Origin of the sequence: Laspinema olomoucense D3b (genome assembly GCF_025370785.1) — a bacterium.
Lineage (GTDB): Bacteria > Cyanobacteriota > Cyanobacteriia > Cyanobacteriales > Laspinemataceae > Laspinema > Laspinema olomoucense.
Window position 1 is genome coordinate 1 of the sequence record NZ_JAMXFA010000004.1, and the last position, 86,695, is coordinate 86,695.

Here is an 86,695-nt window from a genome sequence, read left to right on the forward strand (position 1 = left end):
AATGCCCTTTTTCCTTTATGGTAGTTTTAGGAAACATAGCTCGTTGGGAGGCTCCCTTTCTATTCTAGAATAGAACTCTCACACTTAAGTATGTTATTTAAGTCTAAAAAGGCCCCATCCTTTGAGGTTAATTATCCCGCTAACCAATACAGGCATTAGGTTTACGAGATTGTTAAGAAATATGTGAGTAACGCATAGCTTGTTAAGGGAGAGGGGAGGGGGGTGAGGTACAAATCATTTAGGATTGCTATATCGGGAAAAACACGACGATTAGCCTCGTAACGGCATTTCCCCAGGGGTAGCAGAACCGAAATTAATTGCCCTAACTCTCTATCCAAGTGATAGGTAACTCCTGTGCGAGTCTAATTTTTCTAAAGTAGGCTTGAGAAGCGGGATTATCTACAAAGTTAGGCCGGCTGAATGCTAATCCCTCAATTTTTTAAGTAAGCCCACTGTTTCCAATCTCGACGCCGGGACAATCCTTTAATTTCAATATCCATCCGATTTGCTTCGGCAATTTCAAACATTCGACGCAACCCATTTCTAAAATTTTTCTGCTTACTATTAAAAGAAATGGAATATCGCAAGGGTTCACGGGCTTGAATATACACTAAGCGATTATTTTTACGATTAGACACTAAGATAGCTCGTTTGACATCAACCCACGGGATAATCAGTCTCGGACTCAGAGGACTTCGCCGTACAATTCGGGTATTACTAATTTCTATAGCAGCACATAATTCATCGGCAATAATGAGTAAAGGACTCGTCATGGCAATCCAAATCAGCGCCGTCCCAATCGGAATAAACAGCAGGGACACACAGGCACAGATCAAATAAAAGACTCCTAATCCCCAACCAATCCACGGATGACGAGGAGAGAGCCGCAGGAATTGTTCTCGGGTGCTCATGATTTGGCTTCCTTTAAAGGCTTTTTGTGTTAATCTTAATCAATTGAAATTGTATTCAAATCTTTCTAAAGAGATAGGTTAAGACCCGCTTTAGGTGAGGTTCATCCAAGAGCGTGTCCCAAAGGCTTCACAAGCGCGGGAGGCAATTTTTGCCGCAGAAGCTAAAGCCCGGGGAAAGGTTTCTTGTAAAATATAATGACAAAATGCCCCATGAAAAATATCACCGGCCCCCAATGTATCAACGGCTTTGACTTGAGGAACTTCTACCCAACCTGGGATACCCGGGCTGAGGTATTGAATGGGTTTTTCCCCGTTAGTAATGGCAATATGGGGAATTTTTAGCTGGGCAAGGTAGGTAAAAACTTCGGAGGCATTGTGGCAGTTTGGGGGATAAAAATTACTGGAACATAAGGCATAATCTACGAAGGGGAGAAGGGTTTCCAATCCGGATTTCCAGCTTCCTCCATCAAGGACGACGGGGATGGTTTTGGCGTGACTGATTTGGGCGATCCGTTGACTGACGGACATTTGATGTCCATCCATCAAGACTATGTTAAAATTTTCCCAGGAATCAAGGGGTAGACGATCGCCAAGAATTTGAGATTTGGTGGCATTGAGGGAAATAACAGCCCGATCGCCCGTTGCTTGGGTAACGATAATCGAAGACAGGGGTGGGGGTTCGGTGCGGTGAGGGTCTAAATCGGCGATCGCCACCCCATACCGCCCTAATTCCTCCTGAACAATGGCAGTTAGCGGATGTTGTCCGACTGCCCCTAGCAGGGTCGAGTGATTGCCAAGGGAACTAAAGGCGATCGCCGCATTGGTTGCCGGTCCCCCAGCATTGATCATCGAGTCAGTCGCCACAATTTTCTGATTGTTCTGAGGCACTCCTGCGGTTAAATAGATCACGTCCACGGTAACTAAACCCACAAACAATCCTTGTTTTTTCTGGGTTTCATCCTCGCGTTTTAGGTCAGCCGATTCTTCCATTCACCACCTCCCTTGGGTTCATACTTTATCATGAATTGGGATGCGGATGAGCAGGAAATCCCCAGAAGAGTCTACACTCATTCTTAGGTTACATGGTCCATATTAAGATAGGGAAAATTTTAGCCCTTTGTTCATGGAAATTGATTCAAAACTAGGCACACTTTATATCGTGGGAACGCCCATCGGAAACTTAGAAGATATGACATTCCGGGCGGTCCGAATTTTGCAGGAAGTTGATGCGATCGCCGCTGAGGATACCCGTCACACGGGAAAATTGTTGCATCATTTTCAAATTAAAACACCGCAAATTAGCTATCACGAACATAACCGGCAACAGCGAATCCCCGAATTAGTTAATCGGTTAGCAGAGGGTGCGGCGATCGCCCTCGTCACCGATGCCGGAATGCCCGGAATCTCCGATCCCGGATATGAACTCGTCAAAGCTTGTCTGGAAAAAGGAATTAGGGTGGTGCCCATTCCCGGACCCAGTGCCTGCATTACCGCCATTAGTGCAGCGGGTTTACCTGCCTCTCGATTTACCTTTGAGGGGTTTTTGCCGGTAAAGGGAAAAGAACGACAGCAGCAATTGCAGGCGTTACAGGGAGAGACAAGGGCGATGGTGCTTTATGAAGCCCCCCATCGGTTGCGGAAAACATTACGGGATTTAGAGAAAATCTTAGGGGGCGATCGCACCTTAGTCTTAGGGCGAGAGTTAACGAAACTGCATGAAGAGTTTTGGCGCGGAACAATTGCCGGAGCAATAGCACATTATGACGACAATTGTCAACCCAAAGGAGAATTTACCTTAGTCATTGACGGGGGCGATCGCTCAACCCCCGTTTTTTCAGAAGAAAGCCTCAAGGCGGCCTTACAAAATGCGATCGCCCAGGGACTCACCCGGTCCGAGGCGACCAGGCAGTTGGCTCAGGAAACCGAACTTCCGCGTCGCCAGATTTATCAACTCGCGATCGCCCTAGATGAGCAAAATGCCGAGGACCTGTAAACCCTACCCTCTGAGTACCGCATTTAGGAGGGACTCCCCAAGCGGGTGTTCCCGAAGGACTCCCAGGTAGCCCTCTGCTTCCATGCAGAACCTAGCTTTAAAGCAGCAAGCTATTTGTCCCTCAACCGGGCTTCGGGGTTAAAGGGACCCACTCTAGTCCCACCCGCCATTCACCCTTACAGAGAATAAACTTGACCATCAATCAGTAAGCGGGTGATCCCCTTAGATTGCAAATAAACGCTAGTTTTTTGCAGCATCCGGCCATCAGGAACCTTAATCACCCGTTGATTTCGCGCCGAAAAGCGCCGAGCCACTCGGTGATTGTCAAAAACCGGCAGAGTTCGTTCATAAGACTCTTGCGCGGGAATTTGTCCGAGTTCGGCAAACTCTTTGAGAGGGCGAGTAATTAACTCCCCCCCTTTGTCTACCACCACATAACAGATTTTTGGAAGTTCAGCTTCCGCCAGGGGTAAGACTTCGACCACAGTAGAAGTGCGAGCATGACCTCGCCGCAACAGCGGTTCATCATCACCCCAGTCATCCTCCTCATCATCCTCCTCTAATTCTTCGTCATCCTCCTCATCGTCGTCCTCATCCTCCTCATCCAGGATGTCTTCTCCCAACATTTCCTGGAGGGCGCTAGTTTCCATGCTGGGATAGCGATCGTTAAAGCCTTCCTCGGGGAGTTCAAGCTCATTATTATCTTCTTCCTCAGAAGCGCAGGAAGCAGAACGGAGGCGAATGCGTCGGTTAGCTGGAGCAGCTAACGGCTGCTCCTCTTCCATATCCAGCGACTCTGAATCACTCGGAAGAAAGCGACCAGAGCGCTTTTGTTGAATGAGGGATTCATATTCCTCTTCGGATAACGTGCTTTTGAGGATGCGGCTAATTGTCGAGCTACTGACACCATAACGACTCGCCAGGGTTAAAGTCGTTTCTCCAGGCTGTCGATACAGGTCGATAATGTCGCTTTTGTCAGATTCAGATAGTTTTCGAGAACTCATGCCGCATCATCGGGGGTAAACATTTGGACGAGAGTCGGAGACATTGAACGCGCTTCAAGGGAGATGAGCGCCATCTTAGCGCGGCCAGTGTCTGAATGGGGGAGGACTAGAATATCATGCCATTGTTGGATAGGGGGCGAGTTATAGAGCAGTCTCGTTCCAGACAAGGGATTGTCGCCCAATCAGATTGGGGATCACAGAAGTTACGTTAATCCGAGGATCCACCTCTTCTGCGCCCCCGAGAACGAGAACGAGTAGAGATATCGTATTCCAAGACTGCACCAATGCCGAACAAAACGGCACTGAAAATCCAGAAGACTTCCAAAAGACTGCCACTTTCGTAGTTAGCGACGCGGACATCTGCGTACTTAAACCACATATCGGCAATATAGAGGGAAAAAGTAGCCGCCGCAATCATACGCCAAGACTGAGAGAAACGTCCTCCCCAGAAGGCTAACAACAGTGCAGTTGCCAGGATCAGGAGCAAGACGTCCATGATCACATAGAACAAATTCACATAGACAGCCACAGGAGTCAGAGCTTCGTCAATGGCCAAAATGAAGCCCGGAGCGGTTTGCGGGGTGCTGGAGGCTGGCGCAGGAGCAGGAGCCGAAGTCCCGGATCCGTTAGCTGGTGGTGCAACCTGCTCGATCGCCTGGGGTGAAGCAGCCTCGGGTACCTCAATCGGTTCAGCCACAGCCAGCCAGTAGGCTAACGCGATCCCCGCCAAGGCGATCGCCCCCAAGACGGCCCACTGCCAAACTTCTAAATTCAGCTTGCGCCCTGAGACCGCCAAAACCATTCCAATGGTTAGGGCAATATAGGTAATCGCGTAAAAGAAATCCCCCAAAGACACATCTGGGGCAAGATTCCAATACAGCTCCCATAAGCCAAACAACACGCCGCCTAGAAAATAGCACAGCATTCCAACCCCAATCGCCAGCCAGACATTCCGTCCACTGACAATCTGAGGAGAGCGCCAATTTCTAAAACACAGAATTGCAGCAGCCAAGAAAGCAGCTAATTCAAATATTAACGTACCGATTGAGTACCATAAGGGTCTCCCCAGTCCAGGAGACTCCGGTACGCTAAATAACAAAAAAAACAACAACGCTAAAACAGCCCAGGCAATTCCGGCAACCACCAGGGTCTGAGCTGCAAACATGGGTTGAGAACTGGTTAACTTTTCTGAAGTCGTTCGCATAGAAATTCCCAAATTGCTAACGGGGCATCGGTCTTGGGGTCTAGGACTTTCTTAAACGTAGAAACGGCCAAGGGCTTGCCTAGAGAGCCGTTTGTTAACGACAAGAGCACAGAACCCACTTGAAAGAACACTCTCTCAAGATAGGGACCACATCTCACCGAGGGGAGATTGTCCAAGCCAATCTCTAAACTGCTTGCGTTCCGCAGCGGGCATATCTTCCAAGATATCTAAGGCTCGTTCTACAAAGCTGGTATTCCCAAAATAGGCTTTGCCCAAGCGATAGAGTTCTTGCAACAAGGTATTCAAATGATGCTCTTGCCAAGACGGGACTTGAGCGCCCCCTAAGGGGTCCATCTTAAGCAACTGGTTGACCGCATTCGGGGATTCCGCTTGAGGGAAGCGCCATTTTTTAAAGGTCTCAGCAATGTCCTTTTCAAATGAACCCGCTTGCCGATTGCCCAGCAAGTCTTCTATGTCAAAGAAAACCGCTTGGAGCATTAAAAGACAGGCTTGGGTGTACAGGGGCGCTGCTGCTACCCCTCCATGAGCATCCTCTGTAAGCTGGTCCAGACGGATTTTGCCCCAAACACTGTATCGATCAGTCTCTTCAAGCAGTACGCAAGCTTTCCCACGGTTATCCGTTAGGTCCCTCCAGAAGGCCCTTGCCTCATCCGCCTGTTGAGCGCTAAACACGTTAATTAAGCGAAAGGTCTGACCTTGATAGTTCAAAATCGGTATTTGCTGACCCGTTTTTGGGTGCTGAATACCCGTTATTTCAACATCCTGCCGTTTCAGAATAAACATGACGCTGCCAATTGAGTCCTCGTGGCCTGTGGGTGCTGTCGGTTCAATGGAAATGGCGAAAAGCGAGAGTTTCGTTTGTCGGCCTGCTTGGTTTCAAGATTAAGTTGAACCACACTTTGGCTTTAGTTTAGTCTGACTCACGCAGTTAACCGCAACTCGGCAAGTCTTGCTCATTTCCCTGGCGACGTAATTCAACGCCCTGACTAACCCTTATCTTACTCTATGGCTTATCCGGAAAAACCCCAAGCTTGTTATTCGTGCTTTGGGAATGCACTACGAAACTCGGTGATAGCCTACCTAGATAGCCTACCTAGGATGTCGGCTTCTCCTGGGGAGCACGAGACCCAATCACTCCCGACCCCAAGAGATTTCTAGCCGAGGTCGTTGAGGTTCAGTTAACAGGGTTATCCCTAGAGGCGGGCTTTTCAAGGGAAAAAACCTAATCTCCTCTAAATGCGGCTATGCAAATGTCCTCTTGTTTGATAAAATACAAAAATCAACCCTTGCAGCAACTTGGTTTTTGACAGTCTGCAAGAAATGAACCTCAATCGGAGTTTTCCGGTAACCGTTGTTTGGGTGCGTAACTCAGGTGGATAGAGTAGCGAACTTCTAATTCGTTGGTCGCAGGTTCGAGTCCTGCCGCACCCGTTTCTCGGTTCAAGTTTTCCCAGTTTGAGCAAATTTTTGGCAATAGTGGCTTTTCTCCCCTCTTGCCTTAATTTTTATCAAAAAAACAGGGTCTAAATACTCTTTCAAGCCTTAAACCCCATTCTTTAATATTCTCACCTTTAAAAGCCCGTGACGAGGATTGAACTCGTGACCTCACCCTTACCAAGGGTGTGCTCTACCACTGAGCTACACGGGCAGACAACATTCACCTTTCCAACGGTTACTAGGTCATGATTTTTTGACCATTCACGTAGAACTTTGAATGAATTGTGGTGGGCCGAGCTGGATTTGAACCAGCGTAGGCGTAGCCAGCGGATTTACAGTCCGCCCCCATTAACCGCTCGGGCATCGACCCTTTTTTGTCCACAATTACTAATACTAGCAGAATTCTCAGAGAAGTCAAGGCTTTAAGCAAACTTTTTTTAAAGCCTGGGTTTAAACCTGACCCGGCGAGTTCATCGACCATTCCCCCGGTTGCTGCGAATACCTAGGGGAACGGCATTGACAACCCCTTTGCGGTGGGTCCGGTTGTCCAAATCACTCTCGTCGTAAATTTCCCCCACCAGTTCTTCCAGAATATCTTCTAGGGTCAATAACCCAACCGTTCCTCCGTACTCATCCACGACGATCGCAATATGCAGCCGCTGTTGCAACATCTCCTTAAGCAAATCCGCTACTCGTTTGGTCTCCGGGACATAAACGGGAGGATCCATCGCCAGGGTCACACCCCCATTGTCGTTTCCCTCCTGTTGACAGACCCGAATTTGCTGGATTGCCTGCTTGAGGTGAACGATCCCCACAATTCGGTCCTTGGATTCCTCCTGGACGGGAATCCGAGAATAGCCCGTTTCTAAACACAAATCCACCAAATCCTGTAACGTCGCCTCATGGGAAATCGTTCGCATTTCAATCCGAGGTTTAACCACTTCCCTGGCGCTTAAACTATCCAACATCAGGGCTTTGTTGAGCAACTGATGCTTGTACAAGTCCAATTGACCCCGACCCCCGAGAATTTCGATCATGAGTTGGAGATCGGTTAAGGATTCCCCTTGTTGAACGTTATTCCCTTGAACCAAACGAATCATCACCTGGGTAATTTTTTCTAGCAACTGCACGATCCCAAATAAGGACAGCACCCGCGATAACCAGTAGATGGGTCTTACAACTACCTTGAAAATGGGAATCACGTTGTTAATCGCTAAAGATTTGGGGGTAATTTCCCCAAAAACTAGGACTAACAGGGTGACAACGGCTGTTGCTACTCCTAATCCCGCGTTTCCCAACCACAAGGCAAACAGATTACTGGTCAAAATGGCGGAAAAATTATTGACGAGGTTATTGCCGACGAGGAGGGTGGTAATAAAGCGAGTGCGCTTGTGCAGAACGAGGGTAAAGATGCGGTGCGGGTCCCCTTGTTCTTTGATGAGCGATCGCAATTTCAAATTATCGAGGGCGGTAATAGCTGTTTCTGAACCGGAAAATAGGGCTGAAAGGACCAGCATGAGCATCAGGCCCCCGACATCAAGCCAAATATTTCCTAAGAGGGGTTGCAGTTGAGAAACAGCTAAAACTGAATGGGGGAGGGGTGAAGAAATCACGATGGGGCAGAAGTAAGGGGGTAAAAGGAAATGAATGGAGAGCGTTGTACTCATTAGGTTATCAAGTCCGCTCCTGATGCCCATAATAACGTTCCCATCGGCTCTCGTTGTCAAAGCAGTCCGGTTGACCTGAGCAACAAAATTGCGGCCCTTTTGCCGCAGGAAGTTTCGGTTGCTCTCAATCCGTGATTGCCTGCCTAAGTCTTAGACTGATCTCAATTTTCCGGGTTTTTTCAAGTAAAAAAACCCCTAATTTAAGTCCGGTTCCCTCCCCTGTGTCTTGGGGAGGGTGAAAGAGGGGTCTTTTACCTGTCAATCCGGGTAAGACTATCCAATAATGATTTCCAAACCTTAGCCCAAAAGGCTTAGGGTAGACCGGACAAATCCGGGGCGATCGCCTCGATGTCCCGGTCTAGTTGAAACTATAGGCCGATTGCAACCCCCACCAAATTAAAAAGGCAATGCCGCCTAAAATCAGCACAGAGGAAACCCCAACCAGCAATGGGCTGTCGGCTCCTTTAAATTTCATAATTCCACGATTTAAGTCTGACATAGCGCTACGCTCCTGGCTCAGGCACAACAAAGATTAAACGTTCGATCAATCCCTATCCTCTGCCCTCGTTCAAAATCCGGGACAGAGGGTCGCTTACTCCAGGGAGAACAGACTTGGCATTTCTCCCCGTTTTGGAGTCGGGGGTTGGTTTTTCTCCCCCATCATTGTAACTGCGGATCTGCGGATTCTTTTCAGGAGGGCGAGGGTCTGCTCTCTATCTTCTTAAAGAATCGGGGAAATGGATGGACTCGCCCAGAACGAGGATTAGGTTCTAAACCTGGGGTCTAACCACCTCAGCCCCCCTGCCCCTATTCCGCGTCCCCCAGCCCCCACAGAGAGTTGGAATGGAAAATTGAGGAGGAAAATACTTTGACTCGCGATTAATAGCGTTTAGATGCTATAGTACATTGACACAAAATACGATCTGCTAACTGTGCAACCGACCGTCTCCACACCGGGAGCCTTAAATCCAACAGGCCCCAAGCCAGAACCGAAAGGATAAGGACCTCCTCTATCAGGACCCTTACCCCTAGCCCCAGGAGTTCGATTGGGAAAACTTGTAGAAAAAGCGGCTATACTGTATTTTGATAAAACTGACGATCAGGAGCGAAACTCGCTCTACAACGGAGCACCATTACAATAACTCGAAGCAATAACTGCATGGGCAACAAGCCAACCATTGCTATCTCTCATCTAGGGTGCGAGAAAAATCGCATTGACACCGAACATATTCTGGGCCTGTTGGTACAAGCAGGTTACTCGGTCGATACCGATGAAGAAGTAGCAGATTACGTCATCGTCAACACTTGTAGTTTTATAGAATCGGCTCGGGAAGAGTCAGTCCGGACGCTGGTAGAACTGGCGGAGGCGAAGAAAAAAATCGTCATTACCGGATGCATGGCGCAACATTTCCAGGAACAACTGTTTGATGAACTGCCCGAAGCAGTTGCAGTTGTGGGAACGGGGGATTATAATAAAATAGTAGAAGTGATTGAACGGGTCGAAGTCGGCGAGCGAGTCACAGAGATTTCCGCAGAACCGACTTATATCGCCGATGAGACGACACCGCGTTACCGGACGACTACCGAAGGTGTAGCGTACCTGCGGGTCGCGGAGGGATGTGATTACCGCTGTGCATTTTGCATCATTCCGCATCTTCGGGGAAACCAGCGATCGCGCACCATCGAGTCCATCGTAGCGGAAGCCAAGCAACTGGCCTTGGAGGGCGTCCAAGAAATTATTTTAATTTCTCAAATTACCACCAACTATGGGTTAGACCTATACGGTGAACCCAAACTGGCGGAACTGCTGCGTGCATTGGGGGAGGTAGATGTCCCCTGGATTCGGATGCACTACGCCTATCCTACGGGACTGACCCCTAAAGTGCTGCGGGCGATTCGGGAAACTCCCAACGTGCTGCCATACTTAGATTTACCCTTGCAACACTCCCATCCCGAAGTGCTGCGGGCGATGAATCGGCCCTGGCAAGCGGGGGTCAATGATCGGATTATCGAGGGAATTAAAGCAGCAGTGCCGGATGCGGTATTGCGGACGACCTTTATCGTGGGATTTCCCGGCGAAACGGACGAACACTTTGAGCATTTGTATCAGTTTGTTCAACGTCATGAGTTCGATCATGTAGGGGTATTCACCTTTTCCCCGGAAGAAGGAACCCCCGCCTATACGCTGCCCAATCAACTCCCGCAAGAGGTGATGGAGGAACGGCGCTGTGCCTTGATGGAATTGCAGCAGCCGATTTCACTGAAGAAGAATCAAGGGGAAATCGGTAAGGTTGTAGACGTATTAATCGAACAAGAACACCCTGAAACTGGGGAGTTAATAGGCCGATCGGCGCGATTTGCGCCAGAAGTCGATGGGTTGGTCTATGTTCGGGGAAATGCACGTCTCGGGTCGAGGGTGCCAGTGGCGATCGCCAGTGCTGACGTTTACGACCTCTACGGTCATGTTGCCACTGTAGCTGACCTAGTGCAACGGGAATCAATTGCCCTCGGTTAAGTAATCCAGATTTTCTGGGGAAGTTTGGAACGGTTTTTGGTATGGTCTTTAACAGATATGTTGAGATCCTCTGCAATTTAAAAGCTCGTTCAATACCTGCCCCGGATCGGTGGCCCGGGCCTTAAGACAGAAAGCCCGATTCTACCGTGCCTTTTCTTTACAAATTTTGTGAATCAAAGGCAAATCAGAAGTACCCCTCAACATCAGCTAATCTCAATTAGCATCAATACCAATTCTATTTTTATGCTCTACATCGAAAGCGTATCTGTCCTAGCTCCAACTACCTAAGAGCAACCCCATGTAGCATCAAAAACGAGAAATGGTATTAGCTGCACTTTAGCAGCCCCAAACTCAAACGTTTTAGGAGAATAAATGACTGTTTCATTTCAAAGTTTAGGTCTTTCAGAAGAGCGCGTACAACAGCTAGAAAAACTTGGGTTTACTGAACCTAGCCCCATTCAAGAACAAGCCATTCCCAAACTGATGGCGGGACTTGATGTAGCCGGACAAGCTCAAACTGGAACGGGCAAAACTGCGGCCTTTTCTCTGCCCATTTTGGAGCAGATGGATGTTAACGATAAGAATGTTCAAGCGCTGATTCTGGCCCCAACGCGGGAACTGGCGATCCAAGTCAGTAATGCGATTCGGGAATTAACCGACGATCGCCGGGTACGGATTTTTGCGGTGTACGGTGGTTCCTCGATTGAACGCCAAATTCAGCGCCTGGAACGGGGAGTTCAGATTGTCGTCGGCACCCCCGGACGGGTTCTGGATTTGCTGAACCGTGGGCATCTCAACTTGGACACCCTCACCCATCTCGTCCTCGATGAAGCGGACGAAATGCTGAGCATGGGGTTTATTGACGATGTGGAAAAAATCCTCGATCGCGCCCCCAAAAACCGTCAAACTGCCTTCTTCTCAGCCACGATGGAACCCTCCATTCGGAAGCTGATGAATAAGTTCATGCGCGATCCGGTCACGGTGAAGATTGACCAACAGAAATCAACACCGAAGCAGATCGACCAAGTAATCTACATGGTCCCTCGCGGCTGGTCAAAATCTCGGGCCTTATTGCCGATTTTAGAATTGGAAGACCCCGAAACGGCGATCGTCTTCGTCCGCACCCGTCGGGCTGCGGCTGAACTCACCAGCCAATTACAAGCGGCAGGTCACAGCGTGGATGAATACCACGGGGACCTCAACCAGTCCCAGCGGGAACGCTTAATTGATCGCTTCCGCAAGCAACAGGTGCGCTGGATTGTCGCTACGGATATTGCTGCACGGGGTTTAGATGTGGATCACCTGACCCACGTCATTAACTACGATTTACCGGACCAAGTGGAAAGCTACGTCCACCGCATCGGACGCACGGGCCGCGCCGGTCGTGAAGGAACTGCTATCTCGCTGATTCAGCCGTTTGACCGGCGCAAGCTTCAACAAATTGAGCGGCACCTGCGTCAAACTTTGAAGATTCGCTCGATTCCCACCCGCTCTCAAATTGAGGCGCGGCATCTGGAAAAACTGCAATCTCAAGTTCGGGAAATCCTCAGTGGCGAGCGTTTGGCTTCGTTCCTGCCGATCGTCGCTCAATTGAGCGAAGAATATGACCCCCACACGATCGCCGCTGCAGCGCTGCAAATGGCTTACGATCGCACTCGTCCTAACTGGGCAAGCAATATCACCGAAGATGCGCCCGAGGAAATTGAGAGCTATTCCGAGAAGCGCTACGACGACCGCGATCGCGATCGCTCATCCCGCTCCATGTCGAAGCCGATTAAGCGCTCAAAACCTCGTAACTCTTCGTCGCGAGAGCCAATTGGCGAACGTCAATAGAGGGTAGTGCCGGTAAGGGGGAATGAATCGGGGCAATTTGTCTGGGTGCTGTTCCCTCTAACTCCGTATTGATTACTAACCTCACGAGGGGATCATCTCGCGATCGCTGGATTACCCCCTCTCCACAGGAAAATAAAACCTGATTGGCTGGTGAGCATTTTGAGAATGCAACCGGCCATAATTTTTTTAGGGCAGTGCCAATACCAGGGGGTTGATGGCGGCTTTTAACCATTACAGCCCCAAGGCTAATGCTGAAGATTTAAGCGGATTGCAACTCCGAGATGAGAACTCCCTGATGAGGCTTGCATCACGATTACAGGGTGAGCCATTTATCATTAAACTCTATCAAATCCTCGTTAAATTTCAGTCGTCAGATAGATGTTATTTCGGCTTACCTATTCCTCATGGGCAGTAATAACAACAGTAAAGGAAATTGGGAGACTCCTGGCATTACGGCGCGGAAAGTTGGGATGCCCAATTTTTAATATTTTATAAAATTCACCCCTCGTTTAAAGTTTTTTAAAGTTTTTTAAAGGTTTTTTAACGCTTCTTCAAAAATCTACCCTTTTTATCTCAATTAACCTATAAATAGTCAGACTAGAGTGACATGACATTTCCTAAAAATTCAGCTAATAGCTTGTTGTGAGTTTGGGGAAAAGCCTAGTTTTTGCCTGAACTAGCAAGGGCGATCGGTGATATAAATTGGCAGATTTTTGGCGGTTTTTTTAGCTTTAAAGGGCTGTTTAACCCACTCTGTCCAGAGTTTTAGGAACTCCCTAACTGTTAATTGTAGTGACCTGAGCCTCCTCTCTCTAAAGCGGTAGGCAAGCTGGCTCGCTTGAGTTAACATAGAGTTAATTTGCGGTAAAATTTGTTCCTAACTTGCTAAATCCTGGCTCAGAAGCATCGGTGAAAACCATTCCAGGGGGTTGGGAAAGGGTTTGAAAAATATATAAAATCAAGCAGGTAATCTATGAATAAAAAAACGGCTACGGTTAGAGATTTAACCGAAAAATTTTGGCCAGATATCCAGACAAATGAACCCTTGATTGATACTTTTAGGCAAGTTAGAGCCAGGGACCGCTTACGCGATCGCCTCACCGAATTATTCTCGATCATGATGACAGTCTATCTGCCGACTTTCGTACTTGTGTTGTTGGTCCGACAGCAAAATCGAGTCCCCATTCATCATCTCATGGGCGACCCTACTAAAGTTGCAGATTTGCCTTTTTATATAGGAATGGTTACCCAATTGGGCATTTTATTATGGTGTGCCACCGCTGCTATTTGTCTGTTTACTTCTCTTTATCTCAAACCCCTGAATCCCTCCCTAAAACATCAACATTTTCTCTTTTTTGGGGGGGTGATCACCGTCGTATTGATGCTGGATGATTCTTTTCAGTTTCATGAGGAAGTTTTTCCCAATTATTTTGGCATTTCAGAAAAAATAGTTTATTTAGCTTATGTGATTATGCTGGCCCTGTACCTGATAAAATTTTATAAAATCATCTTGAACAGCAGGTATTTAGTTTTTGTGGGGTTGGCCTTTGCCTGCTTCGCCCTGTCAATTTTGTTGGATATGCGGGCCATCATAGATTTAGTAGACATGGGACTGATCTACGATCGCGACCGGGCCTTATTAGAAAATGGATTTCAGTTGTTTGGAATTGTGAGTTGGTTTACTTATTTTTCCTTGACCTGTAAAGAACAGATTCAACAAGGGATGCACCGCTTCCAATCCTAATTTAAAGGTCAGGACTAAAGGGTTTTGCGGTAGTTCTATCTCGCCACTCAAGTGGTTTCCCGGTTGGAAGTCGTTGAACAGGGAAGAGGAGACGGCATTCGAGGCGATCGCCATTTTAGGATCGCGGATGACAATTTTCGGGGGTATCCCAGGGATCGCCGGAGGGGTTTTGAGTGGCTGTAGTGGTGAGGATGAGTTGACCATTAGGGCTAATCGCCCAGGTATTAGCCTCTACTAAAGGAGGAGATGGGGGAATCGTCGCGCCGGTGGAATGGGTTGGGGTTAAATGGGGAGAGGGTTGCACCTTTCCCAAATCTTCCAGGATGCGATCGCCAGTGAAGGGGTCCGTGGGATTCGGGGGTAATCCTCCGCGTCCGGTAACAATAAACTCACTCTGGGACACTCTTGTACCACAGCCCTCAAAGACCAAATTCGCCAGGTTGAGTATTTCTGAGGGGAGAGCAATTAACCCGTGGGTGGGTTGGAGATCCGGGGTCTTGACGGAGACTACTCCATCAATGCCTTGACTGGAACTGGCCGTAATTTGACTCTGAGGACTCTCAAACAGACCTTGGGTGAAGATTTGGATGTTCCCGCCCATGCCTTGTATCGCATTGGCGCGGATGCGACTATTTTCTAGTAAGGCGATCGCATCGGTGGTGAGGGCAACGTTACCGCCATCCCCAGTCCCTAACGCTTCGGCGGAAATAGCTGACTGTTGTCGCAGAGTTAGGAGATCGTTGACCTCTAATTGAACATTACCACCTCGACCGGATGCAGCAATTCCCAACAAAAACCCATTATTCAGACTCAAGCGCTCGCTGACAATGTTGAGATTGCCTGCCTCTCCCGTCCCTTGAGCGCTGACGGAGATGCCACTGTTTTCTAGAATCAGCGATCGGGTATCGATTTGCAAGAATCCGGCATCGCCGATTCCCTGGGTGGCCGTTTCCAAGGCACTTTTTTCTTGCAGTTCCACGGATTCGGATGCGGCAATTCCCAAAAAACCTGCATTTCCCTCACCTGAGGCCAAGGTGGAGACAAACGATTGATTTTGGAGACTCAATTGATCCGTTTGGATCAGCACATACCCGGCACTGCCCGGTCCTTCACTGGTGGAAATCATAGAGGATTGGTTTTGGAGTTGGACGAGTTCCGAGGCGTTGATCCGAATATTTCCCCCGGATCCGGCGGCGAGGGTGGAAGCGATGATTTGCCCTCCGTCTTGTAAGCGTAAGTCACCTGTATCAATAAAGATATCACCGGCTGGACCCGGACCGGCAGTTCCCGTTAGCAAATAAGCTCCCTGGAGAGAAATCAGCTCCCTGGCGCGGACCGTCAGGGTTCCCCCAGTTCCCTGAGTGAGGGTACTGGTGGCGATGTGAGCGCCGTTGCCAAGGCTGAGTCTCCCAGTCTCCAGAGTGAGATTACCGGCGTTACCGGAACCGGAACTTGCAGTAAATAATCCATCCTTAATCTGATCCGGTTCAAATGTACCTTCTCTAACGGCTTGGGCTAAATTAAAGGTTCCGGTTCCGGTTAATTCTACAAAGTCCGTCGCTTGAATAGTGAGGTTGCCTCCGTCGCCGGTTCCCAAGGTGGAGGTAGAGATCATCGCCCCATCCCGCACAATCAGCGATCGCGTGTTCAGGGTCAAATTGCCCGCCCTCCCCCCCGCCTGAGTTTGGGTTTCAATACGGCTGAGATATTGCCCATTGGCACTGGTGCCGCTGACCTCTATTTCTGAGGCAGTTACGGTGACGATTCCCCCGGGAACTGCGGCAAAGGTGGTGGCGGCAATCTGCGCGCCGTCACGAAGGTTTAGTTGTCCGGTTTGAATCTTGATATTTCCGGCAGGTTGGGTGGCATTGACATACGCACTAGCAAAGATGCCACTGTTAAACCGACCTTGGGAACTGGTTCCCCCGGCCTCGATGGAGTCAGATACCGTGATGGTAATGGTTCCGCCTAGACCTGCACCAAAGGTGGAGGCGGCGATCGCACCTCCATTTTCGAGTTTCAGGGTTTGTGCATTCAGGGTCACATCTCCGGCATCCCCATTGCCCAAATTATCGGCAAACAGTTCGGATTCGACCAGGTGGATTGTGCCACTGTTGATGGTCATATTGCCTCCCTTGCCATCGGCAAAGGTGGCGGTAGAAATAAAGGCGGCGTCGGTGAGTTGTAGGGAGGGGGTGTTTAAAGTGAGGTTGCCCCCGTTGCCTGTACCGAAAGCGATAGAAAAAATGCCGGTTCCGACGTCTTCGGGGCGGGTGATTTCTTGGTTAAATAGGCGATCGAGGGTTTGGTTAAAGCTATTGTCCCCGGTCATGCTCACTGCATCGCTTGCCTGGATAGTGAGATTGCCTCCAGGACCACTGCCAAAGGTGGAGGCGGAAATCAAGGCGCGATCGCTCAATTGCAGTCGCTCCGTAGTGATTTCGATGCCTCTGCCGGTTCCGTTCCCTAATGTATCGGCTAAAATTCGAGATTGGTCGGTGAGCGTGAGTTCGCGACTCCCGATGCGGATTTGTCCTCCAGCTTCTCCACTCACATCTAGCAATGCACCGGCTGAAAGTGTAATATTTTGGGCAGTGAGGTCAATTGTGCCACTGGGTGCGCTCAGTTGTGCACCGGCGATCGCCAGGTTGTCTCCGACTAAGGCTAATTTTTGGCCAGTGGGGACTTCTAAGCGAGCACCATTGAGGGCAATGTTCCCCGGGTCGGTGCCCAGTTGTAACCCAATCGGGGAACTTACAGTTAATAAAGGGGGGTTTTCCCCAGGATTGGCCTGAAATTCCGTGCGATCGCTAAATTGGATGCGATCCCCGGCACTGGCAACAAATGAACCCCCGATATTTAACTGAGCATTCGCCCCGAATATTATCCCATTAGGGTTTAATAAAAATAGATTAGCGCTGCCATTTGCTTGGAGAATTCCATCAATATTTGAGGCGTTAATTCCGGTGATGCGGGCGAAGATATTTTGAAGCGTACTGACCTGATTAAAATAGGCGGCCCCCCCGGTCGGTACGCTAAATTCTGTAAAACTATGAAATAGATTAGACCCGGCAGGAGTACCGCCGGTAATGACTAGGCGACTGCCCTCTGGAGTAACGATAGAATTGACCGGAAGCGTGGTATCGGGAACAATTTGAGCGCTGCTGGGTTCGCAGAGCAGGCCAATGGAAAACGGTAAAAGCAACCAGGGGATTTGCCAGGGGGGGTTGGGTTTAACCTGCCGAATTAGAGGCAACATAATGGCACGAAAGTGACAGGCCGGATATTATGCTCTAGGCTATCACAATTTGAGGAAAAAGCGAGGGAACGGGGGAGCTTTGGGGTGGGTGGCTAGAACCCGGGTCAAGTGTTCAATCCAGGGAACTGTGACGAGGGTTTTGGCCCTGATGTGCTGTGATAACGACCCTCAATCATTTTGACCTCGACAGAGGGAGTCCGATCTCAGGTTTATCCTATCTTAACCCGGCCTCCTGGAGAGTTCGGGTGAGGAGATGGCTTTCTTCCATTCCCGAACTTCCCATTTTTAGAGGCGATCGCTAAGTCCAAATCCTGGACCCAGAAACGGGGCCATCTTATGATAATATTACTAGAATAATCTAACTTGATGAGCAGGAAACCCTTGATGAGTTCTGAGACTCCCCTGTCAGAAGAAAACCAAAGCGAGGCTAGTTTAGAAACCCTTGACCCTAGACCCGAAATTTATCCTGGGGAAGTTTTTGCGAATGTTGCTGATTTTGATACGGGCATTCGCCAACTGTTGCCGATTTACGATGACTTGTTGGCGGCGTTACTGCGGTGCATTCCGGTTACCAGCCAACGGATTTTAGAATTAGGTTGTGGAACAGGAGAACTTAGCCTTAAACTATTGGCTCACTGTCCCGATGCGGAGTTAGTGGCAGTAGATTATTCCCCGCGAATGTTGAGTGTTTGTCAGGATAAAATTGAAGCGGCAGGCTATGGGGAACGGGTACGATGGATCGAGGCTGATTTTGGAAATTTGGCAACGTTAAATGTGCCAATTGCACCGCATCAGGGGTTTGATGTCTGTGCCTCTTCGTTAGCGATTCATCATCTGAGTGATCCGGTCAAATTAAAACTGTTTAAATGGGTTGGTCAGAATCTGTCCCCAGGGGGATGTTTTTGGAATGCAGACCCCGTATTGTCAGAAACTCCAGCATTAGAGGCCGTTTATCATGCAGTCAGAGAGGAGGGGGTTCAGGAACAGGGAATCACTTTAGAGAAAGTGCGGGCTAAATGTGGTAAAACCATTCCCCAGGGATACTCGGGTCCTGATCGCTTGGCAACGGTGTTAGAACAGGTAGAGCTTTTAAAATCTGCCAATTTTTCCACAGTAGCCATCCCTTGGAAACACTATGGAGTGGCAGTTTTTGGGGGAATTTGTGGAGCGATTTAGGACGACACAGGCGCGGGGATGAGGGAGATAAAGAGCCAGTTTCCCGAACAGGAACACAAAACCCGCCCTGATCGCCTAGTTTATCCCCGGCAAATTCTGAGTCACCGTCAGTTCTAGAAGGGAGTAAAAGCCGCTATAATTGCCAAAATAGGTGGCGATTGGGACTTACCCTGGTCACTCCTGTTGTGAAAGATTTCTCTCGTTTTTCCGAGTGGGTACCCTATTTAGAGAGTAATCTGGCTGAAGCAATGGGGTCTTAATTCAAAAGACTCGTGTCCCCCTAGCGAGGAAATCAATGTTGGAACAATCACGCTCACCGATCCGGCGCTATAGTTTTGCTGTGGCAATGGTAGTCGTGTCTTTGATACTGAAGTTTTTAATTTCTTCAGAACTGATGACAAACAACCCGTTTTTGTTGTTCAGCGCGACGGTGGCGGTGAGTGCTTGGTATGGAGGACTTCAGGCGGGATTGCTGGCTACATTCTTAGCGGCAGCTTGCGGTGAATATTTCTTCTTGTTACCTTTTTATTCCTTCGGAACACATAGCTCTGGGCAAACTTTAGCCTTGGGGGTATTTTTGCTAGAAGGAGTAGGAATTAGTTGGCTGATTTCTGCACTTTATACCTCCCGACAAAAGGCCGAATTATATGCTTTGGGGTTAGAAAATACTCAGGAACAATTCCGACAGATTGCTGAAAATATTGATTGCCTGATTTGGATGACTGACCCGGAGAAAACCAAAGTTTTTTATGTCAGTCCTCAATATGAAAAGATGTGGGGGCGATCGCGAGAGAGTTTGTATCAACAACCCTACTCGTTTTTGGAGGGAGTACATCCTGATGACCGCGATCGCGTCAGAACGGCTTTAGCTAAACAGGCCAGCGGGGAATATAATGAAGAATATCGCACGGTTCATCCTGATGGAACGGTCCGCTGGGTGCGATCGCGAGCCTTTCCAATTCGTGAGCATCGCACGGGAGCGGTGCATCGAGTGGCAGGAATTGTCGAAGATATCACCGAACGCAAGCAGATAGAACAGGATTTTTTACACACCAATGAGCGGTATCAACTCGCTTCAACTGCCGTCAATTGTGTGATTTATGACTGGGATTTAGAGAGTAAGCGGGTGGTTCGCAGTGAAAGCCTTACCCAATTATTAGGCTATCCCTTAGGCAACGACCAACAAGATGCTCAATGGTGGCTTTCTCTGATCCATCCCGATGACTTAGAACCGGCCTTTATTGCGATAAATAAGGCATTAGAACATGACAATCGCTTTGATATAGAATACCGCCTGCGACACCAAGATGGGAGATATTTGGATGTGTCCGATCGCGGAGCAATTCTGCGGGATGAAGCCGGGAAACCAGTGCGGGTGATTGGCACAACCCTCGATATCAGCGATCGCAAAAAAGCGGAAACGGAATTACAAAAACGAGAAGAACTTTTCCGGACCTCGGTGGAAAACTTGCTGGATGGTTTTGGAATCTATACGTCAGTGCGGGATGAATCTGGAAAAATTATAGACTTCCGCATTGAATATGTCAATGCCGCAACTTGTGCCAGCAATGGATTGACTCGGGAAGAACATGAAGGGAAAAGACTCGGCGATTTATTTCCCGGACACCGAACCACCGGACTTTTGGAGGAATATTGCCGAGTTGTGGAAACCAGACAACCCTTGGTGAAAGATTCCTTTGTGGACGAAACACTCACTACCGCAACGGGAGTCCCCAAAGCATTTGATATCCGAAGCGTTCCATTTGGAGATGGATTTCTGGCAACCTGGCGCGATATCACTGAACGCAAACAAGTGGAAAATGAACTCTACCGACGGGAACGAGAATTTAAAGCCTTGGCGGAAAATTCACCGGATATTATTGCCCGATTTGACCCGAAAATGCGTCCTTTGTATGTAAACCGAGCCATATACCGAGTCACCGGGCGCTCTCCGGAACAGTTTCTCAGCACAAGTAACCCAGAACTCACTTTTGCCGGAAGCCAGTCGTCAGATTGTCAAGGGGCCATTGCCCAAGTCTTTGCCACGGGGCAGGAAGGGGAAATCGAGTGGGACTTAACTGATGTCAACGGGTTGACTCGATATTATCAGTCTCGCTTAGTTCCAGAATTTGATCGCTATGGCGCTGTAGAATCGGTTTTGTCTCTCAGTCGCGACATCACGGAATATAAACTCGCTAAGGCTACTTCTGAGCGCAACCAGGAACGGCTACGATTGGCTTTGGAATCGGCGAAATTAGGCTTGTGGGATTACGATTTAGGCTGCCAAGAAATTTCTATGTCCCGGAGATGTTTAGAAATATTTGGACTGGATCTACTCTCGACGGTGATTAAATATGCTCAGTTCTTTGAATGTGTCCATCCCGAGGACGAGGACCGGGTGAATCGGGCCATACAACGTGCGATTACTGAGCAGGCGGATTATGACATCGAGTATCGAATTATCCGAAGGGACGAATCGGTGAGGTGGATTGCGGCAAAAGGCCGAGCTTTTTATGATGACAGAGGGACGGCGGTTGGGATGGGGGGAGTTCTCCTGGATATTACCGAACGGAAAAAGGCCGAGGAAGAACGCGATCGCCTCCTCAAACAACTGGAATTTGAGCAACAACTGCTCAAAGCGGTCCTGCAACAAATGCCCGCCGGTGCGATCGTGGCGGAGGCTCCTTCGGGGAAAATTCTTCTGAGTAACAAGCAAGCGCAAGCGATTTGGGATGAAGCGATCGCCGAAGAACACAACCTAGAAGACTATCACTTGTTCCTAGGATTGCATCCCGACGGACGACCCTATCAACCCCAAGAATTCCCGATGTTTCGGGCAATTACTTTCGGTGAGACGATTATTGATGAAGAAATCGAAATTCCCCTCACTCATGGACCGTCTCAGATTTTGTGCGTGAGTGCTAAACCCGTGAAGAATTTAGCGGGAGGGATTGTCGCTGGGGTGGTGATGTTCTACGATATTAGCGATCGCAAGTTAGCCGAACGCCAGCGCGAGGAGTTGCTCTTGCGCGAACAGGAAGCCCGCAAGCAGGCAGAAGCTGCTAGTCGCATGAAAGACGAATTTTTGGCAATTGTCTCTCACGAGTTGCGATCGCCCTTGAATGCGATTTTAGGCTGGTCTCGGTTGCTGCGTCGCCGCAAACTCAACCCGGAAAAAATGGCTCAGGCCCTGGAATCCATCGAACGCAACGCCGAAATGCAAACCCAGTTAATTGAAGACCTCCTGGACATTTCGCGCATCATTCGTGGCAAAATTCGCCTCTACCTGCGTCCGTTGCAATTAATCCCCGCCATTGAAGCGGCCATCAATACCGTGCGTCCTACGGCAGAAATTAAAAAAATCAAGTTGGTAACGGCCCTTGAGTCTGAGGTGGGATTGGTTTCCGCAGATGGCGATCGCCTCCAACAAGTCATCTGGAATCTGCTCTCCAATGCTGTAAAATTCACCCCAGAAGGCGGACTTGTGGAGATTTGCCTAGAACGGGTGGAAAACTGGATACAAATCCGGATTATGGATACCGGAATTGGCATCGAACCGGAATTTCTGCCTTATATGTTTGAACGGTTCCGGCAAGCGGATAGCAAAACCACGCGATCGCATGGGGGGTTAGGATTAGGACTGGCGATCGTCCGCAACCTCGTCGAACTGCATGGCGGCCAGATTTTTGCCGACAGTCCCGGACCAGGAAAAGGTTCTACCTTTGTGGTGCAACTCCCCTGCTTACAAGATACCAGCAATGGGATAGAGGAGCAATGTTCCGGGTCGTCATCAGTGGAGTGCGATCAATCCTTTTCAGAACTGGCGGGGTTAAAAATATTAGTCGTGGATGATGAATTTGATACTCGGGAGTTTTTAATCACCGCCTTGGAACAATACGGTGCCGAAGTATTTGCCGCTGCCTCCTCTGCCGAGGCGATCGCCTTAATCCAAGAAAGGCAACCGGAAATCCTCCTCAGTGATATCGGAATGCCCGGAGAAGATGGCTATACTTTAATTCGCCAAATTCGCACTTTACCCCCAGAACAAGGGGGAAAAATTCCCGCTGCCGCTCTCACTGCCTATACTCGCACCGAGGACCGTATTCTCGCCCTCGCTGCCGGATTTCAGATGCATATCCCCAAACCCATTGACCCTAGGCATTTGGTTGAAGTGGTGGGACAACTGCGGAAAAAATAATCCTGCCCTTAACATCCGGGAGAATTAATCCCCTTAATTCCCCGGGTTTCCAGCCTCAACAACCCCCGGATTTTTCCCAGTCAATAAATAAGTTGTCATTTCTCCCTTCCCCTTAATCAATACTTTCCCCCGTTCCTGAAACAAATACTCGCCTTTCAAAAACTCATAGGTTTCCTGGGTCACTTGAATCGCCCCAGGAATGCCGTGAGATTCCATTCGGGAAGCCAGATTAACCGTATCTCCCCACAAATCATAAATAAATTTTTTAATGCCAATTACTCCGGCAATTACTGGACCCGTAGCAATGCCGATGCGGATGCGAAAATTCTGCCCAGTTTTTTGGTTAAATGTGGCGATCGCCCGCTGCATATCCAAAGCCATATCAGCAATAGCTTGAGCATGATCCTCCCGAGGTTCCGGCAATCCTGAAACCACCATATAGGCATCGCCAATGGTTTTAATCTTCTCCAACTGATGCAACTCGGCCAAAGCATCAAACTCCGAGAAAATCTGATTGAGCAATTCCACTAATTCCCAAGGGGAAATATGGGAAGAAAGTTCCGTAAACCCGACAATATCTGCAAACAAAACCGAAACATTCGTGTAACTATCCGCCAAATTTTTGGGATTTTGTTTCAACCGAGTGGCGATCGAGTGGGGTAGAACATTCAGTAATAAACTTTCTGAAAGTTTTTGTTCCTCCTCCAGTTGAGCATAAGCCTCCTCTAAATCCCACCGGGCTTTAAACTCTGCTTTTTGTAATCGTTCATATAAATAGACTGATAAATTGCCAATAAAACAGACCCAGAAGAAATACAAAGCCATTACGGAAGGCTTCATCCAAGTTATTGAGTTGCTGAAGGTTACTCCCAGGAGCGAATTTACCCCCAAATAGTACACAAATACACCCAATTGAGCCGCTAGATGAAGATACCAACGCACCGGAGTAAACGTCGCCTGCCCGAAAAACATAATCGTCCAAACTAAGAGTTCTGGTTGAGCAACTCCAGACAAAGTACGCTCAATTTGCGGAAGAACCGTCACCACCCAATAAAAGGCGAGAAAGACTAAACTTGGATATCGGCGACCTAATTTGCTATGCTGAAGTAACAAACATAACAGTAAACTGAGTTCAATCATCACCTGCGATCGCAACCAGTCCGGCCTAAATTCCTCTGGACGAAACAATAAATTGCTCACTTGTAGCAGACTGGAACTCAAAAAAGCCATCAATCCAATCCACAATCCCACATCCAGACGCTTCCGCATAAAACGGTCCCGCCATGCCTCATATTCCGCATCACGGGAGGTATGGGGAGAGAGGGGGGACTTGAGTATCTTGGTCAGCCGGGACGCTACCGGGTTGTTTTCAAGAAAGTCATGCTGCATGAGAGTTTGCCATCCGGTTGAGGGAATTGAATGCCAATCTATTCTCCTGAGTGTGCCACATTTTGCTCCCAGTAATTAATCTTCTGAGTGTAGCATTATTGGCAAGTCACCCTTTCTGTTGTAAAACCCGCACCCTAAAGGGTATGGCTATACGGACAAAGCCCGCCTGCGCGGGCTGGTTTATAAAAACTACTTTTTTTGATAAGAACCCCGCACCCTAAAGGGTGGGGCTATACGGACAAAGCCCGCCTGCGCGGGCTGGTTTATAAACACTAATTTTTCGGTCTGGATTTTGGATGATATAGTAACTTTTAAAACCGCCTTCATTATTAGAAACCGGGTTTCTAACTCCTAGATACCTGGATACGCGATCGCATCCGGACTCGATTAGAAAAACCGGACAAGAAACCCAGTTTTTGATACCCAATCCCGTTGCAAAAACTCGATTTTCTCCATTAGCCCGCGCAGGCGGGCTTCGTCCGTATAGCCCCAGGCTTCAGCCTGCGGGCTTGCCTATTTAGGAAAGAGACTGGGATTACCAATACAAACAAATGCCGCCCAATATTTGACCCCAGCAAAGGGTCGAAAATCATCCGGTTTTGTGCTTAAAATTTTTAACCAGATAGCACTTTCTTCACTATGCTGCGCAACCTCGTTAATTGCCTCCTCCGTTAACCATTCCGCCCGAATTTTCGCAATAGTAATCTGCTGTAAATAGCGTTGTGCCTCCTCCAATGCCTCAGTGCGACCCCAATCCGTCTGAAACAAATTGTGATAAAATCGTTCCATTAAAATTGCCGTGGGTACATCGGGAACACTCCACAGACTCATCACCACGGTTTCTGCACCCGCCACAATAAAAGAGCGCCGTAATCCCAGTACCCCCTCACCAATGGTCTGATCTCCCAAGGCTGTATTACAAGCCGATAGCACCACCAACCGAGTCCCGGTTAAATCCACCTGGAATGCACCCTGTGCCGTCAACACCCCCTCCTCCGCCGGTTCCGGCAAAATGCCCCCTTGCCGCGCCGTATTCGCCCCAGCCAAGGCTAAACCGGATCGCGTCATCGGGTCCTGGAACTCCACCCGGTATCGACTGCGAACCGATAACGGCATCCCTGGGGTTGTCTCACTTCCCAGAATTTGTGGCAACATTCCCCAGTCTGGGGGAGTTTGGTCAATGGGGAGAAAATAACCGTGCGTGGCAATATGGACAATTTTGGGCGATCGACACCGAGACAGCAAGGATTTTACCGCCTGGGCTTCTGTATAGAGAGGAACGCCCAATAATTCAGCTATCAACTTTCCTTCAATTTGCGTCCCTGGCAGCTTGGTAAAGACTTCACCGGGACCCTCTCCCAACTCCCGCAATAACGATCGCACTTCCTCAGAAACGGGGGAGGCGGGTTGAGTCGGTTGAATCGGGATGGGTTGACTCCTAAAGGAGTCACTACGAACGTTTGTAGTAACCCCTTCAGGGGTTATCGGTTGAGTCACCTGGCGATCGTACTCTCGCGCTTGTTTCTCAAACTGGTGTAAGCGATCGCCATAGGAAGCATTGTGGACCACCACCGCCAACCAAAGTATCCCGAAAACCAGCAGCAAAATTGCCATCGGAAAGACAGCTAATAAGATGAAATAGGAGAGAAACGCGATCGCCCCTGCCACTGCTAACATCATCTCCTGGGCGATCGGTTGCGGCTGCTTGGGCGGTTTTAATCCCTTGATTTGGGGCGGTGGGGGAGTCATCTCCTGGGCGATCGCTTGCGGCAGATTGGGCAGTTTTAATCCCTCCACCCGCAAATTATAATCGGGATTGGCAATCACTAACGAGTCCGTATAGTTCACGGGAATCGGGAACTGGAACCGCAACAAATCTCGCCCCACACTCAGATAGCGCAACCCATACTCATCCATCAAATAGGCTGTTCCCTCCTGGGACAAAATCCCAAAAGGCAGGGTGGTCAATTCCCCATCGGGAGCAATATATACTGTCTGATAGTCTTGCAGATAGCGTTTCAGGGGGACAATCAGCGTTTGATACAATTCCTGCCCTTCCGAGGTGGTGTAGAGCATTGGGGAAACCGGGTCAGGTGCTTTTCCCACGGGGGTTTTGTCCTTCGGTAAGTTAAACGCCATGTCGCGATCGGGGTGAGACTGTTCCTTGTCAGAAACCGAGAGGCGGAATGTCTGACAGAGGCGATCAATCTCGTCTGCCTCCCCTAAATCAATCATTTCCACCCCTGCCGCCTCTCCTGCGGGTAACACAAACGCCAGATATCGCGCTGGAAACCATTGTTTATCCCCATGCGCTTTCACTGCCTTGAAATTAAAGACATAAAATCGCACAAACTCCACCAGAGTTGACCCCTTGGGGAGAGCTTGGGCGATCGCCTCCCGACTGGCATGATTCAAGTGCATTTGCAGGTTCATCTCCGGCATTTGACGACTCAGCGATCGTTCCACCTCCTCACGTTCCTGGGTGACCCTTGCCAATTCTGCCCGATAACCGGACAACCGTTCCCCGGATTGATTCTGCATCTGGGTCGTCAAAAAGCTCACTTGCTGAATCAATTGGCGCAATTTCTCAAATTCCGGCATCAGGTGCGGGTAACGTCCGGAGAAGATGAGCGATCGCAGCAATAAACCCGCCTCCGTCGCCAACCCCTTGCGCCGCAACACCAAATCCAACGCCGCTTGTTTCGCTGTTGCCTCCTCCGGCAAATATTGGGTAATTAGAGAGAGAAATATCTCTAACTGCCAATAGTTTTGCTGCATATATTCCAGGCGTTGCCTGTCACTGCTGATAGATAAGATTTCACCAATCGTCCGGTTTTGAATTTGGGTTGCCTGCTGCATGAGTTGGAATGCTTCTTGAGGGCGATCGGTTGCCGCCATGAGTGCAGCTAAATGGTACAAACTGGCGGCATAGTCTGGATGATTCTCACCCAACTGCACCTTCCGAATCTCCATTGCTTGCCGGTTAAAGGTTTTAGCATCGGTAAACCGCCCCATTGCCCGATACAGTTCCGCTGAACTGTACAAACTGTGGGCATAGTCGGGATGATTCTCACCCAATTGCAGCTTTTCAATCTCGATTGCTTGCCGGAAAAGGGGTTCAGATTCCGTAAACCGCCCCATTGCCAGGTACAGTCCCGCCAAATTGTTCAAACTGCCAGCATAGTCGGGATGATTCTCACCCAACTGCACTCTCCTAATCTCCATTGCTTGCCGCAAAAGGGGCTCAGATTCCGTAAACTGCCCCATTGCATGGTACAGTAGCGCCAAATTGTTCAAACTTTGGGCATAGTTGAGATGATTCTCACCCAACTGAACCTGACGAATCTCCATTGCTTCCCGGTGAAGGGGTTCGGCATCCGTCAACCGCCCCATTTTCCGGTACAGTTCCGCCAAATTATTCAAACTGGTGGCATAGTCGGGATGATTCTCACCCAACTGCTCCTTCTCAATCTCTATTGCTTGCCGGTAAAGGGACTCAGATTCCGTAAACCGTCCCATTGCATGGTACAGTGCCGCCAAATTGTTTAAACTGGTGGCATAGTCGGGATGATTCTCACCCAACTGCACTCTCCTAATCTCCATTGCTTCCCGGTAAAAAGGTTCAGCTTCCGTAAACCGCCCCATTTCATAGTACAGTCCCGCCAAATTGTTCAAACTTTGGGCATAGAGGGGATGATTCTGACCCAACTGCACCTGACGAATCTCCATTGCTTGTTGCACAAGAGGTTCAGCATCCGTCAACCGCCCCATTTTCCGGTACAGTGACGCTAAATTGTTCAAACTGTGGGCATAGCTTGGATGATTCTCACCCAACTGAACCTGACGAATCTCCATTGCTTCCCAGTAAAAAGGTTCAGCTTCCGTAAACCGCCCCATTTTCTGGCACAGTGACGCTAAATTGTTCAAACTGTCGGCATAGTCGGGATGATTCTCACCCAACTGAACCTGACGAATCTCCATTGCTTGCCGGTAAAGCGGTTCAGCTTCCGTCAACTGCCCCATTTCCTGGCACAGTAACGCTAAATTGTTCAAACTTTGGGCATAAAGGGGATGATTCTCACCCAACTGAACCTGACGAATCTCCATTGCTTGCCGGTAAAGTGGTTCAGCTTCCGTAAATCGCCCCCTTTCATAGTACAGTAGCGCCAAATTGTTCAAACTTTGAGCATAGTCGGGATGATTCTCGCCCAACTGAACCTGACGAATCTCCATTGCTTGCCGGTGAAGCGGTTCAGCTTCCGTCAACCGCCCCATTTTCCGGTACATTTCCGCCAAATTGTTCAAACTGGTGGCATAGTCGGGATGATTCTCACCCAACTGCACCTTCTGAATCTCCATTGCTTGCCGGTGAAGGGTTTCAGATTCCGTAAATCGCCCCATTGAATCGTATAGTGTTGCCAACCCGCTCAAACTGGTAGCATAGTCGGGATGATTCTCCCCCAACTGTGCCTTCCAAATCTCCATTGCTTGCCAGTAAAGGGGTTCAGCTTCCGTCAACCGCCCCATTTCCCGGTACAGTAACGCCAAGTTGTCCAAACTGGCAGCATAGCTGGGATGATTCTGACCCAACTGCACCTTCTGAATCTCCATTGCTTGCCAGTAAAGGGGTTCAGCTTCCGTAAACCGCCCCATTTCATAGTACAGTCCCGCCAAATTGTTTAAACTGGTGGCATAGCTGGGATGATTCTGACCCAACTGCACCTTGCGAATCTCCATTGCTTCCCGGTAAAAAGGTTCAGCTTCCGTAAACCGCCCCATTTTCTGGCACAGTGACGCTAAATTGTTCAAACTGTCGGCATAGTCGGGATGATTCTCACCCAACTGCACTCTCCTAATCTCCATTGCTTGCCGGAAAAGGGGTTCAACTTCCCTCAACCGTCCCATTTCATAGTACAGTCCCGCCAAATTGTTTAAACTGGCGGCATAGCTGGGATGATTCTGACCCAGCTGTACCTTCCGAATCTCCATTGCTTGCCGGAAAAGGGGTTCAGCTTCCGTCAACCGCCCCATTTCATAGTACAGTCCCGCCAAATTGTTCAAACTGGTGGCATAGCTGGGATGATTCTGACCCAACTGCACCTTCCGAATCTCCATTGCTTGTCGCACAAGAGGTTCAGCATCCGTCAACCGCCGCATTTTTAGGTATAGTTGCCCCAGCATATTTAAGAGCGTGGCATAGTTATGATTATCCGTGCTGAAAGCCAATTTACCCAGTTCACACGCTTGTTGAGCCAATTGAATCCCTTGCTCATAGTGACCGTTTTCATAGGCTGTTAATGCCTTTTCATACAGAGAATTAACTTCCTCAACTAGATTATCAAACATTAGTCAACCTCCAATACTTGTGTAAAATAATATTACGTCAGCTCAAAATTTGGCCTATTCCCTTGTCTAATATTCCCGAACCCAACCCCAAACCAACCAACTCTCTGCCTCCGGACCGATGGGAGCATCTCGATAAGTATGAGCGCAAATATCTCCAAAAAATCATCATAGCCTATGATAAAATTATGGAAGTAACAGATGATGTTTATCAAATTGCCAGTCGCTACCGCTTGAGTGTTGAAGAAGTTGAACGGGCGAAAGACTATGCCTTTGGCAGGGGAGTTTCGCTGAATCAGTTTCTTCCGGACGAAGATATGGCAGCGGCATGGACTAGAATGGCATCAGGACAAGAGATAGACATTGATGAAGTTTTACTCAGACATGAGGTTTTTGAATCTAATCTAGTCGTCAATCAAGGGATGAATACAGAAAATGCCCACAATCTGGCACAAGCAAGATATCCTTGGTCTGAACTTTTAAAACAAAGGAGATATCATGAATAAATCATCTCTCGAAAAATTTCACCAATCTTTAGAGGTTTGCAAATCTTTAAAAACCATTCAAGGTCAGCGTTCCACTCTTCCTTGTGAAGCCCTCCATCTGCTGTGCGAAGTTGCCCAGGATCCATTCGAGTTACTGGATTTGTGCCAACAGCATGATAGCGAGATAGAACTTGCACTCACGGCGATTTCTGACTATGCTGCCAGTGTGGATAACTGGAAAGCGGGTGATTGCCCCTTTGGGGTGAAAGACCATTGTAATGTTTTGCACTTTCTCCTGAATGTTCACACCAAACAATTTGAGTTTTTTAGAGGCAGGGAAACCTTTACTCCGGAAATCATCTGTGAATTTATTAAAGATTGGAAAGGCATTGATTTGACTCCTTTAATTGCATCTCGGGAAAAAACATTCGTTGCCTAATCTGCGGTTAGGAACGGTGGCATCAACCGGCGGAGATTTAAACACCCGCCGGTTTTTTGGGTGACTCCATCGCTACAAATTGGAACCGATGCCAATTCTATCCATTCCCCTAAATTACTCCACCACCTCAAACTTCTTAGAAAATACCCGGGCATTCCACTGCCGTCCCACCTGCTGAAATATCTCCCGCAATCGTTCCTCGGTGACGACAATATCTCCCGGTTTATAATTCGGATTCACCCAGGATAACTGAACCGGATGGTCTGTCAGAATTGCCAGAAAATACTCGTTCCCAATATCCGTATATTGCAAAGAACTCGCTAACGCCTTGATACCGGGAATATGCAGCTTTTTATCTGGCAAAATCTGCGTCTCTGACGAAAATGCTAGGGAGGGACAAAGGCAATATCGCTTACCGGATACCCCCTGATTAATCAAGAGCAAATGACCCGTTTCCGGGAAATCCACCTGTAAGGCATATTCTTCCCCTTTGTAAATTGTCACCGGGTTTTTCACCCCATTCAAGCACACATCCCGGTCCTGGGATTTTAAATCAATCATCTGCAATTCTTCCATCGCATAAGTCGCCGTTTCCTCCGCCAATTTCCACCCCTGCCGAGGAAAGTCTATTTCCCACAACCAATCATAAATGATTTGCCAAGGGGATTTGGCATCCGGATCCTGCTTTTGTCTGCCTGGTTTTCGGGTCAACAAATCAACGGGCACTCCATCCGCTTTCATCGTGTCGCCAAATCGTTCTTTTATCTTTTTGACGACTTCTCCTAAAGTTCCAGGCATATTTGTAGCGGCAAAAGTACCATTCAATAAAACGTCCATCTCTTCTGCGACTTTCGCACTGGTTTTATCGCGGTGGAGTGGATGAAAGCGCAACCCACAGCAGAGGCGCTGGGTATCGTTGCCTTGCTGCCAGATGACTTGGTTGGTGAAGTTGTTGAGGAATCGTTCTTGTAATGAATTGTCTGCTGTCAGTGCAATCATGTCTTTTCTCCCCAGGTTTTAAGGGCCACTCCTCTAGGGAAGGGCCGGGTTTATTCCTATCCATACCTTAGCATTATCTGGGTCTAATAGGGTGTAAAAAATTTCCCACTATGAAAAGTTTTATTTGTTTTTATTTTACATTATTTGCTTTGATTTTCATAGATTTTAATGAATTTAATTGGTTTTTGGAAACAACTATTCCTCCAAAAAACAAACCCATATATCTTTTGATTTACAGCCGATTTACATCAATTTAAGCAATCCATTTAATGGGGATATAGCCGTTCGGAGTTGAACCCATGAGCAACAAAATCCCCCAAGACCCAAAATTCTGGCAACTGATGGAATGCGTTATCCCGAATTTAATAGGACTGTATATTGATAGTTATTTTGGTTGTGCATTGAGCGTTATCTGCTTATTGTGGCACTGGACTGGAGACAAAACCGATCGCACTTCTACCCCGCGTCAAAAAGCGATCGCCTTGTTGCCGGTGGCGATCGCCTTTTGTGTACTGAAAGGACTGGGTTCGGTCCCGGGTGCACCGGGTTCCGTGAATCCGGGAGGGGGGACCGTGAACCGGATGCCGTTAATCGCCGTGGTCCCTCCCAAGACAAAACCGGATTTTCTTGATACTGTAGAGTTTTAAACCGTCACTGGGAGGGAAAAATTTGAAAAAGAAGCGCGATCGCCGTCCTTTTATCCTGCCACTGTTGGCGCTACCGTTTCTCGCTGCATCCCTGTTGTCAGGATGCGGGACGAACCCCACCCGCCAAACCCAACAACCGGAGGTCCTCCGCTTACTCTACTGGCAAGCGCCAACGATTCTCAATCCTCATTTATCTATCGGGTTCAAGGATTGGGAAGCGAGTCGAATCACTTTAGAACCTCTGGCAACGTTCAATAATCAGGGGGAGTTAATCCCCGTTTTGGCGGCAGAAGTTCCCACCGTGGAAAATGGGGGAGTAGCGGCAGATGGTTTATCGGTAACCTGGAAACTCAAACCGGATATACAATGGTCCGATGGTACTCCCTTCACTGCCGCTGATGTGGTGTTTACTTATGAATTTATCTCCAACCCTGAAACTGCTTCGGGAAATTCTTCCAATTATGATGCGATCGCCTCAGTGGAAGCAGTTGACTCCCTAACCGTTAAAGTTAATTTTAATGCGGTTAATCCCGGTTGGTTTTTACCCTTTGTCGGGTCCGAAGGGATGATTTTACCCCAACATATTTTTGCGGATTATACCGGCGCAAATTCTCGCCAAGCACCGGGTAATTTATTACCTGTGGGAACGGGTCCTTATCGCGTCGTCGAATTTCGACCCGGGGATACGGTGGTTTATGAATCCAATCCCTATTTCCGAGAAGCAGAAACCCTCTATTTTCAGCGAATTGAACTCAAAGGCGGTGGGGATTCTACTTCCGCAGCAAGGGCGGTTTTACAAACGGGAGATGCGGATTATGCTTATGGTTTGCAAGTCGAACCGCAAGTTTTAGAACAATTAGAAGCGGGGGGACAAGGACAAGTCATGGCCATTTTTGGTCCATTAAGCGAACGGATTCAACTGAATCAAACCGACCCCAATCGTGCAACAGCGGCAGGCGATCGCTCTAGTTTAGAATTTCCCCATCCCTTCTTCAGAGATCGCCAAGTTAGACAGGCATTCAACCTGGCGATCGACCGCAATACCATTTCTCAGCAACTCTATGGTGTCACTGGCACTCCCACCCCTAATTTTCTCGTCTCTCCACCCACCTATCTCTCCCCCAATACCCGATTTGAATTTAACCTAGAACAAGCAGCAGCATTACTAGAAAAAGCAGGTTGGCGGGATACCAATGGCAATGGCATCCGGGATAAAAATGGGGTAGAAATGCGCGTTCTGTTTCAAACCTCAGTCAACCCCGTTCGACAGAAAACCCAGGAAATTATCAAACAAAACTTCAAAACCATCGGCGTAGAAATGGAAATTAAAAGTATTGATGCCAGTATCTTTTTCTCCGGCGACCCATCAAATACAGATTCCCTGAATCGCTTTTATGCTGATTTACAAATGGTGACCACTGGCAACACTTCCCCCGACCCCACCCGCTACCTCCAAACCTTCACTTGCAAAGAAATTGCTCGTCCTGAAAATAGTTGGTCCGGTAGCAATACTTCACGCTATTGCAATCCAGAATATGACAAACTTTGGCAACGTTCTACCACCGAACTAAGCCAGAAAACTCGGGGGGAATTATTTATACAAATGAATGATTTATTAGTGAAGGACGTGGCAGTGATTCCCCTAATCCATCGCGCTGATGCGATCGCCGTGAGCAATAGTTTAGAAGGGGTGGAATTAACCTCTTGGGATAGAGTCGTTTGGAACATCCACCAATGGCGGCGGAAAGAGTAACCAGCGGGGGGTTGAACGGAACCCCTGGCGGTTGCTTCAAATTCATTATTCTTGCGCCTATGAAAACCTACTTGTTGAAACGTCTACTGATTTCTATTCCCACTTTAATTGCCATTAGTTTGGTCATTTTTACCATTTTAGCCTTAGCACCTGGAGACCCTTTAGGAGAATTTGCCACTAATCCTGCTATCACCGCTGAAGTGCGAGAAAATCTGCGGCGTTCCTTTGGTTTGGATCAACCCATTCATATCCGATATGTGAAATGGGCGATTGCCTTTTTTACCGGAGATATGGGATACTCTTTTACCAGTCGCAGTCCCGTTATCGACTTAATACTGCAACGGTTACCCACAACATTATGGGTCGTTGGTTCTGCCTATCTCTTAGGCATATTAGTCGCCTTTCCGCTGGGAATTATCTCCGCACTAAACCGCTACTCTCTAGTCGATAAACTTACTACAACTTTTGCTTTTTTATGGTTTTCTCTCCCCACCTTTTTCACCGGAGTGCTATTTATCATTATTTTCAGCGTTCAACTCAACTGGTTTCCTTTTATCTATAATAGCACTTTAAGGGTAACCGACTGGAACAGTTTTATTGCTCAATTTAAACAGTCCATTATGCCAATTTCCGTGTTAGGACTGTATCAAGCGGCGATTTTAATGCGGTTTATCCGGTCCTCGATTTTAGAACAACTGTATCAGCAATATGTCCGCACCGCCTACGCCAAAGGTTTATCCAAATTTAGAGTCATCCAACGACACGTTTTAAGGAATGCGTTGATTCCCGTCGTCACCCTGGTTGCCCTCGATATCCCTGGGGTATTTACTGGCGCATTAGTTACGGAACAGGTGTTTCGAGTGCCTGGAATTGGTTCTCTGTTAATTGAGTCCATTTACCGCAGTGATACCCCCGTAGTGATGGCCATTACGTTTATTTATGCGGTGTTAATTGTAATTTTTAATTTAATCGCCGATTTGCTTTATGCTTTATTAGATCCGAGGGTGAACTATCATCCCTGATTCGGTTATAAATCCATCATTTAATCTAACCCTTCCCTTTTGATTATGTCCAATGTTAACCCCATTTCAACCGAATTTACCCCAACTTTCATAACCAAGTTAGGCCAAAAAGCATGGCAGAGATTTTATCAGGATAAAATGGCGGTTTTGGGTGCGATCGCCCTCACTCTTATCCTCCTGTGCGTTATCTTCGGTCCCTTCTTTTATACCACCACCATTGATGAAATTGATTTCAGTCGTTCCTCAATAGGTCCAAGTTGGAATCATCCTTTTGGCACAAATTCCCTGGGTCAAGATATCCTCGCCCGAATGTTATCCGGGGGACGAATCTCCCTCGCGGTTGGTATTGCTGCCATGTTGGTAGCGATTATTGTCGGCGTATTCATCGGTGCAGTTGCGGGATATTATGGCGGCATCATTGATGCCTTACTCATGCGTCTGACGGACTTATTTTTAGCCCTTCCGCAGTTACCGTTACTGCTGTTAGTAGTTTATTTGTTTCGTGACCCAATTCGAGCCATTGCTGGACCAGAATGGGGTATTTTCATCCTCGTTGTTATAGTGATTGGTTCCCTCACCTGGATGTCTGTGGCGAGACTGGTTCGGGCCGGATTTTTAACCGTTAAACAATTAGATTTTGTCAGCGCCGCACGTGCCTTGGGTGCATCTCCCCGGCGGATTATTTGGATTCATATTTTACCGAATATTATTGGTCCAGTAATTGTTGCCGCTACCTTGGCGATCGGGAATGCAATTATTACCGAATCCACCCTCAGCTTTTTTGGATTAGGATTTCCCCCCGACGTTCCCACCTGGGGACGAATGCTTTATGATGCCCGAGATTACTTACAAACCTCACCCCATCAAGCAATTTTTCCTGGAGTAGCAATTTTTATCACCGTCAGCAGCATTAATTATATCGGCGACGGATTACGCGATGCCCTCGACCCTCAAAGTAATTAGTTCTATTTAATCCCCATTTTCCTCGAACACTGGGGGCCATAAATCAGAAATTTGTAATTCCCATCCCGGAAGCAATTCAGGAAGGGTTAGGGTTTCACTGTCGATAAAAACGATGGGGGTTTGATTGGGGCGATAGAGGGTAACGGTTAATTCATCCGGGTCGATTAAAATCCCCACTTTTACCCCTTGTTCCAAAAACATTTGAATTTTTTCGCGCAGTTTAGTAATACGATCGCTTTGGGATTTGATCTCTACAACTAAATCCGGAACCACTTCACTAAAATACCGGACTGTGCGAGGCATTCGCGATCGCGAGACATAAGACACATCCGGGGCCGTTAAATCTGCATTCGGTAGAATGAAACCACCGCTAGAATCAAAAACTAACCCCAGACGACGAGGGGTGACCCAGTTCCCCAATAATCGACTCAACTGTGCACCAATGTAGCTGGAAACAATATCTGATGGACCCATAACAATCAGGTTTCCCTCGCGTAATTCTATCTGGTAATCATTAGAGTCATTTTTGAGTTGGGATTGCAGATTTTTTAAGTGGTCAATGGTCAAAGACATAAGTTTTTATAGGTAGAGTTTATTTAAAAGGATTATACCTCAATTCTCGGAACTTTTGCACAGAGTTGAGAAACCAGAGTTTTACACAAGGAAAGTCGTAGTGCGAGTCAAAATCTGGAGGATATCAATCCGGGTACAGGGTGGAATTCGCCACCCTGTGAGTTAAAGTGAGAGGGTTTACGATGTAGTCCGGGCGGGTTGATTGATCGCCGTGGGTTCGTAGAGATATTCAAACCAATTCCCATCCGGGTCCTTGCCGTAAAATGAGGCAGTCCCATCGCGGTGATCATGGATTTCCCGGACATCGGCCCCTTCTGCTTTGAGGCGATCGTAGGCGGACTGAATTTCGGCGCGATCGCTGAAGACGAAGCCAAAATGGGGTCCCGCGTGTTTGTAGCTAGGACTCAGGAGGGCCAATCCATCTTCCCCAGCTTTTAAATAAGCCCAATCGGGGTCCTTCCAGACCACGGTCATGCCTAAATTGTGGTAAAATTGCACCGCGCGATCGAGGTCCGTGACCCGAATGGCAATATGTCCGATCCGTTTCAGCTTCATCATCCTTTAAGTTTTATAAACTTTCTTTCTATTCTTATTCTAAAGTTCTGACGGGCCTAAAATGGCTACCGGAAGCTTCCTCCCCTTCCTCCCCATCTCCCGCATCCTCCCCATCCTCCGCATCCTCCCCATCCTCCCCATCCTCCCCATCCTCCCCATCAACCAGGGACCAAGGACAAATGACCTAAGACAAATGACAACTCTCGGTCAGTTTGCCTGTAAATTTGATAGTCTAGCATAAATAGTTTTGGGAACGGATAGAAGCAGTGGACATTCAAATTGGGCGCGGCAAAACAGCTCGCAGGGCATACGGAATAGATGAGATTGCCTTAGTCCCGGGTACAAGAACGCTAGATCCCTCTTTAGCGGATACGCGCTGGACCCTTGGCGGGATTGAGAGAGAAATTCCGATCATCGCCAGTGCGATGGATGGAGTCGTCGATGTCCGCATGGCAGTTTTGCTTTCTCAATTGGGCGCGATGGGTGTGCTGAATTTGGAAGGCATCCAAACTCGGTATGAAGATCCCGAACCGATTCTCGATCGCATCGCATCTGTCGGCAAAGAAGAGTTTGTGGGATTGATGCAGGAACTCTATGCCAAACCGATTCAGCCGGAGTTAATCGAGAAGCGTATTCATCAAATTAAGAGCCAAGGCGGTATCGCCGCAGTCAGTGCGACTCCGGCAGGGGCTGCCCAGTATGGCGCAACAGTTGCCAAAGCTGGGGCTGATTTGTTTTTCGTACAGGGGACTGTGGTTTCCACGGATCACTTATCTCCCGAATCAATTACCCCTCTGGACTTGGCTAAGTTTTGTCAAGAAATGCCGATTCCCGTGATTTTGGGAAATTGCGTCACCTATGAGGTGAGTCTGAAGTTGATGAAAGCTGGTGCAGCAGGGATTATGGTAGGCATTGGACCCGGTGCCGCTTGTACCTCTCGCGGGGTTTTGGGCATTGGGGTTCCCCAGGCAACGGCAGTGGCTGACTGTGCGGCGGCACGGGATAATTTTTACCGGGAAACCGGGGTCTATGTTCCCATCATCGCTGATGGGGGTCTGATCACCGGGGGAGATATTTGTAAATGTATTGCTTGTGGTGCCGATGGGGTGATGATTGGCTCGCCCTTCGCACGGGCTAAAGAAGCTCCAGGACGGGGCTATCACTGGGGGATGGCGACTCCTTCTCCCCTGCTTCCTCGGGGGACTCGGATTCGCGTCGGCAGTACGGGGAGTTTAGAACAAATTCTCCGGGGGCCAGCGGGTCTGGATGATGGGACTCATAACCTACTTGGCGCGCTCAAAACCAGTATGGGGACGTTAGGTGCTAAGGACATGAAGGAAATGCAACAGGTGGAAGTGGCGATCGCTCCTTCTTTGCTCACCGAAGGAAAAGTCTATCAAAAAGCACAACAACTCGGAATGGGTAAGTAAATTTACTTGCCTTCCGTGGTAGTGTAAAAATTGTGCAAAGTTTTACACCACCACTGCGTTCTGTAGTTTACAATAGAATATAGCGGAGACGCATGTTTCCGTTCACTCCTCACACCACACTCCGCCCGGACTTCTGTTCGGGCGGTTTTTTATTAGGGACGACTTGTTTAAATGCGAAAATAGACTAAACTAAAATCTGCATCCGAACCAATCGTCCTAAACTAACTCGACTCAATACATGAGATTTAGCCCCGTGCTACCCTCTTGCCAGAAAGTCTGAACACAGGCGATCGGTTCTAGGATGGTAAAATTACTCGTTGAGAAACCCTATAGAAAAGGAATCAAGGGCAATGTCAGCAGCCGCACAAGTTACAGACTCTACTTTTAAGCAAGAAGTGCTTGATAGCGAGGTTCCAGTTCTCGTAGATTTTTGGGCACCCTGGTGCGGACCTTGCCGGATGGTAGCCCCTGTTGTCGATGAAATCGCCCAACAGTACGACGGTCAGGTTAAAGTCGTTAAAGTCAATACCGACGAAAATCCGAACGTGGCAAGCCAATACGGAATCAGAAGTATTCCTACTTTAATGATTTTCAAAGGCGGCCAACGGGTGGATATGGTGGTCGGCGCAGTGCCGAAGACGACCTTGGCTAATACCCTAGAAAAATATATAGCAAAGTAATCGACTCACCATCGAGACTCCCTTAGTAACCGGATTGTCTGGAGATTTCATAACCAACTGTTGGCAATTGAGAATTAAGAATTTAGAATCCTAAAGATTAAACTTTTAATTGTTAGAGCCTAATTCTTAATTTTCTTTGGACTCCACTCAAACTGGACTCCTCCAGATCAACTTTGCGATCGCTGGACTCTGTGGGATCCAAACTCTATCCCGCCCTAGGTTGAACTCGGGCGGGTTTATTGTTTCTGCCCTCTTGCGCCCGGTGAAGACTGACAGAACCGCGCCGAGTCCGGGGGTACAGAATGGCTTAGAAACCAGGTTGCTCAACAAAAATTCTGAGAAATCAGCAAAAACCCAGGGCCAGAAACCCGGTTTTTGTTCGGGGGACCTAATCCTGTAGCCGGAAAAATCTCTACCCCCATCGGTTTTTCTACCACTGGGGATCGGTTTTAGCTAGAATCAAGGTGCAGCCTTTCTCATATTTATGGCTTCCCCTTACTCTTCTGACTCTCTCGATCGCCTCCAGGCCCAGATTAATGAACTCGTAGACGAGTTGCCAAACCTCAAGTTTAGAAAATGGATTGAGCGATCGCTCTCCACACTCGTTCGCCTGACGGGCGAAGACATTGAACGCCTGGACTGGAAAATTCTCAGTGCAGCTTTACTCGATATGGAAGCCGCCTTCCAAGCCTTTCATCCCCATCGCCATACCCGGAAAATTACGATTTTTGGGTCAGCGCGGATCCAACCGGAGACCCCCGAATACCAAATTGCTGAAGCCTTTGGCCGTGCAGTCGTCGAACAGGGATTTATGGTCATGACCGGTGCCGGGGGTGGCATTATGGAGGCCGGCAATAAAGGGGCCACCACAGCCCACTCCTTTGGCTTAAACATTCAACTGCCCTTTGAGCAAGAAGCGAACCCCTATATTGACCCTCAGAATTTAGTCGAATTCAAATACTTCTTTACTCGCAAGTTATTTTTCCTCAAGGAAAGTGATGCGATCGCCCTCTTCCCTGGGGGATTCGGGACTCAAGATGAAGCCTTTGAATGCGTCACATTAGGGCAAACCGGGCGCTTTGGTCCCTGTCCCGTGGTCCTGATTGACCGTCCCGGTGGCGACTACTGGAAAGACTGGGATGCCTATATCCGCAAGCACCTCCTGCATCGGGGTTTAATCAGTCCCCATGATTGCAGTATTTACACGATTACGGATAATGTCGAGGTCGCCTGTGAAACCATTCGCAGCTTCTATCGCGTTTATCACTCCAGTCGCTATGTAGGCGATCGCTTCGTGATTCGCCTCAAAACCGGACTCTCCGATGAGGCAGTCGCCCAACTCAATGAAGAGTTTAGCGATATCCTCGTCCGAGGCATCATCGAAAAAAGCCACGGATTACCGGAAGAAACCGGAGATGAAACCTTTTTACTCCCTCGCCTGATTTTCTTCTTTAACCGCCGGGATGCCGGACGGATGTACCAACTGATTCGCCGAATTAACACCCTCGGCGACTCCGATTCTGTAGAATCAGCTCATCCCGAGCGCAAATAAGGCCCAAAGATGAGAAAATAATCCCCAGAGTCGTTTATAAAACTTTACAAGAACATGACCGAAATTCAGTTTTCCCGAGGCATCAAGGAAGAGGTAATCCCAGACGTGCGCCTGACTCGCTCTAAAGATGGCAAACAGGGAACCGCGACCTTTTACTTCAAAAATCCCGCCATTCTGGACAAGGACAGCACCGATGAAATTACCGGGATGTACTTGTTGGATGAAGAAGGGGAAATCGCTTGCCGGGATGTCAAGGGTAAATTCGTTAACGGACAAGCTGACGGGATCGAAGCGACCCATGTGATGAAATCTCAGGCCGATTGGGATCGGTTTATGCGCTTTATGGAACGCTATGCCAAAGAAAATGGTTTAGGGTTTAGCAAGGCGTAACCCTTGGAGAATGGTCTCAAATCAGGGGCGATCGCCTTCAAAATTCTATGACAAACATCCCTCATCCCGACTCTCAAACGGTTACCGTCAATTGCGCCATCGTCACGATTAGCGACACGCGCACCCCAGAAACAGACCGCAGCGGGCAATTGATTCAAGAGTTACTGCTCCAAAACGCTCATGCTGTGGCGGATTATACGATTCTTCCCGATGAACCGGCCCTGATTCAGGCCCATCTAATCGCCCTGGGTCAGCGTCCGGAGTTGGAGGCGGTAATTTTTAATGGGGGAACTGGGATCGCGCCGAGGGATACGACTTATGATGCGATCGCACTTTTGTTAGAGAAGACTTTACCCGGTTTTGGGGAAATCTTTCGCGCCTTAAGCTATCAAGAAATCGGGTCGCGGGCGATCGCCTCACGGGCGATCGCTGGCCTTTATCAATCTAAGTTAATTTTCTCCATCCCCGGTTCCACTGGGGCCGTCAAACTTGCCCTCATCCAGCTCATTTTACCCGAATTAATTCACCTCACTCAACAGGTAAAATCCCCGGGACATTGAGGCGGTCATTTTCTATCTCTCTCCAAAAGCCTAGCCCGCCCAAAACCCCCTTGTTTAGGTCCCCCACCGACGCCCAAAATTCCCGGTTTGTCCAGGGATCAACCTTTAATTGAGCTTATTTATTAACCTTAAAATTAAAATTTGTCAATGCCCTAAAGGCATTTTTTTAAGTTTCATCTCCCCAGAGCAAACACCCCAGGCGGTAGAGTGGAACCGGAATGAATGTAGGCCATGATAACCCTAATCCGATGGACTGACGATTTTGGCCGTTTTTAATCAACCCGGGACCTGCTACAAAAGCGAGTAAGGGCTAACCGGGCGATCGCCACCCATCGGGTCATCCATCCCGGGAGTTTTGTGGGCCTGATTGTCTGCTAATCTCCATAATTTCACTTCCCCAAGCCCATATCTGACCTGAGTTTATCCCTGCGTTGGATATTCTACATCCGAGTCATCACAAGCCTTTCAGGGGAAAATCCTCGCCTTTTATGTAATTACCGCCATATTTTATACAGAAATTCAGAGCTGGTTCTCAGTAGTTTTACGGAAAACCGTATAATTACTGAGAATAAAATTATCCAAATCTGGGCAAGCTCAAACTTAATAATATTTAACAGGAGGAAAAAAATGGTAGCCATCAACGGTACAGATGCCAACAACGCACTAGAACCCTTACCCGCTCAGTCCGAAATTTTACTGGGACCCAATGGCAATGATACGATTCTGGGCAGTCCAGTCGATGATGTGATTGAGGGCAATCCTGGCTCAAACTACATTAAAGGGCAGGAGGGTAACGATTCCCTGTATGCAGGACCCGATGAGGATACCCTGCTGGGCGGCCCCGGTAATGATGTCTTGGTGGGCAAAACCGGAAATAACCTCCTGTATGGTCACGAAGGAAGCGACTTCATCTATGGGATTGCTGGGAACAATATCCTGTTTGGAAATCAGGGGAACGACTGGTTAGTCGGGGGCGAGAACAACGACATTATTTATGGCGGACAGGATGAGGATACGGTTTTTGGGGGCAACGGTGATGACCTGCTCTATGGCGACAAAGGGAACGATACCCTCTTGGGCAACGAAGGGAACGATACCCTCTATGGCGAGGGAGGAAATAACCTGTTATATGGGAATAGGGGCAATGATTTATTAGTGGGCAATGGGGCCCAGGATACCCTCTATGGTGGACAAGATGATGATACGCTCTCCGGTGGCGACGGAAATGACCTGCTCTCTGGAGACAAAGGGAACGACATTTTATTTGGGAAGGGAGGAAACGACAGCCTGTATGGTGGAGAGGGGGATGATCAGCTCTTTGGAGATGAAGGGAACAACTGGTTAAACGGTAACGGAGGAAACGATAGTCTCTATGGTGGAGATGGTAATGATACTTTGTATGTCGAAGAAGGAAATAATTTTCTCGCCGGGGGTGGGGGAAATGATCTCCTAGTTGCTGGTTTCGGGAGCGATAGGTTAATCGGAGGAGAAGGGAGCGATCGCATCGTCCTAGAGCGGGGGACCGGAAGTTTCACCCGCAGTGAAGCAAATCTGATTGTTGATTTTACCTTCGGCGAAGATGAAATCGAACTCATCAATGAACTCCGGTTTGAGAATTTAAACTTTATAGAAGAAGGTGACGGAAATTCCGTCAAGACTATTATCCAAGATAAGCGGACTGGGGAATATTTAGCGATCTTGCAGGGAGTGAGAAAAGTAGACATAGAAGCGACTCCCAGCGCTTTTATTGAGCCACCTCCGCCTCCTGATAGTGAGCCGGTGCTGTTTTTTCCGCCGAGTAATCCCATTCCCCCTGCGCCTCGTGAAGTCTTTGTGGTGAATGAGACCACTCCCCTAGGGGCGATACCTATAATTTCTCCCGATGAAAATTCCGGTAATAGTGAGTATTCCCTGTTAGATGTCATCGATAGTGAGGGAAAGTCAGTATCAAATCTATTTGAACTCGATGCAGAAACTGGGGAGATTTTACTCACCAACACCGAGAACTTGAGCGATCACGATTATTTCGAGATTGAAATTGCCCTTGCTGACTCGGTAACCGAGACAGAAACTTTGGAGACATACCGGGTTTATACCTCAATTCAAACGGCGATCGCCGAAGCGAATGAGGGAGACACCATTGTTGTGAGTAGCGGAACCTACTCTGAACTCCTGGAAATCAATAAAGGCTTAACAATTAAAGGGTTTCATGCAGGTGTAGCCGGAAACGATAGCACTCGCGGGACGGATGAGACGATGATTTCCACGGAAGCCGGTGGAACCAGTATTAGAATTCTCGCCAGTAATGTCACCCTGGATGGCATTGAGACCAACGGAGATATTATAGCCGTACAACCGGATAATGGGACAGCGGTTGAAAATCTGGTCATTCAGAATGTGCGAGTTTTTGATGCTTTAGATGGCATCAATTTAGAGGATGCAGCCACGGCAACGGTGGAGAATAATTTGATTCAAGGCAGTGGCGGGATTGTCTTGGGACTATTTGACTCCAATATGAGTGCGATCGTTCGCAATAACATCCTCGAATCGGTGGATTTTGGCATTTTGGGGTCTTTGTCTGAGTCTGAAGTTGCAGACAATCAGGTGAGATTAGGGGAGAATCGCAATTTATCGGATTTACCAGTCGGCGTAGAGCCCGAGGGGATGGGGATTAAGCTGACTTCTAATTCTGAGAATGTCACCCTGGCGAATAATGCGATCGAGAATGCACCCGTGGGGATAGTGGTTGAACCGGAAGTGACAAATGCGTTCCTGGAGAACAACAGTTTTAGCAGTACCCCCGAGGAAATCCGGGTGATGGCGTCGAATAATCCGGCAATAGCTGTGGTGGATAATCAACCTCTGATTAATATTATTACAGGTTCTAGCGCTGCGGACAGTTTGCAAGGCACCGATGGGAATGACCTATTGTTCCCTGGAGATGGGGTGGATACACTCACAGGTGGAAAAGGTCAAGATATCTTTGTGTATGCCACGGTGAATTCCCCGGGGACTGCCAGCGATCGCATTACAGATTTTACTTTTGGATCGGGTGGAGATGCGATCGCCTTTACCGAGAATCTGTCTGGTGTATCCGGGGGAACCCCAGTCACCCTGTCCAAGGCATCCTTGATAGATGGGACAGAGACGGTGATTGTGGATACTCAGGCTAGTATTTTAGCCATAACTAGCAGTAATGCTCGGATTGGCTATGCCTCGGATACGGGAAAACTGTATATCGATGATGATGGAGATTTTACCTCCGGCGCGATCGCCCGTGTCGATCTGGGGACCGGCAACGTAACCGCCGATAATATCATGTTTTTGAATTGATGGCTTGAGGCACAAAAAGAGGGACGCAAATCTGATGCGTCCCTCTTTGGCGGGTCTTTTTTGGTTAAAGAATTCCAGAAAAAGGCAGTTTACTGAATCGCTAACGGTTTAGCTTGTTGGACTTGTGCCAACAACGAAGCAACCGCACGAGCATAGCAGGGGTCATCGGAGGTTCCCCGGAGTTGGGGATTTGCCGCTAAACGGCGTTTGTCTTCAGTGCTTAAGTCGATCGCGATATCTGGGGTGATACCGAGTTGGGAGATATCAGTCCCATTGGGGGTGTAGTAATGGGCGATCGTCACCGTTAACCCCGATCCATCGGAGAGGGAATGGACCGACTGCACCAATGCTTTGCCAAAGGTGGAAGTACCAATAATTGTGGCGCGGCGGTTATCTTTGAGTGCACCGGATAAGATTTCGCTGGCACTGGCGGAGTTTTTATCCACTAAAACCGCCAGAGGTTGCTGAGCGATCGCCGAACGGTTGGCGCGGAAATCTTGACTCCCTCCATTGCGATCGACCGTGCGGACAATTTCCCCACTATCTAACCACATCCGAGCGATATCAATGCTGGCGTATAATAAACCGCCCGGATTGCCTCGTAAATCCAGGACAAACGCATCCACACCGCGATCGCTCAGTTCCCCAATCGCATGGCGCATTTGTTCCGCCGCATGGGAACTAAACTCCGATAACTGGATATAGCCGACATTAGTTCCGCCTTCAGCGCGGATATTATATTGAACCGCTTGTAGTTCAATCCGCTCCCGTTTTAAGACGACATCAAATTCTCCTTGAGTCGAGCGATAGACCCGCAAGCTCACTTCCGTCCCTTCTTTTCCCCGAATCAATTGGGCCGCCTCTTCCACTTTCATCCCTTCAGTGAGGCGATCGTCAATCTGCAAAATTTGGTCCCCCGATTGCAGTCCCGCTTTCTTCGCCGGGGAATTTTCGATCGGTTCAACCACAGTAATTTTTTGGGTCTCTGCATTGAGTTCTAAACGCATCCCCACCCCAGACATTTCCCCCGAAGTTTGAGTGGTCAACTCCTCAAACTGTTCTGGGTCTAAAAATCGCGTGTAGGGGTCATCTAATTTCGCTAAAGCAACCCGTACTGCGGCATAAGCTTGTTCCGGCGAGGAATATTCCTGACTTAACAACTCCGTGCGCGTTGCTTCCCAATCCACCTGATTAAATGAGCCATCCACATAGTCCCGATTCACGATTTGCCACACTTCATCCACAATCGCCTTGGGACTATTTTGAAGCTGTGCTCGCACCGCCCGAGAGCCAACAGGAGTTAATAAGGTGAGGGCAGCAGTGGCAGCAAAGGCCCCGCCAAATAGGGCAATTTGCAGCAAAGAGTTCCGTTTTGAGTATTGATTCATGTAAGTTGGGGGATTAGGGGTTTAACGAATAGAGACAATCTGTTAGAGAATTTAATCCAGAGAAACCAACGGGTTAAAATTGATTGTTTAGACTCTCAAAATTTTCCAGTTGCGGGACTGATAGTCACTCCTGTTGAGTCGTCGTTAATTTTTCAAATCAGGGTGTATTTTTCCAAGGAAGAGCATTTTTTTTGTCTCAGCCTTACCCCACAATGGGTCTAGTGCGGATCCATTCAGACTTAGCTCGAATTCCTCCACCGTGCTCGTGAGTAAGACAAGGGCTACTACGTTCTCATAGCAGCGGCAACAATTTCAAGGGCTGGCAACATCTGCTCCCGTTTGTCTTGGAGCGGTGTGTGGCCCTTTAACCCGTAAAGTTATAAAATGGGGTGACAATGGAGTAACCGTCCTTGGTCCCCTGACTAGCAGTGACTTCACGAAAACGGAAAGGGTTTCCGGATGACTGAAGCAGTGAGCGTCCCTGAAATCGCCGAATGGATGTTGACACACGGATGATTAGATTGAGGTTGTCTCTAGTGTAGCTAAAATATTTGTCAAGCGCAGTATGTTCCGATGCAATATTTTTTAAGTTAATCTGTAAATGTTGAAATTCTGTAACGCGGGGAGCCTGGTTGAACGCTGTGGAATAGATACCCCTGGAGATAGGGCGAACTTAGGGTGAGAGTGAGGAGGAAGGTCCGGTAGAAGGAGACAGTCTGAAGGAGAGTAAGCAAGACCAAGGAACTGGGACCACTGGCCGGGGTTACCTCCAAGCCACAAGAATTAAGAGCAGGAGAAGGGTGTAGTGGAATCTAAAGTACAAACCGTTACCGCGCGAGGGTGGGGAGAATGGGGGACTGTGGCGATCGCCATTGTGGCCCTTGCTGGAGCCATGATCATGCAGCAGACGCGCCTGGGAAACCCCCGCCTAGCCCAACTGGACCCCAGACAAGCTGAACAACAAGAAGCCCTCCAAGTCCAAATGTTGAGGCGATCGCCTACCCTCGGTTTCGATAACATGATCGCCAACTATGCTTTCCTAAAATGGGTGCAATATTTTGGCGATGAGGAGATCCGAGACCAAATCGGCTATGCCTTAAATAAGGACTACTTCGATGTCATTACCCGCCTCGATCCCCGCTTCGCCGAAATGTATCCGTTTATCTCCACGGCGGTTTCCTTCGCCCAAGGAGAACCCGAACTTGGGATCCAATATATGGAACGGGGTGTAGCCACCTTGTCCCCGGAAATCAATCCCAAAGCCTTTCTGGTGTGGCGCTTCAAAGGACTGGATCAACTGCTGTTACTCGGGGATATTCCCGGCAGTATTGAATCCCACGAAATGGCGGCCCAATGGACCCTCGGCACAGAGTACGAAGACTATGCAGAACTCTATCAAGGTGCAGCGGACTTCCTGAGAACCCAACCCGATAGTACCCGAATTCGCCTGTGGTCCTGGAATGAGGTCTATCAAAATAGTATCAATGAATCGGTTAAACAACGAGCCGAACAAGAAATGCTCAACCTTGGGGCCTCGAAACAAATCACCGAGGAGGGTCAAGTGATTTTTGTGCTACCGGAGACTCCGTAGGCGATCGCCATGAAGCAAAAATCCCGTCGGCAACCGACTCCCTCCAACTTACGAAATAGAGGCAGAGGAAAAAAACAGAAAATTGTCACCTGGGTTATTTTAATCTTTTTCCTGATCCTCAGCATCCTCGGCGGCTTGGCGGCTGTCCAGATTACCCGCTTACAGTCCGCTGCCTCTGGATCCAGTGATGCTATTTTAGTCCTCGGTGGCAGCATCAAACGAGAAATGTACGTCACCCAATTTGCCAAACAGAATCCAGATATTCCCATTGTGATTTCCCAAGGTTCTGCCTCCCCTTGTGTGCAGTTAATTTTCGATCGCGATCGGGCTCCTGCTAAGAATGTTTGGTTAGAACGATGCGCCTACTCTACCTTTACCAATTTCACCTTTAGTGGTGAACTCTTAAAACAGTGGGATGTGAAGAAAGTCAAAGTCATCACCTCCCAAACCCATCTGCCTCGCGCTAAGTGGTTGGCCCACATTCTATTAGGTGCAAAAGGAATTGCCGTAGAAATAGAAACTGTACAGGAAGAAGGCATCCCTGGCAATAAAGAGTTTTGGCTAAAAACCGCATTAGATGTGACCCGCAGTTTAATTTGGGCCATCATTGAGCCATACTATTCCACCGAATGTCAGCAGGTAGAACGCCTGAGTGAAATTGATATCACCCAATGGCAATCCGAGGATTATCAATGTGAACATCAAGGTCAGTTGGATTGATAGAGGGAGGATTGGGGATGGGGGAGATAGGGGAGATAGGGAGGATGGGGAGGACTGCCATCAGGATGGGGAAGTTTGTAGTAACGACTTGCTGTCGTTTCCTCCCCCATCTCCCCCATCCTCCCCATCTCCCGTATCTCCCCCATCTCCCCTATCTCCCCTATCTCCCCCCTCTCCCTTACTACGCGCGATCGCCTGGACTGTAGATAGAGACACTTCATAAAAATATTTGCGCCGAAACTGTTCTTCCTCAACTGCGGCACAAAAGCGATCGCCAGTGCCTAGGGGATTGGTCAAAGATCCCGGGATAACCTGCAAACTATCCCCCACTGTCTCCACTTGAAATCCTACAGCGATTAAAGCTTGTAAGCCTATTTCTAAAGTGCGATCGCTAATAGATAGCTTAGAGCATAATTGTTCCCGGGTTGCCCGTTGTCCAGTTCGGCTGAGATATTTAGCCAACCCCACCAACTGCTGCCAAACTTGCAGCGGTGAAACAGGTTTTGGCGGGGGATAGGCGATCGCCAGGGTCTTTTGAGTCTGGATTGCCAAATCTAACCACTGGTGCAACTCCTCCCAACTACTGGGACAGGTTTCTAGCACAATGGAGGTAGTGCGATCAAAATTCAACCCATCAGAATTCCCTAACTCAGTTTTCTCCTCTTCTCCCTTTTGGATCAGCAAATTGCGGCGAAAATCGAGAATAGGTAACCCCCCTTCCGGCGATGTTACCACTGTCCCCGCTTTTCGGGGTCGGACTGCAATCAAGCGCACTTCATAGCGGTCTTTATAACTGTTGTAGTCCAGTTCCACAACAGCATCACAAGGAACATTCGGTAATTCTTCTTTATAATGTCCCCACCACAGGCCCGGAAACCCTGTTTCGGTTGATTCATCCCAAATTTGAAACGTGGTTTTAATATATTCTATTTTACGACCCTTTTTATCCTTTTTCTCATTCCAAATATTTTTAAATTGGCAATTTTCAATCAACAGCAACGGAACCGAATTGCCCATTCCGCAAGGTTCTAATATTTTTAGCTCTCTAAATAAATTCTGACCTAATTCTGCTACAGTACAGCGTAAATCAGCGTGAATAACTGGCATTCCCAAGCCAACCCCGGCCCCCAGTTTTTCCTTCAGTAGTCGGTTAATCGCTTCAGTAAAAAGGGGAATATTTTGGGCAGGTAAACTTAACCCAGCGGCAAAGGGGTGACCGCCGAAACGGTGCAATAAATGCTCTTGTTCTTTAACTAATTCATACAAGTCAATATTTTTTACGGAACGCGCTGATCCACGGGCGAGGGTCAAGGATGTGGCATCGGCTGAATCAGTAAAAAGCGGGATTTTATCGGGGTTTTCTGCCTCAGAATTGCCAGAATCGGTACTTAAAAGAATGGTGGGACGGGCGTACTCTTGGGCGACTTTACCGGCGACTAAACCCAGGACTCCGGCAGGCCATTGGGGGTCTTGTAGGACGATGACTCCGGTGGTAGACAGGTCGAGGCGATCGAGTTTTTGTTGGACCTGTTTGTCCACATCTTTTTGAATAGCTTGACGTCGGGAGTTCGCGATTTCAGTGTCCTGGGCGAGTTTTTGGGCGCGACGCCGATCGCGAGTAGTGAGTAATTCCACACAGAAAGAAGCATCCCCATAAATCCGACTAACCGCATTAATGCGCGGACCAATGCCAAAGGAGACATCCGTGGGGCGATCGCCACTACGTTTACACAAATCCAACAACTCCCCCACCCCGGGTCGGCGGCGTTCTGAGGGGGATTTTTGCCACTCCTGATGCAGGCGTTTGAGTCCCATTTGGGCTAAATATCGGCAATCTCCACTCAGTTGTACCAAGTCAGCAATTAACCCAATGGCAACTAAATCTAATAATGCCTCTAAGGGTTCTTGGGGAATTTCCGGCAGTGTGCTATACATAGCTTCTACCACCTTGTAAGCAACAGCGACGCCCGAAAGATGCGCCAGAGGATGGGTTGCTGGAAGAGAACGGGGGTTAATAATCGCCACCACTCCAGGGCGATTCGGGGGTAAAGTATGATGATCCGTGACGATGATATCGATGCCCAACTGATGAGCATACTCGATTTCGTCCAAATTGGTACTACCCGTATCGCAGGTAACGATTAAGGTTGTTCCGGATGCCGCTAAATCGTCAATTCCCGCCCGATTCAGACCGTGAGATTGGGTTAAGCGGTTGGGAATGAAGTAGGTGAGTTGGTCAGTGGGGGTGAAAAATTGGCCCAGACCGTCCCATAAGACACTGGTGGAGGTGATTCCATCAGCATCAAAGTCTCCCCAAATTGCTACCTTTTCCTCCTGTTTCCGGGCCAGTTGCAGGCGATCGACACAAGCGGACATTTCCTGCCCGAAGTCAAATGGACTCGCCGGTTGATATCCCTGGGGATTTAAAAACCGCGCCAGTCCCTCTCGGTCCTGGATTCCCCGTTGCCAGAGTAATACTGCCGCATATTGGCCGGATAAACCCGATGAGTTTGAGTCGAGATACTGTCGGACTTGTTCTAGGAACCACTCCGGAGGGAGTACAGGTTGTTGCAGATGCCAGGTTACGGTTTGCTCGTTCATATCCTCCCCTTGGACTTGTTTTCAGTTATTATCCCACGGGTCTGACTGTAGGACATCGATATAATGTTACCCTAGGTCCCGGTGAAGTGGTTTAAGGGGTAAAACGGCATAATATTACGTTGCTGGTTGAACCGATTGGGGTGTCTCTACAAAGGGTAGGAAACGACTGAAGTCGTTACAACAAACTGGAGAAAGGGGAGGGATGCGATCGCGATCACCTCGGGGGTTGATTTGGATCTCCTGGCCCAGTGATGATTATCTTAGGGGGTGACGTCTTCTTATCACGGGTTTATTTGGAATGAGTAGTTAGATTAGAGCTAGAGCATAAAAAGGATTGATGATGTAACCTTTTAATCGTTTGCCCTTTAGGAGGGACTCAAAATGATGGGAATGTTTTGGATGGCACTGATCACCAGTTTAACCGCCTGGTTTTGTTATATGAATACCTCGGAAGAAATTCCCAGAATTTTGGCGATCGCCGTCGGTGCGATGGGGGTCGGTTGCGATCTCGTAATTGCACCTTGGCCGATTCAACTCTCCATCGTTCTCTTCATTCTATATAGAACTCGCCATCTTTCACCCCCACCCACAAAAGCCAGCTAACTTACCCTCTATTGCCGCCTCAAAATAGTCTCATTCTTTTCTCACTCTTGTTTTCAATCGGTCCCCGGGAATACTGGGCTAGAGGGTCCCATTCTTCTAGTTTTTTGATCTAAAAGACAGCTCAAACCCCTTATATTGAAATGAAAATAGAGCGAGATTGGCTTAATGTTATCTACGCTACGGGACCACCGGGGGAAAGATGATAGGGTCATGGGGCATTCAAGTTTGAACCCATGCCGTCCGCACTCCGAGCCATCCACAAGATTGAGGATATGTTCCCCATGTATCTACTGTCCTTATTATTAGTCGTTGCAGCGCTTTGGATATTGCATACAACCTCCCAGAACATTTACACAATTTTAGCGGGAGGAAGTGCGGGAATATTGCTGAGTTGGGGATTGGCTTTAGCCCCCTGGAGTATCTAACTCGCCCGTATTATAGGATTGTAAATTTACAGCCCAGATATTTAATCAAACCCGACTAACAATCGGGATTTAGGTTTATAAAAGATGGTTACGGGTGACTGAAACAGCATATAATAACCGGGTTAAAACTGCCCCGATTTTTTGCTAAGATTTTCAGCAAATCTTAGGTAAAAGAGTTTTACTAGCTTTGAAAAACTCATTGCTTCAAGGAACTCCAAATCATCAAACTCAACCTTCACTACTACTCGGGACCAGGCCAAGGCACTATGCCCGTTTATCTTTTCCGGAAAGGGATGATGAAATTGCCCTCTAGTGAAGAGAATTGGCTGACTGGTAAAAAACGATGGGGATCGCCGATCGCCCATTGAGTTTAGAGGACTTTAGGTATAAAAGCGGATTTTAGTGTTCCCAGAGCGATCGCCTTCAAGATGAACAGAGGGAACCAAGTTCATCCCTAACTGACCGATGGAAACTAGAGATAACCTCAACTTGAGGGAGGCGACCCTGGAAAAATTCAACCCTTGCGAATCAGTCCCCACCCAAAACTGCCAAAAATTAATCCCTAAGTGTGCGACATCAGGGTATAAATAAGAGAATATATAGCTCAAAAGTTCGTGCTTTCTTAGGTGGTAAAAGCTATCATCAAAGATAACCCAGTAAACAGTGAACTAAACCAACAGCGGCGATCGCGGTGAGGAGCAACCCTCACTCGGAGTCGCCCCACCCATCCTCAAATGTGGGGATCTTCAGGAACAACCCCAGCGCCAGCCAACCACTGGCGGCGAAAAGCGCTTAACCGGCTTAATTTTGGGAATACTCTAAGTAAGCATATTAAATCGACCAGCCATGACAAACTTCGCATCACAGCGGCGTGCTCTAGTTGTCCAGAATGCGTTTTCTCCCTTCGGCAATAAGCTCATCCAAGCAGGCTATGCCGATCGCGAACAAGTTCAACGGGCCCACATCGAAAGTCGGAAATCCGGGAAGCCTCTCACCGAGGTCCTGGAAGCCATTACCGGCAAGCAACTTCCTCCGGAATTGCTCAGGCAGTACAAAAAACAGCAGCTTTTTGAACTGAAAATTGTCTACGGTGTGGAAGCCTTGGATCCGGAAATCACCGAACTGTCACCGGAACAACTCGGTCAACTCCTAGATACCTTGCTTCCCCTAGAAAGCTGCCGTCGTCATCGCATCCTGCCCATCTCCCGAAACGAGGGCGCTTCACCTTCAGTTTCAGTGGCGATGGTCGATCCGGATAACTTAGCCGCCCTGGACGACTTGACCCGGATCCTACGGCCCCAGGGACTGAGCCTGCGCCGACTGGTGATTACACCAGAAGACTATCAACAATTACTCAATCAATATTCTGACGAAAAGGCAAAAGAGCAACAAGCCAAAGCCGAACAAGCCAATAAACTCGATTTAAGCCTGAACGCTGACGTCTTCAATGAGGTAGATGGGGAATCCCTCGACGACGCCCCAGAAGAAGATGAAGACATGAATCTGGATGCGGCGTTGCGAGGGGCCAACGACGCACCCATTATTAACACCGTTAATAAAATCTTGGCAAAAGCCCTCTCCGATGGCGTTTCCGATATCCACGTCGAACCCCAGGAAGAGTTTCTCAGAGTTCGGATGCGGAAAGACGGCGTACTCCACGAGTTTGCCCGGTTACCGAATAAGATTACCGCCGCCTTGACGTCTCGGTTCAAAATTATTTCCGATATGGATATTGCCGAACGTCGGAATGCCCAGGATGGCCGGATTCGTCGGATTTTCCAGGGACGCACCGTGGACTTTCGGGTGAACTGTCTCCCGTCGCGCTATGGTGAAAAACTCTGTTTGCGGATTTTGGATAACTCTTCCACCCAATTGGGGTTGGATAAGTTAATTTCCAATCCTGAAAGCTTGGCGATGGTTCGGGAAATGGCGAGTCGTCCCTTTGGCCTGATTTTGGTGACGGGACCCACAGGTTCCGGGAAATCTACCTCGTTGTACTCGGTGTTAGCCGAACGGAACGACCCCAGCGTGAATATCTCCACCGCAGAAGACCCGATTGAATATGCATTGCCGGGGATTACTCAGTGTCAGGTGATTCGGGCCAAAGGGTTGGACTTTACCAACTTATTGCGGGCATTTATGCGGCAAGACCCGGACATCATTCTAGTGGGTGAAACGCGGGATAAAGAAACGGCGAAAACAGCGATCGAAGCGGCTTTAACGGGACACTTAGTGTTGACGACCCTGCATACCAACGACGCCGCCGGGGCGATCGCCCGCTTAGATGAAATGGGGGTTGAACCCTTCATGGTGGCCGGTTCTCTGATTGGCGTATTGGCCCAGCGCTTGATGCGCCGTGTCTGTAGCGAATGTCGCATCGCCTACACCCCTACCCCGGAAGAACTCGGTCGCTTTGGGCTCTCCGTTTCTGGAGAAACGAATGTTACTTTTTATAAAGCCAACGTCGTGGCCCCAGCAGAGCGCAAAGCCGCCCAAGATGCCGGGACCTTATGTCAGAAATGTGGGGGCGGTGGATATAAAGGCCGGGTTGGGGTCTATGAAGTCCTCAAAAATACTGAAAATCTGCAAATGTTAATCTCTCAAGGTGCGCCCACGGAACGGATTAAGGAAGCCGCCGTGGAAGAAGGCATGATCACCTTGTTAGCTTATAGCCTCAACCTGGTTCGGGAAGGTCATACCACCTTTGAAGAGGTTGAGCGGGTTACCTTTACCGACTCCGGCTTGGAAGCAGAACTGAAAGCCAAACGCAAGACGGGTCTGACTTGCAAAGCTTGTGGTGCCGGATTGCAGCAGGAGTGGCTCGATTGTCTGTACTGCTTGACCCCACGCTTCCAAGAGTAACAAGAGTAAGGCGATCGCCTTAACTTTCCCCGGCAATTTACTTTCAATACAATCTAAACAGAGATTATCGGAGAGAACGCAACTATGGCAGGTCTGGTCATTGAAGATATTATGGAGTCCCTCGTTGAACAAGGTGGCTCAGACATCCACATCCAAGCCGGTGCACCCATCTACTTCCGCGTCAGCGGGAAACTCACTCCTCAGCCGCAATTTGGGGAAAATCTCGCCCCGGAAGAATGTCAGCAAGTCATCTTCCAAATGCTCAACAACCAACAACGCAAAACGTTAGAGCAGAACTGGGATTTAGACTGCGCCTACGGGGTCAAAGGGTTGGCCCGTTTCCGGGTGAACGTTTACCGAGAACGCGGTTGCTGGGCATCTTGTTTACGGGCCTTGGGTTCCACCATTCCTAATGCGGATAAGTTAGGGGTTCCCCAGGTGATCCGGGAAATGACCGAGCGCCCTCGGGGGCTATTGTTGGTGACGGGTCAAACGGGTTCAGGAAAAACCACCACGATGGCAGCATTGCTAGATCTGGTGAACCGCACCCGCGCCGAACATATTCTCACGGTAGAAGATCCGATCGAGTATGTGTTTCCCAATATCAAGAGCTTATTCCACCAACGGCAAAAAGGGGAAGACACTAAGAGCTTCTCAAATGCCTTAAAAGGAGCGCTGCGCCAAGACCCGGATATTATTCTAGTGGGAGAAATGCGGGACTTTGAGACGATTTCTCTGGCCGTATCTGCCGCAGAAACGGGTCACTTGGTCATGGGAACCCTGCACACTAACTCAGCCTCCGGTACCGTAGACCGGATGTTGGATGTGTTTCCCCCGGAAGTTAAACAGCAAATCCGAGCACAGATGGGGATTTCGTTGATCGGCATTTGCAGCCAAAACTTGGTCCCGAAAATTGGCGGGGGTCGGATGTGCGCCCAAGAAGTGCTCGTCAACAATGCGGCTATTGGCAACTTAATCAAAGAAGGAAAGACGGCGCAGATTTACTCCATGATCCAAACCGGAGGTCGCTTGGGAATGCAGACGATGGAAATGGCCCTGGCTAAACATTACAAAGATGGCAAGGTTTCTTGGGAAGCAGCCATGAGTAAAGCGGTGAAAGCTGATGAACTCGAACGGTTGATCGGACCCTCACCGGCCCTCACCAATGCACCGGCAGGCCGCTAATTGGGTTGGCAGGATATTGGGGGGGAGTGCGTAAATTCCTCCCCCTCAATCTTTCTAATCTCCCTAGGTAACCCCCCATCAAGAGCGCCCGTTGTTAGGATGGAATAAGCCATTACTTTAGAGATTTGCTGATGCTTCGAGTCCTTCCATCCCTGCACTCTCTCAATTTATCCCGAACAGGAGGTTAATCATGGCGACCAACGTCATCACGACTGAAGAAAAAAAGAAAGGCTTTGATTTTGCCGCCTTAGAAGAGAATCTGAGCGTGGCAATGGCTAAAATGACGGTGAAAGATAAAGCCGTTTTTTCCCGTCAGTTAGCCGTTATGTTTAACTCGGGTGTGGCGTTAATGAAGGCGATCGCCATGCTAGGAGAAACCTCAGATAATCCCAAATTAAAAAAGGCCCTCCGTCAGATTAAAGGGGAACTTGAAACCGGCGTCCCGCTTTCTGAGGCGATGTCCAAATTCCCCGATATCTTTGATGACCTCTACTGTGCAATGGTCGAGTCGGGAGAAATTGGGGGGGTGCTTGACATGGTGCTCAACCGTCTCGCGATTGCTTTAGAAAAATCCGCAAAAATTCAAAACCACATCAAATCCGCGTCCGCTTATCCGAAAGCAGTGGGAAGTATTGCGATCATCGTGTTTTTCGCCATGACCACCTTTCTGCTGCCGACCTTTGCCGGAATTTTCCAGGAATTGGGGGCAGAATTACCTCTGTTTACCCGAATTATGCTTGGAATCAGTGAGTTTACTCGGGATTACCGGAAAATGATTCCCCTGCTTATCGGCCTTTTCCTGTTGGTCACTGCCTACAAAGCATTTTACAAAACCCCCCAGGGACGGTTAATCTGCGATCGGATGTACTTGAATCTACCGATCATTGGTCCGTTAATTAAGCTGACTGCTGTTGCTCGTTTCTGTGGCACGTTTTCCATGTTAACTGGCGCGGGTGTTCCGATGCTCAGTTCCTTTGACATTGTGGCCCGTACTGCGGGAAATCAAGTGATTGCTAATGCCATTAGTAATGGTAAGTCCGAGGTTGAACAAGGGGGTAGCTTAACGGCAGCCTTCGAGCGAGAAAATATCTTTCCCCCAATGGCAATTTCTATGATGCGAATTGGAGAAGAAACCGGGGAACTGGACAAGATGCTGTCCAAAGTCGCCGATTTTTATGAAGATGAAGTTGAACAAGCTGTGAAAGGTCTCACCAGTACCCTAGAACCTATTATGATGGTGGGCATTGCGGGAATGGTAGGTTCGATTTTGATGTCTATGTATCTGCCCATGTTTGCTGTGTTTGAAAAACTCGGATAAACCGAGGGAAATGAGCGGGATTGACGAACCGATTCGTGACCTAAAAGGCCCAAAAATAGCGGGGTTTATTGCAATTTCCCCCCGCTTTCAATCGGATTTCGGTTTCTTGATACGGCTCATTAGACTGGAATGCCGACTCGGTTTAGGTCAATCCAGAAGTTGAAAAGTCTTGAAAAATCATGTCTCTTAAACAATACCATTACGAACAGTTACTCGCTGACTATAGCAATCGGGCCAGTGCGATCGCCCTGCTGCGGCAGTATCGAACCTATTTGGAAATGATTCCAAGTATGCGTCGTCCCCAGGAAAGTGTTATTCCCATTCCTTTACCGAATATCCGCATTCGCGAAACCATTTCTTCCCATTCTCCCAGTGGATTGAATGCAAACTCGGGTGATGTGATTTCTTTACCCTGCGATGTCGCAATTTTGATGTGTGACCCGGATTGGAAGGTTAAAATGGGTGGGGAAATCTTTGTGTTTATTCATCGTCCCGAAGAAGATTTTTCGGATTTACTCCGCCGCTGGCGACAAACTCAAATGTGGTTGTCTCACGCCTACGAATGGTTAATGCCTCTGCGTTATCAATACATGATTGGGGAAGGGTCGGACACGATTTATCCCCTATTTGTAGTGTTTGACGATACCCCCGATCGCATTAAACGCGGTCTCAAAGGGGCTTCTCTTCCCTTCGTGGTCCAAAACCTCAGTGGGTTAAGTGAAGAGGAGGAACCCGTGGAGGAAGCGGAAGATATTTTTATTTTCCAGGAAGAAGAAATCATTGAAGAATAGTTGCTGCATCAATATAGGGGATTAAAGGAGTTCCTCAAAGGTTATTCCGATGCAGTTGCGATCGCCCTTTCCTGTAATTTTAAATCACTAATATTACCGGATATGGCTTAAATTGTCAAGAGCTTTCTCGAAGTTTTAGACCCGTTCCATCATTGCCCCTCCAAATCCCGATCGCCGGGACAAATCCGAGGAGTTGGCGATCGCCAAACTGGTCTTTTCATGGCCCAATTATAACCAGCCTAAATGCCACTTTTCAAACTGGCATAGGGTTTCTAATTATTCAACCCTTCGGCAATAGAATCAAGCAAAACCCGCTCAGGAAACCATACGAATTTCTACACCTCTGAGAACCAGAGATTGAGGGTATTTTTTATGCACAAAGTTCCTTCGCAACAACACACAACAGCCTGGGTTATTCAAGTTTGGGCTTCCTTTGTTATTGCCTTAGCCGCCACTGGCGTAGGTATTGTTAACTTACCCGTTACCAATTGGGTCAAAGGTTATATGGGAATGGGTGTCCTCTTCACCGTTGGGTCATCGTTTAGCCTCGCCAAAACCTTGCGCGATCGCCATGAAGCAGAAAAACTCACCTCAAAAGTAGAAGAAGCGCGAGTCGAACGAATCCTCACCGAACATGGTGCCTTGAAATAAACCCAAAAAAGCCCCAACAGTCATCCACCGTTGAGACTTTCTTGAAAATCGCCCCGCATCCTACTCCTGGTTGTAGTAACGACTTGCTGTCGTTATCCAGTTTCAAACTGTTGTTTTTCATAACGACTTGCTGTCGTTATCCAACTTGAGACTTTCTTGAAAATTGGGCCGCTTCCTACCGCTTCAACAAAGCAAAAAATAAAGTTTCGCCTCCTTGAAGTTGGTCAAGCGCACCCCTCTAGTCGCTTACTGACTTCTTTTTTTTCGCTTAGACACTTCTTTTTTTCGGCGCGTCCCCACAACAGAAACCGCCTGTTCCACTGGATATCCCACTCGGGGAATCACCTGATACAATCGCTCTTTTTCTAGTTGCTTCAGTTCGGTGTAATCCACCCAGTGAATGCAGTCCACTGGACAAGTGTCGATCGCCTCTTGAATCACATCCTCCGGGTCTCCGTCTTGGCGAATCACCCGGGAACGTCCATAATCCTCCTCAATATAGAAGGTATTTCGCGCTACGTGAGCGCAATGTTTGCAGCCAATGCAAGTCGGTTCGTCCACATAGACGCCATTTTGTCGCAATGCGCCGCCTAACTCTGGCTCCAAACCTGAACGTTCCGGGGCATCCCGTAACGCGCCACCTAACTCCGGTTCGAGACCCGAACGGTCCGGTGTTTCGGGGGTTGAGAACTCAGAAAAATCATCCATTAGCTTGCCCAACGTTGCAAGACAACCCGGATCGAACCATCCTCATTTTTTTGCTGTTCGGCAATTTGAAACCCTTGTTTCGCCGTTTCATTCACCACGGTGTGATAGGCATAGCGCTGAGTAACTTCATTCAGAAACCGATTCACCGTCCAAGGTTGCTGCCAATATTGCAAATCCGCCACCAGGGAATATTCTTCGCCGTTCCAGGTAAAACCAATGTCATACCCGTTTTCTTGGGCGATCGCCACTTCGGCATTATGGGTTAATCCTTTATAACCCCGAACCTCCGTGGGGCCGGATTTCCAGTCAATTCCCAACTCCGTTAACGCCGATTGCAACGAAGTCAGATTGCGAATTTGGGTCTTAATTTGGCTGAAATGTGACATAGTGATGACTCTCTTGTGCTGACAATTGTGAATCTAAAGGGACCAGAAACAGTTAAATTGCAGTTTTACAAAAATTTACCACTCACTCCAACTCGCCTGGGCGGTTGCAGTCTGGGACAGTTCTACCACTTGGGCAAAATGTTCCGAAGTCTTCTCTTGGACCAGGACCTGTCCCAGTTGGGCTTCGATCGCCGCTGTGACTTCTGCACAGGATGCACCGACAATGCCAGTGACTTTTTCCTGCACTCGACCATCGGGGTAGATGACAAATTCGAGTGTTTCCATGCGTTTGGTTTGCGTTTTAGGTGGTTCTAATTCATCCGCAGGCATCCCTAGCACGGCCAGTCATGCCTTTGGGTCAATTCGGGGATCCTAGACTGCCCAGCTTAGCCAGTCCTGTTAACTTATTGTGACCAATCGAATTATATTGAGTCATACCTTAACAAAATTTATTACCGATTAGAGTAAATCACTCAATATTTGCTAAGTTTCCCCTAAGTTGAGGGCGTCGTCAAGTGCTCCCAACTTCTAGATATTTAGGGCCAGCACCTTGACTTCTAGCCCTTTTCACCCCTCCCCCATCCTGGCGATTCCGCTACAGTCAGGCCGCTTCAACCCTTGCCAAGCCGAGTCTACCCTGAAGGAAACATTGACACAATTGATGCTCCCCCATAAAAATTTTGATAGGTCTGGCCCCAGTTTTTACATTCATAATTCTTTACAAATCCCCACGCATCTCGCCCCAGAAACCGTGCTGCTGCTCAACTTCCGTTAGATAATGAGAATCTGTTTAATTCAAGGAATCCCCCATGAGTAACCCGCAAACCCCCCACTCCCCAACTCAAAACCCCCTCCGCATCGGTGTTCTCGGGTTTGGCGGCTTAGGACAAGCTGCCGCCCGGATCCTTGCCCCCAAACGCGAAGCCCTCTGGGTGGCTGCTGCTGATAAAGAAGGATATGCCTACAATTCCCAAGGCTTAAATCCCGATGCCTGCATCAGTACCTACCATCAACAGGGGTCCCTCGGCTACCTCGAACCCGGTGGTATCCTCAGCCATGACAGCATTGCCGAATTAATTTCTAAAGCTGAGGTGGATGGGTATTTCCTCGCATTACCGAACCTCCCCAATACCTTTATGGCATCGGTGGCGAGACAATTTATTGAGTCTGGATGGCGCGGAGTTTTAGTAGACGCCCTAAAACGCACTAGCGCCGTTGAACAGTTACTTGATCTCCAGGATGACTTACAAAAAGCCGGGATTACCTACATGACAGGCTGTGGTGCCACCCCGGGCTTATTAACGGCTGCTGCTGCTTTAGCCGCCCAAAGTTACGCCGAAATCCATAGCGTTAAAATTACTTTTGGAGTCGGAATTGCCAACTGGGAAGCCTATCGCGCCACGATTCGCGAAGATATTGCCCATATTCCTGGTTATACCGTAGCCCAGGCGATGGCGATGAGTGATGCAGAAGTGGAAGCATTGCTCGATCGCACCGATGGCAAATTGGCCTTGGAAAACATGGAACACGCCGACGATATCATGTTGGAATTGGCGGGAATTTGTTCACGCGATCGCGTCACTGTGGGCGGTATTGTGGATACCCGCAATCCCAAAAAGCCCCTAAGTACCAATGTGCAAATTACAGGTCGCACTTTCGAGGGTAAAATTTCTACTCATATCTTTACCCTCGGGGATGAAACCAGTATGGCGGCGAATGTTTGCGGCCCTGCATTTGGGTATTTGAAAGCCGGAGTGCGCTTGCACCAACGGGGGATTTACGGGTTGTTAACAGCGGCGGAAGTGATGCCGTTGTTTGTCCAGTAAGTCTGAGGGGGCGATCGCCGGGTGAGTTTTGAAGTGCGATCGCCCCCGAGTCCGATTAAGTCAGGCGCTGGGAGAGGAAACCGCTTCGGTCAACTCTGGGAATACTGCACCGCGATCAAGCAGATCCTGTTTCGCCTCCTCCGAAAGCCCCATCACCTTAGAAAAAGTCGCCCCTTCTGTGATCGCGCCATTCAAATTCGCACCGCGCAAGCGAACCCGCACCAACTTGGCATGATTCAACTTCGCATCCACCATCATCGCCCGAAACAAGTTGGCCCCGGTGAAGTCCGTATAATGCAAAGTGGCATAACTCAGGTCCGCACCGCCCAAATCTGCATCGGTAAGGTCCGCACCACTTAAATCCGCACCACTGAGATTCGCGCCGGTCAAATTTGCGCCGGTTAAATTTGCACCACTGAGATTCGCACAATAGAGATTCGCCCCAATCAGGGTAGACCGAAAGAAATCACACCCTATCAGTTTGGCACGAAATAGATTCGCCCCAAACAAGCTGGTGCGAAAGAAACTGACACCACTCAACTCCGCATTACTCAGATCCGCCCGAAACAGGTCCGTATCGCGAAAATCTCTTTCTCCAGCAGCATACCGTTCTAGTAGTTCGTTAGCATCCATATTTTTAAGGGGGTTATCTTACAGCTTACTCTTCTATTTTCTCAGAATAAGGCGGTTATTTGGGAAAGTTTAAGGTTTGGCTAATAGTTGGGGTTGTGGTGAGTGAGGGTTGGAGGTGGTTGGAGGGCGATCGCATCACAGTCCAGTAATCCATTAGTCAGAATGCTGGTGTTCTGGCTCATCAAAAACTATCGCTTCATCCTGTAAATTCAAATCAGTCAATATTGAAAATACTTGCTCATTTCTATTGGCTAGATATTATAAATCAGTTGGGCGGCGAGTTCTAATTTATCCCGTTTTGTGAGAGCGTCAAATAGCGTCAAATATTGAGAAATATTGAGGGTGGCGATCGGTCTCAAATCCGTCTGCGATTCCCTACGGGATAGCTTTGCTTCACGAGGCGCTTCCGGTAACTGCCACAAATCCTCAATGGCGCTGCTGTCAGAGAAACCAACACAGCGCCATTCCCAAACTAAAAGGGCGAGGTAGCTTTCATCCCTTCGCCCTCTTGAGTCATCTCCACCGGAACCCAGGAGTCAGCTCCCCCCAGACGACTGATGCGCCTCCGTGATTTTCTTCTGATGCGCCTCCGTGACTTTCTTCACAAAATCGGGGTATTCTTCCTTGACCCAATCCGGAAATGCCAAACCCGCATCGTCTCCTAGTTGCCGCTCCAATTCTAGGAGGATATCATCATCCTCAAGTTTATTGACTAAATTAAACATCACAATGTTGTGAGGTATTTTGTTATTCACATTAAAGTCTATCTCCAAAAAACTTTTTACATCGATATCCGTACCCAAACCCAGGATCACAAACTTGACTTCCTTTTCACTGTCAATTTTTTGACAAGCTCTTTTTAGACAGTCTTCAAAGCGCGGTTCATCATCAAACAATCCATCGGTATAAATGATGAAAAATGCTCCCCGATCCTTTGTTTTACCTTCTGCCAGCCAAATATCTAAGCATCGCTCCAAAGTCGGCCCAATAAACGTCTTCGTTTTCGGTTTATTTTCTAAAAATAAGCTTTGCACTTGTGCAGCATCCCGTACTGTGATGGGATAATCTGCGACTGCGTTGCGACTAAAAAAGAAGACAGACACCGAATCACATATTTTTTCACCAGCTTTTGCAGTTGGGTCGCTCGTTTCAGAAAGAATGGAGTTGATATGCCCTTCGACAATTTCTTGGAGATACTCATACCGGCTTTGATGGCCTGTAACAGCATCTTTTCTAGTCATTGAAGCGCTTTGGTCAATTAAAATGAAAACATCCCGATTGTAAATTGTAGCAAAGGGTGCGGATCCCATAAAATCCTCCTGTAAATAATTTTCGCACTCATTAACCCAGTTCAGATTGAAAATTTGTTTGTAAATCCCGTTGGTAAGGGCTAGGTAATCCTCCTCTTTTTTGACTATCCCTGAAATCAGTAAATCCCAGTGGCGGGGATCGTATCCATCGAACTTCATGGCTCTTTTACCGGAAGCTAGAAGGCGGCTGTAGATTCTCAGCGAGGCTAACTTACTCACTTTTTGACTGGGATTCACGCGACGGAACCAGTTTTCAATCCCGTGAAAATGATTGAGCCGATCTTGCCGTCTCCAGTTGTCCAAGATATTCTCCTCGACTAGAGTATCAATATACTCCTCAACATCAATATCCTCTGATATTGCCGAACCCTTTGCCACTAAGTCACACAATACTTGGGTCAAAAAGGGTTGTCCTCCCGTCCAACTCAGGATTGCTTTGAGGACTCTGGCGGGATTGGTAGTGGCGCTTTCCAGTCCTCGTTGCAGGGGTTCGCAGTCTCCCGTCAAGTAGCTGAGTTCGATTTGCTCACCAAAATTAAATGCATAAATGTAGTTCGTCACCAAGTCCGACGGTTTGGCAACACCCAGCAACACAAACGCCAGTTGCTTCAAAGCGGGTTCGTTCCTCGTTTCCGATAGGGATTTTAGGAACCCAATAAACGTATTTTGTAACTGCCATGCAATTAAGCTTTGAATTTCATCAATAAAAATCACCAACTTTTTGTCGAAAGGGACTAAAATTTCTGTATTTAGAAATTCTTTAAATTTGAGTCCGGGCTGCACGTCTTGATTTGCGTACCAAACTCGATCCAAGGCTTTTATTAAATTTCCACCTGTCCCCTTAATAGGGAATCCGGCAAACTTGTCTAGTTCTTGACAAATACGCCGCAGTAAATTAAAATAAAATTTAACTTCGGAGTCAAAGTTTCCGAGTTCCTGTAGTGAAAGTTGCAAGCAGATGATATCTTGGTTCCTCAGTTGAGAGGCAGTTTGATTCATCAGGCTCGTTTTTCCGGATTGCCGAGGAGCTAAGATATAGCAAACGCCGCAACTGCTGCGCTCGTTTCGGACAAATTCTAGCAGGCGATCGTCTGCCTCGCGCCGCACATAGCTGGGGGCTTTGGGTTCTAAACCTCCCCCTTCCGATCTGTAAAAGCTACTTCCCACGCTCTAACCCCCAGTAGGCGTTAAAGAACTGGCGATACAATTCACAGCGAACCCGCACTTCAAAGGGATAACCTCGAATCAAACCCGCGAGTTCTAGCTGATATTTTGCAAATTCATCCGTACATCTTTCCCCTTGCACAATCTTTTTAAAGCAGGGCATTAACTCCTCATGGGCTTGTAATAATTTAAGAATTTTTCCCAAACCGTAATCAAACGGATCATTTCTACTAACTAATTCTGTAAAAATGTATTTTTTTTGCTCTACCTGAATCTCTATTTTTTGTAAATATTTGCTGAGTTCATGTGACTGCTTTTCTAAAATTTCAGGCTTGATTTCATTTTGACTCATTTGATAGAGCGCTTCATTGAGCAAAGCCGGATGACCGCCAATAAGTTGTCTGATATAATTCACTTCATTGTAGTTTAACTCCAATTTGTAGTAGTCTTTTGCCAAGTCTACGATTTGCTCGACATCAAACTCCTCTAACTCGACTTGGATTCCTACATTTTGCAGGGGAGAATCGGTGATTTCATAATGCGGGAAAGGTTCGGTTGAGTAGGCGATCGCAAGACTCGGCCATAGGATCGCGCCTTGACCCACATACTTCATTTTTCGTTCATTCCAAGACCTCAGCAGATTAAGAAATGGGGTTTGGGTTTCTTGGCGACCCAAGACTTTATCAATCCCATCGATTATCAGAGTTTTCGGCTGCTTAATCTTAGCAAAAATATGGGTTTCCAGATAATCGGTGCAGTTAGATGCTGCGGCCACATCGTCCCGCCAATACTCTCTCAGGTCGGGGGGACGCAAGTTAGGAACAATCGCGCTAAAGCTGTGGGCAACTGCATAGGTGAACTGATACAGTAGCTTATTGAGATCCCTGAATGCCCCTGGCTCAAAGTCAAAACCACCGAGATCCACAAAACCCACGATCTGCTTTTGCTCGTTTTCTAACCAATGCCGCAGTCGCATCAATAACGAAGACTTGCCCAGCCCTCGCGCCCCCTTAATCCGCAGAAACGGTACCGAAGTTTGACGACTGGAGCCAATTTGCAGCGCTTCTCGGCACAGGCGATCGGCTTGCCGTTCGATATAGAGGGGTGAGTTCAGGGGCACCACCCCCGTCATGGGCGTTATTTTTTCCGGCGCAAGATCCTGCTGCGGTTCTTCCAGGGTCGGGGTGACAACAGAGGACCCACCCAGCAGTTCGGGTTTGTACTGGCGAAATAGGGCTTTTAACTCCTCCCGTTGGGCGCGTCCCTCCAGGAAAAAGCTGCGGCTAATATTCTGAATGTGCTTGCGGACGGTAGTTTCAGCCATCACAAGCTCGCTGGCAATCTGTGCATCAGTCTTGCCAGCCAAAAACCGCTCCAACACCTGCCGTCGCCTGGGTGTCAGTTCCTCAAATGCCCTGTGAAAGCGCTGTTTGTCGTCCATGACTCTAGGATAGCCCAAAAATGGTATCTCATACACGAGAGCATACACGAACCTCATCTCGTGAGTGTTGGTACACCGTGTACGAGTACACTTGGCGCAGACTGAGTACCATGTTAATATCGTCTTACAACAAGCTCAAGCGAAAGCAAAAAAATGGTAGAGTCGGCAAACCCTACCAGCTAAATTAACAAGTAGTATTTAAACTTACTTGTTCTTCTTGTACTTGTTAGCGATATAGCAGCCTAAGAAGGGTGTTAAGAAGCCACCCAACATAGGGATCATCCAGCTTTTTTCAACAGAGTCAATCTGTGTTGAGCGGATAGTTCCCAAAAAGGCGAATAGCAGAAAACCAAACAAAAAATACTTGCCATATCGCCAAACTAAGCCCTTAGCCAAAATTGGGGCTTCTACTATCTCTTTCAAGGGCATATTGACCTCCTTATTGGTCAGGGTTCTGACTGACCAAGTTGGGGAACTCAGCGGTGGATTTGGGTTAAAAGGCTCTTTTCCTATCAGGCCAGAGTTATGATCCCTTGGTTGGTTTAAGCCGCACCAGTCGTCTGGTGCGGCTTAAAATACTTGGCAGACATTATAACACTACACTCTCTAGTGTTGTCAAGATAGAGCCACAGGTTAAACAGTGGAGAAACTCCAATGGCTTATTTTTTTGTAAATTATTGCAGATTGCCAACTATTGCCTATGTGATCCAGTAAAATAACGCTTTATAATTTTCCCCTGAAGTTTTGTTCAGAAATTTGTTGCTTACAAAATTATGTAACACATTTCATGTTATTGTTAATCTGTTATATGTTTTAAACAGCCTTGTTCTACAGAATGCACCTCAGAGGTTAATTTTCAGAGGGATTTGTTAAAATAATTAACCTCTGAGGTAGATTTCTGGGACAAGACAGTGAAACTATGGATATCGAAAACTATTTTGACTTTCTCTCCCCGGATGATATTCGGCTCAAAGGAACGAGGGTCGGGATTGAAAGTATTCTGTATGAGTACATTTATCGCGATCGCACTCCCGAGGAGATTGTCAAACACTTTTCCAGTATTACTTTAGAACAAGTTTATGCTACGATTCTTTATTATTTACACAACAAAGAAGCAGTGAGTAAGTATATTGCTGACTGGTTAGAGTGGGGACATCAGCAACGAAAAGCACAAGAGATGAACCGTCACCCAGCCGCCACCCGACTCCAGAAACTGCGAGACGAACTAGAGACAAAGAAACAGGCAAATGACCCTCAAGTATCTCATGGATGAAAATGTGGATCCGGTTTATGTAACGCAATTGCGTCAGCAAGCACCGGATCTGGTGGTTCGTGCAGTGGGAGAACCTGCCACACCTTCCACCGGAACGAAAGATCCAGAGATTCTGCTTTGGTGTGAAGAATATGAATTCATACTCGTGACGAATAACCGGCGATCGATGCCAGTTCATTTAACGGAAAATATTGCACAAAATCGCCACATTCCGGGAATTTTTATTCTCAGCCCTAGTTTAAGTATCGGTAAAAATATAGAAGAGTTGATATTGATTGCCCAAGGGTCATTTGATGATGAATATCAAGACCAAATCGTTTTTCTGCCCTTGACTCAAGTCGGTGATGTTAGGCTGTAAAGTGGATGCCTCGCCCACAGCAGTTGAATGCGATCGCATCCTTCATGTAATTGTCAATTTGTAATGGTTCAAGGCCGATAAAACAGCGATCGCACCTCCAACTACCCTAATGTCAGCACCCCTGCGGCAAAATCAGCAACCAGCGGTTTATGTCGCAACCACTGCACACCTAAAAGAATCTCTTTGACGCGATATCCTCCTAAGACAGGCACAATCCATTCTTCGTTATCAATTAGTACATTTCCCTCATAAAGATTCAAAAATACTTGTCCCCCTGCTGTCTGGACTCTTCTTGGATATCCCACAGGCAACCACCCCAAATCCTCTGCTTCTTGGGCATTAATCAGCAGCCAATCGTTGAAACCTGTATCTAGAATTGCCCTGACTGGAGAATAGGTGTCATCTACAGCAATTAACCCAATATCAAAGACTAATTCTCCCTTTCTATTAAACTGCCCTGAAATCATACTCGGTAACAGGATCCCGTTTCATTGACGCAGTAGACTGCACATTGGGCAAGGGGATATTTTGCCCGGGCCTTCTCTTCTGCTACCCGGTCATCGGAATCGAGAAAATAGTCACCACTTTCTGGCTCTATGACCATAAACCAGTCGTAATAATCGTTTATCAAATCTGCTTTTGCTCGTTCAAATACTGCGTCACAGCATTTCATTAATTTTTCTAGTTCTGCCTCTAATTTAGCTATATCTTCAGGTGAGTGCTTGCTGTGAGAGCCACTTTTAAGCTGTCGGGTAGAGCGATGAGTTTTAGATAGTTTTTTCATGGGTAATTCTCCTACATCGGTCAATCTTCTATCTCTTATTTTAACTCAGTTCATGAAGAACTCTCTCGAAAATGAGTATAAAAGGGATTGCGTATGGCAAGAGGCGCGATCGCAACTTTCATGCACTTGTCAATCAGTCATGCTTGTGGCGGATAAAATAGCGATCGCTCTTGTACCTACCCCAAGGTGAGTAACCCTGCGGCAAAATCGGCAACCAGCCGCTTATATCGCAACCACCGCACACCTAAAAGAATGTCTTTAATTTCGTCTCCCCCTAAAACGGGAACGATCCATTCCTCTTCATCTAAGAGTACGATTCCCTCGTAGCGGTTCAAAATTACTGTTCCTCCTGCTGTGCGGGCTTTGCGGGTATCCGGCTGACGCAACCATTCCAAATTCTCCGCATCTTTGTTATTAATCAGCAACCACTCATTGAACCCCGTATCGAGAATTACTCTAACAGGGCAATGAGTGCGATCGGCAGCAATTAAACCCATGTCAAAGACTAATTCTCCCTTTCTATTAAATTCTCCATCAATCATACTCGGCAACAGGCTCCGGTTTCATTGATACAGTAGATGACACAGGCAGTTGTTGGATATTTTTCATGTGCTTTTTGTACTGCCAAATCTTCATCTTCGTCGATGAAGTAGTCACCACTTTCTGGCTCAATGACCATAAACCAGTCGTAGAAATCATCTATGAGCTTAGGTTTTACTCCCTCAAAAATGGCATCACACCGTTGCATTAATGCCTCTCTTTCTGCCTTGCGTTGGGCTATTTCTTCGGTAGTGTAGTTACTATCCGGAAAGACTCTGCCCAGTCGGGGCGTGCGATCGGTGTCAGAAAGTTGTCTCATGGGTTATTCTCCTAAATCAGTTAAGCTTATATTTGTTATTTTAACTCAGTTGATGGACAAGTCGCTCGAAAATGAACAAAAAGGGATTTGGTATGATAAAAGGTGCGATCGCAACTTTTATCCCCTTGCCAATCTGTCATATTGGATAAGGGTAGAAATGGCGATTGCCTCTTGATTCAATGGTCAATTTGTAATATTAGTTAATTAAAGTATTACTAGGTTTTTCAAAACTTATCTCCGCTTAAGAATAGGATTTGTGGATTAAGTATTATTAGTTATAAAAACACCTAATCCACAACTCTAAAACTACTCTTCGGGTTCAATTCCCGCAGCCCGTAATTGAGCCGCTAATCGTTCAGCCCGTTGGCGTTCCTGTTCAGCCCGTTGGCGTTCCTGTTCAGCCCGTTGGCGTTCTTGTTCAGCCCGTTGGCGTTCCTGTTCCGCCTGTTGCCGTTCCTGTTCAATCCGTTCATTACGCCACAAGAGTAAATTGCCCGCTTCATCCCACCACCGTAGCCAGTATCCGGAACGATTTTCTCGTTGTCCTTCCCAGACTCCTAAAAATAGCTGCATTTCGGGTATCCAATACCGGCTTTGTTCATTGGCGGATTCCAGTTGATACCGCTGATTTTCTCCTAACCGATACAGTGCTAATATCCCATTCTCTAAGTCAAAAATGCCATAGTTTTGGACTAGCAAAATCTGCTCATAGTAGAAGAATTTCCCGGGGGGATAGGTTGGTTTGATAGAATATTCTCCCCCTTCGGTTTCTGATAAAAACTCTAAAATGAGGGAGGGAATTTCCCCTTGCAGTCGCGGGGTATAACTCCGCTCGACTTCCGAACGTTTAACGGTAATATGGGGAATGTAAGCCCAATCGGGTGCTTTGACGACTATTTTGCCATTGAAGGTGGCACAAATGCCGTAATTAGTGGGAGTCAAGGCACTCTCAGGGAGTTTTCCCGCTAACTCCAAACTTTCGGTTAAGGCTGCCGCCAGAGTTGGTTGATTGATGTTATCCACGGGGTCATCAGGCAGCACAAAATCATCGGGCAACTTTTCCCAGGTGATGGTGTAAGAGGGTGAGTTAGCTAACATGATGACTCCTGCCAGGGTAGGGTTCATTTTTTACTATATCATGGCTCTGAGTCTGGCGTCTTGTCGGGGTGATTGATGAATCGTCCTGACGCTTAGGGTTTGCTTGAGACATTCAGAAATTGAACCTAATGATAAATCGGTCATAGGATATCGTTGTGGTAACGATTTATCCCAAATCTGAACAAGTCGATATTTCTGCCGATGACATTTGCAGTATTATTACAGACTATGATCAGCAGGAGAGTGCAAGCCAAGAAGATGCCTAAGAAACTAAGGCGTGCGCTTTTGTCCCCTTCCACTCACCCTTAATTCTGGATTGATGAAACGACTGATTTCTCTGACGATTAGCTTACTCATTCTGGTGGTGATCTACTGGAAAATTGATTTTCCCAGGTTGGTTCAGGTGTTTCAAAATTGCGATCGCCTCTGGATGGTGGTGAGTTTGGGAATGGTTGTCCCCCTGGTGGCGATTACCAGTTGGCGTTTACAGCAGCTTGCACCCGCAAGTTCAGGGCTAGATTTTCCCGAGGCAAATCGGCTGATTCTGGCTTCTAGTGTTTTAAATATGGTATTACCCTCGAAAATGGGGGATATTGCTAAGGCTTATTTTATGCGCGATCGCGGTCATTTAAGTGGGTCTTTGGCCCTCTCGTTGGTCGTGTTTGAAAAAGCCTGTGATTTGCTCTCCTTGCTCTTATGGTGCGTTTTTGGCTTGCTCTTATATCCCGCGAAAGATGCTTTATTTTGGGCGATGACGACGGGGGTTACAGGAGGATTAATCGTTGGCTTATTCTTGTTGAGTTCTCCTCGGTTTGCGCGGTTATGTTTTGGACTAGCTTCCCGTATTGCCCCAAAAAAGATTAAAATTAAGCTTGACAAATTACGCTTTTCCTGGGGGGAAATGCACGATTACTTTTGGGGCGATCGCCGTCGGTTGGTGACGGTTACGCTTACTTCTATTTTCCTCTGGTTTTGCCATCTCTTACAAATTTGGTTCTTTATCCTCGCCCTGAATGCCTGGACGCCTTTTTTAACCAACCTTGCCCTCTCTCCCTTAGCCATTCTTGCCGGGTTGATGCCCTTAACCTTTGCAGGAGTCGGAACCAGAGATGCCGCCTTAATTCTGTTTTATCAGCCCTATTTTGGAGAAGCAACGGGAGCAGCTTTGGGATTACTCTGTACCGCTCGTTATTTGCTCCCAGCAATTGCGGGATTACCGTTTTTAGAGCGATATTTATCTACCCTCCGCACCCAAAATCGTTAGGAATCCTCTAAAATTGATTTTCCCGGAAATCGCTGCTGTTTAACTATGAATTATTTACGAAAATTCCTAACTGGCCCTATTTCCCATCGTTTCAGTCCCGTTGTTATCTTTTGGTTCAGTTTGAGCTTGACTTTTGCGGCCATTTATGGAATTATGGCGTTGCAAAAAGCCTTTAATGGTGAATATATAGTTCAGGATGATGCGAGGCAGCACGTCTTTTGGATGCAGCGATTTGTGAACCCGGACTTATTCCCAGGCGATTACATTGCCGATTATTTTCAATCCGTGGCCCCGGCAGGATATACGGCAGTTTATCGGGGAATGGCACTGTTAGGAATTGAGCCATTATTGTTCAGTAAGTTACTACCGATCGCCCTAGCTCTCATCACCACAATTTACGGTTTTGGATTAACCTTACAGTTGTTTCCGGTCCCATTGGCTGCATTTATCAGTAGTCTGCTGTTAAATCAAAGTCTATGGATGAAATTTGATGTAGTTTCCGCAACTCCCCGCGCTTTTTTATATCCCCTCTTTGTAGGATTTCTCTATTATTTATCTCGAAATCAGTTAGTTGGCAGTTGTGTGGCGATCGCCCTGTTGGGACTCTTTTATCCCCAGTATGTTTTCATCGGTTCCGCCCTCTTCCTCTTCCGTCTAATTTCTTGGCAATCCTGGCGGATTTCTCTGTCTCGCAATTGGCGGGATTATCTGTTCTCCGGAATTTGTTTAGCTGTAGCCTTTGCAGTGATGTTGCCTTATGCCTTGAAAACTAATGAATATGGTCCGGTTTTAACCGCTGCTGACGCCGTGACTTCCCCAGAATTATGGCCCGGAGGAAGGAACCCATTTTACCATGAAAACCCTTTTTATTTCTGGTTAATTGGAGAGCGATCGGGAATTCTCCCCCCTGTACTGCCGCCGCTGATTTGGGTGGGAATTGTGTTACCTTGGGTTTGTCGCTATCCCTCCCGGTTTCCTCTAGTTTCTCAACTTTCTCCAGCAGGGCAGGTATTAAAAAATCTGATTTTGGCGGCACTTTTGATGTTTTTTACGGCTCATTCTGTATTATTTAAACTGCATCTACCCAGCCGGTATATAGATCATAGTTTTAGAATTGTTTTAGCCGTAGCCACGGGAATTTTGATGGCAATTTTGATGGATTGGGCATTGAAGGTTTTAACACCCTTTTCCGGGCACAGACAACAACTTATGGCAGCAGGCATGATGCTATTTTTCACCGTCGCCCTGATTTTTTATCCCAACTATACGCCGAGTTTTCCTCGCACGAATTATCGTCCCGGACCCTTTCCGGATTTGTATCAGTTTTTCCAACAGCAACCCCAGGATAGTTTAATTGCTTCTTTAAGCGGGGAAGCGAATAATTTACCGACATTTTCCCATCGATCTATTTTAGTCGGGCGAGAATATGCAATTCCCTATCATCAGGGATATTATCGTGAATTTAGCCAACGGATGCGGGATGTAATTCGCGCTCAATATAGTGGGGATAAAACCGTGGTGCAAGGGGTGATTGAACAGTATGGCATCGATTTTTGGTTAATTGAGCAATCGGCGTTTGAACCAGGGTATTTTGCCCGAAATCGGTGGTTGCAACAGTATCAACCGCAGGCAGATGAGGCGATCGCCTCCTTGGAAGCGGGAACTGTGCCCTTCGTGGCGGAGGCGATCGCCCGTTGTACGGTGTTTAACACGGGAGATTTGTGGGTCGTCCAATCTCAGTGTATGATCAACGATTAAGAGTAAATTCTCGGCCCCTTTCACACGGTTTAATTCCGTTCCCTTTCTCCAACTTCACTCTCTTATCTATGGCAATGCCCTATTTGCATCGATTTTTGACAGGTCCCTTGGAAAAATCTCCAAAATCTACCGTGATTTTTTGGCTGACTTTAACCTTAGTCTTTGCTACATTTTATGGAAGTTTGGTATTACAGCACGCGTTTAGTATCGACTATGTGGTACAAGATGATGCACGGCAGCACGTTTTTTGGATGCAGCGTTTTATCGACCCCGAATTATTTCCTAATGATTGGATAGCCGATTATTTTCAATCCGTTGCACCAGCAGGATATACTGCCTTCTATTGGATAATTGCCAAGTTGGGTATTTCTCCGATGCTGTTGCATAAACTCCTACCTCCTATTTTAGGATTAATCACCACAGTTTTCTGTTTTGGCATCACGATGGAACTGTTGCCGGTGCCAGTTGCGGGATTTATCAGCGCGTTATTGTTAAATCATTATATCTGGATGCGGGATGATGTGATTTCAGCAACTCCCGTGGCATTTGTTTATCCCCTATTTACCGGATTTCTCTATTATTTATTGCGGCAGAACCTTTTGGGAACAGGGGTATTCGTTGCCCTTTTGGGGTTATTTTATCCGCAATGTTTGTTAGTTGCCCTTGGAGTTTTAACTTTACAATTTTTGCGTCTTACTGATTGGCGTCCTCATCGGAAGCAACCGGGAAAGCTGTATCAATTTTATGGCACTTTATTCGGAATTGCCGCGATAGTTATTATCGCTTATATGTTCAAATCTGATGATTATGGTCCCGTGATTACTGCGGCTGAAGCTAAAACTTTGCCGGAGTTTTTAAAGCGGGGTAAAAGTGAGTTTTTTAGCGAGGATTGGGGCCATTACTGGTTTACTGGACAACGCAGCGGGATGATGCCTCGATTTGGGATAATTTCCCCGCTGATTTTAGGAGCAATTTTACCCCTTCTACTCCGATTTCGTGGGGCTTTTCCTTTGTCGGGGCAGCTCAAACAGGCAGGTATTTTGCTGGAGATTATTCTGGCATCGTTAGGAATGTTTTTCTTATCTCATCTGCTGTTATTTGAATTACATTTACCCAGTCGCTACACGGAACATACCTTTAGGATTGTCAGTGCGATCGCCGCTGGAATCACCGTTACCCTGCTCATGGATACACTGCTGATTTTTGGGGAAAATATAAATAAAAAAGCTATCACTCGGGTTGGCTGTTACATCATTTTAGCCGCCCTTATTTTAGAACCTTTAGGGTTAAAGAGATTTCCTCGCACTGATTATCAATTTGGGTATTTTCCGGAATTATATGAATTTTTTGCCCAACAGCCCAAAGATATTCAAATTGCATCAGTTACCGATGAAGTGAATAATCTTCCTTCATTTAGTCAGCGGTCAATTTTGATTGGCAATGAAGGGTATGTCGTACCTTATCATAAAAGGTATTATGCAGAAATCCAGGAACGGAGTATCAATTTAATTCACGCCCATTACAGCCCCAATTTAGCAGAAGTTGAGCAGTTCATTACCGAATATGGTATTGATTTTTGGTTAATTGAGGAAGATATGTTTACAGCCTCATATCTGAAAACTGATCGCTGGATGATGCAATATCAACCGGCTGCGAATCAGGCGATCGCCCAACTGGAAAAAGGCATGACCCCGGTTTTAGCAACAGTTGGCGATCGCTGTACCGTATTCCAAATGGGTAAATTGTCTGTCTTAGATTCTGCCTGTATTCTCACTGTCGCTTCATCCCCTCTATGATCTCATCCCGCTTTCTTCGCCTTATCTCCAACTCCTCGCGACAAGGGCAGATTTTCTGGCTGATTGGAACCCTCGCTGTGGCGGCAATTTATGCAATTTTTGCCTTAAAAATTGCTTTATCTCACCCTTATATCATCCAAGATGATGCAAGGCAGCACGTCTTTTGGATGCAGCGCTTTTTAGATGCCGATTTATTTCCAGATGATGTGATGGCGGACTATTTTGAATCCGTGGCCCCGGCAGGATATACAACACTCTATCAGATTGGGGCCAAACTGGGAATTAACCCGTTTTTATTGAATAAAATCCTGCCCTTAATTCTGGTCATTGTCGCCACTTTCTATTGCTTTAAAGTCGTGATGCAGCTTTTCCCTGTGCCATTTGCCGCGTTTATCTGCGGATTGCTGCTGAATCAAAACTTTTGGTTACAAGATGATATTCCCTCCGCGACACCCGTTGCCTTTGCCTATCCCTTATTTTTAGCTTTTTTGTATTATTTGCTGCGAGAAAATATTATCCTAACGGGAGTAACCATTGCCCTCTTAGGACTATTTTATCCCCAATGTGTTTTTCTAGCATCGGGTCTTTTACTGTTCCACTGTTTGTCCTGGAATCAGGGCCGAATTTCTCTATCTCCCCACCGGAAAAATTATTTACTGTCCGGGATTGGTTTAGCTGTAGCCCTGGCAGTGATGTTACCTTATGCCTTGAAATCTTCCGAATATGGTCCAGTTTTAACCGCTGACCAAGCCAAAACTTTATGGCCCAGCTTTTTTATTGATAATCCTCTGGAATATTGGCTATGTTGGCGGCGCACAGGGATTTTTCCCAGTGAATGGTGCGAACTTTCTTTTAGTTTACCGCAAATTTGGTTAGGGGTTTTGTTGCCGGTTCTGTTGCGATTTGCTCCCCGGTTTCCTCTGGCTGAAAAAATTAGCCCCCGCCTGATTCTGTTGCCGCAATTATTGCTTGTTTCCTTGGCAATGTTTTTGGCGGCTCATGCGCTGTTATTTCAACTGCATCTTCCCAGTCGCTATACGGAACATAGTCTGAGACTGGTGATGCCGATCGCCGGGGCCATTTCTTTGACGTTAATTTTAGAATGGTTGGTTCAAAAACTGCGGACGACTCAGGCAAAAACCTACCGATTCATTTGGGGACTAACAGCTACTGTCTTGTTGACAATTTTGCTAATTTATCCGATTCTTTTGAGAAAATTTCCCGATGTGGATTACAAAATTGGGAAATTTTCACCCCTCTATGAATTTTTATCCACCCAACCCAAAGATACTTTAATTGCCTCCATTGCTGAAGAAACCGATAATCTGCCTGCTTTTACCAATCGGTCTATTTTGGTCAGCCCCAGCTATGTGATTGGATATCATCAGACCTATTATCAAGAACTCAATCAACGGGCGATTGAAATTTTGAGTGCTCAATATAGTGAAAAATTGGATGCCGTCCAGCAAGCGATTCAAAAATATGGGATTGATTTATGGATTGTAGAACGCTCCGCTTTTACCCCGGAGTATTTAGAAAAAAGCCCGTGGTTGCGCCGCTTTCAACTAACCGAAACTCAACCGCTTTTTAAGGCGGCCAAGCAAGCTGAGGCAGCACTGCGACGGGGAACAGTTCCGGCATTAGTAAAAGCGATCGCCCCTTGTACTGAGTTTGAGGCGGGCGATTTTGTCGTACTCCAGGCAGAGTGTCTGACAAAGCGCCCCCGGTAGCGACCCCCCAAATTTGAGGCGATCGCTCACTTATTTTTTACCCTTCCCCGAGGGAAACTGCTCGATCTGCGCGGAACCATAAAAGACGATTTCCTGGTTTTGCAGTCGAATCCGATCCACCCGCAATTGGGTTCCCTCTAAAGCAAATTTATCTAAGTCCAGCAGGTTATTGACATGATTAATCAACTCCTTGCCCAACTCAACCGCCTTCTCATCTCCGCCATAACTCACTTCGATAAATTGGATTTTCCTGCGTTCTTCCACCTGAACGCTGGCGGTCATATCCAGGGCGATCGTTGTGTCAGAGTTGCCTAGACTCACTTGGGACAAGATTTGAATTCTCTTATCTGGGGTGAGATTGACCTGAGTTTGGTGAAAATTCAGGGACTCACCTTGATACTGTAATCTTTGAAGTTTTTCGACGACAAACGGTGTATTAAAGGAAGTGTTTAAGTCTGCCTCGGTTAAAACCACTCTCAGGGTGGCGCTGGTGGGTCGTCGTAACTGGACTTGACCGGCAAAAATCGCACCAATATCAATGGCAACGGCTTGCAAGTACAACTCCATGTTCTCGATCCGCAGGCCATTATACATCAGCATTCCTTTGCCAATGAAGTCAAAGCCATCGACGCTGCCCTGCAACAGCTTTGTTACGGGTTCTGCTCGGACATTGGCTTCAACTTTTTCAGATTTCTTGAACAACGCAGCGATCGCGGCTCCCGCTACTTTACTAACGAGGGCATCACCACTTTGATTTTGAAACGGTTTACTGCCAAACAATGAGGATACCATTTTTTTGCAGGTTTGTTTACCGCTCTATTATAACGGTTCATTACAAAATGTAAACTTTTGTGATGGTTATAGACATCATAAGGCAAACCAGGGGTGACCGTGGGCAACAGAGGGAGAATTGGGGAATTGACCGGGGTTGATTTGTCGTCCCTCAACCCCTTAACCCTATAGCCCGTCGTCTTTTCACGGGTTGAATTTCTTTGATGGCCCTGCCCTGGATCTGGGGAAAATAGGGTGGGGTCTGTACCCAGATTGGAGGAAACTGACCTCAAAAAATCTACCTTTTTAAGGAGAAATTCCCCCAAAACTCCCTTCTTAAGTTCATCCTTCCGACGTTCTCCGTTCTCCCAAAGGCGTCCCTTCCACACAAGCGCCTTCCAGTCTTGCTCCTTGCCATTCAGCTTGCTCCATCGTTGCACAGAGCAAGTTAGACCCAGTTAAATTGGCTCCACATAAAATGGCCCCATTGAGATTGGCTTCTTCTAAGTCAGCAGAGGATAAGTCAGCGCCGGAAAGGTTCGCGGAACTCAGTTCAGCCCCTTGCAGAATGGCCCGATTCAACAGGGTTCCGCGCAAATCCGCCCCGCGCAAGTCTATCCCGCTCAAATCTAATTGGCTACAGATGGACCCGGCTAAAAAAGCCCCAGCAAAGCTGGTATTGCGCAGGTTGGCATCGACTAAAATCGCCCCGCGCAAGTCGGCATTCCGACAATCCGCCCCAGATAAGATGGCCCCGGTGAGGTCGGCACCCCGTAAGTTAGCTCGCAATTGCGCCCCGCGCAGGTCGGCCCCGGATAGATTGGCTCCCATTAAATTGGCTCCTTGCAAGTCTGCCAGGGCCAGATTAGCGCCGCTTAAGTCGGCCCCCGAAAGGTCGGCATTTCGCAAATTTTTAATTTTTCCTTGTCGAATCTCTTGTAAATCCATGAAATTTGGGTGAGTGGGTGGGTGGGGGATAGGGGGGATAGGGGGGATAGGGGGGATGGGGAGGATAGGGAGGATAGGGGGGATGGGGGGGATGGGGAGGATGGGGAGGATGGGGAGGATAGGGGGGATGGGGGGGATGGGGAGGATAGGGGGGATGGGGGGATGGGGAGGATGGGGAGGATAGGGGGGATGGGGAGGATGGGGGAGATGGGGAGAAACGGAGGGCAAACGACTGAAGTCGTTACTAAGAAATCAGAAAGATAACGACTGAAGTCGTTACTAAGAACATTCTTTCTATCCTCCCCATCTCCCCCATCTCCCCCATCCTCCCCATCTCCCCCATCTCCCCCATCTCCCCCATCCTCCCCATCTCCCCCATCCCCCCCATCTCCCCCATCTTCCCCATCTCCCCCATCTCGATGGCGGTCTCCCCCATCTTCCCCATCTCCCCCATCCTCCCCATCTCCCCATCTCCCCAACTAGGCTTCTTCTAACCAAACATTGGGCAATTGAGAGGGGCGATCGGGGAGTTGCATGAGGCCCATTTCTGTAAGTCGGACGATATGGGAGAGGGTATCGACTAATTGGGGGTCAAACCGGGTATTACTGCGAGCTTGACATTTTTCGAGGGCATCGGATAGACTGCGGGCCGATCGCGAACCGCGAGATTGAGTGAGTTCTTGGAAATAGGACACTAACCCCAGAATTTGTGATTCTAGGGGAATATCTTGCCTTCGCAGTCCATCAGGTTTGCCACTGCCGTCCCAGTATTCCAGGTGATGTTTGACAATGTGGGTCACCGGGGCTAGTTCGGGCATGGCAGAGAGTAATTGAGCGCTGAGAATAGCCCGATCGCGCCAAAAGGTTAAGCTGACTTCATCTAACTCTCGGGAGGTTTTGGCAAAAATTTCTAGGGGTGCCGAAACTAACCCAATCCGGAAGAGTAACCCCGCCAGTCGCAGTCGCCGCAGTTGCAGGGTGGGCAAATCTAGCAATTGACCGACGGTTTCAGATAAGGCAGAAACTTGTAGGCAGGCGCAGGGATTGGCTTGATCCCGTTCATCCACGCGCTGGGCCATGCGTAAGAAGGCTTGCAGTTTATTCGCATTCAAATTCCGGCTGATTTTCAGGGCGCGTCCTTCTAATTCCCAGAGTTCGCGGGTTTGGCGGCTCATGGTCACCAGTTGCTGTTGCGACGTTTGCAGGTAGGTGACGATGCGGTTAACCACCCCGGTCATATCGGTCTGGGGAAGACCTTCGGTGTTGAGGATATCCTGGAGTTGTTGGCCCAGGCGATCGCACAGGGGGGAATTGTAGGGCCGAAATGCCTCGATTAAAATTTCTGCGGATTTGGTGACAAGTTGTTGGTCAAAGGTCCACATTCCATAGAATTTGCGTTCCATATCTACGGAAGGTTGACCTTCGGGTAAATACTCTTCGTCAGAAAGCTCGTGGCATAACAGCATTGCCCGATAGGTGGGCGCGATAATGATTAAATTCCATTCATTAACTAAGCTATCCTCCGGATCCAGTTCCACTAAGGAGACGTTTTCCAGTTGGCTGGTGCGGTGGGTGCTAAAGCCACTATCCGAGAGGGCTGCGATCGCCACGTGGCCGGAATGCTGGGCCAGGTCCCAATATCGTTCCGCTTCTTGCAAGTACCACTTACCTTGTTGAAAGGTGACTAAAACCAGGGGTTTCTGGTCCGAGTCCGTGGGGGAAGAGTCTAAAAGATGATCTTCGAGGGCGTGGCACAGGGCCACGAGGGTATTCTTAAAGTAAACTCCATAGCTAGAAGGCAGTTGTCCTTGAGGACAGGCGGCTTTTAGCTGGTTGAGTGTGGATTCCGGATTCATCTTATAGGGTGATTTATTATTTTCCCCATCATACCGGCAATGGGGACTGCTGTGAATGTGCGTCGGGTTTAAACGAAATCAAAGGCGTCTAAGCTGGTGGCGATGACATTTTGCAACCGAGCATAATATTCCCCGGTTTCGCGATCGCGAAGGATGGTATCCCCCGCAAAAGCATCTGTCCCTTGATAGATTTCCAAACGCGCAAAGGTGAGATTGCCGACGAATTCGATGATATCTTCCCCGTTGGTAAAATCCGTAATCAGATCAGCTTCGGTGAGACTGTTTCCCCCGGTGTCCGGACCGATGCCAAAGCTATCGTTACCTGGACCTCCGGTGAGGCTATCGCGACCGGAATCGCCAAAGAGGCGATCGTTGCCCCCGCCGCCAAAGAGGATATCGTTACCGTCTCCTCCATAGATGCGATCGCTGTTTTCCCCTCCATAGATAATGTCCTCCCCGGCACCACCATACAGGTGATTATTTCCCGCACCGCCATAGATAATATCCTTACCTGTACCGCCCTCTATGCCATCGTTGCCTTCCTGTCCATAGAGAATATTGTTCCCGGCGACTCCATAGATAATGTCATTCCCTTCGCGTCCGTGGATAACGTCATCGCCCGGGGAGCCGGTAATGCGATCGTCTACCCGGCTCAGTCCGAGTGCGGAAGCTTGGCTGAGGGTTTTCTCCATCCCCCGGTTGTTAGTATTGTTGTAGTTCAGACTTAAGGAATCAATCTCTAAGGCGTTATAGGCCGGGTCTTCACTGCTAATAGCATAGTGAATCCCCACCGAGGGCGTTCCGTGTTGGAAACTGCGACTCGGTACATAGGGAACATCTAAGGCATTCACCATGATGCTTTGGGAGACGTTCCAGTTTTCTGGGGTAAAGGTGATGGTGAAGTTGGCGGTTTCTTCCGAGGTGGAGTCACCCTGGGGAAAGCCCTGTGCCATCGTTAAGAGGCTCTGCGGCAGTTCTACCGTGATGGTAACGGTGTCCGTCGGCTTCTGGGAAAGGGCGATTTTATACGAGTCCCCCCTGAACCCTTGAAGAACCTCCGTACTGCCAATGGGTTGGATTAATCTCACCCCACCCGGGGTCACGGGAGGGGGAACATCGACCAGGGTCACCTCGGCGGAACCCACTTCCCGTCCATTGTAATCGGGGTCAGCACTGGTAGCTTGATGATGGATTTCCAAAGGACGATCGCCTTGCTCAATCTCATCGGCGATCGCGGTCAGGGTGACGGGTTGGGGGATGTCCCAGTTATCTGGGGTGAAAATGAGCGGATTTAGGGGTTCAATTCCCTCCCCCATCTGATGGGTGATGGTGACATCGGCGGTGGGTTTACGACTCAGAACCACCGAGTAGAGTTCTCGACTGCTACCTTCCGGGACTTCCAAGATCTCTTGGGTCGGGGTGATAATCAGTTTGGGAAGCTCCGAAACGCTTGCCTTCAAACCTTTAGCATAGATTCCATAACCACTCCCGTCGTAATTTTGACTTTGCCAGACCAGGATGAAGTTACCTTGATGGTTCTGGATGATCGCCGGGGAGGTTTGAGTGCCCTCGGTGTCAGCATTGATGGGTGCGGTTTCCTCGGGATTGAGAAGAGTTCCCTCGCGATTGTAGCGCTTGACGTAGATATCAGAGGTGGGGGAATTATTTTCGTCTGAATAGGCGATCGCGAGGCTTCCGTCGGCACCTATTGCTACAGCTTTAGTGGCAACGTTGATTCCCGGATCGAGTTTAATTTCACCCCCGATCGCTTCGCCGGAATCAAACTCATAGCGTTGAGCATACAGACCCCCGGCTGCATTGCCTCCGCCACTTTCCCAAGAGACTGAGAAGGTTGATCCATCGGGGGCGATCGCCACCATTGGGTTCTCTTGATTAGCCTGACTGGTGGTATTGACGTTAAATGGTTGCAAATCCAGTGGCCCGCTAGTGTCGAAGCGGCGGGCTACAATATTGCGAGCGGGTCCTCCTTGATTTCCGGGGGTAATTTGCTGCCACGCAATGACATAATTGCCGTTAGCGGACATTGCGATCGTGGGGTTAGCTGCATTGATTCCCCCGTTAGTCACCTGAAAGTCTTGAATCAGTCCGTTTTGGGCGTTGTATTGTTCCACGAAGATGTCTGCATTCGCGCCCTTGCCCTGGGCCCCCACCACGAGAATGTTTCCTTGACCATCGATAGCCAGAGATCCCTGGTTTCCGGCGTTGGTGAGTGAGGTGGCGATCGCCTCTCCTACGGGATTTCTAGCACTGTCATACCGCTGGAGAAATATACCGTTTTCCGAACCCGCTTCTTCCCAGGCGATCGCAAAGCTGCCATCGGCGGCGATCGCTACTACGGGATCTTTGAGATTGTTACCTGGGGCAACTTCAAACTCATCCCCGACGGGATTGCCCTGATTGTCATACTGTTGGGCATAAATCCCCGGGGGATTCCCCAGGCTTTCCCAGACGACTAGCGTCAGTCCCTGTCCATTGCTGGCAATTCGAGGGTTAACCTGATCTCCCTCCACGGTTGTATTAACTTGACTATCTAAACCCAATGTTGTTAGCTCAGGCATATACACTCCTCCCTTTATGAAAAAACCCTATATCCCCCAAGGTTTGTGGAAACGACTAACCTTCTGAATTATTGGACTCTTTCATCAAGATCGAGGCAATAACATTCAGGACTTGACTTGATCTTAAGTGTTTGTTACCGATTTAGATATGGCCCAATCGAGAGAACTTTAGTCCTAGACTGGATTAATCAGGTATTCACATCTCTCTCAAAATACATAGAGGCGGCGATTCAGTGCTCACCTCTTATACCCTAGGATGGATACATCTCTCCTATTTTGGTGCGTTGGCGATCGCTTCTTCCATACCGGGCATCGGTGTTCTCACCCTAGGTCCTTTAGTCATAAATCCCTAAATGTCTAAATGTTATAGTGGTTTTCCTCAATATAACATGATTATCCGGACCGTCAATTAAAGGACCCTGTGGAAAATACGCAGATAACGTGAGACTCTATATAGTTTTATTAAGATTTGTAAAGATTTCTGGGGATTGACGAAATTGACACCGATAGGGGATAGCCCAGGTAGATTTACTTGGGTTATCCCCTATCCGTCGAGAGAACCGGGATAGGGTGGGGAATTTCACCTCCTTGCGCTGTTTTTAGGCAAATCCTGGGTTCAAGGGGAGGATCGGCCTTTTGACTCCAAATAATGCCGATTTAAAATTACCACCTGTTTCTTCCTGGATTTCAGCGAAATTTTCAGGTTACCAAGGACTACCAATCATGACAAAAGCAGCCCAGTAATAGGGATGATTAAGATTTTGATTGGCTAAATGTTTGAGTTCCGGGGGCAGAGAAATTTTCCGAGATGGATTGTTAGCAATCCACTCACCCTGTTCAATCTGCCAGTCTCCCTGAATCATTGCTATTTGAGCACGGCGTAAGGCTTCGGCTTTAATGTAAGGTCGGGTGGAGGAAGGGGTACCATCTTCCTTAGTCCATCCGGATCTAAATTGATTGTAAAACTCATTCATTAAGGCTACAGTTCCTTCATCACTGATGTACCAAATACTGGCTAAAGCCGATTTAACACCGGCCTGAACTGCTAACCCGGCAAACCCCAACTCCGCATTGCGATCGCCGATTGCAGTGCGACAAGCCGATAGCACTAATAATTCCACGGGCGGTTCGTTCCATTTCAGTCGGCGCAGTTCCGAAAGCGGTAAGGTTGTATCCCATAACTGAATAAAAGAATTACTGGGAGACCCCGGTTTAAAATCAGCGTGAGTTGCCAAATGAATCATCTGGAAAGCTTCTTTCTGACGTTGTTCTTGGAGATTTTTTAACGTCAAATTTTCATTCAAAAAAGCTTGACCTGGCCACTCCGTTAGAATACTGGCAATTTCCACCGGGACCGCCGGTAACGGATACAGTTCAGAAAATTCTGAGACTCCCATTGCCAAGAGTTGGGCATTGTTCAACGGGTTATAATTCATTTCCGTTAAATTTACACTGGGAATGAGGCCAATGGTGTAGTTTTCAATGAGAAATTGCTGCCCATCGTATAAGGCAGCAACCGGAAGCGATCGCAATCCCTCATCCATTGAAAACATCAAAGTATCAATTTCCAGGTCTACCAGGTCCGCTGCTAAGGGTTGAATCAACCATTCATAGAGTTGTTGGGCAGGAACTTGGTAACTTTTGGTCGTGCGCGATCGCGGGTCGGCAATGGCCTTCCTAAAATCGGTGACAACTTTCAAAAGTGTTTCTCGATCTGCCGCTTCAACTTTTTTGTAAATTGGATCACCTTTGCTGGGCATAAGAATTAAGTCTAATTCTTGCTCTCGGACGAAGGTATAAAGTATCGCTGGCTTAGTCCCCGTCGGTTCAGAATCATGGACTATTTTTTCTTGTAAGGCGCTAAAAGTTCGGAAATTACGCGCTACGGGTTGACCTAAATAAACCCCCAGTTCTTCGGTAAAATACATATCCAGAAGGCTAACCGCTTCCGCTATATTTCCCCCATCAACCTGTTGTTCAATATCTATCCGGCTAACGGTGCGAATGTTTAACCCACTTTCGGATTGAGACAACTGTGATATATCGGAAGTTTGAGCTAAATCTAACCGTCCAGAACCCATCCCCTCGACAGAAGGAAGAGGTGGAGGTGGCACTAGGGTATTCGCAATCTCTGTTTCTCCTAAATTCGGCGCAACTTCTAATTGCAGCGATCGCAGGTTACGAACGATCGCATCGGATGCCGATACCCCGTTTGGAGTTGACGGATCAATCGGAGGGGTGGGGACCAGCGGTGCGATCGGGGTATTCTCTCCGCCGTTATTACCGGGTATAACTGGGTTGGATATATTCCCTCCCGGCGCATTGCTCGAATCCGGTTCCGGTGAAATAATGAACGGTGGAGGCACTGGATTCGGCTGTATTGCAGGAGCGACAATCGGTCCGGTTGATGGATTATCTGACCCTATGGGTGGAGAAGTTGGAGTGGGTTGAGTCGGTGTTTCTGTCCCCGGTTGCGTAGGCGTTTCTGTCCCCGGTTGCGTAGGCGTTTCTGTTTCCGGTTGAGTCGGAGTTCCTGTCCCCGGTTGCGTAGGCGTTTCTGTCCCCGGTTGCGTAGGCGTTTCTGTTTCCGGTTGAGTCGGAGTTCCTGTCCCCGGTTGCGTTGGAGTTCCTGTCCCCGGTTGCGTAGGCGTTTCTGTTCCCGGTTGCGTAGGCGTTTCTGTTTCCGGTTGAGTCGGAGTTCCTGTCCCCGGTTGAGTCGGAGTTCCTGTCCCCGGTTGAGTCGGAGTTCCTGTCCCCGGTTGAGTCGGAGTTCCTGTTCCCGGTTGAGTCGGAGTTCCTGTTCCCGGTTGCGTAGGAGTTCCTGTTCCCGGTTGAGTCGGAGTTCCTGTTCCCGGTTGCGTAGGAGTTCCTGTTCCCGGTTGCGTAGGAGTTCCTGTTCCCGGTTGCGTAGGCGTTTCTGTTCCCGGTTGAGTCGGAGTTTCT

69 protein-coding genes and 3 tRNA genes are annotated in these 86,695 nt (G+C 48.0%); 36 read left to right on the forward strand and 36 right to left on the reverse strand.

The genetic code is table 11. The features are described from left to right. Window positions 1-431: 431 nt before the first annotated feature. On the reverse strand, window positions 432-911 hold the full coding sequence (locus NG792_RS03655) for a hypothetical protein (protein ID WP_261234568.1): 480 nt from the start codon (window positions 909-911) through the stop codon (window positions 432-434). A 90-nt stretch (window positions 912-1,001) separates the two neighbouring features. Next, window positions 1,002-1,901 (reverse strand): sugar kinase, encoded by a 900-nt coding sequence (locus NG792_RS03660; protein WP_261234571.1) that lies wholly within the window; start codon window positions 1,899-1,901, stop codon window positions 1,002-1,004. Window positions 1,902-2,034: 133 nt separating this feature from the next. Between NG792_RS03660 and rsmI the strand changes: the two genes are divergently transcribed. Next, window positions 2,035-2,904 carry a 16S rRNA (cytidine(1402)-2'-O)-methyltransferase gene (rsmI, locus tag NG792_RS03665; protein WP_261197647.1) on the forward strand — a complete coding sequence of 290 codons (870 nt, stop codon included), beginning with the start codon at window positions 2,035-2,037 and terminating at the stop codon, window positions 2,902-2,904. Window positions 2,905-3,080: 176 nt separating this feature from the next. On the opposite strand, the gene NG792_RS03670 is transcribed toward rsmI, so the two are convergent. The 3 genes from NG792_RS03670 to NG792_RS03680 form a co-directional block, all read right to left on the reverse strand. Continuing rightward, window positions 3,081-3,908, reverse strand: a complete 828-nt coding sequence (locus NG792_RS03670; RefSeq protein ID WP_261234572.1) for a hypothetical protein — start codon at window positions 3,906-3,908, stop codon at window positions 3,081-3,083. Window positions 3,909-4,116: 208 nt separating this feature from the next. Further along, window positions 4,117-5,112 (reverse strand): hypothetical protein, encoded by a 996-nt coding sequence (locus NG792_RS03675; protein WP_261234574.1) that lies wholly within the window; start codon window positions 5,110-5,112, stop codon window positions 4,117-4,119. A gap of 135 nt (window positions 5,113-5,247) precedes the next feature. Beyond that, the gene (locus NG792_RS03680) at window positions 5,248-5,916 is read right to left on the reverse strand and encodes an Npun_F0813 family protein (RefSeq protein ID WP_261234576.1); all 669 of its coding nucleotides are present in this window, start codon (window positions 5,914-5,916) and stop codon (window positions 5,248-5,250) included. 574 nt (window positions 5,917-6,490) lie between these two features. On the opposite strand from NG792_RS03680, the gene NG792_RS03685 reads away from it, so the two are divergent. Further along, window positions 6,491-6,564: transfer RNA gene (locus tag NG792_RS03685), tRNA-Arg, on the forward strand. A gap of 145 nt (window positions 6,565-6,709) precedes the next feature. Here NG792_RS03685 and NG792_RS03690 read toward each other — a convergent pair. The 4 genes from NG792_RS03690 to NG792_RS03705 all read right to left on the reverse strand — a co-directional run bounded on the left by NG792_RS03690 (window position 6,710) and on the right by NG792_RS03705 (window position 8,736). After that, a tRNA-Thr gene (locus NG792_RS03690) sits at window positions 6,710-6,781 on the reverse strand. A gap of 74 nt (window positions 6,782-6,855) precedes the next feature. Then, a tRNA-Tyr gene (locus NG792_RS03695) sits at window positions 6,856-6,940 on the reverse strand. A gap of 100 nt (window positions 6,941-7,040) precedes the next feature. Continuing rightward, window positions 7,041-8,183 (reverse strand): hemolysin family protein, encoded by a 1,143-nt coding sequence (locus NG792_RS03700; RefSeq protein WP_435387561.1) that lies wholly within the window; start codon window positions 8,181-8,183, stop codon window positions 7,041-7,043. Window positions 8,184-8,595: 412 nt separating this feature from the next. Continuing rightward, the gene (locus tag NG792_RS03705) at window positions 8,596-8,736 is read right to left on the reverse strand and encodes a hypothetical protein (protein ID WP_015146951.1); all 141 of its coding nucleotides are present in this window, start codon (window positions 8,734-8,736) and stop codon (window positions 8,596-8,598) included. 660 nt (window positions 8,737-9,396) lie between these two features. Here NG792_RS03705 and rimO point away from each other — a divergent pair. From rimO to NG792_RS03720, 3 genes are all read left to right on the forward strand, one after another. Further along, on the forward strand, window positions 9,397-10,752 hold the full coding sequence (rimO, locus tag NG792_RS03710; protein WP_261234577.1) for a 30S ribosomal protein S12 methylthiotransferase RimO: 1,356 nt from the start codon (window positions 9,397-9,399) through the stop codon (window positions 10,750-10,752). Window positions 10,753-11,124: 372 nt separating this feature from the next. Beyond that, window positions 11,125-12,585, forward strand: a complete 1,461-nt coding sequence (locus NG792_RS03715; protein ID WP_261234578.1) for a DEAD/DEAH box helicase — start codon at window positions 11,125-11,127, stop codon at window positions 12,583-12,585. Window positions 12,586-13,558: 973 nt separating this feature from the next. Further along, complete coding sequence (locus tag NG792_RS03720; RefSeq protein WP_261234579.1) at window positions 13,559-14,329, forward strand: DUF8692 domain-containing protein; 771 nt, start codon at window positions 13,559-13,561, stop codon at window positions 14,327-14,329. 115 nt (window positions 14,330-14,444) lie between these two features. Here the strand turns inward: NG792_RS03720 and NG792_RS03725 are convergent, their stop codons facing one another. Continuing rightward, window positions 14,445-17,588 carry a two-partner secretion domain-containing protein gene (locus tag NG792_RS03725; protein WP_261234580.1) on the reverse strand — a complete coding sequence of 1,048 codons (3,144 nt, stop codon included), beginning with the start codon at window positions 17,586-17,588 and terminating at the stop codon, window positions 14,445-14,447. A gap of 384 nt (window positions 17,589-17,972) precedes the next feature. Here NG792_RS03725 and NG792_RS03730 point away from each other — a divergent pair, with 384 nt between their 5' ends. Further along, complete coding sequence (locus NG792_RS03730; RefSeq protein ID WP_261197657.1) at window positions 17,973-18,764, forward strand: class I SAM-dependent methyltransferase; 792 nt, start codon at window positions 17,973-17,975, stop codon at window positions 18,762-18,764. 295 nt (window positions 18,765-19,059) lie between these two features. After that, a complete protein-coding gene (locus NG792_RS03735; protein WP_261234581.1) occupies window positions 19,060-22,962 on the forward strand; it encodes a PAS domain-containing protein in 3,903 nt (1,300 codons plus the stop codon). A 33-nt stretch (window positions 22,963-22,995) separates the two neighbouring features. Here NG792_RS03735 and NG792_RS03740 read toward each other — a convergent pair whose 3' ends face one another. Continuing rightward, the gene (locus NG792_RS03740) at window positions 22,996-24,351 is read right to left on the reverse strand and encodes an adenylate/guanylate cyclase domain-containing protein (RefSeq protein ID WP_261197659.1); all 1,356 of its coding nucleotides are present in this window, start codon (window positions 24,349-24,351) and stop codon (window positions 22,996-22,998) included. A 513-nt stretch (window positions 24,352-24,864) separates the two neighbouring features. Next, a complete protein-coding gene (locus NG792_RS03745) occupies window positions 24,865-29,697 on the reverse strand; it encodes a CHAT domain-containing protein (protein WP_261234582.1) in 4,833 nt (1,610 codons plus the stop codon). Between the two features lie 62 nt (window positions 29,698-29,759). Between NG792_RS03745 and NG792_RS03750 the strand changes: the two genes are divergently transcribed. Further along, entirely contained in the window at window positions 29,760-30,200 is a 441-nt protein-coding gene (locus NG792_RS03750; RefSeq protein WP_261234583.1) for a hypothetical protein, read from the forward strand. Continuing rightward, a complete protein-coding gene (locus NG792_RS03755; protein ID WP_261234584.1) occupies window positions 30,193-30,618 on the forward strand; it encodes a hypothetical protein in 426 nt (141 codons plus the stop codon). Before NG792_RS03750 ends, NG792_RS03755 begins: the two co-directional genes overlap by 8 nt. A gap of 114 nt (window positions 30,619-30,732) precedes the next feature. Here NG792_RS03755 and NG792_RS03760 read toward each other — a convergent pair whose 3' ends face one another. Next, window positions 30,733-31,617 carry a DUF4384 domain-containing protein gene (locus NG792_RS03760; RefSeq protein ID WP_261234585.1) on the reverse strand — a complete coding sequence of 295 codons (885 nt, stop codon included), beginning with the start codon at window positions 31,615-31,617 and terminating at the stop codon, window positions 30,733-30,735. Window positions 31,618-31,916: 299 nt separating this feature from the next. Between NG792_RS03760 and NG792_RS03765 the strand changes: the two genes are divergently transcribed. From NG792_RS03765 to NG792_RS03780, 4 genes are read left to right on the forward strand one after another with little or no spacing between them, the layout of a single operon-like run. Further along, a complete protein-coding gene (locus NG792_RS03765; protein WP_261234586.1) occupies window positions 31,917-32,264 on the forward strand; it encodes a hypothetical protein in 348 nt (115 codons plus the stop codon). A gap of 22 nt (window positions 32,265-32,286) precedes the next feature. After that, complete coding sequence (locus NG792_RS03770) at window positions 32,287-34,017, forward strand: peptide ABC transporter substrate-binding protein (RefSeq protein ID WP_261234587.1); 1,731 nt, start codon at window positions 32,287-32,289, stop codon at window positions 34,015-34,017. A 59-nt stretch (window positions 34,018-34,076) separates the two neighbouring features. Continuing rightward, entirely contained in the window at window positions 34,077-35,039 is a 963-nt protein-coding gene (locus tag NG792_RS03775; RefSeq protein ID WP_261234592.1) for an ABC transporter permease, read from the forward strand. Between the two features lie 45 nt (window positions 35,040-35,084). After that, complete coding sequence (locus NG792_RS03780) at window positions 35,085-36,002, forward strand: ABC transporter permease (RefSeq protein WP_261234593.1); 918 nt, start codon at window positions 35,085-35,087, stop codon at window positions 36,000-36,002. Window positions 36,003-36,008: 6 nt separating this feature from the next. Here NG792_RS03780 and NG792_RS03785 read toward each other — a convergent pair whose 3' ends face one another. Both NG792_RS03785 and NG792_RS03790 read right to left on the reverse strand, forming a co-directional pair. Continuing rightward, complete coding sequence (locus NG792_RS03785) at window positions 36,009-36,575, reverse strand: Uma2 family endonuclease (RefSeq protein WP_261234594.1); 567 nt, start codon at window positions 36,573-36,575, stop codon at window positions 36,009-36,011. A gap of 177 nt (window positions 36,576-36,752) precedes the next feature. After that, window positions 36,753-37,130, reverse strand: coding sequence for a VOC family protein (locus NG792_RS03790; protein ID WP_261234695.1), 378 nt, complete (start codon window positions 37,128-37,130; stop codon window positions 36,753-36,755). A 266-nt stretch (window positions 37,131-37,396) separates the two neighbouring features. Between NG792_RS03790 and NG792_RS03795 the strand changes: the two genes are divergently transcribed. The 6 genes from NG792_RS03795 to NG792_RS03820 all read left to right on the forward strand — a co-directional run bounded on the left by NG792_RS03795 (window position 37,397) and on the right by NG792_RS03820 (window position 45,075). Further along, window positions 37,397-38,560 (forward strand): GuaB3 family IMP dehydrogenase-related protein, encoded by a 1,164-nt coding sequence (locus tag NG792_RS03795; RefSeq protein WP_261197670.1) that lies wholly within the window; start codon window positions 37,397-37,399, stop codon window positions 38,558-38,560. A 317-nt stretch (window positions 38,561-38,877) separates the two neighbouring features. Beyond that, complete coding sequence (gene trxA, locus NG792_RS03800) at window positions 38,878-39,240, forward strand: thioredoxin (protein WP_263011614.1); 363 nt, start codon at window positions 38,878-38,880, stop codon at window positions 39,238-39,240. 484 nt (window positions 39,241-39,724) lie between these two features. After that, window positions 39,725-40,792 carry an LOG family protein gene (locus NG792_RS03805; RefSeq protein WP_261197671.1) on the forward strand — a complete coding sequence of 356 codons (1,068 nt, stop codon included), beginning with the start codon at window positions 39,725-39,727 and terminating at the stop codon, window positions 40,790-40,792. Window positions 40,793-40,846: 54 nt separating this feature from the next. Beyond that, window positions 40,847-41,182 (forward strand): photosystem II reaction center protein Psb28, encoded by a 336-nt coding sequence (psb28, locus tag NG792_RS03810; RefSeq protein ID WP_261197672.1) that lies wholly within the window; start codon window positions 40,847-40,849, stop codon window positions 41,180-41,182. Window positions 41,183-41,229: 47 nt separating this feature from the next. Continuing rightward, window positions 41,230-41,742 carry a MogA/MoaB family molybdenum cofactor biosynthesis protein gene (locus tag NG792_RS03815; RefSeq protein WP_261197673.1) on the forward strand — a complete coding sequence of 171 codons (513 nt, stop codon included), beginning with the start codon at window positions 41,230-41,232 and terminating at the stop codon, window positions 41,740-41,742. Window positions 41,743-42,369: 627 nt separating this feature from the next. Beyond that, window positions 42,370-45,075: a right-handed parallel beta-helix repeat-containing protein gene (locus tag NG792_RS03820; protein ID WP_261234595.1), complete on the forward strand. Its 2,706-nt coding sequence runs from the start codon at window positions 42,370-42,372 to the stop codon at window positions 45,073-45,075. 89 nt (window positions 45,076-45,164) lie between these two features. On the opposite strand, the gene ctpB is transcribed toward NG792_RS03820, so the two are convergent. Then, on the reverse strand, window positions 45,165-46,463 hold the full coding sequence (gene ctpB / locus NG792_RS03825) for a carboxyl-terminal processing protease CtpB (protein ID WP_261197675.1): 1,299 nt from the start codon (window positions 46,461-46,463) through the stop codon (window positions 45,165-45,167). Between the two features lie 805 nt (window positions 46,464-47,268). Here ctpB and NG792_RS03830 point away from each other — a divergent pair. Next, entirely contained in the window at window positions 47,269-48,054 is a 786-nt protein-coding gene (locus NG792_RS03830; protein WP_261234596.1) for a hypothetical protein, read from the forward strand. A gap of 9 nt (window positions 48,055-48,063) precedes the next feature. Then, window positions 48,064-48,774 carry a YdcF family protein gene (locus tag NG792_RS03835; protein WP_261234597.1) on the forward strand — a complete coding sequence of 237 codons (711 nt, stop codon included), beginning with the start codon at window positions 48,064-48,066 and terminating at the stop codon, window positions 48,772-48,774. A 60-nt stretch (window positions 48,775-48,834) separates the two neighbouring features. Here the strand turns inward: NG792_RS03835 and recJ are convergent, their stop codons facing one another. After that, window positions 48,835-51,375, reverse strand: coding sequence for a single-stranded-DNA-specific exonuclease RecJ (gene recJ / locus NG792_RS03840; protein WP_261234603.1), 2,541 nt, complete (start codon window positions 51,373-51,375; stop codon window positions 48,835-48,837). A 381-nt stretch (window positions 51,376-51,756) separates the two neighbouring features. On the opposite strand from recJ, the gene NG792_RS03845 reads away from it, so the two are divergent. From NG792_RS03845 to NG792_RS03875, 7 genes are all read left to right on the forward strand, one after another. Then, window positions 51,757-51,978 (forward strand): hypothetical protein, encoded by a 222-nt coding sequence (locus NG792_RS03845; RefSeq protein ID WP_261197679.1) that lies wholly within the window; start codon window positions 51,757-51,759, stop codon window positions 51,976-51,978. Between the two features lie 233 nt (window positions 51,979-52,211). Further along, window positions 52,212-52,403, forward strand: a complete 192-nt coding sequence (locus tag NG792_RS03850; RefSeq protein ID WP_261234604.1) for a hypothetical protein — start codon at window positions 52,212-52,214, stop codon at window positions 52,401-52,403. A gap of 846 nt (window positions 52,404-53,249) precedes the next feature. After that, on the forward strand, window positions 53,250-55,265 hold the full coding sequence (locus NG792_RS03855; protein ID WP_261197681.1) for a GspE/PulE family protein: 2,016 nt from the start codon (window positions 53,250-53,252) through the stop codon (window positions 55,263-55,265). Window positions 55,266-55,349: 84 nt separating this feature from the next. Beyond that, complete coding sequence (locus NG792_RS03860) at window positions 55,350-56,450, forward strand: type IV pilus twitching motility protein PilT (protein WP_261197682.1); 1,101 nt, start codon at window positions 55,350-55,352, stop codon at window positions 56,448-56,450. A 190-nt stretch (window positions 56,451-56,640) separates the two neighbouring features. Next, complete coding sequence (locus tag NG792_RS03865) at window positions 56,641-57,768, forward strand: type II secretion system F family protein (protein WP_261197683.1); 1,128 nt, start codon at window positions 56,641-56,643, stop codon at window positions 57,766-57,768. Between the two features lie 179 nt (window positions 57,769-57,947). Continuing rightward, a complete protein-coding gene (locus NG792_RS03870; protein ID WP_261197684.1) occupies window positions 57,948-58,559 on the forward strand; it encodes a hypothetical protein in 612 nt (203 codons plus the stop codon). A gap of 372 nt (window positions 58,560-58,931) precedes the next feature. Beyond that, entirely contained in the window at window positions 58,932-59,210 is a 279-nt protein-coding gene (locus tag NG792_RS03875) for a YiaA/YiaB family inner membrane protein (RefSeq protein ID WP_261197685.1), read from the forward strand. Window positions 59,211-59,456: 246 nt separating this feature from the next. Here NG792_RS03875 and NG792_RS03880 read toward each other — a convergent pair whose 3' ends face one another. The 3 genes from NG792_RS03880 to NG792_RS03890 form a co-directional block, all read right to left on the reverse strand. After that, window positions 59,457-59,918 carry a ferredoxin gene (locus NG792_RS03880; protein WP_261197686.1) on the reverse strand — a complete coding sequence of 154 codons (462 nt, stop codon included), beginning with the start codon at window positions 59,916-59,918 and terminating at the stop codon, window positions 59,457-59,459. Continuing rightward, window positions 59,918-60,304 (reverse strand): DUF1257 domain-containing protein, encoded by a 387-nt coding sequence (locus NG792_RS03885; protein ID WP_261197687.1) that lies wholly within the window; start codon window positions 60,302-60,304, stop codon window positions 59,918-59,920. Before NG792_RS03885 ends, NG792_RS03880 begins: the two co-directional genes overlap by 1 nt. A 75-nt stretch (window positions 60,305-60,379) precedes the next feature. Further along, window positions 60,380-60,589 (reverse strand): DUF2997 domain-containing protein, encoded by a 210-nt coding sequence (locus NG792_RS03890; protein ID WP_044196389.1) that lies wholly within the window; start codon window positions 60,587-60,589, stop codon window positions 60,380-60,382. Window positions 60,590-61,113: 524 nt separating this feature from the next. Here NG792_RS03890 and bioU point away from each other — a divergent pair. Continuing rightward, the gene (gene bioU, locus NG792_RS03895) at window positions 61,114-62,130 is read left to right on the forward strand and encodes a (S)-8-amino-7-oxononanoate synthase BioU (protein WP_261234605.1); all 1,017 of its coding nucleotides are present in this window, start codon (window positions 61,114-61,116) and stop codon (window positions 62,128-62,130) included. A 60-nt stretch (window positions 62,131-62,190) separates the two neighbouring features. Here the strand turns inward: bioU and NG792_RS03900 are convergent, their stop codons facing one another. The 5 genes from NG792_RS03900 to NG792_RS03920 all read right to left on the reverse strand — a co-directional run bounded on the left by NG792_RS03900 (window position 62,191) and on the right by NG792_RS03920 (window position 67,107). Next, window positions 62,191-62,763 (reverse strand): pentapeptide repeat-containing protein, encoded by a 573-nt coding sequence (locus tag NG792_RS03900; RefSeq protein WP_261234606.1) that lies wholly within the window; start codon window positions 62,761-62,763, stop codon window positions 62,191-62,193. Between the two features lie 251 nt (window positions 62,764-63,014). Then, window positions 63,015-63,185: a hypothetical protein gene (locus NG792_RS03905; RefSeq protein ID WP_261234607.1), complete on the reverse strand. Its 171-nt coding sequence runs from the start codon at window positions 63,183-63,185 to the stop codon at window positions 63,015-63,017. A gap of 114 nt (window positions 63,186-63,299) precedes the next feature. Then, window positions 63,300-65,240: an AAA-like domain-containing protein gene (locus NG792_RS03910; RefSeq protein WP_261234609.1), complete on the reverse strand. Its 1,941-nt coding sequence runs from the start codon at window positions 65,238-65,240 to the stop codon at window positions 63,300-63,302. Next, on the reverse strand, window positions 65,230-66,678 hold the full coding sequence (locus tag NG792_RS03915) for an AAA-like domain-containing protein (RefSeq protein ID WP_261234610.1): 1,449 nt from the start codon (window positions 66,676-66,678) through the stop codon (window positions 65,230-65,232). Before NG792_RS03915 ends, NG792_RS03910 begins: the two co-directional genes overlap by 11 nt. A gap of 204 nt (window positions 66,679-66,882) precedes the next feature. Beyond that, a complete protein-coding gene (locus NG792_RS03920; protein ID WP_261234611.1) occupies window positions 66,883-67,107 on the reverse strand; it encodes a hypothetical protein in 225 nt (74 codons plus the stop codon). Between the two features lie 490 nt (window positions 67,108-67,597). On the opposite strand from NG792_RS03920, the gene NG792_RS03925 reads away from it, so the two are divergent. Both NG792_RS03925 and NG792_RS03930 read left to right on the forward strand, forming a co-directional pair. Then, window positions 67,598-67,951, forward strand: a complete 354-nt coding sequence (locus tag NG792_RS03925; RefSeq protein WP_261234613.1) for a DUF433 domain-containing protein — start codon at window positions 67,598-67,600, stop codon at window positions 67,949-67,951. Beyond that, window positions 67,926-68,309, forward strand: coding sequence for a DUF5615 family PIN-like protein (locus NG792_RS03930; protein ID WP_261234615.1), 384 nt, complete (start codon window positions 67,926-67,928; stop codon window positions 68,307-68,309). The genes NG792_RS03925 and NG792_RS03930 overlap by 26 nt, the downstream gene beginning before the upstream one ends. Before the next feature lie 101 nt (window positions 68,310-68,410). Here the strand turns inward: NG792_RS03930 and NG792_RS03935 are convergent, their stop codons facing one another. The 4 genes from NG792_RS03935 to NG792_RS03950 form a co-directional block, all read right to left on the reverse strand. Beyond that, on the reverse strand, window positions 68,411-68,776 hold the full coding sequence (locus NG792_RS03935; RefSeq protein ID WP_261234616.1) for an aspartyl protease: 366 nt from the start codon (window positions 68,774-68,776) through the stop codon (window positions 68,411-68,413). After that, window positions 68,773-69,093, reverse strand: coding sequence for a hypothetical protein (locus tag NG792_RS03940; protein ID WP_261234617.1), 321 nt, complete (start codon window positions 69,091-69,093; stop codon window positions 68,773-68,775). The genes NG792_RS03935 and NG792_RS03940 overlap by 4 nt, the downstream gene beginning before the upstream one ends. A gap of 176 nt (window positions 69,094-69,269) precedes the next feature. Beyond that, window positions 69,270-69,635, reverse strand: a complete 366-nt coding sequence (locus NG792_RS03945; RefSeq protein WP_261234696.1) for an aspartyl protease — start codon at window positions 69,633-69,635, stop codon at window positions 69,270-69,272. Continuing rightward, complete coding sequence (locus tag NG792_RS03950; RefSeq protein ID WP_261234619.1) at window positions 69,632-69,952, reverse strand: hypothetical protein; 321 nt, start codon at window positions 69,950-69,952, stop codon at window positions 69,632-69,634. Before NG792_RS03950 ends, NG792_RS03945 begins: the two co-directional genes overlap by 4 nt. Window positions 69,953-70,004: 52 nt before the next feature. Here NG792_RS03950 and NG792_RS03955 point away from each other — a divergent pair, with 52 nt between their 5' ends. After that, window positions 70,005-70,127: a hypothetical protein gene (locus NG792_RS03955; protein WP_261234621.1), complete on the forward strand. Its 123-nt coding sequence runs from the start codon at window positions 70,005-70,007 to the stop codon at window positions 70,125-70,127. A gap of 131 nt (window positions 70,128-70,258) precedes the next feature. On the opposite strand, the gene NG792_RS03960 is transcribed toward NG792_RS03955, so the two are convergent. Further along, on the reverse strand, window positions 70,259-71,050 hold the full coding sequence (locus NG792_RS03960) for a Uma2 family endonuclease (RefSeq protein WP_261234622.1): 792 nt from the start codon (window positions 71,048-71,050) through the stop codon (window positions 70,259-70,261). Window positions 71,051-71,369: 319 nt separating this feature from the next. Here NG792_RS03960 and NG792_RS03965 point away from each other — a divergent pair, with 319 nt between their 5' ends. The 4 genes from NG792_RS03965 to NG792_RS03980 all read left to right on the forward strand — a co-directional run bounded on the left by NG792_RS03965 (window position 71,370) and on the right by NG792_RS03980 (window position 77,598). Beyond that, entirely contained in the window at window positions 71,370-72,314 is a 945-nt protein-coding gene (locus NG792_RS03965; protein WP_261234623.1) for a lysylphosphatidylglycerol synthase transmembrane domain-containing protein, read from the forward strand. Window positions 72,315-72,359: 45 nt separating this feature from the next. Next, complete coding sequence (locus NG792_RS03970) at window positions 72,360-74,072, forward strand: hypothetical protein (protein ID WP_261234624.1); 1,713 nt, start codon at window positions 72,360-72,362, stop codon at window positions 74,070-74,072. A 68-nt stretch (window positions 74,073-74,140) separates the two neighbouring features. Further along, window positions 74,141-75,868 (forward strand): hypothetical protein, encoded by a 1,728-nt coding sequence (locus NG792_RS03975; RefSeq protein ID WP_261197696.1) that lies wholly within the window; start codon window positions 74,141-74,143, stop codon window positions 75,866-75,868. Beyond that, window positions 75,865-77,598: a hypothetical protein gene (locus NG792_RS03980; RefSeq protein WP_261197697.1), complete on the forward strand. Its 1,734-nt coding sequence runs from the start codon at window positions 75,865-75,867 to the stop codon at window positions 77,596-77,598. The genes NG792_RS03975 and NG792_RS03980 overlap by 4 nt, the downstream gene beginning before the upstream one ends. Window positions 77,599-77,628: 30 nt before the next feature. Here NG792_RS03980 and NG792_RS03985 read toward each other — a convergent pair whose 3' ends face one another. From NG792_RS03985 to NG792_RS04010, 6 genes are all read right to left on the reverse strand, one after another. Beyond that, a complete protein-coding gene (locus NG792_RS03985; RefSeq protein ID WP_261197698.1) occupies window positions 77,629-78,390 on the reverse strand; it encodes an LmeA family phospholipid-binding protein in 762 nt (253 codons plus the stop codon). Window positions 78,391-78,711: 321 nt separating this feature from the next. After that, complete coding sequence (locus NG792_RS03990; RefSeq protein WP_261197704.1) at window positions 78,712-79,317, reverse strand: pentapeptide repeat-containing protein; 606 nt, start codon at window positions 79,315-79,317, stop codon at window positions 78,712-78,714. Between the two features lie 244 nt (window positions 79,318-79,561). Beyond that, entirely contained in the window at window positions 79,562-79,771 is a 210-nt protein-coding gene (locus NG792_RS03995) for a hypothetical protein (RefSeq protein ID WP_261234625.1), read from the reverse strand. A 25-nt stretch (window positions 79,772-79,796) separates the two neighbouring features. Next, window positions 79,797-81,173 (reverse strand): HD domain-containing phosphohydrolase, encoded by a 1,377-nt coding sequence (locus NG792_RS04000; protein WP_261199436.1) that lies wholly within the window; start codon window positions 81,171-81,173, stop codon window positions 79,797-79,799. Window positions 81,174-81,241: 68 nt separating this feature from the next. Next, window positions 81,242-83,752 carry a calcium-binding protein gene (locus NG792_RS04005; RefSeq protein ID WP_261234626.1) on the reverse strand — a complete coding sequence of 837 codons (2,511 nt, stop codon included), beginning with the start codon at window positions 83,750-83,752 and terminating at the stop codon, window positions 81,242-81,244. A 704-nt stretch (window positions 83,753-84,456) separates the two neighbouring features. Continuing rightward, window positions 84,457-86,695, reverse strand: a 2,239-nt coding sequence (locus tag NG792_RS04010) for a CHAT domain-containing protein (RefSeq protein ID WP_261234627.1), incomplete at its 5' end; no start/stop codon positions are given.

Coding starts and splice junctions, on each gene's coding strand:
- NG792_RS03720 (WP_261234579.1), top strand. CDS start 13,559: ATGAATAAAAAAACGGCTACGGTTAGAGATTTAACCGAAAAATTTTGG.
- NG792_RS03975 (WP_261197696.1), top strand. CDS start 74,141: ATGGCAATGCCCTATTTGCATCGATTTTTGACAGGTCCCTTGGAAAAA.
- NG792_RS03745 (WP_261234582.1), bottom strand. CDS start 29,697: ATGTTTGATAATCTAGTTGAGGAAGTTAATTCTCTGTATGAAAAGGCA.
- NG792_RS03820 (WP_261234595.1), top strand. CDS start 42,370: ATGGTAGCCATCAACGGTACAGATGCCAACAACGCACTAGAACCCTTA.
- NG792_RS03780 (WP_261234593.1), top strand. CDS start 35,085: ATGTCCAATGTTAACCCCATTTCAACCGAATTTACCCCAACTTTCATA.
- NG792_RS04005 (WP_261234626.1), bottom strand. CDS start 83,752: ATGCCTGAGCTAACAACATTGGGTTTAGATAGTCAAGTTAATACAACC.
- NG792_RS03655 (WP_261234568.1), bottom strand. CDS start 911: ATGAGCACCCGAGAACAATTCCTGCGGCTCTCTCCTCGTCATCCGTGG.
- NG792_RS03860 (WP_261197682.1), top strand. CDS start 55,350: ATGGCAGGTCTGGTCATTGAAGATATTATGGAGTCCCTCGTTGAACAA.
- NG792_RS03915 (WP_261234610.1), bottom strand. CDS start 66,678: ATGGACGACAAACAGCGCTTTCACAGGGCATTTGAGGAACTGACACCC.
- NG792_RS03960 (WP_261234622.1), bottom strand. CDS start 71,050: ATGTTAGCTAACTCACCCTCTTACACCATCACCTGGGAAAAGTTGCCC.
- NG792_RS03955 (WP_261234621.1), top strand. CDS start 70,005: ATGGACAAGTCGCTCGAAAATGAACAAAAAGGGATTTGGTATGATAAA.
- NG792_RS03670 (WP_261234572.1), bottom strand. CDS start 3,908: ATGAGTTCTCGAAAACTATCTGAATCTGACAAAAGCGACATTATCGAC.
- NG792_RS03845 (WP_261197679.1), top strand. CDS start 51,757: ATGATGGGAATGTTTTGGATGGCACTGATCACCAGTTTAACCGCCTGG.
- NG792_RS03785 (WP_261234594.1), bottom strand. CDS start 36,575: ATGTCTTTGACCATTGACCACTTAAAAAATCTGCAATCCCAACTCAAA.
- NG792_RS03730 (WP_261197657.1), top strand. CDS start 17,973: ATGAGTTCTGAGACTCCCCTGTCAGAAGAAAACCAAAGCGAGGCTAGT.
- NG792_RS03950 (WP_261234619.1), bottom strand. CDS start 69,952: ATGAGACAACTTTCTGACACCGATCGCACGCCCCGACTGGGCAGAGTC.
- NG792_RS03760 (WP_261234585.1), bottom strand. CDS start 31,617: ATGATTGCACTGACAGCAGACAATTCATTACAAGAACGATTCCTCAAC.
- NG792_RS04000 (WP_261199436.1), bottom strand. CDS start 81,173: ATGAATCCGGAATCCACACTCAACCAGCTAAAAGCCGCCTGTCCTCAA.
- NG792_RS03945 (WP_261234696.1), bottom strand. CDS start 69,635: ATGATTGATGGAGAATTTAATAGAAAGGGAGAATTAGTCTTTGACATG.
- NG792_RS03930 (WP_261234615.1), top strand. CDS start 67,926: ATGACCCTCAAGTATCTCATGGATGAAAATGTGGATCCGGTTTATGTA.
- NG792_RS03855 (WP_261197681.1), top strand. CDS start 53,250: ATGACAAACTTCGCATCACAGCGGCGTGCTCTAGTTGTCCAGAATGCG.
- NG792_RS03815 (WP_261197673.1), top strand. CDS start 41,230: ATGACAAACATCCCTCATCCCGACTCTCAAACGGTTACCGTCAATTGC.
- rsmI (WP_261197647.1), top strand. CDS start 2,035: ATGGAAATTGATTCAAAACTAGGCACACTTTATATCGTGGGAACGCCC.
- NG792_RS03900 (WP_261234606.1), bottom strand. CDS start 62,763: ATGGATGCTAACGAACTACTAGAACGGTATGCTGCTGGAGAAAGAGAT.
- NG792_RS03835 (WP_261234597.1), top strand. CDS start 48,064: ATGAAGCAAAAATCCCGTCGGCAACCGACTCCCTCCAACTTACGAAAT.
- NG792_RS03715 (WP_261234578.1), top strand. CDS start 11,125: ATGACTGTTTCATTTCAAAGTTTAGGTCTTTCAGAAGAGCGCGTACAA.
- NG792_RS03865 (WP_261197683.1), top strand. CDS start 56,641: ATGGCGACCAACGTCATCACGACTGAAGAAAAAAAGAAAGGCTTTGAT.
- NG792_RS03940 (WP_261234617.1), bottom strand. CDS start 69,093: ATGAAAAAACTATCTAAAACTCATCGCTCTACCCGACAGCTTAAAAGT.
- NG792_RS03675 (WP_261234574.1), bottom strand. CDS start 5,112: ATGCGAACGACTTCAGAAAAGTTAACCAGTTCTCAACCCATGTTTGCA.
- psb28 (WP_261197672.1), top strand. CDS start 40,847: ATGACCGAAATTCAGTTTTCCCGAGGCATCAAGGAAGAGGTAATCCCA.
- NG792_RS03680 (WP_261234576.1), bottom strand. CDS start 5,916: ATGTTTATTCTGAAACGGCAGGATGTTGAAATAACGGGTATTCAGCAC.
- NG792_RS03705 (WP_015146951.1), bottom strand. CDS start 8,736: ATGTCAGACTTAAATCGTGGAATTATGAAATTTAAAGGAGCCGACAGC.
- NG792_RS03725 (WP_261234580.1), bottom strand. CDS start 17,588: ATGTTGCCTCTAATTCGGCAGGTTAAACCCAACCCCCCCTGGCAAATC.
- ctpB (WP_261197675.1), bottom strand. CDS start 46,463: ATGAATCAATACTCAAAACGGAACTCTTTGCTGCAAATTGCCCTATTT.
- NG792_RS03965 (WP_261234623.1), top strand. CDS start 71,370: ATGAAACGACTGATTTCTCTGACGATTAGCTTACTCATTCTGGTGGTG.
- NG792_RS03735 (WP_261234581.1), top strand. CDS start 19,060: ATGTTGGAACAATCACGCTCACCGATCCGGCGCTATAGTTTTGCTGTG.
- NG792_RS03765 (WP_261234586.1), top strand. CDS start 31,917: ATGAGCAACAAAATCCCCCAAGACCCAAAATTCTGGCAACTGATGGAA.
- NG792_RS03995 (WP_261234625.1), bottom strand. CDS start 79,771: ATGGGGGAGATGGGGAAGATGGGGGAGACCGCCATCGAGATGGGGGAG.
- NG792_RS03935 (WP_261234616.1), bottom strand. CDS start 68,776: ATGATTTCAGGGCAGTTTAATAGAAAGGGAGAATTAGTCTTTGATATT.
- NG792_RS03880 (WP_261197686.1), bottom strand. CDS start 59,918: ATGGATGATTTTTCTGAGTTCTCAACCCCCGAAACACCGGACCGTTCG.
- NG792_RS03870 (WP_261197684.1), top strand. CDS start 57,948: ATGTCTCTTAAACAATACCATTACGAACAGTTACTCGCTGACTATAGC.
- NG792_RS03875 (WP_261197685.1), top strand. CDS start 58,932: ATGCACAAAGTTCCTTCGCAACAACACACAACAGCCTGGGTTATTCAA.
- NG792_RS03805 (WP_261197671.1), top strand. CDS start 39,725: ATGGCTTCCCCTTACTCTTCTGACTCTCTCGATCGCCTCCAGGCCCAG.
- NG792_RS03755 (WP_261234584.1), top strand. CDS start 30,193: ATGAATAAATCATCTCTCGAAAAATTTCACCAATCTTTAGAGGTTTGC.
- NG792_RS03850 (WP_261234604.1), top strand. CDS start 52,212: ATGCCGTCCGCACTCCGAGCCATCCACAAGATTGAGGATATGTTCCCC.
- NG792_RS03985 (WP_261197698.1), bottom strand. CDS start 78,390: ATGGTATCCTCATTGTTTGGCAGTAAACCGTTTCAAAATCAAAGTGGT.
- rimO (WP_261234577.1), top strand. CDS start 9,397: ATGGGCAACAAGCCAACCATTGCTATCTCTCATCTAGGGTGCGAGAAA.
- NG792_RS03925 (WP_261234613.1), top strand. CDS start 67,598: ATGGATATCGAAAACTATTTTGACTTTCTCTCCCCGGATGATATTCGG.
- NG792_RS03740 (WP_261197659.1), bottom strand. CDS start 24,351: ATGCAGCATGACTTTCTTGAAAACAACCCGGTAGCGTCCCGGCTGACC.
- NG792_RS03775 (WP_261234592.1), top strand. CDS start 34,077: ATGAAAACCTACTTGTTGAAACGTCTACTGATTTCTATTCCCACTTTA.
- NG792_RS03890 (WP_044196389.1), bottom strand. CDS start 60,589: ATGGAAACACTCGAATTTGTCATCTACCCCGATGGTCGAGTGCAGGAA.
- NG792_RS03980 (WP_261197697.1), top strand. CDS start 75,865: ATGATCTCATCCCGCTTTCTTCGCCTTATCTCCAACTCCTCGCGACAA.
- bioU (WP_261234605.1), top strand. CDS start 61,114: ATGAGTAACCCGCAAACCCCCCACTCCCCAACTCAAAACCCCCTCCGC.
- recJ (WP_261234603.1), bottom strand. CDS start 51,375: ATGAACGAGCAAACCGTAACCTGGCATCTGCAACAACCTGTACTCCCT.
- NG792_RS03990 (WP_261197704.1), bottom strand. CDS start 79,317: ATGGATTTACAAGAGATTCGACAAGGAAAAATTAAAAATTTGCGAAAT.
- NG792_RS03970 (WP_261234624.1), top strand. CDS start 72,360: ATGAATTATTTACGAAAATTCCTAACTGGCCCTATTTCCCATCGTTTC.
- NG792_RS03660 (WP_261234571.1), bottom strand. CDS start 1,901: ATGGAAGAATCGGCTGACCTAAAACGCGAGGATGAAACCCAGAAAAAA.
- NG792_RS03885 (WP_261197687.1), bottom strand. CDS start 60,304: ATGTCACATTTCAGCCAAATTAAGACCCAAATTCGCAATCTGACTTCG.
- NG792_RS03920 (WP_261234611.1), bottom strand. CDS start 67,107: ATGCCCTTGAAAGAGATAGTAGAAGCCCCAATTTTGGCTAAGGGCTTA.
- NG792_RS03790 (WP_261234695.1), bottom strand. CDS start 37,130: ATGAAGCTGAAACGGATCGGACATATTGCCATTCGGGTCACGGACCTC.